Source organism: Bacillus sp. LL01 (assembly GCF_001037965.1).
Window position 1 is genome coordinate 1 of sequence record NZ_LFEL01000006.1, and the last position, 115,343, is coordinate 115,343.

Genomic DNA, 115,343 nt, shown 5'->3' on the forward strand with positions numbered 1-115,343 from the left:
ATCGATCGGAACATAGCTTGCCCCTGCCTTCAAAACACCAACTATACCAATCACTAATTCTAAAGATCGTTCTCCCAAGATGACAACTGGTTCTTCTTTCTTAACCCCTACTTCAATCAATTTATGAGCCAATTCATTAGACTTTTTATTCAATTCCCCGTAGGTCATCTCTTTATCTTCAAATACTAATGCCGTTTTATTTGGGAGTTTATCAGCTATTTCTTCAAATATTTCCTTTATATTGACTTCATCATAATTTCTTTCCAAATCATTGAATATTCCAGTTATTATTGCTTTCTCTTCATCTGTTATTATATTTATCGAATCCACTAATTTGTCTGGATGTAACGCAAGTTGTAGGGAAGTTTTCTTTAGTTGTAGAAGGATACGCTTAATATCATATTCTGAAAACAAGCTAGGATTGTAAAGCATATCTAATTGCAATGTTTTCAATTGATTAACACGTAATGTAAGGGGATAATTGGTTTGTTCTCTTGCTTTGATAATTTCAAATGATAATCCTTCTTGTTCCGATAAAATGCCTTCTTTTGTTACAAAGTTTTCAAAAGCATATACAGAATTTATAAGACTCTTATTCAAGGATCTTGATTGAATATCAGCTAAGGAACAGTGTTGATAATCAAGACTGTTCGTGCCTTGATTTTGCATTTTTAGTAACAGCTCTAGGCAAGTTATATCACTATTAACTTGAACTCTTGAAGGAATCGTATTAATAAACAATCCTACAGTTTCTTCTATACCAGGCAGCATAATATCTCTTCCTGAAACGACTTTTCCGTACACTACATCATTGGAACCACTATAGGATTGCAATAAAAGGCCCCATGCAGTCTCGATTAAAGTACTTACGGTTACATTATAAGAAGCCATCTTTTCCCTTATGGTATGATATTCAGATTCTGTAAAAGGAATACTATATTCCAAAACAGTCTTATCACTAATTTCCTCATTTCCCAAAGATTGAATTTTAGCATCTGTATCATATCCATGAAGAAGCTCGTCCCAATATTTATAGTCCTCTTCTTTATCTTTCCTCTGCAACCATTTAATATAATCTCCATAAGAAGTCTTTAAGTTTCTAGTATTTTTTATAGCTGAAATAATACTTTCTTTGGATTCACCTTTTTTCAAAGCAAAATAAAAGTTCAAATAGTTTTCAAAAAGAATCGGTAAACACCAGCCATCAATAATAATATGATGAAAACTCCATATCATCATCCATTCATCCTGGGATAATCTTATTATAGCTACTCTGAAGTTTGAGGCTTTCTCAAAATCAAAGCCTCTCTTACTGTCCTGTTCGAGGAACTTCTCTATTTCAGCTTCTTGTTCCTCAGATGAATATTCTTGAAAGTCCAACTCCTCAAAATCTATTAGTCTATCTCTTAGCACGATTTGTACTGGCTTTCTAAATCTATTAAGAGGAATCATTGTTCTTAAAGCTTCATGTTTTCGTGCTAGAAGTTGTATACTCTCATTAGCTACATCTACCGAAAAGTCACCTTTTATTTTCAAACTTGTCTGCACAACGTAATTTCCAGACTTTTCATTTAACATCTGATGAAACAGCATTCCTTCTTGTAAAGGACTTAGGGAATATACCTTTTCAATATTATTATTTAGATTCGGCGTATTCATAACTAAACACCTCCCTCATTTTATCCTCTACAATCACCCCATCACGTAGTCGAATCAATCTATCTCCATATAATGTCATACTTTCATCGTGAGTAACTTGAATTATGGTTATCCCATAATTTTTATTAACTTTTTTAAATAATTCCATAATTGTTTTACTAGATTTACTGTCTAAATTACCTATTGGCTCATCAGCAAGTATAATACTAGGGTTAATAATAATTGCTCTTGCAATGGCTACACGTTGTTGTTGCCCACCTGATAAGCGACTTGGAATTTCCTTACGTTTATCACTAAGGCCGACAATTTCTAAAATTTCATCTAGCTTTTCATTATAGTCTTTCACGTTTTGTCCACTCATAGCTATGGGTAACAGTACGTTTTCCTCCACTGACAGATTGTGTACCAAATTATAAAATTGAAATACAAATCCTATATCTGATCGTCGTATCTTACTCAATTCTTTATCTTTTAGTGACTGAATGTCTTTATCCTTTATAAAGATTTGCCCTGATGTAGGCGCATCTAAGCCTCCCAATAAATATAGTAATGTGCTCTTTCCACACCCAGAAGGTCCCATAATAGATACAAATTGACCTTGATCCACATCAAAAGATATTTCTTTAAGAACTTTTGTTATATTACTCCCATTACCAAAATTCTTGGAAAGATTTCTTACTTTTATTACTTTTTTCATATTCTATTCCCCCAGAGTTTTATGCTTGATTCTATCAGCAGCTTATATATCTCTTATTCATATTTGATTTCTTCAACTACGTTCATCTTGGTAATCTTATACATTGGAATTAGTGAGGTTAAGATAAGAATAATAAATATTATACCTACAACACTTAGTACATCCAGCCACTGGAAACTGAATTGTAGATAAATCCCTATTGAACTTAATAAACCTTGTAGTAATTTGCTCAACCACAGGCTTAAAGTCAAGCCGAATCCACATCCTATTAAAAAGGAATTCATTATTTCAAAAAATATCATTGTATTTAATTGGGCCCTGCTCATAGAAACTGAATACAACACAGCATACTCTCGCTTTCTTTGTATAAAACCAATAACTTGATTGTTTATTAAGCCAACAGCTGATAGTAATATAGAAAGAAACAAGAATATCCAAACTGTAGATAGCAACCCGCTGACCCTTTGGTCTTGCTCTTCGACAAATTCACTTATGGTTTGTACTGTAATATCTTCTCCGGATAATTCTTTATATAAAGTCTTTTTCATCTGATCTAAGTTTTCACTAGATGCAATATACATGGTACTAGGTATATCATTTATATCTCTTTTAAATTGTGATTCGGAAAAAACGATGGTATTTCTAGAAGTAGTAAATAGTGATGAGTCTACAGTACCTACTATTTTGACTTGAATCTTTTCAGATATAAGGTTATCTGATTTAATCTCCAGCTGATCTCCTATTTTCAATTCATTTTTCGCGCCATAAAACTCGTCTATCATGACTTCTCCAACATTAAGATCCTTTATATTTCCTACTACGTTTTTAACACCAAGTCTTTCATCTTCAAAACCAGTGACAACAAGATTTAATTCATTTCCATTGATGTGTATATCGTCGTAAAAACTATATAAAAAATTAAGGTCTTCCACGCCTGTGACTTGCTTTAATTTCAGATATTCATCTTCCTTTTTTTCCATTCCATATATCTGAATATCCGATTCAAATGCATCTTTTGCTTTTCCAAATAAATTTTCAAGAGACATAGAAGTTATGAATATCATCAAGACCACAGAAAGTGAAATAACGACAAGTTTAATATTCGAGTTGATAATCTTACTATCTGAAATATTTCTTGCCCCAAGTGATGGTGCTGACCCGAATATCGATTTATTAACCTTACTAAAGAGCAAGGATAAGTATTTTGTAATAAAGGGTAATAACCATATGCCCCCAGCCATAGCTGCTACTAAAGCTAGGATAGATAAGATAATATTATAATCATTGTTTATTTTATATAGCGTATAAGATAAGACTAAAAACACAAACCCTAAGACTGTAAGTATCTTAGGCACTCTTTGAATGGTATTAAACTCTTCAAATATTAAACTTTTTACGGAATAATTACCAATTTGATGAATCACATGAAAAACACTAATTAATTGAATAGCTATTGCAAATAACAGTGCAAAAATCACGTAAGTATAATTCATGGGTACTGATATCTGCCCCATTGATTCACCAGATATCCCCTGCGTCAAGGCGCCTAATATCGTTTCCTTGAAGTAAATCCCACAAATTATCCCGAGGATCCCTCCTAGAACTCCATATATAAAATTCTCTACAATTAGTATGAGGTTCACTTTTGCCTTAGTAGCTCCCAGGCTTCTAAATGTACCTACTACAGGAATTCTTGATAACAATATAACCTTAGCATTTGAAGAAATAACATAATAGTTCATGATGATAGCTAGTACTAAAATTATTAACAATACTTGGCTAATCATACCCGTATTAAAATCTATTAAATCTTGATCTACTAAAGGCTGTATATTGAATTCTTTATTGTTCTTTATCAATGTCTGAATACTCTCGTTTATATTTGCATCATCTTCTAAGTTTAGTAAAAGCGTATTTATATTGTTTTTTTGATCTGTTATATTTTCCACTTCAGAACTTGTCATAACAATCAGGTTTTCATTGTCAACTCCCAGGAATAATCCTGTCTTTTCCCCAATTGCCCCTATTTTATATTCCCTTAGGCCAATTTGAGTTTGAATGGAAACCTTATCCCCTAATTTATATCCATAATTTTCAGCTAATTGCGGACTAATTAAAATTAGTTCATCTTGACTTAAATCAAATTTATCTTTCTCTGAAATTGCAAATAACCCTGAATCAAAACAACTCTCTTTACTGCAGCCATAAAGTTTAAGGGTTAATAAATCATTATTATCAACTACTCCATAGGTGACTATAGCTAAGGATTTTTCCTTTACATCTATATCCTTATCATTAAACTCACTTGCCATAAAAAAAGGTTCCTCAGTGTCTTTATAGTTAATCATCACATCGTACCCATTATATGACTCTTCGTTTAGTTTCTGGTATTGAAGTAGAATATCATCTCGTGCAACAAGGTTTATATATAAAATAAATGTCGAAATCATGAGAGAAAGTAAAATTAAAAGGCCTCTTAATTTGTTTTCTCTGATGTTTCTTGCAATATACATCATAAAAATCTTCATATGTCTTAACCCCTCATCGTTTAAATTGCTACAGATAAAACATAATTTTCTCTTGAATTGATTTTCTGATAGAAATTGTCTAATTCATAAACATTTACATCTGTCAGGGGCTCAATCAGTCCAGTGCCAAGCATTTTAAAATAGCTTTCTTTCATTGTCCAAATTTTTGTTAATTCTAAATCTTTATCGACTGCCTTATTCATCATTTCTATTTCTTTTTGTGAACAAATTGCCGCAGCTAATTTTTTGTCATACTTTATTATGTCTTGAATATCTACTCCGATCTTTTCAGTGGCAATCGCACAAGCTACCCCCACTTTGCAATGACTAATATTAAAATGTATTCCAGGGAATGACTTTAGAAAAGGTTTGTTATTTTCATTAAATGTGAACTCATAGGAATCATAAATACTAAATGTTTTTTGCATAGCTAAGACAAATAATGCATACGAAACAATACATAGCTTTTTATCTAATTCATTCCTATATCTCTTTGCGCTAATTTGACGATTTACAGGCATGATTTTAAACATCATATCCAACATTTCATCATTGATTTGCTCTAACGCGGTATATGTAAAAACATTTATCAACTTACCATTCAGATGTGTTTTTTCTATAGAATAGTCCTTTAAAAGACCAGTTACTGAATTCATCTTTTTTTCTACCCCAAACTATTGTTAAGTCTCATAATGCCCCCTAGGTTAACTTATTTTATTTTCGGGAAATAAGGTTACATATAACTCTTTCACATATATCTGCAAAATTATGAAAATATCTTAAAGACTAGATATAGGAATAAAAATGCACGACTGTAAAATTTTTGGTGCAGGGTCATTATTACTAATATACCGAACTTTTACATTAAAAAAATATTCTTTTAGGAATATTCCATTATTATGTAAGCAAAAGTGCCTATTACCAATGGATGAATCCTAAAGATTTTTTACAGTCAGCTTACCATTCTCTTGGAAAGGGGACAGGATATTCGGGAAGGACTGACCTTATACTCATGAAACCTTCATCATTCCCCTCCACTCGCTACGATTTTACAAAAACTGTATATACATAACTATCATGTTTCGACCTGTTTGTAGATACTCCTGCATAAATTTGCAAAATAAGATTTGACCTTTAAAAGAAAGGAGCAATTTTCAGAGAATATGTCGTCTCCCTTTCAGCCCAAAAGGGTTTCCCACCTCTCTGTAGAATACTTCACTTATTGGGACCACAAAGGAGGAAATACAATGAACCGCTTAAATATCATTACACTCGGCACAAAGGACATCGTAAAATCACACCAGTTTTACAAGGACTTAGGCTTTGCCACGTCAGTCAGAGGACCAGAATCCGCTCCAGCCATTATTTTTTTAAAAATGAAGGCAAAAGGATCGCACTTTATCCGGCAGGTGAATTAGCGAAAGATGTGAACGAACAGCAACCTTCGGAAGTTGGAAAAGGTTTTGTGGGAACCACCCTGGCTTATAATACAAAATGAAGTGGACGAAGTTATTAAGAAAACGGAGTTAACAGGAGCGACCATTCAGAAAAAGCCACAAAAAACGGACTGGGGCGGTTATAGTGGTTACTTTACCGATCTTGACGGCTACTATTAGGAAGTTACTTACGGGGAAGCTCTTGGAATTTGATGAATCTATGTTGGTGATTGAGGATGTGTGAAGAAGCTACAGACGTTAACCTGTAGCTTTTATTTTTATGACTTAAAAGCATTGAAGAGGGTTTAATAAAAGAAAAAGAATGACGCAAAGCATCCCAGAAGTATAGAACATGATGCAAGGAAAAAGGGGTTTATGTAACTTATCTTTTCTTCATTAGAGGATGGAGCGTATTTCCCTAGATACTGAACCGCTACAGTGGCTGCTCCAAATGTAGAAGCACCACCACTATACGTGACAAACGCAGCGACAATGCTTGTAATGAATGCCACATTACTAAATCGAAAGTCAAAAAAGTGGGCGATCATGAAGATAATACCTAGTAAGACTATTAAGGTTAAGAAAAAATAGAGAAAGAGCTTTTTCATTTGTATGAACCCCTTTCTAACTGAAGTGATTTAGATAATATACGGTTTACAAGTAAAAAAGTTCCATAAAAAAAGACCATAGCTATTCATACATTGAGCTATGACAATTTATATAATTCTCTTACCGCATTCAATTTTTACGTTCATCCAAACATCCCTTTAATAGATCTAATAACTTTTAAAGCTTCTTTGTTCTTTTTCTCCATCTTGGTTTCTCCTTTTAGCCGGGTTAGTTTCTTTGGTGTCGCCTTCAGTTTTTCAGGTTTCTCCATTCGCTATCCCTTCTTTCTTTTAGTCCTTTACTGACTTAAGCTACAATCAAATTCGTTTTCATTTGTACTCTCGTAATGCTTTACCGCCATCTTGTAGTATTCCACGTGGTCTCTGGGACTAATTGTTATTTCATCACATTGTAAACATTTAAATACCGGAAAGTTACGGATAACCAAGTCTATCTCTTCGAATTCCTCTTGAATGGTGATTTTTGTAGGTACAGCAACATCACCGCAAATGCACTCTCTACTTGTCGCTGGTTTTGCATCTCTCATACTTAATCACCCTTCAGAGTTAATTTAAAACATAGGAATATAGTAATTTATTCCCATAATGGGCATTAATGACACTCTATATACCCATTAATACTTTCACTTGAAAATTTCATTACTTTAACATACCCTCTAGTAAATCAAGCTCCAATACAAGTGGCTCATCATAACTTTCAACTAAGTCTGTCTCTAGATAGGCTCGCAAAGCACCGTTTTCTGTATTACTAAATGTATAACCCTCTGAATTTGTAAGATAGTCTTAGTATTCATTTAATTATCTCCTCAATCACCTCAACCATCCTCCCCCTAACCCGCTCCAACTCCCTCACATCCACTTCCCCCACCGCTTCCTCCGTATAAAAATCCCCAAACCATTGCCCCTTATACCTCGGCACCACATGCATATGGTAATGAGTCAACTCATTAAACACACCACCATTTTGGTTAATGGTGATGCCGTCTGGTTGATATAGGTGCTTCAATGCTTTGGATAATAGTATAGAAGCTTTCATAATGGCATTGGCGGTTTCCTCATCGAGTTCGTCGACATCTAAGGAATGTTGTTTCGGCAAGATTAAGGTATGTCCCTCATTAAACGGGTCGTGGTCTAGGAAGCACGTGACATATTCATCTTCGTAGATCATATAGATTGCTTCGCTTTTGTTGGCTAATCTGCAGCCTAGGCAGTCTTCATGTGCCACCTTTCTCACCCCTTCACACCCAAAATATAACCGCGATCTCCTAACCCCTTCTCAAAATACTCCCCCCGCAAAATCCCATAGATCGCACAATCCTTATATTGACCTTTAGAATTCCGAATCATATCTCTCACAATCCCTTCTTGCACCATCCCTGCCTTGCTCATGATGCGACCGGACGCTGGGTTGTCGGTGTTATGTGCAGCAGCAATCTTATGAAGATTCATGTGCCGAAAGCCAAGTTCGATCACGGCTCGCAACGCTTCCGTGCCATACCCCTGATTCCACCACCGGTAACCGAGAGAATAACTCACCTCGCAATTTCCGGTTGCCTCTTCAAAGTCATACAAATCAATCTCGCCAATCAGCTCTCCGCTATCCTTCAACTTCACTGCCCAATAACAAAAATCTTCCTTCTCATATTCGACACAATATTGGCCACTCTCTCCACCGTCTCACCAACTGTTTTATGCGCCGCACTCACTCGATTGTCTGTCACTCGCTCATCTGAAATCCAGTGGTCAAACACCTTCTGGGCATCACCGAGTTCAAACTTCTCCAAGATTAATCTATCTGTTACTAGCTGTGGTGTTCCGTCATATGTAATCACTTTGCACCTCCCCCCTAAAAACACTGCAACGTAAAAGCCACCCGATCAAACCGCTTCTCCATCAAGTCCTCTTTCTCCATACAGAAGTACAACATGCCACTATCTCCCCACATGACATCTGCCAGTTCTTCATCCGAATCAATCTGGAACAAGAGCACAGGATCCTTCCCATCCTCAAAAAGCTCCTCTAACACATCATCCTGAATATTCATCGGCTCGCCCAGCATATAATGCGCCGGCACCACCTTGCCATCTTCGTCCTCTGGCTGCACTAGCTCCTGACGGAAATCAAAGTAATTCGCTTCATCATCATCATCTGCAAAAACCAGGTTCTCGGGACTTTCTGGCAATGTCACTATCGTCTCAAACGACAGATGGAACGCTGGAAACGCAACAAACTCCGTCCTACTACTTGGACTTCCCTTCCTCTCCAACTCCCCTAAATCATCATCAAAATAAAGCACCTTAAAGCATCCCTCATCCTCCTCAAATCCCCAAGGCTGCTCCAACGCCTCATAAAACAAATACAAAATGCCGCGCTCAGGCAACAGATTATCTTTGTCATAGGGTTTTGCTTCAGACAAGTTTACCTGTAACATGAAAGTTAAATAGTCATCTTCATAACGTGGGAACTCCCAATCTGCGGGCAAGTCTGGGGAACCTCCTATTTTAGAAGAGCCAAGTGGGATGTCTATTTCATCAGTTTTAACTTTATTTAGTTTAATAGAGTTTTTAAAATTGGCGATGATCGCTGACTTATGGTTTGATAAAGCGTGTTCATTTAGTAATTGGTCGATTTTTTGCATATAGAGTTGCCTCCTATATATAAATACTGGTTTACATATTCCACTTTTCGACAATAGTTTTGAAAATCCTCTTCTTTATGCCAAAAAGAGGGATAACCATGTACGGCTATCCCTCTCCTTCTAAAGTAAATTTAAGCACTCTCTTTCAAACTCTCCAATACTTCCTCAGCATTATCTGGTTTTTTTGTAAACAAACTGATAATTACTGTGAATAACGTTGCGACAATAAACCCTGGAACAGCCTCATACGTGATGCCAAAGAAATACGTGTTTAGTAGTTCTTTGATATCTGGTAAGAAAGCATAAGTCCATTGAGGCTGTTGTTTCACCAGGATTACCGTAATTAATCCTGTAATCATTCCCCAAAGAACACCTTGTTTGGATACACCTTTCCAATAGAAAGATAGAAGAAGAGCTGGGCCGAAGCAGGCTCCTAGTCCACCAAAGGCGAATAATACCATCCAAAATACAAACTCCTGAGCTGTGAATGCAAGGATGAGAGAAAGACCCATAAACACAACGGTCGTAACTCGGCTTAATAATACTAGCTTCTTTTGTGGAAGCTCTTTATCTTTCCCGATAATTTTTTGATAAATATCTCGAATGAAGGCGCTGGATCCCACAAGCAATTGACTATCCGCACTCGACATGATGGCGGCTAACACTGCGACTAGTAAGAAACCAAAAAATAATGGATGTAAGATTTCAGACCCTAATGAAAGGAATACCTGTTCTTGATTTCCGTTAGGCAACATGCTGATATCTGGAAAGTAAGCACGACCAGCCAAGCCGATCATTACTGCCCCCCATCCCATCAGAACATTCCAGATGGAACTAATTAATGCAGCTTGTCTCATTTCCTTCACGTTCTTAAGGGACATGTATCTTACTAAAATATGAGGGTTACCAGGACTCCCAAACCCAATGCCAATCAAGCCGATAATGGCACCGAAACCAAAGGCAAATGGGCTAATGAAACCGCCTCCTTCCGTATTCATAGCTTCTAGAATGGGTCCGAAGCCACCTAAGCCTATCACGGCGATAGTAGGAAGAAGCACGAGTGAAACAAACATAAATCCTGCCTGAATCACATCGGTCTTACTAACGGCATGAAATCCACCTAACATGGTATAAGCTAATAAAATAAAGGCAGTTAACCACATACCTACCGTTGGTGATACTCCCATACTAGTAGCAAATGCTCCCCCACCAGCAACCAGCTGACTACCTACATATGCAATCATAAAGAAAATAATAATAATGGCACTTACTGCTCTCAAAATATGTTTTTTGTCATCGAAGCGAGTTTCTAAAATATCCGGTACGGTAATACTGCCGGTATTTTCACTGTACGTTCTGAATCTCTTCGCCACATAGAAAAACATAAAAACTTCAACTGTAATATACCCAGCTATTGCCCAAACTGCGTTAAGACCAGTAGCATAGGCAGTTCCCGTTACCCCAAGGACCAACCAGGCACTCCGCCCAGAACTTACCGCCGATAAAGCGACCGTCCATTTATTTAAGTTCCTACCAGCAAGGAAAAAATCCGTTAATCCTTCTGAACTTTTTCTGGAACTTATAAATCCTATTAAAAGGAGACCTACCAAATATAAGACTAAAATAGTAATAGCAATTGGTTCTACCGTAATCATTGAGAAACACCACCTTTTGTATTCATATCATTTGAAACCGAATTTTTTACATTTTTATTTTCTTTTCTTCCTGTATGTACGTAACAAACAACTGCCGTGATTAGGATTAAAGCGGGCAGACCTATTAAGCCGAAAAAGATTTCTAAGTTCATGTTGCTATCCTCCTTATTTTTTTAATATTCACATAAAACAATCTTATCTTTTTTATTCTACAAAAACAATTTAGATTTTAACAATATAATAAACTTAGAATATGCCGATTTAATATCCGGGATTTTTTATTTATTATTACATGTAAAAAATGCAGAAAATTGCTTTAAATTGAAAGATTTTATTGATCCGTTCAATTTGGTCTTCTACAATTACATTATAAAGAAATATTTTTAAACTAGGGGATGTCAAAATTGAGTATCAACAAACAGTTTCACTCTGATGGTTTAGTAAAAATCACTTCATTACTTAATGGACAAGATCGATATAAAATTCCTATTATGCAAAGGAATTATGTGTGGGGGAAAGAAAATCTTAAGGATTTTATTAATGATATAAAAGAAAGTATGGAGGAGGATCCTGAACAAGACTATTTTATAGGAAGTATGGTTTTTTCCGAAGATGAACCAAATATGAAATTAGTAATAGATGGACAACAACGTATTACTACCATTACTTTATTAATTTCTGCAGCAATTTTTCATTTTAAAAAAGATGAATCTATGGAATATATTAATTACTATAGAAACTTCTTAATAACCAGTTATATTAATAACAATGGTGAGTTTACTAATAGTTATAGACTTTCTCATCATACAAGAGATAACGAATTCTATAAGAAGATCATTGAATATAACCCCGATCAAAGATATGTAGTAAATAGTACTTCTCAAAAGAATTTACTTTCAGCAATTGAAACTTTAATAGAGGAAATTGATCCAACGGCCGGTTTTCCATTAAAACAATTTATGAATTATTTAACTAATAAGGTTTATATTGTATCAATGGTTTCCGGCAGTATTAATATGGCTTTTAGAATATTTGAAACGCTAAACGATCGCGGTTCAAAGCTTCAGCCAGAAGATTTATTAAAGAATATGTTACTACGGGACTTAAAAGATGATCAATATGAATTTATTGTTGCTATTTGGGATAAATTTGTTAATCATCTAACAGATAATAATGGTAAACCGATTGTTAATACTTCAACTTTCCTTAAACATTTTCTAATGTCTAAAGGTTATCTAGTACAAAAGAAAAACATCTATAATTGGTTTGAAAAGCAAATTGAAGCTTCAAAAAAAGATGAAAAACCAGTTTATGAATTAAAATCCTATTCAGGAGTTTTGTCTCTAGTTACTGAATTAGAACAAGCTGCTTCGATATATTTAAAAGCATATGAGGGAAATATAAGTGAAAATATTACCGCTTGCCTAAGTTTAGGAGTAAAACAAACTTATATAATTGCTCTTGCTACTTGTAATTTAAATAATGAACTATCTCATGAAATCTATAGAAAGCTAGAAACTTTGATATTTAGTTATGTCATTTCTTCTTCTCGTTTTAACGAATTAGAAAAAGAACTTCCGAGTATCGCTAAGGAAATAAGGAAAGCATCTGGCAGAGATGATCATTTTAATAACGCCCTAATAAGCATGCAACAATTGATTAACAATAAAAAAGAAGTTGCCTTATCTGCTTTTGAACAATATAAATTAAAAGGCTCTGACAAGAAAAAAGTAATTTATATTTTATCTAAACTCGCTTCCTCATTTGATGAGGGTAATTACTCCAATTTAACAATCGAGCACATCATGCCAGAAGACAAAAAAAATTATTGGGGTGCCATAAAGGAAGATGGCGCTGAATACAAAGCTTTGGTATCAAGTATTGGAAATCTGACATTGTTATCAAAATCGGATAATAGTTCTCTCAAAAATAAGTCTTTTAATGAAAAGAAATTAGTTTATGAAAACCAACCAACATTCACCCGTTCCATTGTGAAGAAAATAGAAACAGGAACTAAAAATACAAAACATGATAAAGCTATAAAAAAATATGAGTATCAACCTGTTACGGAAACATGGGATAAAAAAGAAATTCTTAAAAGAGCAAAAGCTTTGCGTAGACTTGCAGAATACGTTTGGTTTGAAGAGAAATAAAAAGACAAGACCTCAAGAGATAAAATGAGGTCTTGTCTTTTTTAATTCGTCTACTATATTATTTTACTATTAACTAACTAATGATATACCTCTCCGGCCCCTTAAATACTTCCTTAACATGCCAATAAATGAAGTCATCCTTTGGGTAGTAGCTTGTCTCAATTGGGTTCACTATCTCATTCCAGTGGTACCTCATCAACCATTCATCAAAACCATTGGTGCCATGCGCATCCTGCGATACAATCATTCGACGTTCATTATTAATAGTAAACACACCTCTGTCGAATAGCTTATGATGAAGCGAGCATAGAGCTATGCCATTCTCCTCTACATCCGGGCCACCAGCCTGGTGCCACTTGATATGAGCAGCTTCCACTCCAACAAGAGTATGGGCAAGCCGGATATTAAACCCACAGACAGCGCAGCTATATCCATAAGCTCTGAGTATATTATCCCTGAACTTTGAGTCTCTTTTCCTCTTTTTTGAATAGGTAAAAGAGAAATCCAATCCAACCGCACTCAATATATCTTCATGAATGGTGGTAGGAAAGTGCTGATCTAGTATAATTTGTGCGAGTTCTGGAATATGTTGCATATTTTCTCTTAGGACTCTATAAACTTCTGGATTAAACCCTCCGGACACATGGTCATTTATCAACATCCTATTATTAGGGTTAGCTAAATCAACCTTCTCAACCAACTCCCATATTCCATCTCTGGAAAGTCTGACGAAAGGTTCTTCCGGATGATAGGATTTTCTAATAGGTCCGAAGTCAATCAATAACTGTCTAAGATCTTTACCAACCAATTCATATGGCAATAATCTTTTATCATGCTTATGTATTTGCGCTAAAGCATATAGGATCAATAATGGTTTGTGCGGAGCTCTTTGGTTCCCTTTTTTCCAGATTGTTAAGTTACTTAATAAACTTCTAAGCTCTTCCAGCTTCAACTGCTTCGCCTCTATTTCTAATTATTATCAAATTTCATTGAATTAATTATATCAATCTATAGAACACCAAACAAACAGATATTACCATCCAAGAACTTTTTCCTTCTAAATGAGTTAACAATAGAAAAAGGATTTTGGGGTATAGGAATACATAAGTAATATAAAAAAAAGCCACAATTTAATTAACCCCAAAGGAGGTGTTCTGCTCATGGCTGATAATATGTCAAAAGAAAAAAGATCAAAAACAATGCGTGCAATCCGCTCCCAATCCAAATTGGAAAATAGACTTACAAAAGCATTATGGAGGAAGGGCTACCGATTCCGAAAGAATGTAAAGGATCTTTACGGAACACCTGATATAGCCATTAAAAAGTATAAAGTTGTCATATTTATTGACTCATGTTTTTGGCATGTATGTCCCCTTCACGGGAATATGCCCAAGAGCAACCAGGAATTCTGGAATAAAAAACTTTCACGTAATATGGAGAGAGATATGGAAGTAACCAATTATTACCAAAAATATGGTTGGAACGTAAAAAGGGTTTGGGAGCATGAAATAAAAGAAGATATTATCAAAGTAGTTACTGATATCTCTCTTTTTATAGAAAAAGCAAAAAAGGGATATTCTTCTATTCCCTACTGAAACAGCTCTTACAGAAAATGGGACAATAAAACATATTTTATCTCTTTCATTTTAATCAGTCCAAGTATATTTGCTTCCATGCATGGTTGTCTCCTCAATACCAACCAATTTATGCGTTATCCTCGCATTCCTTATGAAGGAATACGCAAGCAAGATTCGGTAATCCTGCTTCCATATAAATTTAAGTACAGGAAGAACTACATTGATTTTCTTTCCAAATCATTTTTTTATGATGATTTCTTATAGATTGATAAAATTTATTTTTAACACATTACTAAATATATTTATTCCGGCTGCAAAAGAACACAATTTTATTTTATAATTGAGTAACACGGTCAATATAGAAATAGAAGGTGTTGCAGAAGATGGAAAAATATAAAGTTTTAGACTTATTTGCTGGAGCTGGAGGCTTGAGTCTTGGATTCACTCAAACTGATAGGTTTGAAACAGTTATGGCTGTTGAAATTAATAAAAATGCAGCCAGAACTTATACTCAAAATCACAATTTAGAAGTTTATACTCAAGATATTAGAAGTATTAATTTTACAGACTATGTCAAGTTTCCGGAGCTTAAAGAGGTCAATGTCATAGTAGGAGGGCCACCCTGTCAAGGGTTTTCAAATTCTAATCGACAAAAAAGTGAGTTGTTTTCTAATAATAACCTTTTAGTAAAAGAGTTCGTAAGAGCAATCAAAGAAGTTCACCCTATTGCTTTCGTTATGGAAAATGTAAAAACGATTACTTCTGATAAACACAAGTTTTTTGCAACAAGTGATGAGCTGAATGAACTCTCATCTATCGGTATTCAAATTAAAGAGGAAAATCTTTTTATTGGTAATTTAAAGTCCTTTAATCAGCATCTAGTAAATATATTTAACCATGGGGATATTACAGGTGCTTTCGTAGATGCAAATTTACTTACAAAGCTTAAGTCACTTTCCAGATTCATAAATAAACATCAAAGTGCAAAAGGTTTTTTCGATAAAAATTCCAGTTTCCTTATTCGAAGTGTACAAAATTGGAACAAACATTTTAACCATTACAATAACGAAGAAATTAAAGAATTAATACGCAAACTAAAAATAAGTATTGAATTCAGTTTAAACAAAGATGGCTGCAGTTTAACTTTATTGGAGGAAGTTAAACAAGTAATAGAAATACACAATATAACCTTAATTTTCAAAGAAATTATAGACAAAAAAATGAAGTGTACCAATGCTTTCATAATGGAAGATAAAGGTATTGTTATTAAGGGTTACACCTTTACCGTGTTGGATTTTCTTTTAAATACTTTTAAGTCACTCGGTTATCAACTGGATTTTGGTGTATTGAATTCCGCCCAATTTGGGGTGCCCCAAGAAAGAAATCGTTATTTTATTATTGGTAATAAGAAATCAAAACCTATTCTGCCAAAAGCTATATTAGCTAGAGATGAATTCTTTAATATTGGACATGCTATATCAGATATTGCTGACCTTCAACCTGTTTTTTCACCATTAGATGAGACAAAGATTAAAAAGATTAAAAAATCCGATCATCCATTAAGTAGTTACTTAAATGCTGAAGTAGATTACCTCCCTAATCATATAGTCACCCAATCTACCAAAATTGCCCTTGAAAGATTTAAAAGTTTAACTCCAGGTCAAAATTTTCATGATTTAGATGATTCATTGAAATCGACATACGCTGATACTAAAAGAACACAAAATACAATCTATAAAAGATTAAATTATATTGATGTTTGTAAAACTGTAGTGAATGTACGTAAATCAATGTGGGTTCATCCGACCAAAAACAGGGCAATAAGTATCAGGGAGGCTGCTAGATTACAATCTTTCCCTGATGATTATATTTTCTATGGTTCAAAAGACTCCCAATATCAACAGATAGGAAATGCCGTTCCACCACTTTTGGGAAGAGCAGTAGCAGAAGGAGTCCTTCATTCCTTTAATGAAAAGCCAACCATCAGACTATCAAAGCTTTTTAATATACAAAGTACTACCTCCTAATCAATAACAAACATTGATAAAGAATAACTTAAAGGGATAGCTCATGCTATCCCTTTAAACAACAACTTTTATAGCTCCACAGCTGATAATATATTCCACTAAAAATAAAATAATTATTCCATGGAAGTACGAAAGCTTAATAAGAAGCTGGTATATATTTTTACTTCTTTTTAAAAATTATTATAAGCTTTCATAATTTATGCCACTCAAGTCCAATTTATAGGTTAATTGGATAACTGAGTCCGGAATCTTATTATCCTTAAAAGAGTTGGAAGTAATTGCAGGGAATTCATGGTCTATTTTATACTTTCTCATCTCAAGTAATTTATATTTCTCCATTCTGGAGCTACTCCCTGCTTCGAATCCTAGTTTCTCCAGTTTTCTGTTCAAATTTCCTCTGTCAGCACCGATTAATACTAGATTCTCGACTACTTCATTTATTGAGACACCAAGCTCAGAACTTTCAAAGCGACAAAAAATAAGATGTAACTCATTATTAGTTGATTGAAGTTGGAACTGGCCGTTGATCGTTACTACTGTTTCATACTTGTTAATAGTCGACTTTACTTCAAAGCTTCCATTTTCCATTTCAAGATCATGGGAACCACCATCCGGACCACTCCAAATGGGGTCTAAATTATTTTCTAATAAATATTGAAAAGTTACTAGCTCACCTAAAACACTATAAGCTGATTTGTTTTGTAAAGCATTCCCAAGCAAGGCTCTCCATCTCTCCCACCAGATTAACGGATTATTCATCATTTCGTCTCTATAAGAACCATCAGTTCCCGGATCCGCAAACTGTGCACAAATGGAGGCAAATTCATACCGTAGGGATTCGATTGTACTCGTTAAAAGTAATAACGGCTGTTCAATGCCTCCTATTACCATGGTATTTGTCCAGAGCCTTACATCTGAGAATTTTTCCGAAATCTCCAGATCTTTTGGTACCGCAATTCCAATTCCATACCAATCATTGGTACGAAGAACCCATGTTGGAAAATCATTACTAATACATTCTATTTCTCTTGCTTTATTTCTTTGTGTTTCAGCAAATAATTTTCTGATTTCACTTATCAAATTCATAATTTCACACCTGTCTTTGTAAAAACATTTGATAAAGCCTCAGCAATTGCTTTTGATAATAAAGGGGGTACCGCATTACCTATCTGTTTAAAAGCATCACTCATTGGGCACTGAAACTTAAAGGCATCCGGGAAAGATTGAAGTCTTGCTGCTTCTCTTACAGAAATGCCTCTTGGCTCACAAGGGTGTAAATGACTATATGTATCTACACTTAGATGGGCCACCAAGGTATGAGAGGGTTTTAAAGGATCCAGTTTTTTCCATTTGCTGAAAAACTTTTCCCGGTCATAGGGAGGAACAATGGACTTTCTTAATTTTTCATAAGCTTCCGAATCTGAATTACTATTAATCGCTAGAGCTCTGCATGCTTCCTCAAGTAGCCGCTCCGCAATGATAGAAGCAGCTCTGTAATCATCACCCGGCTTCATTCTATCAAAAATGGGAAAGTCCCTTATAGTCTTCCTAAAACCTAGATTAGTAACATTTTTGAGTTCATACCCATTCCATGTTCTCATCAATTGTTGATAATCATTTTGTATTTCGGTCTCATAGGGTTTATAATTTAACGGTTCGTACAGGACATATTTACTCTTGTAAGAAGGAAACAAAGATGGTAGATCTGAAAGAGCATCTTCTACTGTTACCCATTTTGGCAAGTCACACGAAGTTTCATTAGGATAGATAAAATTAGGGAATTGTTCAAAATTTTTAAAGCGCGACTGCCCTGGTGTCAGTCTGTTATCCGGTGATTTATGTGTCGGGAATGGCAAGACTATCCCGTCTGCCTCCGATTTTTTTACGGCAATCACAAATACCCGTTCCCTTACTTGTGGGACCCCGTAGTCAGCTGCATTTAGTATTGTCCATTTGGCATGATATCCTTTTTCCTCCAGAGTGTCACAAACAAATTGAGGAACGTTTAATCCACCATAATTGACAGCCTCAGGGACATTTTCCATGACGATGGCACGGGCGTCCAGCTCTAATCCTATTCGGATAAAATCTTTAAATAAATATCCTCTGGAATCGCTGGTATGCGCCCCCCCCAAAGAACGAAGTTTAGCTTTTCCAATCTGAGAGTAAGCTTGACAAGGGGGTCCACCGATAACTATACAACCTTTCTCTCCAATTGATGTCGAAAACACCTCCGGGTTAAGTTGCGTGATGTCTCCACAATCATGTTTTCCTTCTTCACCAAAGGCAGAATATAGATTGAAGGAAGCGGTTCTGGATGCAGAATCCCATATATCCATACCATGGGCTATTTCAAACCCTGCTGACTTGAATCCGAATCCCAGTCCCCCACATCCGGAGAATAAATCAATGATAACTGGCAATTCTTTATTCATTTGAATCAAAATACTCAAACAACTCCTTTACATATTGCGCCTCTCCTCCCAGTAAAAGAGCCGGTTCGATAACTTTTACTCTTGCCGTGTTCAGTTTCATTACCTTTCTAAAGATTAAATCAGTCCTTTTCTTTTTATCAGGCGAAAGCTGGCCAAAGTATTGCATGATTTCTCTATATAAATCCACCCTATAACCAAGGCGTCCTGATCGTTCTATTAGTTGAACAATTTCATCGGTTGTATTATCTTTCAAGATATCTAGAGTAGAATGTATATTACCCTGCCACGACAGATGGATGTACCACCATAATGTTTTAAGCCAGATTCTTCGTGATTCCTTCCAAAATCGAATAGGATTGTTCCCCCATCTTAGATGAACGATATCAGGTAGCACTTTAAGAGATAAGTGTCTCCATACCCCATCGTCAGAGGCGTTCCTCACTGTAAATCCATTTTCATGGTTGAAAATCTCATATAATTTAGCTCCGAAATAAACATCCAGTTTATATTCATTCCCTTTTATCTTTTCCCTTGGAATATCGTTCTCTAAGAGAGTCATTTCAAAGGCATCCAGTACCTTATTTCTGATATTTTGATACTCTATATCGGGATTCGTAACAGGAGCGTCCTCCCCCCATCTATCCATGATACCTACTGACTCAGCCTTACTTAATGTTTTCCACTTCATAGTATCCCCTCTTAAATTCTATTGTCAAAATCCTTCCTGATTGATAGAGCAAGGCTTTCAGGTGAATGGACATCCCAGTTAAAAGTCGTAATAAAGTAATTGACAGCCTGTCCAATACTTCCCGGCTCAAGGTCTTCTCCTTTTTTAATTTCCTCCCAATAATCACTTTCGCGTACTTTTTGAATAATGATTTGTAAGGCACTCGCAATAATGTCAAGAAGAAGAGGAGATTCCTTTAGGCCACCTTCCATCTTTATAATTTTATAATTGGCATGAGCTTTATTGATACAGATTCTGACACTTTCTTCATCAAATGCGTCCTCGGTTGGATCATTCCATTGACAGTTTACCCACCACAACGGTTGGGAAGGTTCTGACACTTCAACAATCGGAAACACACTGCCATTTCCATCAATTACGAGAGTATATTCATCCAAAACACCCAGGATAATACCTGCTTTATTGGCAAGGTGGATTTCATTCGGTTCCCTTATACCGGTTGTTTTCATATATAAGACCGTCTGTAAGCTAATGCTTCCTTTCAACTGGCCTGCAGGAAATTCTTTATTTAGATTAAAGGTATAAGGAAAAGGCGTTTTGCTATTAAAGTCCGCTATTATATGAATCCCCCTTTGATTGGAAGCTTTTGAGGTCCATAGTAACGCGATCCCAATTTCATCCTCTCCTCCAGCAATACCATTCTCACCAAATAAAAATTTTGGAACATTAATAGTATACGACCTTTTTACACAAAGATTAAAACCATCCGGCTCCCACACATTCTTTTCATCTCTAACTTGTAACTGTGAGTTTCTACCGGTACTGTCCGCCGGTACTGCATCGAGAGCATTGCTAAAACCACCCGATGTATAACTAAGTTCAAACAATCCTAATTCATAGCCAATTTTCTCAAACAGATCCTGTGTTAACACAGGAAAAAAATTCAGTTGAATACTCATACGCTTACACCTTCTACTTCATCCACTATTAAGTTGCCTTGGACACTGTCATCTTTGACAGAGAAGTAAGCACTACCGCTGATTACATGACCCTCAGCCTTAGGAACCAAAATTCCAATTCCAAATGGTATATTATAAATATTTGAATTTAATGTTCCAAATTCAAATTCACTGAATAAAACAGATCGGTTTTTGTCATTCAATTCAAGTGTATCTGTCTTCAAAAGAGAAGTTCTGCCATGCTTTATACTGGTAACTTCAAGTTTTTCCAATCTAATAGGAAAGGGCTTTCCAATGACATCCGGGTTTTCCCACTTCTCTGAAGAAATCCCCCCTGATTCTGAAACCACCTGAAGTTCCAAATGAATTTTCTTTGCTTTCTTACCGCACCGTAATTCAAAATCAACCTTCATCATATTGTTAATGTAAGAGGGACTGCCGGATATTTTTAGAGAAAGTGACCGCGAATTTCCGCCACCTGCACCTCCATCTGCTCCACTGCCACCTTGTCCTCCTCCTGCTTTATTCCCAAAATTTTCAGGAGGTAACAGTATATCTGCAAGTACCCTGCCAAGTCCGATATTTCTTCTGGAATAAGTCTCAGTCTGCTTTTCTGAGTATTCATCACTGATGCTCTTTCTTACCTGTCTTTGAATCTTCGAAACTATGTTCAATCGATTAACACCGATATTCCAGTCATACCAAGAGGTATGATCCGCTTTTTCACTCTTGCGGATATACTCTTCCAAGGTGATTTTTTTTTCATTAATCTCAAGTTCATTATCAGAATTAGTTACAAATAAACCGACGATAAATTCATTCGTTTTTGTCTTGGGTATACCCTCTGTCCAGTTGCCAGTTGTCTCATAACCTACAATCATTCCCGGTTTGCGAATATACATGACTATTGGTGAATTTAAGTCCGATGTGATGTCATTTTCGTTAATCTGGATAAACGGATTCGGGTTATTGTAAGGTGGAGTCATTAAAAGTTGTACAGAAGTAAGCTTTACGTATGCCAAATAGCCTGCACAACCACCTTTAGTAAATACTCTCTTTAAATTAATATCTTTGAAATGGCACGGAATACCCGTTAAAATGTCTTTTTCTTCAATTTTATCGTTTAACACTATCCTATTATATAAACTCTGGACCACTTTAAACAGAGGGAGCATACTGTCATAGTGGATAGCTTTTTCATCAACCGTTGCCTTCAGCCATTTGCCGTTTTTGTAGTGCTTATTTCCAATTCTAGGTGCATACCATCTTTGTAAGGCAACACCAAGATAATCATGAATGTTGCTGGTCCACCATGGCTTCTCACGAGTTTCTTCATGATCATCATTATAATTCATAATAGTTGTGGTGCTTAACAATAGTTCCTCATTAATAAACGGTATAATTACTGTAGTTCCTGTTTCATCCTCTTGATAGGGTTCTGTGTTAAACACTTTGAGTATGGTGTGAATTTCGTCTTCATCTGTTACCGGTTTTGTAGAATTGTTTCCAGCATCCTGCCCCCACCAGGCAATTCCCCTTTGAGGTTTCCCCTGCATTTTGGGAATCACAGTATTTACCTTCTCTTCATCTTCAACAAGACACGCTGCCAGTCTAGAAACTAGTTTTCCGTTTGCATCAGTTGTTCTAGTGTAATAGATAACAAGCCCTATTCCAATACGAAAGTAAATAGTTTTGCCAAGACCCCAGGATCCACCTGCACCTTCCTGTTGTTGAGGCATACTGATTTCGTATATAAGTTTTAAAAGGTTTCCAAAATGATTATCCGTCAACTCTGTATAATGAATAGGACCCGTTAGACCTGTTGTATTGCTGTCCTTAATTACTATACATTTTTGAGTTTCTTCTGGAAACTGTCTGTTCAGGTTATCCCCCACACCATCAAAATGTGGAATCATGCTATCTTTTACAAATTCCTTTACCTGGAAATCCATTTTCACAAAATCTCTGTCTTTACGTGCAGCATCCAGACTATTTTGGACAGATTCCCTGATCAGCAGATCCAAAGTTGGCATATCATTATTTTGAATAAGTCGTAATAAAGAACTCCCCCGTTCAGACATTCGGGCATGTTCGGCTATCTCTATTCTCATTATGTTTCCCCCAAATCATCCTGTTGTTCTTTTGGAAGTTTTACCGTTAAGGCTCTGGCAAGGTTGGTTGCTCGTTTTATTCCCGGTATATATATACTAAGACCAATTAAGTCCTCGTTGGCATTTAAATCAGCACGGTCCTTACTGGTTGCTTTTGAATCTTTATCAATTCGGTAAATTAGCAACTGAGGTGTCTTATCACAGCCTGCCTCTGCTCTGTATTTATCTGTATCCTTAATTGATCCCGCTTCCACTATACCTCGTGACTCTTCTGATAAAAGGTCCAAATCAATATCGGCCAGCAGATCTTTAGGTGCACGTAGCACACCTATGTTTATGGAATCGCTAGTTGCATGACCATTATTTGTTTTTCTTGAACGTGTAATCTTATTAATTGAGCCGACGGAGAGCTTCCATTCTTTATGGCTGCCATCCATAGCCGGTTCATTTACTTTACCTATACCGGAAACAACAACATTCCAAGGCTTCAGCTCTGCTTCTGAACTAACCTTTGACACCCATTCACAGAAGGCTTCCATTTGGTTAAATACTCTTGACCTTGGGTGGAAAATAAACCTGCTTAGCATTTGTTCACGAATCATTTCAAAGGAAACACTCTTCCAAACAAATGAGTTCTTGTTGTGAGATATTTCACCATTACCAAGGTTGTTTAGAAAGTCTTCGGTAACGGTTATATTGTTTTGAAGGATCTCTTTATCGTTATGGAAGACAACTGTCTGATTGCTCGTGCCTGTAAAGTCAAGATCAACTTCTACGGCACCCTGCATTTTATTTCCGCTTGTAATTCTCATCCATGACACTTTCGGTGTGTTTTTCACCCTTGGACCATACGCCGTGGGGTCTGCACCAGCTACCATAAATTTATGAAGGTCTTCTCTTAGTTCGACTTCCAGTTCTGCAAGAAATTCAAATTTTTCAATTGTTTTTTGTGTCATCCAGATACGCGGTAATAATTCATACCCTTTACGATAGCCAAACCACCTGCCCATCTGCATCAAGGAATCACCAAGGCCGGAAGATCTCAAGAAGTAAGTGCTTGTTAAGCCTTCTATTGTTAGACCACGGGATAACGTACTGCCTCCTACTACAATAAAGGCTGGTGCTTTTTTAGGATAATCCTTGCTTTCAGGGTCAGGGTAGGCAAGTCTCACAAACATATTATCATCATTTACGCCGTTATTCGCACAGTTATCGATGCATAAGTGAATACCATTATGATATTTCAGCTCATCATCATCCCCTAACTGAATATGAGAGATTTCTTCTAGAAGGATTTCAACTTCAGATATCATTTGTTTGTACTCAGGATAATCTGGTATTTCGTTATCTGATTTTCCGTATTCCGGATATTGTTGTCTGAAATTTTCTTTTGTAAACGCATTTGTTTCTCTCCGCCATATTTCACGGCATAATCCGAGAATTTCATTATGATTATCTTCATCTTTCAGCCATGCTTGAATACTATCTGATACTCCTTTGTGGTGTGCCTGCTTTTGACTTGTGTGAATTAGCATACTAACCGGTTTTTTATACCCATAAATTCTCATTGCAGAAACTGCACAAAAGTACCAACAAATGGATTCTTTGAAGCTATTTGGCAAATGGAACCATTCTCCATTATGTACCATTTTAATGATTTCTAGATCCTCATCACTGATAGTACGAACAATGTTCAGTCCATCCGAGTTTTCATGCCCTTCAATGCCAAATATCTGTTCAGGCCCAAAGTACTCATTGGATGTTTGAAGTGTCCTGATAAAGTTTCTTGGGTATAATGATTCCTCAGAAGCTTCGTTCAAGACATTGGCATATGGCGTAGCTGTGTAGCTGATATAATTCATCGCTTTTGCCTTGCTATATGAGTAGCCACCTTTTGCTGTTCGGCCTTCTACTAGATTTACAATCAATGAATTGATTTTTTTTCTCTCATTGTTGCTGATATCCCCTGTATTCACACTTGCCTGATCAGCTTCATCATCAATTATAATGATTTTCATCTGTTTATGCTTGTTTGTATCATATTGCATCCATTCAATCATATTTTTCAGTCTTGATCCGTTTTTTAAACAGACTGTAAAATATCTCATATTTGAGTTCTCTTCTAAACGAAGATCCTGTGCGCGCTGTCCCATTGGGGAATTTTTGGATAAATGTTCAAGTCCTGACCAATTAATATTGCCCGGACGGTTTAGGTCTTTTAACAATCTGCTCTGTGTCTGTTTTCGCAGATTTTCAATGGTCCCGGAAAGAACAGCAAAAAAGTTCCAACCCCAATCTGCTGCCATCGCCATAAGAGCTGCCATATTGGCTGTTTTACCAGATTGAACATGCCCGATTACAAGACCTTTAATCGGTCCTGTTTCAATTGTATCGTTATTTAACCTTTTTAAGATAGCGATTGTTGCTTTTTCAATTTCTTCTACAGCATCTTTTTTCCATCCTGATGCAAGAAGATGAGTTTTGTATAATTGCCAGGAAGACCGCGGATCTTCCGGAACCGTAACTTCACTGTCCTGAGAACTGTCAATGAGAATAGCAGCCGGCTGCCGCTCACTTAGCTCAACCATTCTCTTTTCAGCTTCTTTTTCCGATTCCACCAACTTATACCACGTTTCCGCCTCTAAGTTGGGCCAGAAATTATCCTCTATTTGCTGTTGGAGGAATGTGACGAGAACGGCTTCACTGCCTTTCCCAGCATATTTAATATTTTCCCAGCTTCTATTCTGCCTTCTTGCCCTAGTGATCCATTTTCGACAATCATCATATAATGGTAGATTGATATGTGCCATAGTACACCCCACTCGTTATTAAAAAAAGTATAAATTAATTAAAATTTTGTTAAGAATATGTCTTGCATAAATCAAAAATTGAATTCTATACACATTATAGCAAAAAATAAGTTAATATTTGTAATAATTATTAGACTACATCCTTTTTTGAAAATTATTTCAGAGTACGAATTATATACATCATTATAATAGAGAGAGTTTCGCGATCAAATTTAAATTTTACCTATTTCCACTTGCCAATTACTAATATTTCAAATACTTAGGGATTGTTAGAGGAGAGAATAAGAGAGTCTAGGGGATTGGGGAATTAAACCAAGAAAAGAAGAAAAGTATCCTACTTATTCGATACTCTGTTAGGGAGACTCAATATAAAACGCATAAAGCAATCCTATTGAAAGATTATATTCCCAAATGCGGTTATCATACCTCTTATCAACTGATATAGAAAATGCTGAGGCTACCCTATGCGATCCAATATCATATACTTCATGTATATCAAATGGAATACTAATAAACCAAAGAAAATCCACATACACCACATCTATATTTATAATTAGCTAATACTTCTCTACCAATAGTTTTTTTCTTTGGTTAAACAATTCCTACTTATAATTGAAGATAATGTCCAATGTTTGGTACTCTTTCTGGCCAAAAATTTTTAATAAATAAGAGTTTACGCTCTTTCATATATATTAAATATTAAAAAAAGGATTTACATCATTCACGAAGAGCCTAGTTTGACAGGCTTTTTGTGCTTCTATTAAGAACGAGATAAAAACTTTGCTATAAAGTATGTCGTTAAGATTTTCCTTTACTTATTTTCATAAGAACAAACATTCCATTTTACTATTTACTATTTTCTATTTTAACTATACTATAAGCTTATGCTTATACTTATACATATTTCTATTAAAAGGAGGTTTAATATTGGATTGTCTAAATAGAGCTATTAGAGAAATTCCAAACCTTAAAATAGGTGAAGAGTTTTTAATTAAAGACTTATTTAAAGGATACGAGTGGAATCGCCTAGGTATTGGTGAACGTCGAACATTAGGTTCGTTATTTTTAAATGAAGTTAAGAACGGTACATTAAAAAGTATTGTAATTGTTGCTAAAAAAAGCAGTGCAAATCAACAATTATATATGAAATTGTAAGAACTAAACTGGAGTTGAAATTATGAAAATTCAAAAACCAACAGTCATTGACATGTTCTGTGGGTGCGGAGGTTTGTCTCGGGGATTCATGGACGCAGGCTATGAAGTACTTCTAGGTATCGATAACAACACAGATGCATTAACGAGCTTTAAAGCGAATCATGGTAAAGCAATTGCAATGAACGGGGATTTATTCCAAGGGTCGACGATTTTAGAAATGGCTAGCTTAACCGATAATAAACAAATTGATTTGATTATTGGAGGTCCTCCTTGCCAAGGGTTTTCATTAACAGGGAAACGTGAAGAAGATGATGAACGAAATACTCTATTTAACGCTATGGTAAATGCAGTAGCATTCTTCCAACCCAAGGCATTTGTTTTAGAAAATGTCACCGGTCTTGCTACTTTATATAAAGGGAAAGCTCGTAGTGCTATCATTAAAGAATTTAGTCAATTAGGTTATACAGTAAACGAACAAGTTCTTTATGCACCTGATTACGGCATACCGCAAATTCGAAAACGTTTGTTTTTCGTTGGTCTATTAAATGGAAAGAAATTTGAATTTCCTGAACCTATTTTGACTCCCGACAAATATGTTACATGTGGAGATGCTATCAGTGATTTACATGACTTTACAGATGATCTAGGTAAAGAGGTAAGTGAATATCAATTTCCTCCTAAAAGTAAATACCAAATATATATGCGCAAAAATTCTACTCAATTATTGAATCATGTTGGTACAAAGCATACTGATCATGTTATCGATGTAATCTCTCAAGTCCCTGAAGGCGGAAACCATAAAGATTTACCTTCCGGTATAGGTGATAGTCGGAAATTTAATGAGGCATGGACTCGCTATCATCGTAATAAACCTTCAAAAACAATTGATACTGGACATCGAAATCACTTCCATTATGAATTTAATCGTGTACCAACTGTAAGAGAAAATGCTAGATTACAATCGTTTCCTGATGACTTCCGTTTTTTTGGAAATAAAACTCAACAATATAAACAGGTCGGAAATGCTGTGCCTCCTTTATTAGGCTATCACCTAGGTAAGAAATTAAAAGACTATTTATAAAGGAGTTCATCTAAATGAATTTTATTGATATTTTTGCAGGCTGTGGTGGTTTATCTGAAGGCTTTAAACAAAACCCCCATTATACTATGCTAGGAGCTGTTGAGTGGGAGAAACCCCAAGTTAATAACCTTAGAAAGCATTTAAAAAACAACTACAAAATGAATGACGCAGATGAACGTGTCATTCATTTTGATATTCAGCGCACTGAAGAATTAATCAACGGTTGGGATAATGATGTGGAATATGACTCTCATGTTGGATTAGATGCCTTAATAGGAGATACAAACGTAGATTTAATTATTGGTGGACCGCCTTGCCAAGCATATTCAGTTGCAGGTCGAATACGAGATGGAAATGGTATGCGAAATGACTATAGAAATTTCTTATTTGAAAGTTATATGAAATTGGTTAGACATTACCAACCTAATATATTTGTATTTGAAAATGTTCCAGGTATTCTTAGTGCAAGACCAAATGGAGAAACCCTTGTAACCGATTTGATTAGGGATGAAATTATTAACTCTGGTTACGAAATCGCAGATGATTTAAAATCATTTGCCCAATTTGATTTATCTGAGTACGGTGTTCCTCAGAAAAGAAAACGAGTTATAATAATCGGAGTAAGAAAGGGTTATAAAAATAATATTCAGGAAGCTTTACATCAATTTTATCTCGACATTTTACCACAATATCGTGAAAATATAAGAACCGTTCAAGATGCAATTAGTAACTTGCCTTCGATTATACCAGCAGAATCTGATTACATTTTAAATGGAAAGAGATATTCTCATGTTTTTAAAAATAATATTCCTAATCATATTCCACGTTATCATAACAGAAGAGATATTAATACATTTAAAATTTTATGTGAAGATATTGAGGCTGGTACAAATCAGTATATTACAACTCATGCTTTAAAGGAATTATATACTAAAATAACTGGGCACAAATCAAATATCCATAAATATCATGTACTACGTTGGAATCAGCCAAGCAATACAATTCCTGCACATCTATATAAAGATGGTTTAAGGCATATTCATCCAGATTCTACTCAATCAAGAAGTATTACTGTCCGTGAAGCTGCTCGTCTACAAACCTTCCCGGATGATTATAAGTTTATCTCAAGCTTGGGAGATAACTATAAAATGATAGGAAACGCTGTTCCCCCTTTATTTGCTGAAAAATTGGCATCTGCTCTAGTGGAATTTATAAATATTTAGTCAAAAGTACCTCAATCAATTACTGATGGAGGTATTTTTGGTATAATTGGTATAATTAGTTAAATGATTATACGGAGGAATGTTTTTTATGACTTACTTAGTAAAACGATTACAACACCAAGAACTTGGTAGTATTAATGATGCAAACGGCACCCCTTCAAGGGGGCGTTATCTATTCATGTCTAAAAACCCAGATTTCCTATCACATCTTCCATTTCTTTCACAAACAGTTTTAAACGATTATAGTATACTTACTTTAATCCCTTTATATAAAGATCGTTTTGAAAGAAATTATTGTACATTTGTTTATAATAACGATAGGTATCACATGGGAGGAAATGGTGGGCAACCAAGAGATGAATACCGGATCTATTCGAATCGATTCCTTGAAGATAACCAATGGTTATTTCAAAGAAACGATATAATTGTTTTAAAGCCACAGACTATAGAATTTAACAACAACGATGAAACATTTATCGAAACTGTTTATTTCGCGTACTTGGTAAATGATCATTCTAGTAATTTATATAATCAATTAAGTAATGAGATAGCTGCTTCCCCTATTAGAGGCAATTATGCTGTTGTACATGAAGAAATCCAAATAATAGAAAATAGAATTTTAGAAATAATGCAGACTCAAAATAATTACGGAGTTGAAAACGAAGTCAATGTATCGGGTCTTATCCAAGTATCAAATGATATCATAACCCGTAATAATAGTAGTCAAACAAATATTGATTCATTATTTTCCAATCAAGTAATGTTTCGGGATTTTGTTGCTGTTGGATATGATAATCTTTGTGCAATTACAAGACAAGTAATAAATTGTGGTCCCTATAATAATTTACAAGCTGCACATGTTTACCCTCGTAGTCATGGAGGTAGTTTCAGCCCCAATAATGGAATACTAATGAATAGAGACCTACATTGGGCATTTGATACAGGTTGTTTTACAATTAATGACGACTATACTATTAGAGTTCATCCACAAGTAGAAAGTGAACTGTTACATAACCTAAATAGGGAAAGTATTTTTGTTCCAACACAGGAATTTTTCAGACCTTCAATTGATAATTTGCATTATCATCAGCAAAATATTTATGGGATCTTTAATGATAGAGGTAGACTTTAGTAGAATGATATTTTAAAAGACAGATACCCCAACTTCGAGGTATCTGTTTATTTTCACTTAGAATTTAGTTCATGCATAATAACATTAACCTTCTGCGAAACACGTTGATATTTAACGTTTTCAAAACGGAGGTGCACTGCGATCAACCTTAAGCCAGTCTTTTTCAGCTTAGAAATACTCAATTTTGAAAGAAAGAAACTTTATTCAAATTCGACTAACCTCTATATTTCTAAAAACTCCTTACTTCCTTATAATTAAAAACTAAAAGCATTTTGATGTATTATATATAGAATCATTTTTATCCACGCACTAATTATTCAAACAATCATATTTCTTAATTATATAATGAAATGTACCAAAGTCCTTCCACTCAATCAAATTGTCAGTAATTTCATTATAGCAATTAGCGTGATATACGGAGTTTATCATGTCTAATACAACATTTTCTTTTAAACTGATTTTACACCTACACAATGTACAATTAATTTTCACCCTTAATTCCCCCTTGTTTAGGATTGTTTTATCTTGATACATATGGTGGTTTTCAAGATACTTCCTTTCTGTTTTTATTCTCCGTAAGCTTTTGCATCTTTTGGTTGTGCCATGAGATACATTTTTGAAATCCAGATGTGTTTGTTTATGTTCATTTCCGACCTGATAGATATGTACATGGTGTGTACTGTATTGCTTACCTTTTGGGAAGTACATTCTTCCTGCTATACCGTTCTCGCTTTTCGGTTCATACCCCATTTTCGTAACGCTTCATTGTACCCATCAATCTTTTCAATTTCTGTTACAACAACCTAAATAGCAATAATCGGTTTTGCATAACCGTAAAGATGTACTTCCGATGTGAGATATCTACCTATTCATCTTTCAGTATTTCTATTAACAGCCTGTGTTCTTGGTCATATGTCACTTTTCATTCTTTGGTCCATGGTTGAATGATGGTTTTTATCAAAGTGACGTTTTCCTTTACCTGTCATTAAAGTTCCACTTTCGTACCCGTCATCAAATCACCTAAATGACGCTTATCTTTTCTGAATAACCCCCTTAAAAGCAACGCCAATCCAAGCAACGAGCCCGCATTTGTGATAACAATCGCCGTCCTATCAAACTCGTTAAACATGCCTCGGATCACATCTACAAGACCTAATTGCCATGGAAAACTTTATGACGTTTCTTAGTAAACTGGAGCTAAACTTTCTTTTATGTAAGTCACTTTCAATCCAGCAACCCTCTTTCCAATCGATCCTCTTTTATAATAATCAAGATAGGAAAATAGCAGGGTGATGTGGGATGAAGGATGTCAGTTTGGCTACCAGTTGTGCTTGTAGTTCTGTGTAGTCTAAGCTAATGGCTAAATTGGCGAGTAGTAATGGGAGCAGGTAGACACGATTACTAAGTAGTATACCAGTAGTTCTATTAGGCGTTTTTTTAATGGGATGTTGTTCATATGCCACCTCCATGGGGACAGGCATCGCAAGCCAATGCTGATTAAAAAAGATAGCTTAATTTCTCTATCCTAGATTTCACTTTTTCTTTTTTAAATAGTTTTCATAGGCCTCTTGTACATAATTAGGTATGAAATCATCTTTAGGTAGTTTTAGCTGAAACTTATACAACTATAGCAGAGTTGTTACTTTTTAATCGGCTTTTTAACTGTTTTAAAGACAAATAACTACCATTCTCTTTTCGATGTAGCATCGCATGGCAATTTGGACAAACAGGAATTAAATCTTCTCTAGGATTTACTGTGTAATCTTGCTGTATCTCATGAAGAGGAATAATGTGATGAACATGTATAAAATCTTTACCGACTTCCCCATATGTGTCTTCAAAATTAATATTACATATTTGACATTGGACACCGTAAAAGTCGATACACTGCTTTCGAGCAATTGGGTTCCTTTCATATACATTTACATTGATAGTCTTACGCTTTCCTTCATCTAAACTGGCGGGAACTTCTTCAGGAAAAAAATCTTTCGTCAAATCCTGCTCAAAGAAAGATGCAATATAGTCTCTAAGCTCTCCTGTTAGTTTCATCGACCCTTGAATGTTACCTTTTAATCCGTATTCACGTAATTTTGAAAGAGATAAATCAGGAGTATTGGCCACATCCACTAATCGAACCCGTGAACGATCGTACCCTTGTGATTTTTCAAATTTTTCATTATCTATCCAGAAAGCATTATCATATGTAAGTTGTGTTTCTCGTACTAGGCCTTCCATCACCTCTACTTTATAACGAATTCTCCTAACAGTACCAGATACATATATAAATAATACATCTCCATTTTCATAGTTAAATGAGCGCTTCCAATCTAACGTATCATAATATTTAAATGCCCCTTCAACATCATAATCATTTGGGTTTGCCGGAATCAACCAATATCTACGAGCATTTTTATGTCCACTTTCTTCAAGCTCTCTTCTTCGGTTGATAGCAATATTGATAGGTGCAACAAATCGATATTCATCCATTCCACTATAGTAAGGAATGTTATAAACATAACCCCTCTCGATGTAATCATAGTATTTATACTTTGAAGAATTGAATTGTTCAGCAAAAAAAGTAGCAGCTTGTTGTATATTTTCAGCTTGGAAGAACTCATTTCCATTTTTATAAATAGTAATTGGACAAGCCATGATATTTTCTCTCCTAACATTATTAAATAATTTATTTATTTATTTATTTCTACTGTTCTATTTTCCAAAAATATTATTAACCTCATCTGTTATAATATTACATAATGTTACAATATTACCACAGTTAAACAAATACTAATAGTGAGGTAACCCATGTCTTTTTTCAAAAATGTCATTGATGCTTTTAAAGATAATCGAGAAATAAAGCAACCTATCCTTCATAAGGATATCAGCGAAAATCCTATTCTAATAGAAAACCTTAAAAGTCTTGCAGAAAGCAACAATCCTTCTATGGACTTCAAAAAAGTAGAAAACCATCTCAAGCTATTTTCCATTGGGCATGCGGGAGAGAAAAGTGTGATGTTTGAGTTGAAGAACTCCATGGTTCCGATGCTGATTCTGCATGATATTTATCTTGAGTTTGAGGATTATCAAGCACAGATGGATTGATGCATGCTCCCCTTGTTTATAAGATTACTAATGCTATCTTGGGAACTAGCCAATTAAAACCTTTAAATGAACGGGAATATCTATTGGAAGATGAACAAGTAGGGGCATCCGCTTTTGTGGCAGCCACTATAGAGAAGGAGATATCAGCTGCGCCTAGTGCAAACAGCGAATTAAAAAGGCTCTTAACGGAATACCGCACCAATAAAGCCAAACAAATAGGAGTGAAGCCCTATCTTATTTTTAGCAACAGAACATTGGATGAACTCCTAGAGAAGATGCCCCAGACTATGCAACAGTTGCTAGAAGTCGAGGGCATCGGACAGAAGAAAGCAGAAGATTACGGACATGATATCCTGAGCATTTTACAGACTAAGAAAGCCGAAAGGTTCCAAGAATCACCGAAGGTATCAACAACTGTCAAAGTACAAAATGAAGATTTCCGTTCTCTCTTAACTGAATATCGTAGAACTCGTGCCCAGGAGCTTAACGTAAAGCCTTATTATATTTACACCAACAAAACATTGGATGCTATTCTAGAAAAGAAGCCGAAGACCATTAAAACATTATTGGAAATAGAGGGGATCGGAACAAAGAAAGCGGAAGAGTTTGGAGAAGGGATTATTTCTATTTTTAATAAGTACTTATAGATACCACTTAAGCCTTGATAATTCAATTTGATTACATTATATATATTTCTTAATGTTTTTGTTAGATAAATAAAATACAATTAAAGCAAGCGTATGAATTTGGTAAAGACACAGAGGGGCTAGAACATAAGGAGGATTATATTGGTTAAGAATTACAAAAAGGTTAGCAGCTTATTAAAAAAGTCATTCGTTTTTGTATTTGCATTTGTCTTATTGTTTGAGATTGTACCATTTAGAAGTATTATAATAGGTCTATTGATGTTTGCTGAAGAAAATAATATTTTGTTGGGCATCAAAATTGCACATATTAGTGAAATGTATGTTCTTTTTAAAAAAATTGCACTAATTTATTTACTTTTATGCATTATTTCATTTTTTATAATTAGTTTTTATTTAAAAGTAAGAAATTATCATAATAATCCTAAACACTATATTTTAAATACATTTGAGGAAAGCCTAACTAAGTATATTCGAGATAAACCAAATGGAAAGGGTTATTTAGTGACAGGAGAATGGGGCAGTGGTAAAACTTACATAGTTACAGAATACTTCAATAAATTTTATAGTTTTTCTAAAAAACCTATATATCGAATCTCTTGTTTTGGGCTGGATTCAAGAGAGCTTATCTTAAATGAAATCAAAAACCAGATTGAAATAAATGATGAATCTTTTCTAAATTGGATTCAATATATTCCCGCCATAGGGAAACCTCTTTATGGTATATTAAAAGATTCTTATAGCTTAAATAGCATTCCTAAGGGCTCAATTCTTATATTCGATGATTTTGAGAGGATAACATCATTAGGAATTTCTAACAATCGAAAAGATGCAATGTATGAAAAAGATAGATCGATTTTAAGAAATAGAGGTTATAGCAGAACAACCCAGATAAAAGAATTTGAAGATATAAATGATGAATTTATCAAAATTGAAAAAGCTTTCAAAAGATACTCCAAAGAAAACGAAATTACATCCATTATGCATAATTTACAAAAATATAACATAGCAACGGGGTTAATTAACGAACTTATCGAAAATTATAGTTTGAAAGTTATTATATTGTGCAATGTAGATATTTTAGGATATGACTATGTAGATAAGGTTTTTAGAGGTAAACTAGATTGTATAACTTACAATAAATCTATAGATGTTAGTTCAATAGAAAGTATTTTTAATAGTTCATTTAAAAATTTAATCTTTAAAAATAAAGAGATAGAAAATTTTGTACTCCTTGTTAATAACAAAATCATTAATGATTTTAATGAATTATGGATATTAAGCGGAAGGAGTAATCTTAGACAAGCAAAATCAATAGTGCAAGCATACTTAGACACAGTAAATATCATTAGTGCTAAAATCTCTCTAACTGAGAACTATTTAATATCACTGTTTTATAGTATTTACACAGTCAAGGTATTAAGAGACGAAAATAATTTAAAGCATTTAGAACATTTCCTTGTTGGAGGAAATCTCTCTTTCTTCTTGGAATTATATGAAAAAAAAGATTTGTACGAGTTATTAATATCAAGCAAACACATCGATAGCCTAAAGTGGACAGGAATATCCATTGCGGGCTTTTGGATACTAAATACAAAGAAACCAGATAATATCGATAACTTAATACAATACTATAAGAATTATGAGTATTATGATTTAGAACTAGCTCTATTGCAACGTAATTATAATTTAGTTAGTGAAAAATTACTTATAGAACATGTTTTGCATGCTATGTATGTTGAAAGTGAAGAGTCACGAAAAAGACCAGAAAAGCGGAATATTCAACTTGACGAGTTTATAAGAAAAGCTAGAATTAATATACGTTCTTTCCTAGAGAATAGTCATGACGATGAAGTATTGATGGAAGAGAAAGTTCGTAATCTATTATGTAAAGTGCATAAAACAGCCTCCAGATTTGACGAGTTATGGTATAAGGCTATATATGAATATTCTAAAGTCGAATCAGTTATTGAAGAAAATGGCTTCTATATTCTAGAGGACTATAACAGATTTGTTCAAAATATCAAAAATACAGAAGAACAGTCTAAGATAACAAATTAAACCACTATTGCCAGATAAGCCAACATGCAGAAGAGTTTGGATAAGACAACAAAAGGGACCCAAAAAAGGGTCCCTTTTGTTGTCTTATTGTGTCTAGAAATCCTGATGCAGTTTAATCTATATTACTGTTACTGCGCCACCAACTTTAATATAAATTTGTTATGAACGATCTTGCTCATACTCTTTTACTATTCTTTTATTTCTTCTCTGACCTTTCTTTTTTGTAAATAATCCCCTAAATGTAATGGTCGGAAGTGTTCGCTGCAAAATAGCTATATAAATTACTTGTTTTGGTCCATTTATAATATTTTTTGGTCATGATTTCTTCATTGGAATGTGATTTAATTAGTTCCATCACTCGTTCATGGCTTAACTTCAATTTCTTCATCGCTTGATTTAATGATACCTCTTGGTAGTTTTCCCAGGTTCGCATATTGAGTTGCCCGATCTTACTCCATTTATAACCCGGTGCCGGCATGAACGGGATATCCCCATTCATTCCTTCCCTATACCATCTCTCCAGCATGGCATGCCATTCATACAGGTGCATGACGACATCACGGAAATTCTTCTCTCTTTCTAGCGTTTCAATGGAGAGGCCTCTTTTTCTACTAGGTACGGATTCAATAATTTCAAGCAATCTATTAAAGTTTTTGTCACTATTCATCAGTAGAATGTCTTTTTCACTTGTAGTCACCTTGGTAATCCTCTCCTCCCGATATACTCACTTTGTTCCGCTCAAAGCCTAAATACCGAGTCCCTTGAAAGCTTTATACTCCATTGTCATCTTCGGAAAGCAAACCATACTCCTTACCAGTAACATGAAACTCCGAACGGTCACCACTTTCAAACTCGAACGTCACAAAATATTTTATATGTGTGCTGGAAGAATGGTGATGATGGGTATCGTTGTGATGATGACCTTTTGGTAACATCTATCCGTTTTGATGTAACAACAGCAGGTACACTTAGCCTTGGTGACTGCTCATTCTTCTGCCACTCCCCAACGCCTTTGAAAACTGAAATTAAGATACTACCGATAACGATCACAAAAATAATGCCAATATGCACGGGGACGGTCCTCTGCTTCTGAAGCAGAGAACCGTCCCACTGGTCTTTGTGACAGCTCTTTTTTAGGTTTCAGATTGTTGCCCTCTTTCTACGAGAAGGAAGTTTTGTTAAATCCGCACTTCTACCTCTCCCTTGTTCGTCAACACGTGCCTTAGAGCCTGTAGAAAAAGTTTCAAAGAATATCCCTTGTTTTCTGTGGCCGCTCTTTGGTTTGGGTAGGTTCTTTTTATAGGGATTAGCTTCAAAGTAAACTTTTTGCCTATTAACTTCTTCAAAGATTCTATCAAGTAAAGGTGTAAAGTCAGGAAAAAGCACTTTGAAAGCTTTAGGTGTTATCTTATCGTCATAGTTGAAGTTTACCAGGATATGCGCAGCTTCTACTTTATTACATAACTTCTCTAACTCCAAATCAAGCTTATCTAACTTCTCCTGAAATCCAACATGATCAATCATCCACAACTGTACATCAATATCCACTCTTACTCCCTCAATCTGTGACCTTACATAGCTATAATCCGGAATAGCTTTTCTAGGTAGTGCAAATGATTGACGACTTAATGGAATATCTTCGCTAATTACAGTTTTCTTTCGTCTAAAAGATTCCATTTCATCATCAAGCTTTAACATTTCATAAAAGAGCCTTTGAAAATCATCAATAAATAACTCTTCTTTTGCACTCATCAGCTCATCTATCCCATAATAAATTGTATCCAATGCTGTTTCGAAAGAAAATTCCCCGATGTCTGCCATAATTTAACCTCATCTTATTTTGATTTTCGATTATTAATCTTCGTACACTTGCCTTTTCCGTATAGAAAGATACCTTGTGCATTATGTGTTTTTGATGTAGTCACCTTCAAACTCCTCTCCCCCCGATATACTCACTTTGTTCCTTTCAAAGCCTAAATATCGAGTCCCTTGAAAGCTTAATATTCCATGGTCATCTTCGGAGAGTAAACCATACTCTTTACCGGCAACATGAAACTCCGAACGGTCACCACTTTCAAACTCGAACGTAACAAAATATCTTGTGTGTGTGCTGGAAGAATGGTGATGATGGTTGTCGTTGTGATGATGCATATTGGACCTTTTGGAAACATCTATTCGTTTTGATGTAACAATAGCTGGCACACTTAGCTTTGGAGACTGCTCATTTTTCCGCCACTGACCAATCCCTTTGAAAACGGAAAATAAGATACTACCGATAACTATCACAAAAATAATGCCAATAAAAATAGGTACAATCTGAAACATAGGATCACCACCAGCCACCACATAAAATGGATCTGCCATGTAAACACTCCTCCTTTGGTTACATCTTTATCTTTGAGATATATACGAGTTTCAATATGAAAAGTTTCATCAGATACATGGTGGACTTTCAAAATAGGTTTCTGCAAAACCTTTTATACAAAATAAGCGACCATCCTTGAAACAAGAATAGCGCCTGTTATTTGATATGGTGTCTTTCGTCTATAAATTTAGAGTGTCGCATCCAATTTCTTAATGACTGAATTAGAAATTATATACACATTACCAAAAATGTCGATTTGATCTCCCTTTACACGGATAGCGCAATCTTTGTTGGACGCATAAATGTTCATTTCATGGGATAACGGAGACAATTCGCTTAGTACCTGATCGGTGTTATTTTCTAAGTCATAATGAGATAGGACGGAAAAATCGTCAAGGCCGATTCCAGTGTAAATAGAGCTTGTTTGTTTCTGCTTCAAATCCAAGTTTTTTCGAGCATAACCATTTAGCGGACATATTGATTGCACCAGCGCTAGCTCCGATTACAACTGCCTTGCTTTGTTTAATTGACTCCGACAATTCATATTCCATCAGAAAATCATTTTGTTTAAGCGGATTTCCCCCCAATAAGAAAATAACTGAAGCCTTCTGAATCAATGTTTGGGCATCATCCTTCTGAAGCTGATAATTAATTAAATGATACTCATCAAATGTAATGCCGACCTCGTCAAGCCACAAACGTTCAGTAGCACCATCCTCTTCATAAATATCTGGATTTGAGCTAATCATGGCAATCGATTTCCTATCCGTAATATCCTCCTGCAACACTCTGCCCAAATTCTCAGGAATGAAATTACTGAACCAACCTAAATAATAATGTGTTTTCATAAGTACCCCCAGTTCCTTATGCTAAAGAAATAAATAAACATAGTATGAAAATAAAACCCGATAACGGCGTCATAAAAAGTCTTTCTTTTTTACTTCGAGATATTAGGTTTGCTATTGTATTTAATCCAAGGAAAATTGTAATGACCCAGACTAATATATTTGTAGATAAAAAATCTAAACTATTTAAAACATTAGTATGTTGCAGAAAAACGAAGCCCATAAATAGGAGAATTAAAGCATTTACCGCACTCACAATTCGTAACTTTTTAGGCAAAACTTTATAGTATCCCCCCATTGCAAATTCACCAAAAGGGTAGCCAAGTGAAAGGAACACCTGAAAAACAGCTACGGACATACAAAAAACCGCGACAGTAATTGATGCTAAGTAGACAAAATCCAATTATTTTACCTCCTCCTAATTTTCATCTGATACTATCCTGCCTAATCCTTATGTTATGAGCGAGTCCTTTGCTGCAATTGCTCCTATTTAACGGAATACCTATTCTTTCTTATTCCAAATAAGGTAAATTGATATGGATATTGCTAAAAGTAATAAATAGATTGGTACATTCGATAATATTATGTTGCTTCCCCAAGCAAGACTAGAACTACCTTGACCTGAAATTACCCCTCCTAAATACCCTGCTGAATCCTTTATGGAATCGATTAACTCGCGTAATGCATAAACAATTACTGCTGTTAAAAAACTTAAGCCTAATAGTAAAAGTCCTGCCACTCTGTTATTCAATAACCTATCCCCTTTGCTTTTCAAATAATCACATTAGTCATTAATCCTGCCCTTTTCCTAAGTAAGATGCGATAAGCTATGCTGCAATCGCTCCAGATTGCTGAAGAGTGTTATTGAACTAACCTGTTACTTTAAGTGTAAACTTTCACAAACCTTTACTGTTATTAAACACTTTACGTGCTAATTCTTCTTTATTGTCCCCTTCTACGATGATTACGTAAGGTTCATCTTTAGGTATGTTACTTAATCTTATTAATTCATTAGTGATATTAATTAGCTCAGTAAGACTATCCTCAACATTAAGAGTAGATTCTTCAAAAGATGTTTTCAAAATGTATTTTGTTGGTTTAGGATTAAAATCGACTGCGATTCCTTTATATTCAACAGTTGTACGCTTTAGAGTCTCTTCAATTTGGGGTATCACTTCCATCCAGCTTGCATCAATAGGTATATATTTGTCTGTTGTTGTCTGGAATTCATTCAACAGAACCAGTAAAATAATAAAAAAGAAGATAACAACAACTGCTTCAACTGTGTGCTTTTTCTTCTCTTTTTTGTGTTCAATTGTTTTTCTATATTTTTGTTGAACACTTCTTACTTTTGGATGAATTTTCATAAGAGACTCCTTACACCTCCATCTTTTGTTTTAATCCTTTTAGTAATATACATAAAATTATGAACATTATTAAAAGTATAGCCATCAACTATTAAAATGTTAATTCCATTAGACTGCCTCGTTACTTCAATAAGTTTTCATTTCGATAAAATGGTCAATAATTCCTTTTAAAATATGTTTTATATTGAGACTTTTTCATCAGTCTCGGACGGTTTTCCTGCTTCCATCGAACTTCGAAAGAAGCAGAGATCCGTCCCTGCGCTTTCCTCTAAGCTAAATACCTCCTCATCCTAGTGGAGAAACATCTTAAGCTATTTTCCATTGGGCATGCAGGAGAAAAAAGTGTGATCTTTGAGTGGAAGAACTCCATGGTCCCGTTCAAAAAGCACTTGAAAATAACCTCAGTTCGCTTGAGCTGAGGTTTTTAAAATTTTAATTACAAATATAACTTTATACAATTCTAGATACATTTCATAATGTATTTTCGTATTTTGCGATAGGTAACGGAACCCGTTATTCTTCCCGTTTATTTCCTTAGTTAAGATAGTTCCTTTTTATGTCGAACAGCTAGATATATTCCTGAAGCGATGAATACAAAAGCATATTTAAACATGAAGAAAATTTGCCACATATATTCTTTCGGGAAAATCAAGTCGAACAAAACTACTCCGCATAACATAATGTAAGCACTTTTTAAATATATATGATTTGTCCTTTCGTCAGCTTTTCCTATTCTTCTTTGATAAACATATATCAGAACCAACCCCATTAAAAGCAATACAAAACCGCTACCAAGAAGCATATTCCAATTACCAGGTGATTTTTCCGCCCAAGTTTTTAAAGGATAAAAGATTGAATTTGATATTTCTGTGCTAGATTTCCACATTATAAATCACTTCCTTTCACATAAGTAAAAATATCGTTAACATCTACGTTAAAGTAATCAGCTATTCGAAAAGCCAAAATAAGAGAAGGAGAGTAATTATTCTTCTCCATAACAAATATAGTTTGCTTAGACACGCCGACAGCGTCAGCCAAATCTTTTTGCGTCATCCTTTTTAAAACTCTATGCTCATACACTTTGTTTTCAACGTAATCCTCTACTTCTTTTTTCAATGTCAACACCTCCCTTTTGAACTATATTTTTATATTAAACCATTCTTTTATAAAAGTAAAGTAAACTTATATAAAATAAAGAATAAATTAGTTTATACCCTAAATATTGAAATAAATATATTCAGAATACCCTATAAAATTAAGTAAAAATAAAACATCTTCCAATGTATTGTAAATATGTATGCTAATTTTCATACGAATTTGCAGGTGAAAATGTAGACATACACTGGCTATTGTCATCTAACAAATAGGGGTACAAAACACACTACAATTTTAACGTATATTATAAAGAAAATACTGTTGCACCAATAAAAAATGACCACCAAATCAGCATCCAATTTGGTGGTCATTTTAAATTACAATTTTAATGTTTTCGTTAGGTAACGGGACCCGTTACCCTAAGAAGTCCCCTTTTTATTTATACTTTTATGCTTTATTCCTGAATTTCCTTCTCTAAGCTAAATACCTCCTCCACCTAAAGGAATACATTCAACTTAGACCAGTGACAGGAACAGCAAATTAAAATAGTAAGTAGAACAAGCTTTAGGAATAATAACATCCCAAATATCAATAATAAAGAGAACACTTTTTACTTTGGAAGGAGAAAGTTTTATGAAAAAATTATTGGTGATCGGATTTGTTTTGTTATTTTCCCTAAACATGTTGGGTGGAACAACCAGTGTCTCCGCTAAAACACATGTACAAAGAATTAGCGAATCTGAAGTGAAGTTCAAAAATGATTTCAGGAGGCTATGGATTGATCATGTAATGTGGACAAGTAATTATATTACAAGTGCAACAACAGCAGGCGCGGAGGATCAAAAAGAGGTACTGAGCAGGCTTCTAAAAAATCAGGAGGATATTGGTAATGCTATAAAGCCAGTATATGGAGAAAAAGCTGGGAACAAGCTTACCGAGTTGCTTAAGGAGCATATTGTTATTGCAGGAAAGATTGTAGATGCGGCTAAAGGTGGAAATAAATCCTTGGTGAAGCAGCAAAACAAAGAATGGTATAGAAATGCTGATGACATATCAGCTTTTCTTAGCGGTGCGAACCCCCATTTAAAGAATGAAGACCTGAAAATTATGATGTATATGCATCTGGAATTAGTGGCAAATGATTTATCTGCAAGCTTAGCAAAAGATTGGAACGCAAGAATCGTTGCCATTGACGAAGGGCTCACACATATCATCCTAATGTCAGATGCCATCTCTACGGGAGTTGTGAAGCAGTTTCCGGATAAATTTAAATAATTTGTCTTAGTGGCCATCGAGAAAGTCATAAGCAATCGACTTTCTCGACGGCCTTTATTTTTTCTGAGCGATTTATGACTTACTTTTATACCATTACAACATTCCCCTGCGCTAAATAGTAATAACGATGGTACAAGTTTTTTCCAGAGCGGTATTTTTACCGGGCTTCGAATATCATGTAACAAATCATTCATCTATTAGCCTCCCAACTCCTCGCCCTCTCCACCAACTCATTCACAAACTCCTGCTTTCCCTCTTGATACTTGTAATGGTTTTCCGGAAACTGCCTTGCCAACTTAAGTTTCAATTCTCCATACGCTTTCGCTTCTTCTGGATGCGCCATGAGATAAATTTTGAAATCCAGATGTGTTTGTATATGTTCATTTCCGACCTGAAAAACATGTACATGATGTGTTCTGCTTTGCTTGCCTTTTGGGAAGTACCTTCTCCCTGCTATACCGTTCTCGCCTTTCGGTTCATATCCCACTTTTTGTAACGTTTCATTGTACCGATCAACCTTTTCAATTTCTTTTACAACAATCAAAATATCAATGATGGGCTTTGCATAACCGATTGCCGGTACAGATGTACTTCCGATGTGAAAGATATCTACTAATTCATCTTTCAGTATTTCTTTTAGCAGATTCTGTTCTTGGTCATAAACCAACTCCCAATCTTTGGTCCATGGATGTATGATGGTTTTTCTCATAGGGGTGTTCTCCTTTACCTGTCATTTCAGTTCCACTCTCGTCCCTGCCATCATATCACCTAAATGTCGCTTTTCTTTTCTGAATAACCCCATCAACAGCATAACCAATCCAAGCAGCGATCCTGCATTTGTAATAATAATGGCCGTCATATCAAACTCACTATACATCCCATGAATCACACCAACATGACCTAATTGCCAAGGTAAGAACTTGATAACATTTCTTACTAGACTTGAGCTGAACCTATCGTTTGTGAAAGTCACTTTCAATCCAGCTACTCTCTTTCCAATGGATCCTTTTTTATAATAATCGAGATAGGAAAATAGCAGGATAATGGGGATGACGGATGTGAGTGTGGCTATCAGTTGTGTTTGTAGTTCCGTGTAGGCTGGAATTCCGTCCAGGATGAGAAAGCTAATGGCTAAATTGGCGAGTAGTAATAGGAGCAGGTAGATAACAATTACTATGTAGTCTACTAATAGTTCGGTTAGTCGTTTTTTTATTGGGATGTTGTTCATGTGACACCTCCTTGGTTCATGGGGACAGGCACCGTGACCCATTTTTTGTTGTACGTTACTTTGACCTTTTCTGTTTGAATGGTTTTTGGGAGTTATCCCACATCCAGTGAATGGTGGTGACAATAATAGATAAGATGAAAACATGGATACCTTTTGTGAAAGTTCCCCCGACTCCCGATATAACTAAAACTATGTACGCTGCAGCGAAGAATGTAATAAAGAACAAACCGTATTTTTTCATAGACACCTCCATGGAGCCAGGCACCGCGACCCACTTTTGCAGTGCATACCCTTATCCTTGAGCTTTGCTTTCTTTCTCTTTCATATAGTTTTCATAAGCCTCTTTGACTGGATCGTATTTAGGTTCATCCTTTGTGAGTCTTTTATCTATTTCTTTTAGCAGGAAAAGACCTTTAAGTAAAATGCCCGCAATAATTCCGAATGCCAGTAAACCGCCTGCCACTGGCCCCATCAAGAGTGATACACACCCTAAAATAATGGTCAAAATAATGGCTAGTAATAAGTACAACGCAAAGCCCCCTTTTATTCTATGTAGCTGTAAATATTATGTATTAATCGTATATCAAGAAGGAAAGTTATGCTAATGTATTTTTATATAATGTAGCTGGTCAGAGGAGGTATCCAGATGGATAAGAAAGTGAAAAATACAGAATTAACGACCAATGAAGATATTTGGAATGCGATGGTTTCTTTAATGAGCGAATATGATTTTCCAACTGACAATGAAACTGCTAATCAAGCTTTTATGGTGTACCATTACTACTCGGAGCTTGAAAGTGCAGGACATGAGGGGTTGTTCAATTGGTGTTCTTCTTATATAGAAGAGTTAGGTGCAGCCCGTTACTTTGAAGAGCTTGTTCGTGCTCTTAGGGAAATAAACGCAACTGATTATGCTTTAATAGAAGAAAAGTATGGCGTGCAGTTATGGAAGCTATATCAAGCATTAGAAAGTGGAGAGGCTCCTGAAGAAGAATTTTATAATATTATTGAAAAAGCAGATAACGAATATTGGCAGCTTGATGGTAAGTTAGGGAATATGTTAGAGACTTATTTTGTGGGGATATATAAGGAATTCATTGAGGTTGTGGATGAGTAAGTAATCAGGATATTTTTATAAGAGAGCTCTGTTGAAGTTGACTGTTGATAATGAGTGGTTTCTAGCTGTAGATTGGAGCAAAAAGCGTAGACTCTCCTGCTGGGGAGTAGCGACAATCTCGAGACCCCACAGGGAAAAGCCCTACGAGGCTCAAGGTCGCCCCGCGGAAAGCGAGCCTATTGCGGAAATCAACAGCGGCGTTTAACAGAGCCTATAAGAAAAACGCTTGGGCACCTTTACACTGCACCCAAGCGTTTTTCTTTAATCCAGTTGCTTTATATTTTGTAAAGTATCCTTGACATTTCATTAAATGTAAAGTACGCTTTACTTACAACCGATTGTAAAGCTAGCTTTACAAAAATAATCGGAGGTGTGGAAAAGTTGAAGAATCGAATTAAAGATCTGCGCAAAGCTACGAAAATGACGCAAGAGGATCTAGCGGTACAGGTAGGCGTCTCAAGACAATCCATCATTGCGATTGAATCGGGTAAGTACAATCCATCACTCGAACTAGCATACAACATCTCAAAAGTATTCGATTGCATCATTGAAGAGGTCTTTATTTTAGAAGAAGGGGGAGAGGAATAATGGAGGTACAAATAGGTGGGCTGATTGGATTATATGGAGGGGCTGTAATAGGGATATTAGCTTGGTGGTTTGGTCGCCGTATGGCCAAAAAGCAACGTGGGTTGGATGAACTGCATGACCATATTTGGCAAAAGGCCCGGTCTATTTCTTGGTTCTTCACCCTTGCTTCCATCTATATATTACTTACTTTGATCATATTCGGAATGGAATTAAGAGCCGCGATAGTTCTTGCCGTCATTATGGTTGTTCACATGACGAGCTGGGGCTTTACAGGCATGATTTTGTCCATCAATATGAATATGGCAGAGCCTTTGAAACCTTCTAGAGTCATATTCGGCATTTTCATTGTGGCCGTGTCAGTTATTTGTTTTGCAATCCTATCTATTACTACCGGCATCTGGTGGTTCCTGCTTGCCAGCGTTCCACCAAGTACCATTGGGTTAATATTTGCATTTACTCCTGAAAAAAGCAGTGAGGAACTTTGATGAAAACTATAAATATAAAAAGACCATTAAAACCGGGGGGTTAATGGTCTTTTTCTTCTTTCTCTACCCTCAAGCTCTCCTCAACCTGAAGTAATACATCCAACCCTTTGCAATAAATGTTCCAAACACTAGGATACAAACGAAGAATATTATCGTATTCGTATCATGTAAGGTCCATGCCTCTTCTTGTCGAAACAGAAAGCTGATGTTCATGCTGGCGATGAAGATGTACATTAGAACTATTGGCAGGAATAGTACGGTATAGGAAAGGGCGACTTTCCTTGCTTGTTTTAGTTTATTGGTTTTGTCGCTGTACATGGTTGGGGCTGCTTCCCCTTCTTCGTATTCCTTGCTCCAGATGGTCCATTTTTGGAGAGCGGATTTGGAGCTGTATTCGTCCTTCCAGCCTGCTTGTCTATGAATCTCGTAATAGCTGTTTTTCGAGAGGTTTTGGTAGTCGGCACTGTATTTGATTCTTTGTGGTTCGCCTTTTAGGAAGTAGAAGGTGTTGCCTAGTTTGTTGACGCGGTGGAGACGGTTTCCTTCTCCTGCCTGTTGCTCTAGCCAGTCCTCGAGTTTATCTGGTGAGTACATCCATCCAAATTTGCGGCGCTTGATGAGTAGACCTTCGCGTTTTAGTTGTTTTTCTTCTGCTTTGGTAAGGTTTTTCTTTTCTAGGGTGTATTGAGTCGTATGTGTTGTTTGGTTTTCATTGGATAGCGCTTTGTTTGTCTTCTTTATTTTCCAGACAGAGTAAATCATGAAAAAGTAGAAGGCGGTTACTAGCGCTGCGCCGGTGTAGGTGATGATCCAGAATGGGCTTTCCACTACTTCCACGTTGCCGTCACTTGCGATATAGGCTGTGGAGAAGATGGCCACATTCGTCAGCATTGCCCCTGTTATGTAGATGAGTATGGCCATGAATGCGTAAAAGATATAGTTGTTGCGTTTGATGATGGCGTCGCGACTCGTGGAAGTGGTTACTTCTGACTGTGGTCTTTCGTTTGCGATGACATACCACTTGCCGCTTTTGGTGACTTTTTCCCAGCCGTCATGGCGCATTGTATTGGATAAAGTAGCGGGTTTTAATTTGTCGTAGCCGATTCGGTAGGTGACGTCTTTTGGGTTGCCCTTTTCGAATGTGAAGCGGCGTTTGAAGCGGTGCAGCTCTTTCAGGTGATAGCCTTCCTTTGCCTGGTCTGTGAGCCATTGCTCGGTTTTCTGCACATCGTAGCTCCATAATGGTTTGATGTGAGTGTTCATTTGAATTCCCCCTCGTACTTCAATGCGTTTCTATGAAGCTCTTTAAGTCTCTCGATCTCTGCTGTGATCAGCTCTTTGCCGCTATCGGTAATTTCGTACAGCGTTTTTCGCTCCGCATCCGCAAACACTGTAATGACCCCGTCCTTTTGCATTTTTGTCAGTGTTCCGTAGATGGTGCCGGAGCCTAGGCGGATTCGGCCGTTTGAGATTTCTTCCACGTGTTTGATGATTCCATAGCCATGGCGTGGCTCTGTTAATGAGAGCAGGATGTAGAACGCTGTCTCTGTCATGGGGATGTATTTTTTTATGATTTTTGCTAGTTCCAATGTGGTCACCTCTGTTCTTTTTGTTATGTCGCGGTGTGATATATGTCATGGTGTGAGTATATCACGGTGCGACATATTTGTGCAAGGTGTTTTGGGGTTGAGGGTCCAGGCACGGTGGCCCAGTTTTTGAGCCGCTCGCTTCTGTTGTTAAGCTAGAGTTATTTTGATAAAGGATGCGAAAATGGTTGAGGTTTGGCGAATGGTTAGGAAAGCTTTCGTCACAAGGCGATTTTTCATCTTAAACAAACGTTTGTTTAATTTTTAATATCCTAAAAAACCACTAGAACATAGACAAAATGCAGGTCATCATAAAGATCACCTGCATTTTTTAACTTTTCTCATTCTAAAACCAGTCATGAGAAATCTTCTCTTTCATTATACTAGCGGGGCCATGAATCCTTACTGTCCTAGTCTATCTACTAAACCCTAACCCGATCCAAAGCAACAGGCCACTTTTCCTGCGTATAAGCCATTGTCCAAAATTGGTGTTCTAATTGTGTGCTCGTTATAAAGTGGTCTCGCATACGTTGTTTTTCTTCTTCACCTGCAGTTGATGCACAAGCATCAATTTTGTCCATGAACACTTGTGTAATCGAAGTCACTTCCTTGTTTCCGTAAAACATGATCCATTCATAGAAAGGGTGATCAGGTGTTGGCTTCACTTCTTGGATAAGCTTTTTCCCAATTTCCCAATATGTCCAAGGGCAAGGGGCGAGGGCAGCAAGTGTTTCGCCTAGTGTCCCGTTTGCTGCTGCTTCCATCATATGCCGAGTATAGTGGTGGGCAGTCGGAGCAAGTGGTGCTTTTTGTAAATCCTCATAACGCACGCCAGCTACTTCACAAAAGTTATTGTGTGGATGTACCTCAGAATTTAACACAAACCCAATTTGTTGTTGGAAAAATGCCATATCTCCCCGGTCGGTGCATTTAGAAACAGCTAGCCCGTAAATTCTGCAAAAAGTCGATAAATACTCAAAATCTTGCTCTACATAATGAATAAGTGCCTCTTTTGGTACATTTCCTTCCCCAATCCCTTTAACAAACGGGTGTTCAAAAATAGCCTGAAAAATGGGATCTGCCTCTCTTCGTAACTGCTCAGAAAACTTCATGTCGTATTCCTCCTCAAAATTATTTAGGAGAATACCCACCTTTTCCCACAGAAGAACATAACTTAGTAAAATCGCTATCTAGTTCATAACGAAAAAAGCTCCTCTTCCATGGGAAAGAGGAGCATGAGAATATGTACGTACTAAACTCAATGCGCCACTTTCCTCCGCTGGTATCACCCAGATCAGGTTCAAAGGGTCCGTCGCGTAAAGCGCCGTCTCAGCCTATTGGCTCCCCTAGTGGATATTCATATGAATATATTACAATATATAGCTATATATTCCAAGTGTTTTATATTTTGTGGACAGTGACCTTGACCTAAGTCGGCCAAAGTCCTTGCACTATCTAGTAATCATTTTCTTAAAGCTGCCTGATCCTTAATCAACTTGTCCTCTACAAGGTGTACGTTTTATTGACCCCACCCCCCACATACCTTTAACGGACACACTCAAGGCTTCAAAATCACCTTAATACAGTCATCCTCTTTTTTGTTAAAAATGTCATATCCATGTGCTGCCTCTTCCAATGACATGGTATGTGTAATAATCTTGGTCGGATCAATTTTCCCATTCTTAATCTGATCATACAGATGAGGCATAAAATGACGGGCAGGCGCCTGCCCCATTCTGATATTGATGTTTCGGGTGAAAAACGGCCCTAGCGGGAACATGTTATACAATCCACCATATACACCAGTAATTTGCAGGGTTCCTGCTTTTCGCACCGCTTTGGTTGCAATCTGGATTGGACCTAGTGTTCCACCTTGAAGTTTCATTTTTTGCTCGACCCATTCCAGCGGAGATTTTTTTCCGTCCATCCCGACGCAGTCGATGACGACGTCAGCTCCGCCTTTTGTCACTTCCTTGAGGGTTTCGCCCATGTCGTCATATTTAGTGAAATCGAAGACTTCTGTTTGCATGTGTTGCTTGGAATGCTCGAGTCTGTTGCTGATATAGTCGACGGCGATGACTCGTTTGGCGCCTTGTTGCCAGGCAAATTGCTGGGTCATTAGGCCAACTGGTCCGCAGCCTAGGACAATGACCGTGTCTCCTTCTTTTACACCGGCATTCACCACGCTCCAGTAGGCAGTTGGCAAGACGTCCGATAAGAGCAGGAGTGATTCATCCTCTAGCTCGCAGTCCTCAGGGATCAGGAAGGGGGTGTAGTTGCCAAACGGGACGCGCAGGTATTCCGCTTGTCCGCCCGGGTGATTTCCGAATTTCTCGGAGTAGCCGAAGTATCCGCCTGAATCATAGTGTGGATTAGAGTTATCACATTGGCTTTCGAGCTCGTGTTCGCAGTAATGACATCTCCCGCATGCGACGGTAAATGGGATGACAACGCGGTCGCCCTTCTTTACCTTTGTGACGTCTGGTCCTACTTCCTCCACGATTCCCATTGGTTCATGCCCGATGATGTAGCCGATTGGCAACGGGAAGTTTCCTTGATACAGGTGGAGGTCGGAACCACAAATGGCGGTGGACGTCACTTTGATGATGACATCTTCTCGGTCTTGAATTTTGGGTGCTTCTACTTGTTTGACAGCAACGGTACTTTTGCCTTGGTAGGTAACTGCTTTCATGATGATCTCCTTTTGTTATACATATTTTCCATAGTCCGGAATCGCGACGCTTTCGAAGTCTTGCACGAGTTTAGTTAGTCCATTGGCCAGTTCCTCGCCAGCCATGGCCGGTCCATGTCCGGTGACAGCAACCCGCGGCTTTAACGCTTCTAGCTTTTTTACCGATTCCCATGCCGCGTGCCAATCCGTTGTAAAATATCGTGGCGGACCGCAGACTTCCTGTTGTTGGACGAGCACTTTATATAGCGAGTCCTGCCTTACGGTGACAAAAGCATCCCCAGCGATAAGGGTGCGGTCTGCTTCTCGAAAAAGAGACACATTCCCCGGTGCGTGACCTGGCGTGTGGACCCAGCGCCAGCCTTCCATACCCGGTACAGACCCGTCTGCAGGTAGCGGATGAACATGCCCGCTGAGATCGGTTGATTCGTTGGGAAAATAGGAGGACACTTTCGCAACGAGCCCACCTTCCACACTCGGATCTGGCTCTGGATAGCCGCTTTTGCCGGTTAAATACGGAATCTCCAGTTCATGCGCATACACTGGAACGTTCCAATGACTTATAAGTTCTACCGATGCTCCAACATGATCGAAGTGACCGTGGGTTAAAATGATGGCTTTCGGGCGGGCACCTTTACCAAAATGGTTCTCCACCATGGAAAGGATCTCTCTTGCGGACTTCGGCATTCCCGTATCTATCAGTACCCAGCCCTCTGAGTTTCCGTAGACACAAATATTCACCACTTGATTCGTGAAATAATATAAATCCGCGGTGACCTGTTCCCCGCTATGTGCAGAAATAGAGGTTACGGGGATGAATTTGTTGTCATGACTGTAGTTCATATCTTGAGGCATCTTTAACACTCCTATCCTTTATGTACGTGGATAGTATTTGTTTAGGAGATGGGGAATAAACATTTTTTTGGATCCTGGGAATTGAACGACGATCTATTTTTAGGTTTTTAGAAATAAAAGAACTATGGAACTTTCCTTATTTCTAGACGTATAAGAGAGGCAAGATGTAGGTTTAAGGGGACAGGGACAGTAACCAATTTTTTAGTGGATCTTCCCTTTGGTTTTATAGGGAATCTTATTCCGGTATAGGTTGAGAAAATGGTTGAGGTTTGGCGAATGGATTTGAGAGCTTCCGTTGTAATGTTTTATTTTCAATTCTACAAACGTTTGTTTAATTTTAGTTATTTTAATAAAGCACTGAAGAATGAGATACCTGCGGGTCAAGGAACCGACCCCTGAGCCCATCCATCTTATCAGAAACGGGGGAATTATTTTGAAGAAAATATGGATAGTACTTTTTGGCATTGTGTTCTTATCTGGTTGTAGTTACTCTGCTTCTTCTTTATCCTATTTAAATGTAAATCAAGAAAATTTAAGCGAGGAGATACAGTCCTATTTTCAGAGTGTGAAAGAGGAGAACGGTGTCCATCTTTACTTTGATAAGGAGAATAATTCCATGTTTGTATATTTAAATGCGGCCAATGTGGCACAAGGTGAAAACGCCGAGATCTTTACTGATTTTGAGGTAGAAAGCGAGAAGGACACGTTACACTTATTTTATAAGAGTGAAGAAACAACTGATCTTTCCAGTTCGCCATCTGAACATAGCATTATTTATAAAGTGAACCTCAACAATGAGTATGATACCGTTAAACTTTTTCATAATGGAAATGAGACAGAGTTTGAAACAATTTCAGGGAACAAGTGATGGTGTTTGGGAAAGGAGGGAATGCCTCCTTCCCGTAAATAGGTCACGGTGCCTGTGCTTCAGATTCCTCCACATACCGTGCATCGCCATCACCATACAACTTTTCACCAATAAGCTTTTCATTTTCATCAAGTGCTCTGATTGTCCAGGTTGAGTGGGAATACTCGTCTAAAACGAGAAAGACATACTGCTCCTCTACTTCTTGTATGATGTAGCTATCAGGGTATTTTTTTACATTATCCATAGAAAAGTCTTCATTTTCCATTTCCTGAAGGTCTTCGAGGTGACTCCCGATTACTATATACTTTATGGAAGGATCATTTGTCCTAACCCCCACCATAAAACTTTCCTCATTCCCGAACCCTGCCGCTTGGAAGGGCACTCCATCTTCCACACTGTAGGAGTTTGTCCCCCCTCCATAATAATAAAGTAGCCCAAGCGTTCTGTTAACTTCTGCTAAACCAAACGTGGTATCGCTGCTATCCTCATAAAGTATAGCTTTCCCATAATCGGTATCTATCGTTCTAATCACCTCAGAGCCCATAGGTAATGCACTGCCCGCGGTAATACGGAATCCCATGACCAACAAAGCAGAGACCGTCAGTACCGATACTACTAAGCCAACCTTCCACCGTCTCTTTTTAGAAAAAATCATTATTATTAATAGCCCTATAAAAAGAATTGAAAAGATAAAATTATTCATTTGTTATATTTACTCCTTTTGGGTCGAGGGGACAGTACGCCGACTCACTTTTAACCAGAATTCTGCCTAACGTTGGACAATTACTTTTCAAAGAAAACAGTTCCTTCTATATAGTAGGTTTTTATTTCTTTATCACATGAAACATAATAGTACCTAGCATGATATTTTTCATTCTAAGGACATATTTACAGCTTCAAAAGCATGTATGTAAGCCGTGTCAAATAGAGGAACATCTGAATCCTCTGGTTTAACCAATAATCCAATTTCTGTACAACCTAATATAATCCCTTGAGCTCCAGATTCGATTAAGCCTTGGATAACTTTTTTATAATAATCCCTTGATTTTGGATGAATCCTGCCCAAACATAACTCTTCATATATTACTTTGTTAATAATCTCTCTTTCCTTATCATTTGGTACAACAACTTTTATTCCGTTCCTCTCCAAGCGTGATTTATAAAAATCTTCTTCCATAGTGTACCTTGTGCCTAGTAATCCTACAGAATTTAATTCTTTTTCTTTAACTTGGGCTGCGGTTGCATCTGCGATATGCAATAGAGGAATCGTTATTTTCGACTGGATGTCATTTACAACTTTGTGCATCGTATTAGTACAAATGACAATAAAATCAGCTCCCCCCATTTCCAAAGAACGCGCGGCATTACCTAACACTTCACCTGCCTTATCCCATGCGCCTTCTGATTGGTATCGTTCAATTTCATGAAAATCGACACTGTATAATAGACATTTCGCTGAATGTAATCCCCCTAATCTTCTTTTGATTTCTTCATTGATAATCCGATAATATTCAACAGAAGATTCCCAACTCATTCCGCCAATAAGACCAATAACCTTCATATTATCCTCTCCATTATCTGTAGTTATCTTCCTTATTAACTTCGGTTAAACTTCAAAGAATACCTTTTTTTAAGGGGACGGTTCTCCCGCTTCTTAATCTGGTTTGGTTCGAGAGGACAGGCACATCGACCCACTGTTTATTTGGAGAAAAATACATAAAAAACCACTCCCTGACTTGTAGTACATAGTAAGGGAGTGAATCGTTTCATAATGTGTATTCGAGTTTTCTGGGACGAGTCATTACGGGTGCTTCCTAATTTCTGTCTAGTTCTCCAAGGTACTTCTATACTAACTCTTCCAACTTCTTCTCATTACTCCTAGAAAGTTCTTTTCTTCCCATGATGTTAAGTACAGCAATAACAGAGTTTACCCCTTGATTTTCCCTTCCATAATTAACCAAGTCGTTTTTCCATTTAATGCTGATAAACTTTCGCTCTACATTTATCCATTCTTTCTAAGTTTTTCACAATTGAGGTATATGGCTAAGCGGACGGGTCGGCGAGCCTGTCCCCTCAACTCTCCTCACTTCCTTACTATCCCTACTAAGAACATCTTTCACATTCCCTCCAAACCACTCAAGGGATGCTTCTATTTCCATCATGTCGGCAGCTTCTCTTAGAAACAGGCGGTAGTCCACGGCACCCTCAAACAAGGAGACCATTCCTTCCCTGCTGCCGGCTGCTGCATAGACGTTTGTAGGAGCGAACACGCCAAGTTGGGTGCGTGATTCGATGTTTTTAAAATGAAAATGGGAAATGTATGGCCGCAGTTGCTTGAGAGCGTACACAGGGTCGACGCCTGATTCCCAAATATGAAGCACATCGAAGTTGACCCGGAGTGCCGGATGATCTGTTTCTTCGATAAGCTGAAGCGTGGAAGACGGATTGTCTGTTAGCGTATTTGGATGTGTCTCTACAAGGAGTTGCATTCCTTCTGCTTCCGCCATTTTGCAGAGCATCTTCATACGGGAAACAAGCTCGATTCGCTCTAATCTCGTGATATCCGCACTGCCTTTGTTTCCTGCAAAAGTCCGTATTTTATTTGTTCCCCAACGATGTGCCAGCGAGCATAACTTATTCATTTCGTCTATTAATACTGGGAGAGGCGCATCCAATAGCAAATAATCACTAAGCATGCTCGTTTCCAACCCGTAGGAGCTTAGCCACTCACTTCCATAATGGATATCTTCCGCTAAGTTTTTGGCATGGACCCCCCATAGTTCAATGCCTTGGAACCCGTTTGTTTGGGCCCAATGGGCAATCTGGTCAATGGACTGTAGGTGGTGCCGAAATGAGATGGTGCAGAGAGAGAGTTTCATAGAATTGCCTCCTTCATATTCATATGTTGTTGGGGTTGTTCCTGTTTTAACCAGGCCTCAAAGCTTTCCTGCAAACCTCTCTTAATTTTGAATTCTAGGAGATTCTGTTCCTCAAGTTTTGCAGTGATTTCATCTTTTAAAAGCATATTTCCAGTCATGGCAAGCTTCATGGCTCGGTATTGGATGGCCGTATAGCCTTTTACAAGCCTTTCGATATCATCGCACCAGGCTTCAAAGCTGTCCTCGTCATACCGAAGCGCTTTCCAGAAAAACGCAAAGGCGTGTTCATAGGCGTATTTCCGAATGGCGAGTACCGGCAGCTCCCTTAAAGCGAGCGTCAACGCTGACAGTGGATACTTTTCATCTCCGGCACTGTGGAGGTCGATGATTTTGCCAATGGCCTCTGTCATCGGGTTGCTGCTATGCTTGATGCATGTGTTGAAATAAGCCTCCACCGTTTCTGCAGATGGCACAATAAGGGTCGATGCATCAAAGAAATAGCCGCCTTTTGCAGAAGGGTCCTCGATGGCTGCGAGAATTCGATCTTTCGGAAGCACCCCTTCCCAGCGAAAGTCCGGATCATACATCATCCATTCTTCTTCGTTCTCTGTCTTTTCGAGCATCACATAATGTGGAAAGGGGCTTTGATGAAATTTATTTTCCCGTTCTGGCAGCTTCGACAAGTCCAACATGACCATTACATATTGATCAGATGTCTTATGTTCAAGCAGTCTCAGCATTTCCTCTATGTTTTCCTGTTTGCTTTTCTGTTCGTTATACCATCTATGTAGCTTGATGCCATACAGCATTTCATACCACTGGTGGAAAAAATCATGGTCGATCCGCTCGGAGTGATAGGTCAGGACTCCATTCTCCAATACATCGAAATCAGCATCCCATACCCCAAAATAATAGGGTCTGTGATCGGCTCCTTCTTTCTTTTTCACCGCCTCACATACGCAGCTTACAAAGCAATGGACTTTAATCATTGGATCCCCCCCTTTGCGGTGGCTGGCTTCTGCTGGTGTAAAAGAAAATCCACCAAGCTACCCACTGTCCGAAAATCTTTTGACACAAGCATTTCATCCGGGATCTCAAAGCCAAGATCCACTTCCAAATGAAGAATCATCTGCAGGATCATGATAGAATCCATATACAAATCTTCATTTAAACGGGCATCTTCATGAAAAGCCACCAATGCCGTCGCAGGTAGCTTTATATGGTGCTGCAGAACATCGTGAATGATTTGCACTATTTCTTGCCTTGTCATGTAAGCACCCCTTCGCCAAGCTTTTTTCGGCTGATTTTGCCGTTCGGTAGCTTCTCAATTGCTTCCACCTGAATAAATTCCATCGGTACTTGATAGGGAGCTAGATAATCTCTGCACCATTCCCGTAACTCTTGTTCCTCCACCGGACCCGAGCAGACATACTGTGCGCATACTCTTTCCCCTGAAAGCGGATGGATCTTTTTATACACAACCGCCTCTTGGATTCTCGGTTCTGCCATTAGAACGTCCTCCACCTCTTGCGGATAAACGTTCAAACCAGCTACATTGATGGTGTCATCCATCCTTGCCAAAAAGGACAGGACTCCGTTTTCCATATAACCAAGATCTTTTGTATGGATGATTTTCTCCGCATCATCGATGATAATTTCACCAGGAGTGTCCACGCTTCCGGCCTCCACCTTGAGATGTGGAAGTGGATGGCCCATTTCACAACTTTCGCTCACATCCGGCTGTATTGCCACACAACCAGCTTCCGAGCAGCCATATTGTTGAAGCACGCGGTTGGAAACCCTCTTTAATGCTGCAAGCCAAGCAGAAGGCATGAGTGTACCTGATGTCATTACCGCATCTAGTCGCTGATCATCACGGATTAGGCTTGTTAAGGTATATAGCAGGGCAGGCGCTCCATAGAGAATATGTTTATGATGCTCTTTCAGTTTTTTGAGCACATACTTTGGATTCATGTTTGTCAGAATGACCGGTTCCGCACCGCGTCTAATGCTGGCAAATACCCCGCAAATCAGGCCATAGGAATGAGTGACCGGGCAGGCAACGATAGAAGTCGTATCCTGCTCAAGCGACAATACCGAAACATAGCTTTCAACCTCGTTCTCGATCGAATCCCACGTACGTTCAATGCATTTAGGTGCTCCTGTTGTACCAGAGCTCATTTGCACCAACACACCTTCCCTGGCGTTTTGTTGATCTGACAGGTGGAGTGGGCAGGCGATATTTTCAAAAAGCAAGAAATGGCTTCCCGCGGACTTCGCCATTCGGATTGCCCCTTCTTTAGGGACCGAAGGATGGATCGGCACGATGGATCCCCCTTTTTTTCGCACAAATAAGCACAGTGCCAGCCATTGTAATACATCCGGCATACAAACTGCTAATCTTCTATTCCGGCAATCTCTTAAGTAGGGGATATTTTCAAATTCCGTATATTGTTTTTCCAAATCATTCAGTGTATAGTACTTTTCATTTACAAAAAACATCTCAATTCTCCTTTTAGCTAGGCTCTTTTCTCAAGGCTCTTTTCTCAAAGATTGTTGCTATTCGCTTGCAAAAAGTCGGCAATTGGACTTTTTACCGTGTATCTACTTTCAAAATATCATGCAATCTCTCCGAATAACCAAGAAAAGAGCACGACAGCAACCGTTATTACGGTCATTGTAAAAATACGAAATAGCAACAAAGTTTACGAAAACAGCCTTTCTCAAAGACGAAAAAGCAACAAAATTTACGAAAACAACCTTTGGCTATCTGCTAAAGAATTTGTGACAAGATGGCGTAACCCGCCAGTATCTTCACTTTGGGTCTTTCTTTTCAGAAGCGACTCGGCATAAACGGTTGGCGCGGTATGCTGAAGCAAGTTATTCCGGGATAACAACTCCGGATGGCAACTCATGTGCCCAGCTATTGCTTCACGGACAATCTCCCAGAACTTCTCTTCGCTGTATCCGTACTGCTCCTCGAGCGCAAAGGACAGTTCGCTTAAATGAAAAACAAACAACGTATCCATCACAAGCTCTCTCAAGCCTTCTACAGAAGACATCCAATAATACTCGTCAGGTTCGCCATTATTAAACTGTTCATGGATCCTTGAAAAATCCGGGACTCTGCTCGGCTCTTTCAAAAAGGCATGATGATACTCTGTGCTGTCGTGAAAATCTCTTAAGGCAACCCGGGTCGGCCAGCCGTTTTTATGCAAAAGAATCATATTCTGCGCATGGGCCTCCACGGCAATCCCATGGGAGACAAGCAAATGCCAGACTGGAACCACACTGACTGCGATCAATCTCTTTAGCCATTTTCCAGTTCCGTAGCGCGTCAGCCACTCATCAAGAAACGGCATGCCGTCCCGCTCCATTAGTGGCAACACCGTAAAAGGCACAGCCTCCTCGTCCTCATCCATATAAAGCCGTACACTTTCTCGCCATATGGCTCCAATCTTGGTCTGTGTATCTTCTTCATTAGGTTGATAGGCAACCCCTGCATATTCCTTGAGGATAATTAAGGAAGCCCCTTCCTTTAGATACCGGTCACTTTCCACCGTATCCGCGATCCATTTGGAGATAGGAGGGGCAGCACAAATGGCGTGAGAGTCCAAGGTTCTTAGCGATGAGGTATTCACCATGTTCATTGATAGTTTTATATGAGCTTTCTCAGGGTTTGACACATTCCATAGCGTTCGGACGGACTGTGTTGCCCGGTAAGAATCGCCTGTTGTTTTTAAAAGAACGATTTCTCCTTTGTCCAGCTCATCCTTTGCATATTTCACCTGCCAGGGATGGATTGGGAGAAAGGTGTATTTATCTAAGCTTTTGCCACACGCTTGCAGCTCAGCCAACATATGATCGAATACGGCAGGTCCGAGCTCCTTTTCCCAGAAGCTCTTCTCATCCTCTAGGAGTGCAATCTTGCTGTGCTCCCGTTTGACAGCCGCCCATTGTAATGTAAAAGACTGCCTTGCTTCAGGGCCAAACACAGCATGATCTTCTAGCGTAAATCCCGTTCTTGCCTTAAAGCATGGATGATACGGATGACCTTCCCATATCTCCGATTCCAGTTCCTCGTAGGAGAATCCTCGCCTAGAAAGGGCCGGCATGAGATTCGCTTCATTCCACTGCACCAGCAGAACTGTTTGCTCAAGCTCACGAATAAGCAAGTTCCTTTTCTCCGGATCTGATACGAGGTCTTCGGCGAGTTCCTCAATCCAGGTTTCCGCGCTAGAGCCATCAAGGTGCAAGGTATATATGCTTTCCTCTTCTATTCGCACACGATCAAACGCAGTGATTTTCCCCTCGCAGCAGTAGGTCCGTCCTATTCCGAAAATAGTAAAGGTTACTAGAGGGTCTTCTAGCCGGGCAGATGTTTTTTCCACATCCATCAATCCTTCAAAAAGTATCGCCTCGATCAGCTGTCTGACTACCCGTTTTTCCACCTTCCTAGACGGCAGCGGTTGCAGCTTCTGCATACTTCTCCTCCTCCTTCACAAGATAAAAAGGATTTGGCAAATGCGTGTAAACCGCTTGTTCATTTTTCGCCATCAGCTCATCCACGTCATGAAAACGGGTTAACAGATTGGCTTTATAGGACAGTTTCTCCGAATGGAGGATATGACGGATAAATGCTTTCCCCCCTCCAGTCAACTCACCTTCAAGAAGAAAAAGCTTTTGCCTGCACCACTCTAGCAAACTATCTTCACTAATGAGACCTTCCTGCCCAAACCGGCAGATCACAGAAAAGAGCTGATTCATAAAAAGGTAGTACGTAAACCTTTCCTGAATGAGCGTATCCTCATAAAAAAGCTCCGGACATTCTTCCAAGGAGGGAAGCAGCCCGCATAAAGCGTCCCGGTAGGAGTTTGATAGATAATACCCCTGATTATCACGGTAGTAATACGCTTCCGGATAGCCGGATGTAAGGTCGAGGACACTATTCTGCTGATGGGCCTCAAGTGCAATTCCGTGTTCATCATATAAACGGATAAGAGGCTCAATTGAACATCTCCAATACTTCTCGAACCAATCCATGCTTACTTCCTCTTGTTTACGCCCCTCCGATTGTGCCAATCTTTCCATAGTACGCTGCAGCCTTGAGCGCTCTTGTGGCAAGGAATCCTGCACCAATGCCGCGATAGTGCTAATTCCTCGGTCATTTCCTTCAGGGAATGGATTGGATCGAATAATGACCTCGAATCCAGATTCTTTTTCTCCCGGTAATTTTGCAGTAATATAGGCAGGATCTTCAATCATCTGGAATCTCGGGTATTTTTCCGTAAAGCTCAGTTTATCCATCAACTTCGCCATCGCGGTACCAGCCCTTAGCTCATGGAGTCGATTCGTTCGTAACGAATTCGTGATTTTTATCGGAACAGAAAATTTGTACATCCACTCTTCTTCAGGATTGTAAACGGTTCTGATGGAAGAGGTGGCTGAATAATATGCACCCATTGGCCCAAGATCCTTAATAAGATTCTTTTCCATTGCCTCTTTGACATGATTCTGCTGAAGCAGCCATTGAGCCTGAAGAGGGTGGATTGGAATGAGGCAAGCATGTTGGGGAACAGTCAGATGCGGCAGCCACTTTGTTAAGGATTGGAGAATCATGTCGCTGGCACTTTTCAAGTTATTGGACCTTTCTCTCACCATATCCCGGTCTATTTGAAAATAGTGCAGCTGAAAACGTCCCTTCAACTCCGGGGCATAGCTTGGATGCTGCCAGCCAGCCATTCCCTGTCTGCTTTTCGGTGTAGGGTGAAGCCAGTGGCCAAACAACAGCGATTGCTCTGCTTCCAAGAAAGTACAATCTTCCGAGTAAAGGCTCTTTTCATCATCCATTCTAGCTTCAATGTATGTCGCCATCGTCTGATAGCTCTCAATCAACCTGAGCACCAGCTCATCATAATGGGATGCAAGCTCGTGGCAGCCATTTGATGTGGCCATAAGGTGCAGTTCATGAATAAGGGCGATCATCATCGGCAGTCTATCTTGGTGAACCCATTCCCGACTTTGGTCACAATATTTAAGAGAACAGCCGATCACATGCCTTCCCGTTCGTGATTGGTACATCACTTCTACTGCAAACTTGGCAGACTGCCCTGGAAGCTCCATCTCTACTACCGACTCACCTGAAAGCGTTATGGATGGATGCTGCTCCTGCATCCATTCCTTTCTTTTCATCCAATGTCCGCAGTCTACTTCTTTTAAATAACTATTTATAAAAGCTTGAAACGTTGCATTCTCTGCAATTTGTTTGGCTGAATGATGCATAATTCCATCCTTTCACCGAGTCTTTAGACCTAGTAATTGATAACCATTCTCACTAGCGGTTAAAAAAATTTGACGTGATTTATTATAGTTTTTTTGTTGTTCAATCGGATTATGAAATTCATTCTCAATGATAATCATTATCAACCAAAGTGAACATGGACAATTATAACTTCCTTCATGGACAAAATGACATTTAGATAAGAAAAAACCCGGGCAAACCCACCCGGTCCTTTAATGCTAAATATTGAATTAGCCTCCGCTGTTCCTTTCCGCAAATGGCTGCGCTTATCCTAAGGGCGACCTTGAGCCTCCTCACAAAGTTTGAGGGGTCTCAAGATTGTCGCTCCCCCCCGTAGGACAAGGAAGGCTACGGCAGCGATACATCGCACGCAGAAAATGCTCGCATTTTCAAGGAGTCTCCGCCATTTGCTCCAATCCACAGCTAGAAATCAGTCATCTCATTAAGATAGTTTTGGTTATCCTTTCGGAGAATGAAACCACCTTGTTGATTGGAGTGGAAGGCGCGCAGACTCCCGCGGGAGGAAGGGACAGGGAAGACCCCGCAGGGCGTAGCCCGAGGAGGCTTCCGGACCGCCCGCAGGAAAGCGAAGCGCCTGGAACGGAAATCAACAAAGTTATATACTTATTTTTCAAGAAAAACAACTGTAAGTCTCCCAGCTGCTAATCTCCAAAACTCTTAAGCTTTCAGTTTGGCTTTGAACATGCTTGAGGAGAACTCCTCTAGCATCCTTTTCCTCCCTAACGGCCCCCACGGATCCCACTCATGACTTTCAGGATAATAGACTTTTCCTGTTTGGACAGCTCGAATCTTATTCCATTCCGGAGTATGAGCCGTTCTCCAGACATCCCTTTCATGGCTCCATAAAATGAGAAGCTTGTCAGGGTTTAATGCCGCTATGTCCTGCAAACTCACAATCCGGTAGCCTTCCTCGTGCAGAGCAGGATGCGGCTGGAATCCCAGGCCTTGAAAAAGCAGATCAAGTAAGGCATGATTTCCCTGCCCGTAAAGGCGAATTTCTTCCGAGCGAATCCAAATAACTGCCCAATTTCCCTTATTTGTTAACGGACACAGCTCATCTCGCACTTTGCATTCCAGACAGTGAATGTCTTTGTCTATCCATTCGGCCCTGCTTTCACTGCCTACCATCGAAGCAATTTGATACAGATACTGGCGCCAGTCTTGTTGCAATGGCATATGATGGACCTGTTCCTGCTGTGAGAGCAGCACGTTTTGGAGCTGATGATTATGTAAAGGTGTTTTGATGATGCGATCGGGCTGGCTCAAAAGAATATCTTCCGGCTGAAACGGTTTTTCAGCGTTTAGCAGCCTGGTTCCTTCTAGCTCTTGTTGAAGATAGCTTGGCACCCCTCTACTTGCAGGATACAAGGTTGGATAGGATGGAGCTGCAACAGGCTGGACTCCAAGTGAAAGTAGATGATCCTGCAAAAACAGTTGGCTGACAACAGCAATCCTTTCCTTGACTCTTTTCATGAAAAAGGATGGTGGCAAGCCTTCTTTGCTTTTAAAAAGACGGCTGAAATAAAATTCATCCTGGAGCCCAATTTGGAGTGCCACTTCCTTGGCAGTGATTCCTTTCTTTTGGAGCATCAGTTGTTTAGCGGCCTTCATTCTTTCCGCATTCAAGAATTCCTTCGGTGTCATTCCGGTTCTTTTACGAAAAGCTCTCGAAAACGTAACAGGACTCATATTCATTTTAGAAGCAAGCTCTGCCACGGTGAATGGCGTGGACAGGTTGTTGCGGAGCAGTTCTGCCGCTTCTTCCATTCTGTCGACTTCCGCCTCGTCTGTCAGAACAGACAGCAGTTCCCAGAGCAGGGACTGAAATCGGCACCTTGCCGATATGGTTTTTCCTTTATTCCATTTCCGCAATTCTTCCCACAAAGCCATCATTTTTACAGGTGCCTGTTCCGCAAGCAGACCTGATAGGAATCCAGAGATTATGTCTCCTTCTTTTGGCCATGAAAGCATATACACCGATAAAAGGTCAGAAGCAGCTGATGTGAGTTCGCTAGCATCCATAAGAAAGTAGCTTTTGCCCTCCTCTGCCCTTATCACCTGTTCCCCGCTGACAATAATGCCACTACCTGATGAAACATAAAGTATATAGTAATGCTCGCGCTCTTCATTAATGGCTTCAGATTGGCCCTCACGCAAGTTAAATCTAGCAGTCTTATAAAAATCAATTGGTTGGTCGTTCAGCATATAAGAATGTTACTCCCTTCATTCCTCCCTAACATTATAAATGAAAACGATTATCATTTTCAAGAGGGTTGAGGGAAGAGAGTCGAGGGGACAGGCACGCCGACCCACAATTAGGATAGATAACACTAGGAAAGTATTGCAACCTTCTGATCTTCTAATCGATTTGTTGAAATTTCTCCACTACCAAGTTTAACTGCTTTATTTTTTCTCTAGCTGTTTCAACGCTTCATCTGTAGCTTTGGCAATTAGTGCATCATCATACTCTGCGTCTGCTTCATCGCGACTGGAGAGTACAGCGAGGATGATAGGTGCACCTTTTGGCGGCCAGATGACAGCAATATCGTTGCGTGTTCCATAGGAGCCTGCACCGGTTTTGTCCCCTACTATCCATCCTTCGGGAACTCCTGCACGGATTAAGGCATCACCTGTTGTGTTGTTTTTTAACCAGTCAATCAAGAGATTCTGCTTCTCCGGAGGGAGTGCATCACCAAGTGTGAATGCCTGCAGGCTTTCTGCGAGCGCCTTAGGAGTGCTTGTATCCCTTGTTTCACCTGGCTTTACATTGTTCAAGTCCGGTTCAATTCGTTCGGGTTCTGTCGTATTGTCACCTATTTCTCGAAGAACTTCTTTGAAGCCTTCTGGCCCTCCGATTGCATTAAAGATAAGATTCCCTGCAGTATTATCACTGTAACGAATGGAGGCATCACTCAGTTCCTTCAAGGTCATCCCTTTACCCAAGTGCTTCTCAGTAATGGGATTATAATTGACAAGGTCTCCTTCTGTGTAAGTAATTAATTCCTCAAGATCTTCAATAGATTTCTTATGAAGTAGAGCACCTACTGCCAAAGCTTTGTGAGTAGATGCATAAATAAATCGTTCGTCTGCCCGGTAGGATACCGATTTATTCGATCCTGTATCGAGGGCATACACACCAATTCTGGCATCATATTCCTTCTCTAAATCCTTGAATTCGGCCACATCCGGCTCCTCTTTCTGTGGCTGCGTCTCGCTCTGACTATTTGAACAACCGACAAGAAGGAAAGTACCTAGTGCCAATGTACCAACAGCTACTTTTATTTGTGAAAAAGTCATATCTACACTCCTCATTTCATTTTTTTGATGGAATTCTCCTTGAGCTCAAAGGAAGATTACATTTGTAATCATATACTACAATTGTAATCAATTAAAGTCAATTTCTTTTTTAAAATTCAAAATGTATAATAATATAAAGCCTGCCAAGAAGAATTTTTATAAGGAGGGAACAGATGATGCTATTGCTTCAAATGCTCATGACATTTGGAATATCGACACTCACCATTGCCGCAATTTTTCTTGTCAGGAAGTTTCAACTGTCTGCCACTTGGCGCTATAACCTTTGGTTTCTGCTTCTCGCTGCGTTGACGCTGCCATTTATGCCAAAGAGTTGGTTTCCATTTGAAGAACAAGCTGACATCGCGGCCAAAAGCTTCTTCACCACCGATTCTTCCGATAAGTCTCAAATAAGAAGCTTGATGGACGGTAATTGGATGCAGGACTTTGGCACGTCGGTAAATATGTTCGATTATACACATCTTAATACAGTATTCTATGTGATATGGATTGGCGGAATCTTCACTTTCTCTTTTTTCCTACTTCTTTCGTACCTGAAACTGAACCGTCTTTCAGCGACTGCCAGAAAGGTAAGGAGCAAAGAAGTTAATTTCCTCTTCAAAGAGTGTAAGGAAGAGCTTGGAATAAAGAAGCGGGTTGCTCTCTTGGAGACATCCTATGCCTCTTCGCCGATGACGTTTGGTTTCTTTAGGCCAACGATTCTGTTGCCGAAAGGAATGGATATTCACCTCTCCCCAAACGAAGTGAAATATGTTCTTCTTCATGAACTTCAGCACGAAAAGAGTCTCCATACGAAGGCCAATTATTTCTTCCTTATCTATCAAATCATGTACTGGTTCAATCCGTTCGTCTGGATAGCTTTTCGGGAGATGCGGCTTGACCGGGAGCTGGCATGTGATTATGCAGTCCTTAAAACTCTCGACCCAGTCTCTTATAAAGAATATGGCCATACCATTCTTCATTTCATAGAGCAAAAGCAACATATGAGCTTTTTCTCCCTGACGAGCAAGCTGTCCGGGTCAAAAAAACATATTAAGAGGCGGATCATAAATATCACATCGTTCCAGAAAGATACCAGTGCCAGAATCATTAAGAGCATCTCCCTCTTTATTGCCATGGCGATCTTGCTCCTGACCCAACTTCCGTTCTTCACGGTTGCATCCGCTGTAGAGGAGCGTATTGACGTGAAGGATCGACCGGTTCTCTATGAGGATTTAAGCACTTATTTTACCGGAATCGAAGGGAGCTTCGTTCTATTCAGCTTGAAGGACGAACGATACCACATTTACAATAAGGAGAAGAGTTTGATTAGGGTGTCGCCTGACTCTACGTATAAAATATACAGCGCTCTAATAGGTCTTGAGGAAAGAACTATTACTCCAAGTGATTCAGGCATGAAGTGGAATGGCAAACAGAATGAATATCAAGAGTGGAATAGGGATCAAACTCTGGAGACAGCCATGAAGCACTCTGTGAACTGGTACTTCCAAGGCCTTGACCGAAAAATAGGTAAAGAAACTCTGGCTACGTACCTAAAACGGCTGAATTACGGGAACGAGAACCTTTCAGGCGGTGTCGGCAATTACTGGCTTGAGTCATCCTTGAAGATCTCGCCGTTGGAACAAGTTGAATTGCTGCGCAGCCTCTATACAAATGAGCATCATTTCGAACCTGTGCACATCGAAACGGTAAAATCAGCGCTCACACTTGAAAAGAAGGGAGATACGACATTGTATGGTAAGACTGGTACCGGCATCGTTAACGACCAGACAGTGAACGGTTGGTTCATCGGGTTTGTTGAAACAAATGAGGATACCTGGTTTTTTGCTACGAACATCCAAGATAATGACACTGCCAACGGCAGTAAAGCTGCTAAAATCACCCTGTCGATATTAGAGAACAAAGGATTGTATTTGGATTAACTGCCCGAATGGGCGTCATCTGCTAAGGAGGTATCAAAATGTCGAAGGAAATGCCAAGCATCACCGAAGCAGAATGGGAAGTGATGAAAGTCCTCTGGAAGGAGTCCCCACTGCCAGCGAATAAGGTCTGCACCGCCATTCAGGCGCATGAAGATTGGAACCCAAAAACAATCCGCACCCTCCTTGACCGACTCACCAAAAAGAAAGTCGTCGCAGTCAACAAAGAACAGCGCGTCTACACATTCACACCGCTCTACTCTGAACATGAATGCCAACGTGCCGAAACCCAATCCTTCATCGACCGCATTTATGGAGGAACAACCAAATCCCTGCTAGTCCAATTTATTGAAGACGAAACTTTATCGAAAGAAGAACTCAAAGAACTAAGGGAAATACTTGATAAGAAAATCTAATAGTACAAGGAAAGGCGGAGAGGTCCTTGTGCTTCCAGGGGAAACTGTAACCGTCCCGTTCCATTTAAAAGGCGACATCTGCGAGTAAGATGTCGCTTTTTGCTAGTTACAAATCGGTTAAATAGGTAATTAGTAACTGTCCCGCAATCAAAAGTGTAGATAGCTAAAGGAGGGCCCTTTTGCATAACGTTATATAGCAGGATTTTGGACAAATTAAGTCAAAGAAATTAAAGGGACATGTTCAAAATTTTTAGCATTTTCATACATTTTTTAAATAGTTGCATTGTTAATGAAATATATTCCATTTATAAGTCTGAATATTTACTGGCTTGAAAATTCATACTAAAAACGGGAAAAATTTTACCACTATTAGGAGGTCTATATGAGAAAGAACAATCAACAACCTAAAGATACAGGAAAGTTAACCAATTTCCATTACGCTACAGATAAAGACAAAAGAACACTTGACGGGCAGTCTACTGAAAATAAAGAAAATAAAAGATAGTGTCAGTTAAGAGTCATCCATTTAATAAAAAATTGGATTTATCAACAAGTACACCTACTTGAACCTAGTCATTTATATTCAATTGAACGCATACTCCAGTTTATAATTCTTTAGGTGGAGACGTAGCAGTAATGAAGAATGTCAGCCGCAGGGGTTATTATGCATGGCTTCAAGGTGAAGAGAAACGGCATGTCGTTAAAGATGTTGTGGAATTGTACGAAATATTGAAAATGAACTCATACTTAGTTCTAGCTTCGGCCTTTAGTTTCTATTCCGCTGAACGGTTTTTAGTAGTGGACGACCAGTTCTTGCTTTGCCTCTTCTTTCCGATTGAAAACCAACTTCACCAAACTTTTTAAAAATCAGTTCATGTCCTGTAACTAATGGTTCAACAACTTCTAAATTTTGCTCTATATTGGAGGATGAATGAATGAAGATTGATGGAAGTATAATTCGATTGACTTCAGCTGAGATAACTCAACTATGGAATATTTATCTGAATGATAGCGGGAATATTTGTCATTTAGAACACGAATTGCATAATGCTGAAGATGAACAAATAAAACCTGTGCTTCAACATGCTTTAGCCATATCAAAATCACATATCAAAAAAGTAACAGAACTATTTAATAAAGAAGGTTACCCTGTTCCACACGGTTTTAAATTAGACGAAGATGTACATACTACCTCTCCTAGATTATTTTCTGATGTTTATTCGTTAATTGCTATTAACCAATTAGGAAAAATTGGGTTGAAATCATATAGTATGGCATTATCTGTTGCTGTGAGAGAAGATGTTTATACTTTTTTTAGTGACTGTTTACGTGAGTCAGATGATATTATTAAGAAATCCAACGATCTATTGTTATCAAAGGGATTATATATCAAATCACCGTATCTTCCTATCCCTGAAAACTTCGATTTTGTGGAGAAGAAAAGTTTTCTTGCAGGGTATTTTGGGAAAAAAAGACCATTAACTGGAACTGAAATTACGAACCTTTACACTAATTTCCAAAGAAATGCACTAGGGTCCGCCACTATGATTGGGTATAGTCAGGTTGCAGTTAACAATGATGTAACTGAATTTATTTTAAGAGGTAAAGAAATTGCACAAAAGCATTGCGAGATATTTGGATCTTATTTAAACGAAAATGACCTTCCTAGTCCTATGACATGGGATACAGAAGTTACAGATTCAACCACATACACATTTTCTGACAGAAAGATGATGTTTTATTGTACAGCCTTAACTGCAATGAGTGTTGGTTATTACGGAGCTAGTATATCAATGAGTCCTAGAAGAGATATTGGGATCATGTACAGCAGACTTATAGGAGAAATCTTAAAATATGCAGATGATGGGGCTAAAATAATGATTAAATATGGGTGGTTAGAAGAGCCACCACGGGCACTTGACCGTAATGAAATAGCAAAGAAAAAATAAGGAATTATAATAAATCGGAGTAAAGAAATGGTCAATCGTCAATCAAAACAAAAGTGAGAAGTCGCCTCATACAGCGAATATTACAGCTCCTGAGATTGGTTACATCATTTTAGATGCCTTACGATAAACTTATTCATATTCCTGTTCCATACCTTTTTTTAACATGAAGCATGACAGCTCAATTATGTATCGTTGAAAAATTCAGGTCCGTACCTTAAAGAATCGCAGCAATTAATTTGGTTCATAATTACAATTTAAGAACTGAATTAATAAATTCTGACTTAGCTTTAGTGAATAACTCACGATCACTACTATATTTTTTCACTAAATTTTTTTTAAGGGAAGCATACTCATTTACTAGGTTCCGATTAGATTGTAACCGGTCTCGAAACAGTAGCTGGTTATCCCATCGTACATCCCCCTCAAGTAAAAGGTGTAGATGTACTTCTCGCTTGTTGTTAATTACTTTCACCAAAAACCTTTGCCACGAACGTTGATCTAAATCGGGATGTACATAATGCCAATTGTAATCAATCAACAATGAAGCTATGTCTTCTACCGTTTCGAATGAATCAATTTTGGCCATTAAATCGATGATTGGTTTCGCTGGTAAATTCGGAATAGATGTACTTCCATAATGTTGAATTTCAGTTATACCAAAAGGAGAAAGAATCTCTAGAAGTAACGCTTTTTCATGCTCACCTTTTTTGATCCATCTTGGATTCGGTTCCACAATGTCTATTGTCTCGGTAGCCCAAACAGGCCATGTGTTTTTATCATGTATATTTTTCATCTTACTCACCCCCCCAATAGATTTTAGTTATCAAAATCAACAAACTCTACAAATACGACCTTTATAATTAATCATGTGCTGAAATTTTCCGTTATGTGACCTATGTAGTACTCTATTCTCCATACACACCTTTTCTCCTTCCCAACAAAATCGTCCAAAAGAGGCCGTAGCCAAGTAGCATTTCCTCTTTAGAATTGAAACTTTAGCTATTAAAAAATGTGAAATATATATAGATCTTTAGTTTTGTTTGATAACGCCTTAAATACAGCGATTCAGTTTGCCGAATACCTTAAAACAGAAATAGCGTTATTAGCACAAACATACATGAGGAGGAGAATTTGGGGAAATAATACTTATAATATATTTCACTCGGAGGGTTTATAATGGAGAATGGAAAACAGATAAGGATTACATCAATGGAAATTAATCAACTCTGGGCACAATATTTGAATGATAGCGGAAGCATGTGTATTCTTACATATTTTTTAGAAAAGGCTGAAGATGCAGAGATTAAGCCTGTTATTGAATTCGCTTTAGGACTCTCAAAAAAACATATAGAAAAACTGACTTCAATTTTTACTGAGGAAAAACATGCAATCCCTCATGGTTTTAGAGTAGACGAAGATGTCGATTTAAAGGCTCCTAGATTATATTCCGACAATTTTGCATTAAATTTTATTCATCAAATGTCCATGGTTGGGCTTACAACTTACGCAGCAAGTTTATCAGGGTCCACCAGATCTGACATAACAGATTTCTATATGGAGTGCCTGTCTGAAACCATGCAATTATTTAAAAAGTCGAAAGACCTGCTTTTGTCAAAAGGTCTTTATATAAGGTCTCCGTATTTGCCAAATTTGGAAAAAGCAGATTTTGTGAAAAAGCAGCGTTTTGTATGGGATATTATTGGTGAAAAAAGACCATTAATAGCATCTGAAATTTCCAATATATTTGCAAATCTTCAAAGAAATACTTTAGGAGCAGCGACTTTAGCAGGATTTTGCCAGGTTGCTCAGGATAAACAAGTAAAACAATTCTTTGTCAAAGGAATTGAAATTTCCAAAAAGCACATTAAATTATTCGGGAAAAAATTTGAAGAAAGTTACCTTTCAGTTCCTACGACTTGGGCAACAGAAATCACGAATAGCACTGTTTATACTTTTTCGGATAAACTAATGATGTTCTTTACAACATCCTTAATCGGGTTGAGTATTGGGTATTATGGAACAGCTATTGCTCAAAGTCCCAGAGTGGATATAGGCATTATGTATAGCAGATTGATGGTAGAAATCCAGCTATATTCTGAGGATGGTGCCAACATCATGATAAATAATAAATGGTTAGAACAGCCTCCAATAGCATCAGACAGAGATGAGCTAGCCAAAGCTAATCTAAATAGCTGATCTTTTGGTTGCAGGAGCGGCTTTTAATATTTGAAATTGCAAACGGTGTTGGAATTAAACTTGCAACGACAATAATTAATTCGGTATATAACTGAAAACTCAGAATAAAGTCGTTAAAAAGGGGGGTGCTGCAGGCATGATTCAACAGAACGGCGAACCTCTTGATAATACGTATGTCGTATCAGTCCTAAACGGGAAAGCAACGGACAAACTTCATCGATTAGTAAAATCCGGATATAGGTTGAGAATAAAACCGAGCCAAAAAGCAAAAAGAACTTATTAATAATTAGTTAGCCTATATACAACCACTAAATATTTCTTGCTCGATATATTAATACTGAACTTTAGTTTAGAGCTTCGGTTCACGGATGGTATCACCTTTGACACCTTCTTCCGGTTTAATCAATTTCACGATCAACTCTACCACTTTGGAAGGGGTATAGAATTCCCCTCCCTTTTTCCCATCGTCAGCTGCGCGTCTTTTCTTTGTACTTTGTGGCTTTGCTGGTTGTAGGAAAAATACTAGATAGTGTATTTTTATTCTCCAAAAAACTCCCCCCCTCATATAAATCAAACTCCAAGTCAACCGTTGAAATAAAAACGCTGAATAAAAATTTAAGTTGTTTGATTTTCCAATAATTTAACAGGTAATATGGTTTCCAACTCAACGGTTGCTTCCGGATCATCAACTAATTTCAAAAGGGTACTCACCGTGCTCTGCGCCAAGCTTTCAATGGGTTGCCTAATAGTTGTTAGATTAGGTTGAATGTTCATGAGTGTTTTTGTGCCATCATACCCAACAACCTTCAATTCCTCAGGAACCTTTATCCCTTTTTCCCTAGCTACATTTAAACAAGAAACACCAATCATATCATCACTTGCAAAAATGCCATCTACTTGAGGGACCTCTGAGAATATCTTTCGTATGAGTTCTATAGCTTGCTGCCCATTAAATACATCTTGAATTTCATATGTAATGGGGTTTGTTATAATATCCTCGTAGGCTTTTCGCCTTAACTGTGTAGGCGTCTCAAGCTGAGAAGGACCATTGATATGTACAATATTCTTACAACCTTTATCGATCAAATGCTCGACAGCCATTTTCCCACCTTTATAATTATCCGAAGAGATGACTGGAACTGTTGGTGATAGATACCTGTCAATGGCCACAACAGGAATATTTTGACGTTGGTACGTACTAACTCCCCGGTTGTGGGAACAAACTATTATTCCATCGACCTGGTGACGTATTAACATTTCCGAGTAAGATTCTTCTTTTTCTGGATTATTTAAACTGTTACACAAAATCACTTTATAGCCTAAATCAGCTAAAATATTTTCAACATGAAAGGTCAATTCTCCAAAGAAAGGATTACTTATAGTAGGTACAATTAATCCAATAAAGCGTGTCTTTTTCTTATAAAGCGACCGTGCCAGATCATTCGGATAGTAATGTAATTCTTCCATCGCTTCTTTTACTTTTTTTCTCGTACATTCACTTATGTACCCGCGATTATTAATCACTCTTGAAACCGTTGTTCGCGTTACTCCTGCTACTTTTGCAACATCGTCTAATTTTACCCTTTTCATCATCTATTCTCCTCACGTCTACACCCTATTAATTACTAATTTATATTTAGATAATAGCTAAATTCAGTAGTTTGCATTTCTTTTGGTAGCGATTTCAAAGCCGTCCACATGGCAACATAGCCAGACAAACTAATGCCAATTACAGGAATGAGCACTGGAATATGTGTACAGATGTACGATAACACCGCCAAGCCTAGGAGCATCATGATCGTTCGTATCGGCCCGCCTACTGCTAATATTAAAGCATTTCTCAGGTACTGAAAATCCTTCTGGTCAAAATGAACAAATAAAGGAAAGACGTACAATAATGTAATGAAGTAGACTACGCTCATAACAACCGTTATATTAACCAAAGCGCTTTGGAATTGATTGTGAGGAATAAGCTGAACAACTTGAAAATACACGTACAACAACAAACCAAATATACCAGCGTGACATACCCATTATTATTGGCCTCCTCCTCTAGGATGAATATCTTTGCTGCAAAGAAACTGTGGGAGAACCTTCAATCCAGATAAATCAGTCACAGTCCCTTCATTTTTTTAAAACGTTTTGTTTTACATATTTTAAAGCTTGGATTGGAGGAACTCAAGGTAATAGATAGAAAATGGGAAGTCTCTAACCGAGGCCACTGAAAAAGTCCCTAATTCTCAAAATAGCGTATCTTTCTTGTAAAAAGGAGGTACTACATATAAGTGAGGGATTGGATGCTTGACCATCACTTATCAATGAGTGTAAGTCAATATGAAGGGTTATATGACATTGTTGTACCCCAAGATCATCTTTTACGAAAGATCAATAAACTTGTGGATTTTAGCTTTGTCTATGATGAATTAAAGAATAAATATTGTCATACGAATGGTCGAAATGCCATCCATCCCATCCCCCATTCGTATATTTAAATATTTCCTTACACCTTATCCGATGTGGACCTTATTGAAAGAACCAAGGTGGATATGTCATTTAAGTTCTTCTTAAAAATGGCACCTGAAGATGATGTAATTGATCCAAGTTTGATGGCCTACTTTCGACGAAAACGCTTAAAGGATCAAGACTTATTAGACTTATTGATTATGAAAACCGTTCAAAACAAAATCGTACTCCGTCAGTATAAAATCAGAAGAACACACGAAACAAATCGAATTTCAAAATAGTGAGCGATTTAAGAAGAGAGCAAAAGAACGGTACAAGATCGAAGCGAAAAATAGTGAACTGAAGCATAGACACGGATATGAGGTCGCCTCATCTTCGGGTCTCGAAGGCATGCGCATACAAGGAGCCATGGCCATATTCACCACAAACCTAAAACGAAATAGAATGAGGGAAACCTCCTTTTCACTTAAAAAAAGCCCGTTTGGAAAAAATTCATACCAAACGGGCCTTTTTTATTTAACTTTCTTTGAGAGGCGATAGTTCTTCAGTGGCCTCCTCTAATCACTTCCCATTTTGTTTAACAAGCCACACAGGAATCCTGGCTTAATACGATGGTAGCCACTGTTGGCGTGAGTTGGCTGGATCATATGGTTGAATCGTGATCTTCCCTTCTTCTGATAGTGTTAATGCCTCCTCATTAAACACAGATAAGATGGTTAAGGTTTTGTTATCGTTTTCTTTAATGATCCACTTTTGGTTATCATAACCGAGATAATCATATAATTGAATTTTCTTCTGGGCTGCATCAAAATCAATAGCTTTACCTGCTTCCGTTCTTATAGAATACGAGCTATGATCATCACCGGTAGGTATAAGAGTCCACATTGTCTTCTCTTCGTCAGCAGTGACTGGTATTCCATTTTGTGATGAAGTTACATAAAGTGATTGACCTGTTTTTTGATTTGAAAAGGTCGTTTCTTGTAAGGCAGCTTCAGAAACGTTACTGATCTTTACATTTTGATAAGTAGCTTTGCCCCCAAATACGTTTAAACCAAAATGTCCTTCTGCAAAGGTTCCATCTTTTAAATCCATAACTTTTTTCCCATCTACTTCAATTTGTATATGGGGACCTTTAGCTACTATTCTCACAGTATAGGTTTTCCCGGGCTGTATGAATGCTGGAACGTTACCGATGACCATCCGTTCTTCAAAGCTTCCATTTATTTTATAAAAAAGACGGAAAGCGTTCATATTAGGATCTAGATTAAAATAATAACCACTTCTACCGTCTTCACTTGCACGAAAAAGAATGGATCCGGCACCTCCCGTTTCATGAAGTGTCATCTCTGCTTCATAAACAAAGTCACCACCAGTATCCTCAGCCATATAATTGGAATCACCGGTATGTAACCCGCGAATTCCTTCTTCAGTGGCAATCCACTTGACTTTATCAAGATCTGACTTCCAACCACTAAGATTAGTCTTAAAATCCCCCTCAAATACATTCACTTCAAAGCTTTTGGACACCTTGTTATTTGGCGTGGAAACTGTAACGGTTGCTTTCCCAGCACCAGAAGCTTCGATTAAAAATTTGTTGTTAGTGAAAGATCGAAGACTCACAATATCCGAATCCGATGATTTCCATTTAAGTTTTTTCGATCCTTTTCCATTAAAACCTGTCGTTGCCACATTAACAGCAAGCGTATCCCCAATATTCATTTCTTTTTCACGTGTATCGAGCACAATCTGAGCTCCATCATCATTATTTCGATCCCAAATATCCTCGAAAGAGTGTACTTTCAAAGAAATAATTTGAACATTGTCACCTTCAGTATAGAAGCTAACTCCTCTGCTTGTGGGATCCGGAAAAATGAGATCTGAAAAAACAATTTCTCCATTATTTGCAAAAACCTCAATAGACCCGTTATCCACCAAGATATTCAATTTAATCCGCTGATTTTTCGGTTGTAAAGCTGTCGAATGAATTGTTGTAAATTTATTCGAAAAATCCGTCCTGCCTGATTCGGAGCGGTCAACAAATATTTGCTCTTCCGATTTATTATATCCAATTACCGTTTTTTCTTCTGCACCTTCCCGAACTTGAAAACCAAACTCTGTTACATCACTGCCAGAGGGGATTTCTATTTCTGCTTCTATTTGATAGGAAGCTTCGTTTACTTTACTTAATAAATTGGGAGCGTTGTCTGGAGATACAAGTTTATTATTCACTTCAAAAACGGATTTTCGAATTGTGTTTAGTTCTTCAATTGGAGATTGTGCAAGCCTAACGCCTTGATCTGTTGAGGTTAGCCGTAATTCTCTCGGAATAGTTAATTGACCATTCCATCCTTCTGTAGGGAATGAAAAGGGATAGTCCCAATTTGTCATCCACGCCATTGCAACACGACGATTATCCGGCATATTTGCAAAAGACATAGATGCATAGAATTCCTTCCCGTAATCTGTTTTTAGTACCTCTCCAGGTAGATTGTCATTGATAAATTGGCCGTCAGGGGTTAATTCTCCAATAAAATATTCGGCATCCGATCCCTCTGTGTTCGGATTTGCCCCTGTACTGAGCATGAGAACCCACTTCTTCTCTCCTGTACCTCCGACTTCCAACTGAAATAAGTCAGGGCATTCCCATACTCCACCACGAATATAATCTCCATACCCAAAGTTCTGGGTATGCTCCCACTGTATAAGGTCATGAGAGGTGAAAAATCTAATATGATCTCCTCCCGAAACAACCATCACCCAGCGATCATTTGCTTCATCACGTACCACTTTTGGATCACGAAAATCCCATCCACCTGGATCCTCCTCATTACTTCCAGGATTATCTATAACAATAGGATGCTCTTTTGAATATTCCCACGTACGACCTTTATCTTTACTATAAGCAAGTCCTATTCGTTGATTTCCATTATCAGCATCTGGATTAAAAGAAGTATAGTAGGCAATCAATCCTTTTCCCCCTGAATCTGAAAAAAGCCCGGAATCATTATTCAAATCTGCCACAGCAGATCCAGACCATATATGTCCATAGTCATTCCAAGGCAAAGCGATAGGGAGATGTTTCCAATTAATGAGGTCCTCACTAACTGCATGCGCCCATTTTCCGCCATTTTGGTGAAATAGGTGGTATTCCCCTTCAAAATATACAAGACCATTTGGATCACTGACCGATCCTCGAGCTGGTGTATAATGATAATCGGGTCTGTAATTTTCTTTATAATAATTCTCCGCAGGTACTAAATAAATATCTTGAAAATACGCTACACCGTTTAAAACGGCTAACCCTGCCAAGCCATCCTTATAGCTACTGTCTGTTACTTCAACGGCAGGATCTGTGTAGCCATCTAAATATATTGTAATTTGCTCATCATTCACTATTAATTCCAGATGGTGTTTGGTATTAATCTGCGATTTAAAACTTCGACTTGATTCCCCAAGTATCGTACCATCTATTTTTTGTAACTGGACTACCACTTCATCTTCCTGCTTCTTAAGCAAAGCTTGATAACCCTCTGTCCCATCCTCATTCATGCGAAATGTAAAACCGGCCTCCGTTTGTTCTTCATCAAAGGAGACATTTCCTTCTAACACGAAATTGTTGGTTTGTGTGTCATACACTTTTTTAGCTATTTCATTCTGTGCAGCTATTCCTTTTAATCCCTTTATGTTTGGTTCCCAATTCCCTTTTTCAAATAGAGATTGCCCCAAACTCGTTTCAAGTTCACTCACTTTCACGTTTTGAAATAGTGCAGAACCATTCCACACATGAAGGCCAAGGTATCCGTAATCATAAAGCGATACATTGGAATCTATCACGGGGGTATATTGACCTTCCCAGTAGACTTTGATATTATCTTCCACTACTTTCACTTTTAAATGATAGATTCCCCCTTCTTGAATGTTTACATTTACTTCTTCTAGTAATCTACTTTGGTCCCGAGCATCACGCAGACGAATCAAACCTGCTTCCGGTACGATTTGAACCATATAGGAATCCCAGCCCTCTTCATTAGACCGGAGTAACAAAGTTACATCTGAAGATTGATCCAATATTTGAATATCAGATTCATATACAAAATTTTCTGATTGCACACTTGAAATCGCCATTACATTCTCATTAGTTTCAGAGGTAAGCTTTAATCCTTGTATAGTATCTTCGAGTGTACCTTTACCATAAATAACCCAATCGGTTAAATTTGTTGTAGCTTTCATGGCTGTAACCTCCTCATGCTCTGTTGCCATTACTTTATTGAAAATTAGTAAACTCATGATTAAACCGATTCCAATGAATAAAAACCAAATGCGAACGACATTTTCTTTTTTCATTACATGATTCAAAAACAAAACTCCTTTTCATATTAAATTTGATTGCTCCTCTTGCTTTACCTCAAATCAACTTCTTTTCACCACACATTTTCACTTAGACAAAGTAGTTCCACCACAACAAGTCAACTGGTTAACATATATGAAAGCAACTTATTACAAACCAATATATAGTAAGCGTTTTCATATGTCAACCGGTTGACATGAAAATCAATTATGGTAATTCCAGAATATACAACTGTCACTTTAGGAGTTATTTTGCACCTATTTTAAGCGCTATTTTGCACTATAAATAAATATAAAAAGCCCAATTTCTTAACATTAAAATTAAGAAATTGGACCTTTATCATTACTCCAGAATAGCGCCCTTTAACAGAAGAACATGCCTTACTAAATACTAAACTTCATTTTTGTCTCTATTAATAAAATGAAGTGAGAGCATCTACACCATCATAATTGATAAATCCCATGTTCTATTCGCTGGATACAATATTCGGCAAAATTGTAGTAATCAAAGTCATTGTGACTTTCTCCCTTAGTAAGACCGCTGTAAAACATCCCCCACGCAACCTCTCTAACCATCGCCACAAATTTCATGTCCTGAAAAATATGAAACATTTCCTCATCGAAATATCCGAAGTATAACTTCAACCACTCACGCTCATCTGTTTCACTGAACTGGTTTGTAAACGGTATAAGCGTCAATTCGAAAAATATATCTCCGACTCCCGACAATTCCCAATCAATAATTTGCAACTGTTGACCTGTATAGATCATATTGCATAAAAAGGAATCATTGTGACAGAATTTGTTATTATATTCTTTGTCATTATTCCGCTTATGCGCAATTTTCTCTACTCGATGCAAAATTCGGTTTAATCCATCAGGATGTTTTACTTGAAACTGATCTGCTCCTTTCAAATATCCATGAATTAAATCGTAAGGGGTACATGTTCTACTTTTACCTTTTATACGATGTATTCGTTTGAGGCGATCCATAATCATTCCTTTGATATTATCGGAGTTCAGGTCATTTTTCTCAAGCATTCGCCCTTCAAGAAATTCAGTCACTATAAATTGTTCCGGGTTATTACTGTGAATCACTTTAGGAGCAAACCCTTCGATGTTTGCCTTCTTCATCACTTCTACTTCAGAGCGACGTGTCAGGTTCAAATACTCATTTTGCCTGCTATTGATGCGAAGAACATATGAACTTTGTTTCGTTTGTACCTTATAGGTTTGGTTGCACAGCCCTCCTCTAAGATTTTCTAAACTTAAGAATTCATTGCTTAGCTCTGGTACTTGGCGAATAATTTCTTCAACTTTCATGCTCAACAGAATCCACCCCCATCGAATATTCAGTAGCTAATAATAGTAACCTGCGAGAGACATTGGTATAACCGTCACTTATTTATTTGTTACCGAGTTGTTCCGCCAAACCGATTAGAAGTCCTTCGGTTCCACGAATGTAGCAGAGCCGATACGAGTCCTCGTACTGAACCACTTCGCCAACGAGCTGAGCACCATACTTAGTGAGTCTGGATACCATTTCATCAATGTCTTCAACGGTGAACATGACGCGTAGATAACCGAGGGCGTTTACAGGAGCAGTCCGGTGATCTGATATAGTAGGTGGGGTGAGAAATCGCGAAAGTTCAAGTCGGCTGTGGCCATCTGGGGTAACCATCATAGCAATCTCTACGCACTGAGAACCCAATCCGGTTACGCGACCAGCCCATTCACCTTCGACAGTGGCTCGCCCTTCGAGGTTCAGGCCAATCTCCTCGAAGAAAGAGATTGCGTCATCAAGGGATTCTACAACGATGGCGACATTGTCCATTCTTAGTAATTTGTTATTTGCCATAGTTTTTTCTCCTTATGTATAAATATTAATTTTCTGATCATCTTCATAATTATTCTATTAAAAAGTTTCATATTCCTTCCAAACAACAAACACCTTGTCTCAGTTTAGGAAAAAGTGAAATTGGGCTTTCGGGTATGTCATTTAACATCTTGTTAACGAGCAACACTTTGTAAACTCTCTACTATTCGAATATTCGCGAACCTTATTTCGTGAATGCCATCATGTTCAAATTCAAAAATTCGATACCGTAGATACTATTCGATAAAACAACTTCGACTTCCCCACAAAATATTCCTGCCCTGTACTCCATTAAATGGCCCGATTGCTGAACAAAGTTAAAAGAACAATTAGTCTTTACTGTTTTTGATTAATTTTGTATTCTTTTCTCAATTGTGACTAATATTTCATTTATTTTCAGAGCTTTATCTATAGAATTTTTATCTTCTAGAATATCATTTGGTTTGACACCCTCACCTAAGATATAATCTTGAAATTCCAAACCTATAAATCTACAAATATATTTGAATTGCTCGACTAAAGGTACCCCTTTCGTTTGAGGGTCATCTCCACCAACTGCGAGAATATAAGCAGATTTTCTAGACATTTCATCTTTAAAATGAGGATATTTTTCATCTCTCATGACTTGAGACCATCTGTCAATAAACGTTTTCATAATCCCTGACATTCCATACCAATAGATTGGTGTTGCAAATATAAGTACGTCACAATCTAGCATGATTTCAACGAGCTGATTATAATCGTCTTCTACGTCAAGAAATCCCCCTGGTTCATGCCTGCGGTCTTCAATATCTTCTATCTCATAATCTTTTAAAAAAATCTTTCTTACATTCAATCCTTTTATGACATGTTCTGCGAGTAACTCGGTATTCCCAAGATCTCTAGTACTTCCATATATAACACCTATCTTCATTTATATCGCCTCTTTTTTAAGACATATTTTGTTCATATCTTTTGTAATTAAGAAGTGTATAAGTAAGCCAGTTGCCATGAGTCCACTCATACAAAGGAAACCTATACTTGGTGAGAATAGATCAATTAATACACCCATCACACTAGCAAGAATGGCTTGCAGAAGTAATGCAATTCCCATCCAAACGGATAATGCTCTACCCATTAGCGCTTTCGGTACAATTTCCATAAGCATGGTATTCATAATAATCCTTAAAGATGAATTGGAAAACCCGATTAAAAAGCTTCCTATATAAATTAAAATGACTAATTTATTGAGTGAGATAATTAATAAAGTTAAAACGGCTAAAATAAAAATAGAACTGATCGCTTTATTTTCCGAGATCTTTTTTGCAAATGCGGCTGCAATGAATCCTGATGCTAATCCTCCTATACCATAGGCCATATCAGAAAAACCAAAAACAATGGAGTCTGCATTAAGCGTATCGCTTACATAGCCAGGAAGAACAACGTTGTAGATCATTGTACCGACAAGTGGGACAATTGAGACAAGCCCTAATGCGAATGTTACTCTATTGGATCCTAGATAAAATAGTCCTTTTTTAAATGTTGTAAGGTAACTTTCGCCGTTTTTCTCAAGTGGTATCGATGAGTATTTCACAAAAGTAATGAGCAAACTGCTGATTAAAAATATAAATGTATTAATCATAAGGATAGTTTCAAATCCTGCAAATTTATAAATAAATCCTGATGCTGCACCAGCCATAAACATTCCTACTTGCAAACTTATTTCTAAAAAAGAATTGCCTTTAGAAAGGTTATCTTCTTCTACTAATTCCTGTAGTAGACTTCTTGATGCAGACATGTATATACTCCAACCGATCCCATTAATGATAGCAAAAGCATATATGTAACTTAGTTCGAAACCTCCATTCATAAATAATACAGTCAAAATCCCTATAGATAGTGCCCTTAATAAAAAAGTTGCCTGAATAACCATTTTACGGTAAACGTGTCGGTATTCGTACCGGTAAAAGGGGATACTAAAAACCCAGAAATAACGTTTAACGATAACATAATCCCTACTGCACTTAATGAACCTGTCTCCTCCATCAAAAACCAGTTGGCACCAATAGTTGCCATACCGACTCCGAAACCAGAGATAATATCAGCGAGAAAAAAGAAAGAGAAATTTTTCTTCATGATAGACATCTCAACACCTCATTCCTTATTGACTTTCTTATATAAAATACTAAACTAGTAGATACAATCAGTAAAACTGATTATTCAGATCGTTATCATTTGAAAAACCGATCGGAGGAATAGCACATTGGAAATAAAAAAGCTGAAAACCTTTTTAGTTGTGAGTCAAACACTAAATTTTACACATGCAGCAAAAAAGTTAAATTTCGCACAATCTAGTGTAACGTCTCACATAAAAAGTTTAGAAACTGAATTGGAAAGTCTCCTTTTTGAAAGGTTAGGAAAAAAAAAATTTTAACTCCTTCTGGTGAAAAATTAAAAATATATGCAAAAAAAATAATTGATACGCATGATGAAGCAGAGCTTTTAATTAAAGATGGTGATAAAAGTATACTTATAAAAATTGGTGCTCAAGAGAGTCAATGCACCTACAGGCTACCTTCAATATTAAAAGAATTTCAAAAAAATCATCCAAATGTCAAAATTATTTTCAAACCTGCAAACTCTGAAGATATAATAAAGAAACAACTGTTGGAGGGAGAGCTAGATCTAGCAATTTTTACTGATAGAATTAAACAAATCGAGAACTTGGTTATTGAATCACTGATTCAAGATGAACTAGTTTTAGTTGCTTCTCCACAACAGTCTATTAATTTTGACTCTGATGTTTCCTTCGATCAACTTATGGATACACCATTCTTAATGACTGAAAGAGGTTGTTCATATAGACAAGTATTTGAAGAAGTATTAGATCAAAAAAGTAATTTTAATATCAATAAATTAGAATTCGTCAGCATTGAGGCCATAAAACAATGTGCCATTGCAGGGATTGGAATCGGTATTCTACCTCTTATGGTGGTTGAGAAAGAAATTAAAGAGGGAACCTTAGTAAAGATTAAATTCCAAAAGCAATTTCCTCCCATTTTCACTCAACTTGCTTGGCATAAAGACAAATCGTTAAATTCTTTTTTAAAAGCGTTTATCGATCTATCTAATGAACATATTAAAGCTTAAAATAAAATTTATTTTGAAGCCCTTCAGCTTGTAAAAAATCTAAAATCATTAATGAAAAACATTGCAAAATTGTTATTAAGTATTATTATTTGATCGTTAATGAGCTAATTAAGTTCATCGTAGTCTATATTCAATGCCCTTACAAAAGGTGCATATCAATTTCCCCTACCTTGTTAGCTCAATAAGAAAAAGCTGTCTTCACGACAGCTTAGATCCTCAACTCTTGTCTCCTATGAATGAAGAATACGATACCGGACCCAAAAGCAAAGAAAAGACGACTACGAGCCACTATGCTGCACTCGCTTTGCCTATTCCCTTGCCTTAGAATTCCATATCCACCATTATTCTATATACCCAATATCCATCAAGTTCTTCTTGAACAGAATAGTACATTAAAAAGCCAACTACTTTTTCTTCAAACGTAGTATATGACTTATAACAGTCATATCAATCCTAACCAATATTGAGAATATAAAATTACATACAAACAAATAATATCCATATACTTATTTCCTGAAAAAGGTGAATTAACTTATGGCTGCTAATCGTCTTGAGCAATTTGATAAAATAGTGAAAATGGGTAAAGAAGCGCAAAAGGCGCTAAATAATTACTGGATAGATTTTGCACTTTATACTTCATTTGAATACTTTTTAATGGTTTTACTTCTTATCGTGCCTTTAACCTACCTATTTTTTAAAATTGATAAAAACAAAATCTTTTTTATGGGTTTTTTTGGTTACAGCATCCATGTAATATTTGGATATGTTGATACATTTTCAAAGAACTTAGGTTTTTTGAATTATCCTTTTCCAGTTATACCAATAATCCCAGGCTTATCACTTGATTCAAGTTTCATTCCTGTTACTTTTATGCTCGTTTACCAATGGACGTTAAATAGTAAAAAAAATTACTATGTGTATATGATTATTACTTCTGCCATTTTATCATTTGTTTTTAAACCTTTACTTGTAGCTCTCGGGTTATTCAGGCTATATGGAAATACAAATTATTTGTATCTCTTTATTGGATATCTAATTGTAATAACGATTGCTAAGTTCATTACAGATATTTTTTTATGGACAGAAAAAAACTTTAATAAAGGATAAGCACCATTTATAAAGAATTCAAACGAAGGGTCAATCCACCTACGACTATCATCTTCATGGTTCCATACATAAAAATAAAAAGCAGCCTAGGTTGATTCCCAATCATTCCTTGCTGTAAATGGTACCGACATAAACTGAATCCCAAAAAAGCCCATCGCATTTGACATACTACAAGGACTCAAGGCATCTGAAAATACCAATCTATTCCCAGAAGAAAATATAATTACCACTTGGCCTCACTCAAACACTTGACGCAATTCAATCTGCCCTTCTCCATAACCTTGTGGGTCCGGCATCCGCATGGCCCACTTGACTGCCTCTTCCCTTGACTCCACATCGATTAAAATGAACCCGGCAACCAATTCGTTCGTTTCCGTAAATGGACCCTCCGTAACAACCCGCTCCTCCCCTGACTTCGGAAACGAAATGCGAAGCCCATTGGCACTTGGATGAAGTCCTTTAGCCATCACCCTCACGCCTGCCTTCACCAATTCCTCATTGTACCTCGTCATCGCTTCATTCAGCTCAGGGTTCGGGCGATTTCCTGTTTCCGAATTCTTCGAGGCTTTGACAATCAACATAAACAGCATATTAATTTCCTCCCTCAACCTCCAGGCTTTAGACAATTAAAACCTTCTCACAAATTTCTTCAAAGGAAAACTACTTAAAAAGATCATTTCGAAAGTTTTTCTACAGCTGCTACAGCTTCGATTTCCACCAATTGATCTTGATATCCTAATACTGTAACTCCAGATAAGGTACTTGGAACATCATGATCGCCAAACTCATTTCTAATTGCCTCCCATGCGATTACTAAATCTGAACGGTTCTGAGAAGCAACAAGTACTCTAGTATAAACAACGTCAGCCAAAGAAGCATCACACTCTTTCAATGCTTCTTTCAAGTTCTCCACACAAATTTTTGCTTGATGCTCATAATTACTTGAATCTGGAACTTTTCCATCTTTATTAAGTGGACAGGCTCCTGCCAGAAATAGCAAATCCATCCCCGAAGGTACTCGACTTGCATATGCGTAATCAACTGGAGCTAAACTCTTAGAATGAATTAATGATATTTTTTTATCTTTTTTAATTCCCTCTTGTTCTGATGGTCCATTCTTCGATAACATATAACAGATCTCCTCCATTTAGTATTTCATTATATTTTCACGTTTATTTTTGAATAATATTGTAATCAATCCTCAAAAATGGCACCCCAAAGATCTTCATTTTATGATAGGCGGTGAGCTCCCCTTCACTTGTCTCCCTAATCAAAAAGTACTCCGATAAGGGCAGCTTGAAAACCGTCTTCCCAACTGCTAAATATATTCCCTGGTCCCCTTCACCTTCACTTGTGAGCACAAGCGAGCCATCCACAGTATGTAGCTGTAATATTCCAATCATAGATGAATAGGGAAGTGGAAGTGCTATATTCATATACGTTGTGCCCTCAGTCTCATGCTGAGAATAGATGGCCACAAATACGGTATTGTTTTTCACCTGACGAATCCAGGCCCGGGGACTTTTTCTTCCATCACGCGCGGGATCAACAGAACGGATTGTAAAGGTCATTTCAGTAGGCTTACTTGAGATCGGCAGGTTTAGTTGCTGCAGTCGGGTACTAATTAATTTGTAGCACCATGCGAAAGGTTTGAACCAAGTCGCCCATTTTACCGAAGCGACTAACTGATAACGTTCTGTCTGCTCATAAAAATGGACGACCGTTTTGGGGATAGATTTTACATCTACAAAATCATGTAAATTTTCCACCAGTCCTGCCCGCGGCTCACCTGCTTCTTTTAGTTCACCCCGTATTTGGCTCACTGGAAAATTCCAGACAGACTGCTTCGAGGTAGGAGGTGCCATCACCCAGCCGAGGACACCTAGCATGCCGAAAATTAAACAATTGAATAAACCATGGAAAATAAGCATAAAGTCGATGCTAACAAACCAGCTTCCAAACGCGCTATTGGCTGCATACAGCAAGGAAAAGACGATGGTGATGCCAAGCGAACTATAAGAGAGCCTTATTAAAAATGCCTGCAATCCGGAAGCAAAACTTGTCCGGAAGGAAAGTACAATCAAGCAATAAATAGCAACTATGTACACAAGGACAGAAAGGAATTCTAATAATGGCCAAAATGTAATCCCAATGGCAACAAGCATCGGACCTGCTAAAATACTGCATACAATGAAGGGATACCATCTGGAATCGTGTAAACGCCCAAAAAACCCTAACGAGACCGGAAATAGAAAGGCTGAGTAATGAAAATGAATAGCTGTTAACCACGTGATTAGCGGACTAAAGCCAGTATCAATTCCCGCAACATACGCAAAGAACCATAGTCCCCCTACAAATAAATACATCATCCCAATATCAATGGATATTTCCGCCCAGTTCGTAAAACCGCGCTTAAAGAATCGCTTTAATCCGTAAAGTGCAACAAAAAACGTGAAAAGCAAATAGATGAAAGCAAGAACCATCTGCCCTGTAGTGGATGTGACCACTTGCAATAGAAGAATAGAGAACATGGCAATCCACGTGAAAATAATATGCTTTCTCTTTACGTTAATCAGTAACTGAAGCATAAGGGGAACAAAAATCAACTGTGCAGCTGTTAGCATTAACAAATAAGGTTCCGCTATCAATAGGCTACTTCCTAGAAAAAAGAACATCCCTGCAAGAGTAATGGGATTAAAGAGACTGCGCTGTAAATTCGCCTTCATAAGCCATCACCCTCCCTACAATGGGGTTTTGTATATTCACTTGAATCGTAAATACTTCCCTGTCCTCATCATAACCTTCCTCCACGGTCACCACTCCTTCTAAAAATCGAAGAATAGGAATCTCCAGTTTTCCTAATACGACGCGCTGAAGTCCGGAGAGAATTTGCATGTGCCCTTCAGGTGTCACCCGTAATGTTAAATCGGAATAAAATAAGCTCGGCTCCCCTAAATAATCCTTCACTACGCCCCGTTTTGGATCAATGGTCATGAACGCATTAAATTTCCGCGTCACCTTTTCAAAATTAAAAGACCGCTCCCAATATATTTCTGCCTCCCCATTTGGCAATGTTCGGCAAGTATTTTTTATCGTAAAAGGCACATTCTCTCCACTTTCGGGGAAAAGAAATTGCCAGCGCGTTGCTAGTGTTAAAAAAGGCTTTAGCCAGCTCGCACCTGCTTCAATCTTTGTCATCGTTCCAACCCCAGAGAACGGTTTATCAACAGAAAGGGAATACCGGGCTTGTAGCTTCGGGTGAAGTTTTTGAAAATCCTCCCCTAAGAGCTCTTGGTAGATTGTCACTGGGAATCCCCCTTTCTTTTGCGCTTGCAACTTGCTGCAGTTGGTACATCCTTCGCTAGTAAGAAACCAATGAGGGAAAGAACCCATAGACTTGCATTAAACGTGACAGGATTAAATGGATGCGTAGCGATTGTCGAACTAGCAATCAAGGCACTAACCATTAATACCGGAAAAGCAATTATCTGCAGAGCAAATAAATGTCTTTTTTTACGATAAAGAAGCCAAACCACTCCAAATAAAATCTCGAGGATTCCTATTATTCCTACAGCCTTTGTTGCAGCAGTTCCCTCTACGGACGTTAAACTTGCTAACATCGCCACTTCCTCAGGATGCTGAGCGATTATCTTCGGAACTAGCCCTTGGTACAACCAAACAAAGAAAAAGAGCATCGTCATGGCTACGGTACTAAAGAACCGCACATATTGTGTCCGCGGTGTCTCTCCTTTCTCCACCCAGCGCTTCAATACATCAAAGCTTAACGCAGTTCCCCAACCCATAACAGGACGGAAAAAGAAATCTAATAATCTCCCAAACCATCCATAACGTACATCATAGTCATATTGAGTTAAAAATGTAATTCCGTTAGTAGTCGGTATGTATCGCCAATAGCCCTTCCCTTCGCTTATTGGTGAAATCTTTTGATCAGTACCGAAGTGAAGAGAAGATGTTTTGGAGCCATCCTTCTTATCATGTGTGCCGATACTTTTCCCCCAACCAGCGACTTTCACCCCGCACCCTATATTCGTTTCATATAAAAAGGATTGCGGACTATCTTCTGTTTCCTTTGGTAAATACGTAATAGAAGAAAAACGCAAATCCCACTGTTCATGGAGCTTAGGATTCTGAGTTTTTTCCCATACATCGTCTATTGGAGCCTTAATTGGTATTTCTACATAAATCGGATTAGTTTTCTTCATCGTGTCACCTCTATTTTTGGCGGGTCGTGGGGACAGGCACGCCGGCCCATTTAACTAGTCACCTACCCTACCTCCGCTCTAATGCTATTGACCTCACTCATATACTTGAATCATCGATCAATACCAATTATTTCAAAAGAGAATGATTAACTCAATCTTTTTCTCAGGAATAAAAAAGACACTTACCCTATAAAAGATAAGCGCTGAAATAACGCCATCCTTATTTAAGGATGGCGTTCAATTGTGCAGTACTTTACCCCATTAATAATAAGGATACGGCTGGTATGGATACGGTGGGTATGGATAGTACGGATAGTACGGATATGGTCGCGGTGTTAATAATGCCCCTGCTGCCAATCCTGTTACAAATGGAAGACCAAAACCAAAGCCAAAGCCGGGACGGCCAAATCCTGGACGACCAAATCCTAGACCGGGACGGACACCAAAGCCTGAACCAAATCCCCCTAAACCAAAGCCTGGAATTCTTCGCTGATCCTGACGAAAATTATAGTTTATATTCACTTTTCGCTACACTCCTTAAAGTTCTTTCAAACCATCCTATTCATGAGACATGAGTCTATAAACTTGTACCCAGCAAAATGGGCGAGTCGAGGGGAGGAGGAGTCGAGGAGGCAAGCACTTCGGTCCATTGTAGCTTATTCAAACACTTACATATTCAGTAATTGAATAATTTGGATCATGGAAATCACTATAGGTATTAGGGACAGTATTTTAATCCAACTTTTTTTAGTAAAGTAGCCGATAACTAGCATCACAAGACCAATTATAAGAACCGCAACAATTGTTAAGAATGACATATCCATCCTCCTTATTATTTTTAGTGTAATTTTACACTAAAAATGTAGTATTTACCATTTATTTTTGAATGTTTTTTAACAAACGATTGTTAGAATATCATTATTTCTCCAAATTTTCATAAACAAAAAATGCCCAGAGATTTACACTCTGAGCGGGTTGAGGGGACAGCCACGTTAACCCATTGTCCCAATCACCTTATTTTTCTCGCCTTAGAATATGGCCAATAACTATACATATCAACATTAATCCAATAAATAGGCCCGTATTACTACTATCAATGTTTAAGAACGTAGGTCCAACATAATAATTTAGTATAAAAATGGTTATTGCCATATATAATAGGATTTTGTATATCATCCATACACCCTTCTTTGCTATTGAAAATAAATGATAACTTGAAAGACTGCAAACAAAATCACACTTTGAATAAACGTAATGAAAATGTCTTTTTTCCAAGTATTATTGTGAGGATAGCTGCTAGGAAACCTTTTAAAAGCAAGGAGTATGACCCACCAAACCAAAAATCCATAAATTAAAACATTAAAGTTTTCATAAAACAAACTGACTCCCCCTCTTCCGTGAAATTCCCTTAAGTTCACCTATATTTTAACATATAATTCCATAACAAAAGACCTATAACCTGTCAGAAATATTTTATTTTTCCATTTATTAAAACAAAAATATGGTACATTATGTTAAAAAGATTCAATCTTTTAAGATTGAATGGCCTGCACAACAGGTATTCCACAAACGACCTCTTGGTTAAAAAACTAAAAAACTTAGAAACTTAAAAATAAAGAAAGTAGGGTTACATATGGCTTATTGTAAAGTTCGGCAAGCAGAACTATTTTATGAAGATATAGGGGAAGGCACACCTATCATCATGATCCACGGTTACTCACCAGACCATCGTTTAATGAGTGGTTGCATGGAGCCGGTCTTTGAAAAAAGGAATGGATGGCGCCGCATATATATTGATCTTCCAGGAATGGGCCAATCAAGAAATTATCACGAGATTAGTAGCTCCGACGAAATGCTGAATGCTGTAGTGAATTTTATTCAAACTATTATTCCCGATCAAGATTATGTAGTAGTTGGTGAATCTTATGGTGGTTACATAGCTAGGGGCATCATTCATACACAAATTCAACGAATACTAGGTGCGGCTTTTATTTGCCCGGTTATAAAACCATATGCAAAAGATAGAACCGTTGGGCAGCATCAAATAGTAAAAACAGATAAAAAATTCATTGAAACACTAACACAAAGCGAGTTAGAGGACTTCAGAAGTAATAATGTTGTTCTTGATGAGTCGACTTGGTTAAGGTATAACCAAGAAATATTGAGTGGTGTCCAGATTGCAGATAAACGTTTTCTTGAAAAGGTCCATAAAAACTATGGATTTTCATTTGAGGTGGATCAATCTGACTTTATTAGGCCTAGCTTATTTCTATTGGGAAAACAGGATTCTATTGTCGGATATAAGGACGCGCTTGAATTACAAGAAAAATATCCACGCGGAACTTTTGTAGCATTGGATGGGGCCGGTCACAATCTTCAAATTGAACAACCACTAACTTTTAACGCCTTAGTACATGAATGGTTAGATCGATTGGCAGATTAATTTTTTCACTACAAATCTAATAGACTTATAAGGAGCGATCTCATGAAGTTTGTACACATATTCGGCCCGCAAGCGGTTGGCAAAATGACCGTGGGCCAGGAGTTAGCAAAAATAACGGATTTGAAACTATTTCATAACCATATGACAATTGACTTAGTTGGTCATTTTTTTGATTACAGCACCAAGGAAGCCAAGCGGTTAGTGAATCTGTTTCGGCAGGAAATATTCGAAGAGGTTTCTAAAAGTGATATGTATGGCATGATGTTTACCTATGTCTGGATGTTCGATATGGAGTCGGATTGGGAGTACGTGAGAAATCTATCCAAGCTGTTTGAGTCTAGAGGAGCTACTGTTTACTACGTAGAGTTGGAGGCGGATCTAGACGAGCGCCTGGAGCGAAACAAAACGCCAAACCGACTGGAACATAAGCCGAAAAAGCGAGACCTAGAGTGGTCGGAAAGAGATCTGATGGAGACGCTGGATAAGCATCGGTTGAATTCATTGGATGGGGAGATAACATTTGAGAACTATATTAAAATTGATAATACAGACTTGAGTGCGGGGGAAGTAGCTAGGGTGATTAGGGAGAGGTTTTCTTTTTAGGGGAATGGAGGCGAATTCCTCCACCAACAATTAATCCTATCAATATAATACAAAAATCTTAGTTCAACAAACGTTTGTTTAAATATCGATATTCAGTATAACTCCAAGTAACAAGGGGAATCAAATTGAGGTTTGTTGGTTGTTCCTGCATGTCCCTTACATATTAGTTACACTAAATTGCTCAAGTGACCTCTCCCATTATTTAAGTACTTATTTAATTTTGAAACATATCTAAGCTAACAACCGTAGATAGAGTTAGGTTAACTTTCACATATATACAAGGAAAGGAGATTAGTTGATATGGAAAATAGAAAATGCCTTAAATGTGGATGTACAGAATTTGCAGAAGGAACAGACTATATGCCTATTAGAACCAGCAAATTGGCAATAACAGGAGCAAATAAAATCTATACATTTTGTCTAAGCTGTGGAGAAGTAGATTCCATTCGAATCGAGAATACTACTATTTTTAAAAAAGGTTAAAGAGACTTACTCGAGAACTTGCCCACCAATAAACATCCCATCAAAAAAGATTGAGAGGTTACCTCCCAATCTTTCAAGTGGAATTACGTTTATTACATTCCCATTAACTTCGTTACAATCCAAGGAGCAGCGTATAATACCATGAATTGAATACCATAGTTAATTCCCCAACGGTGTAGGAGACCAGCTACTAGGCCAATTAGGAGTACACCAAAAATGTTGATTAATCCCGCATCCATGAATGCTAGCATAACAACTAAGCCTACAAATAATGCTAACATCGCTTCGTGTGGAACATATTTAAATACAAAAGCACAGATTTGTTGGGAGTATTTGATGGTAACATAGAAAGTAATAGCTAAGGCTACAAATGCTCCAATGATGGTTGCCACCACAATTTCTGATGTACTTAAAATATGATGAATATTGTTTTCAACAGTATATACAGGTGGAGCGTTAAAGAGCGCGTTTGCAGGACCAATGGCCATTGGTGACAATGGTACCCCAATTGCGATCAATGGAATTAGAACTCCTGCTATATATGCAGCGTTTGTTAATCCATCCATACTCGAGATTGCTCTGGAAGCTCGTTTAATTGGATCCTTAATTTTACTTGTTAATGTTTCTCCAATAAATATTGTCATCCCTACTGGGCTCATGAAGAAGGTAATAGATCCAAAAAAGGATGCAATGCTTGCTGAACCAATTTCTTTTTTATCCAATATTTTAAATGGATTTGGGAAGCCTTTCACTTTTTCGGTTTTCATCATTGTGATTTGTTTATTACCTAATGGCTGTAACTTCTCTCTAAAGCTTTTGTTCATTAATTGGAATAAACTATAAATTACAGGACCTATGGTAATTCCAAGGAAGAAGGATACAAAGACGTTTGTACCTTCAGGAACAGCGCCTATTCCCCAATAGAGGTGCCTTAAACCTTGTATTAACAATGCAAAAGGAACAATTAATGCTATAGCTAACCATTTATTCTTACTAATCAAGGCTAAGAAGATGGCTCCAGCAAAGAATAATAGGTTTGCATAATCTTTAATATAGTCACCAATCGGTATGATAGCGCTTGCAAAAAAGATGCTTAATGGTACAGCTACTAGTGTTCCGATTACAGAACCGGAAGCCATTTTTCTGATACTAACATCTGGCCTTCCATGTTGCTTTAACACCATTGCATGGTCGACCATCGGAGCTGACATTACGCCGCCAGGTATTCCAGCGACTGCAACAGGGATGGAGTCCGTTAATTTTTTGGCAACGATAGCAGACATAAAGAATGCTAATACAACCTCTGGCGGAAATCCGGTTAATACTAATACAAGTGTAACAGGGGCTAATACTGCCGTTTCATCGGTCCCTGGAGCGATACCAATCAATGTATAAAGGGATGCAGCGATGATAGCTGCAAGGATCATTTGTAAAATTAGTATTGGATCCATTATTCCTCCTCCCCACTATATGTTATGGTCCTTTTTGGCTTAATAATGATAGTAGAAATAATAAATCCGATTACTCCACCTACAAGACCGAAAACTAGTGGTTTAGGAGGTTCCGCCGGTGCAATTAAGTAGCCACCTAAAGTGGTGACCACACAAATGAAAATCGCTAGGAGCAAATCCTTTATATTGACATTATCTCCCCATATCTCAATCGTTTCTTTCTCTGTTTGTAATTCTGGAGATGTATTACTGCCTACTTCCGGTTTTAAGTTGGACATACGTTCACTCTCCTTATACTTTTTGCAAGTGTGATAAAACTTCTTTCGCAAAGTCTACCCTAACCTTACCAGCTTCAACGATTTTGCCTGCAACAATATCGATGTTTTCACCAGTTGCTCCAGCCATAACAGCGATGTTTTTTGCATGTAGTTTCATATGTCCTTTTTGCACTCCCTCTGTAGAGAGCGCTTTTAAGGCTGTAAGATTTTGAGCCAAACCAACCGACACAATAATTTCTGCTAATTGCCGAGCAGATTCTACGTTCATAATTTTTAAATTTGTTTTTGCTTTAGGGTGCAGTGCAGTCGTGCCTCCTATTATCCCAACAGCTAACGGCAATTCAAGTGTACCTACTAAATGACCGTCCTTATTTTTCTCCCAATGAGATAATGATGTATAATGGCCGTTTCTACTAGCGTAAACATGAGCCCCCGCTTCAATAGCCCGTGTATCATTACCAGTTGCTAATATGACAGCTGAGATTCCGTTCATGATACCCTTGTTATGGGTTGCCGCCCGGTATGGATCGATTGCTGCAAATTCATATGCAGAGACGATTCGATCGACCACTTGTTCTCCACCAATATCGTCTTTATGAATAACACAACGTGTTCGAGCTAACCGTTTGTCTGCAAAGTTGGAAATGATTCTTAAGTTAACATCACCACCCGTTATTTCTTCTATTAATGGGGAAACTTTTTCTGCCATTGTATTTGCAGCATTTGCTCCCATTGCATCTAGTGTATTTACAATCAAGTGAAGAACCAACATCGGTTTATTTTTCTGCCCAATAACACGGGCTTCAATATTTTTTGCTCCTCCACCCAAACTCACCAATATGGGATCTTGCTCATTTGCTAGCCGTAGAATCTCTTCTTTCTTTTCCAACACTTTAAACATTGCACCGTAAGGATCATGACAATCTAAAATTTGAATTTGAGAGAACATGATGGATTCATCCACCGTTGTTTGAAAACCTCCAAATCTTCTTGCCAACCTTGCACCATTGCTTGCTGCTGCAACTACAGAAGATTCCTCTACAGCCATCGGTACTACCGTTTCTCTCTCATTGATAATAAAGTTCATCGCTAACCCAATTGGAATTTCCATAACACCTATTGTGTTTTCAATTAGTAGTTCAGATAAATCCTTCCCCAATGCTCCATGATTTTCATACAAGCTTACGTCCTCTTGTGATAGTCCAACAAAGTTCTTTACCCAGTTTACTCTTTCCTCCATTGTGTACAAATGAAATTTCTCTACTCTTGATTTCATAAGCGCCTCCTTCCTATAATTTTCTTATTGCAAAAACCGTGCCAAGTTATAATCAGTAGGGATATTAGGTTATTGGTCACTTTTTTAAAAATATTCTGCTTATTTGTTCCAAAAAGATACAATGAAAACGCTTGATTGTATCATAACGATACAATCCATTTTAAAAAAATACATCTTAATCAATTTGGTATTCTTTTAATTTTTTATAAAATTTATTTCTACTCATACATAATAGCTTCATTGCTTCGGAACGATTGTATTTTGTAACAATTAGTGCTTCTTTTATTGCGCTTTTTTCAATTTGTGCGAAGTTTTTATACAAGTGTAAATGATCGATTCCATCATGTTCTCCTCTTGGGGAATCTTTGAAATAGGTTGGTAAATTAGCTAACGTAATTCTTCCACTTTTATCACTCATGACCACCGCGTGTTCTACCACATTCTTTAACTCCCTTACATTCCCCGGCCATTCATAGCTAATTAAAAGTCTGGTAACATCTGCATTGAATGATAATTGCTTGTTATATTTAAGCGACAATTCCTCTAAAAACTTAAGGGCTAGTGCCAATATATCTGTTTTCCTTTTTCGTAAAGGGGGTAGCTCAATCGGAAAGACAAATAATCGATAAAAAAGATCTTCACGAAATTCCTTCTTTTTCACCTTATCGTATAGGTTTACATTTGTTGCAGCAATGACACGCACATCGACATCAATGGAAGATTCTCCACCAACTCTCTCAATCTTTTTTTCTTGTAAAACGCGCAATAGCTTCGCCTGTAAACTAGGATTCATGTCACCAACTTCGTCCAGAAAGATGGTCCCCTTATTAGCTAATTCAAACTTCCCTAACTTTCCTCCACGTTTGGAACCAGTAAATGCTCCATCCGCATAGCCGAAAAACTCACTTTCAAGCAAAGACTCTGGTATTGCTGCACAGTTCACTTTAATCAAAGGTCTATTCCTTCGATTACTAGCCTCATGAATAGTATTTGCTACTACCTCTTTTCCTGTACCACTCTCACCAGTAACAAGAACTGTTGTATCTGTGCTTGCTACTTTTTTTATCTTCTCTTTCACCTGAATTATGGAAGGGTGCTCCCCAACCATTGAAGAGAATGCGGAGTCCGAATTTGTTTCTAACCTTTCTTTTAAGTACTCTGTATAGCCCTTTAAATGCTCAATTTCCTGTATTAAATTCCGCACTTCTGTCACATCACGGAACACACTGATAGCCCCAAACAAACTATTATCCTCGTTAAATACCGGCAATATATTAGCTACAACTCTCACACCCGTTTGACTAAAAGTAAACTCTACATTAATTAAAGGCTTCCCACTCCGAGTTACTTTGCTAACATTTGTCCCCGGTTGAATCTCATCTAAATATTTGCCGATTATTTTCTTATTTCTTATTCCTAATATTTGATAATACGATTCATTTACATACACCACTCTCGTAGAAGTATCTATTAAAATAACCCCTTCATGCATATGGTCTAAAACAGTTTTATAGATTAACTCTTTCTTGTCCGTTATCAATTCCAAGGGTATTCCCTCCTTCTTTTTACCTAAATAATAGCATAATTTCCCTTTGAATTTTCACGCTATATTCAAGAGTCTGGCCATTAATGGGTCGACTTAGCTGTCCCCACGATTCTTTTTTTGTAACTTTTCCTCCCGCGGTCCGTTGTAATAGTAAAGAGAAAGAAAGAGGTGGGTGAATGGAGCCATTTTCTAGGAAGCAGCAGATAAATAGTTGGTATGAAAAATACAGCAATGATATTTATAATTATGCTTTTTATATGATTGGGGAACGGGAGCAGGCGTTGGATATTCTGCAGGATACGTTTATTCGTGCTTATAACAACCTGGAAAGTTTTCAAGGTGGACGGGAGAAAAGTTGGTTGTTTCGGATTGCCAGGAACTTGACCATTGATTACATAAGGAAGAAAAAAACGCTAGTAAACTATTTGAGTTTCCTTCCTTTTGGCTTTTCGGATGAAAAGTCAGCAGAAGACATCGCAATATTGAATGAGTCTGAAAAACAACTATATCTGGCAATAAGTAAGATCAAGCCTTCATTCAGGGATGTCATTATTTTACGTAAAATAAAGGAGTTTTCGATTGGAGAGACTGCCGAAATTCTTGGATGCTCTGAGTCGAAGGTCAAGGTTGATTTATTTAGGGCCTTGAAAGTCTTGCGTAAAGAATTGGAGAAGGAGGGATTCAGATATGAAGCAATCTAATAACTTAGATGATGTTAACTTCCAATCCTTAAATCGAAAAATTGTGATGAGTGAGAAGGAACGAAGTAAAACTTTACAGCTAATAAATAATAAAATGGATGCGCCACAGGTCATAAAAAAAATTTCCACTCCACGGAAGTATTATTTTGCATTGGCTTCGGCAGCACTGATATTTATGCTTATTTTAATACCGACGATTCTAAATAATTTGGAGAAGCCAAGCAATATTGTTGTAGCAGAAGAAATTCCTCCTGAAAGGTTAGAGGAGATTCTTGCACCTTATGAATATGATGAAATTCTTCATACAGAAGAAGTAGATGCGGGGGTGGTTGTTTTTTTCACCCAGTACATTAAAAAAGACATTAGGATCGAAGTGCTAAATGCAACTTTCATCAAAAAAACTCAGTACGGTTGGGAAGAGTCCACGGAAGGCGCAGAGCATACTCTTTTAGATAAGGAGGATTTAAGTCATCAGCTAGTTACTACCTCTAGTGAAGAATCATCGCCGTTTCCTTTAGTGTTTGGGAAAGTCATTAACCGGGATATTTCAGAAGTACTTGTGAGGAAGGTTGAAAGTAAACAAGAATATACGGCAGAAAATATCATTTCAGATAGTGGAGAGAAATATTGGTTTGCTTTTGCGGATATAAATCCAGACGAAATGTTTGAAATACATGGGTTAACTAGGGATGGGCAAATTATCTATTCCATTGACACTCTTTATGCAAATGGCGATTCTCCAGTACTGGAAGAAGTAAATCCAAACGCAGCAAATTTCGAGCTGACTGCAGAGGAATTTGAAATTTATCAACTGCTAAAACTGGAATTCGACCCGCAACTACTATTAGGTCTCTCCCCTGTCAGCATTGCGAAACTATTTGTGCAAGCAACGCGCGATGAAGAATGGGAGTTGAAATACGAGCTTTATACGGACCGTGATGACGTGAGGAGAATCGAAAAAGAGGAATACTTTAGAGAAATGGTCTATCCTGACGCAGATATCTTTTTCGGCATACAAGATGGTACCTTTCATGACAACGGGGATGGTTATGGTTATATAAGTTACACTAACATCTATGGGCAAAAGTGGGGCTTTCAGATGATTAAGGAAAAAGACGGTAGCTGGGCGGTGGCGTTTTTGCCGCTTCAGTAGCGGGAAGGGCCGAGGGGACGGGCATGCCGACCCAATAGTGTGAGTGACTCCCTAGCCCACACGCACGCTTCATAGTGATTGTTCCTGAAAACCATATACGGAAAAAACACATGCTTTAAACAAAACATGTGTTTTTTCCGTATATTAGAGGGCTTATGTACCAGCGGCCTCTTCTGTATTATTTCGTTTGCCAAGGTCTAGAATGAAAAGCATTTCCGCTATTTCTTCCGGTGCAAGCGTTCCACCCAAAAGTTTATTTAAGAATTGAATGATGTGTTTTCTATTGTCTTTAACAAGGCGGTCCCCCGAATTCCTCTAGGTGGTTTTACACCCCCATACTTTCTTTCACATATCCATTGAGCAAATCCTGATTGATGAAGGGCAAAATTGGCATGATTTCGTTTAACCCTTTTTCCGAGATTGCCTTCAGTGCAAGGTCGTTTAATACTTGTTTATCCACAAAAGGACAAAGGGGGACAATCGATCGGATCCCTTCTTTTTCAAACCCTTGCTTGGCCAGCGAGGTTACCACTTCTTTTTTTAGAAATGGAGCGATAGCGCTTATTTCCTTCAAGCCCTGCTCTTCATATGCTTTTTCTGCAAAGATTGCCAGCCTGTCCTTACTGATAAATGGCGCAATTGGAGCGATGGATTTGATCCCGTGTTCGTTTAATGAACTTTCCGCGCATTGATCAATGATTTCACCACTGACAAAAGGAGCGATGCGCGCTAATGGTTTAACTCCTTCTTCTTCAAACTTTTTCCTAGCACATCCATCAAGCACTTCCTGACTGATGAATGGGGCAAAGGCTGCCAAATCTTGAATGGTCAGATTTTCTGGTAACCCTTTGAATATCTCATCCGCTTTCTCGGGATCGAGCAGCGGCGCAACATTGGAAAACTCCTCCACCGATGCTTTGAATTCTGTCTGTTCCCCTGCTACGATTTGTTGGATCAAGACACTTCCTTCTTCATGATTTAGTAGTTCATCAATACTTACCTCTAAAATGTTTGCTAATTCTGGTAGCTTTGCGATATCAGGCATCGTCTCGCCACGCTCCCAATTACTAACTGCCTGATAACTTACACCAAGCTGATCCGCCAAATTCATCTGTGTCAGCTTTTTCGCTTTGCGCCAATTTGCAATCTTTACCCCTATGTTTTTCATATTGAACACTTCCATCACCCCTTTGCTTTAGATAGGTTAATTGTAAGATTTTTCTTTCATTATGTATATCAAGTGATGCTTGAGTTGGTGGAAATAATTAGATAGAGATTCTCTGCAGCAAGAAAATCTCAATTTGCAAGGAAGAGTTGGGTATCCAAGAGGTTACCTCTTAATAAAAACCAGCGCAATAATAGCCTGTCCATTCATACATACGGAAAGCCAAGTCCATTAGCTCGGAACTTGGCTTTTATCATCCTGAGAGTATTATTTAAAAAATTTTTAACCTTTCCCCTTAACCCACAAATCCCTATACATCACCCTCCCTGTATTTTTAAGGGAGACACCTTGAATGGATGAGTTGTAGATATTCACTTGCTGAGCACGGTGGTAAAAAAGATGGATGAGCTTGCTCTCGATCACTTTCTTCTCCAGGTCAAGTAGAAGCTGAAGCTGCTCACTGCGATCTGGTGTCTTTTCCACCAATCTTATCGTCTCTTTTATTACCCTTTGGAGCCCACCATCTGCTAGATTGTAAATAAAGGCCTGTGACATTTGAAAAAACCTTACATAGGAGAGCACCTCATCCTCACTGAAGGCAATCCCTCCAATCACCATGTCGACACCTTCGAGAAAGTCATCTTTTGCAAGTTTTTCAATAGGAACAATTTCCGCCTTCACCTGGTATCCTGCTTCCTTAAGCATACTCGTCACCCATGTAAGCTCCCTCTCCACATTGGCTCCCTTTCTAATTTGCGTACCGCAAACAACTAGTGGTTTGTCCAAATGCGGATGCTTTTCTCCACTCTTACCACAAACTGCCGACCCATTTTTTTTCGGGAGAAAACTAGTAGCGGGAACATGATTATCCGTTCCAATACTTTCTATAAGCTCATGTGGGTTTAGCACTTCCATGATAGCCTCTCTCCACTTTTCATCTTGCATAGGTCCATTTCGTCTAAGGTTAAAAGAAAGATAGGTTGCTCCTTTTTCCAGTTTACGAATGCTCGTCTCAGATGCCTGGTCCCTTTTACTTAACCAGAAAGAAAGCTGCATTTGTTCTGGTGAAAGGTCAGGAAGATGAATTATCTCGACTTTATCTAAAAATGGCCGCCCTAGAAAATAGCTTTCATGAACATCCAGCACCATCATAGCTTCATCGTTTCTCACCAACTTAAATGGCCCTGTTCCAAGCGGCATTGTGCGAATATCTGTCTTTCCGTCCTTAGGAAGAATAGCTGCTCGAATACCACTCAAATAATTAAGAAATAAGTAGTTTTCGCATGTTAGATAAAACCGGACGGTATAGGAACCTGTCTTTTCCACTCTCACCACCAATGTTTTTATCCATTCCGATTCCTCTGAATTCATCTGTAACAATCTTTCAAATGTGAAAACCACATCCTCCGCATCGAGTTTTCTGCCATGATGAAAATAAACCCCTTTTCTTAAATAAAATGTCCAAACCAAACCTGACTCATCTACCTCCCATGCATGTGCAAGTCTCGGTTCAAACACATTTTCCATAGGTTTAAAGCTGACAAGCGTATCATAAATCTGATCGGCAATGTGGACATCATGCCGTGAGAGCAAACCATTTGGATCCAGGTTTTTCACAGCTTCATAGTAAGGATAGCGCAGAATATCTTTGTCCTCTTTCGTATCATTTACATAGCCCAGCTGCCCCTCCATCCAATGCAGGAACTCCTCTCTTTTCCCGTTCGAGATTTTACGAAGTGGTTCGAAGGATTGCTTGTATTTTTCTTCTCGAAAAAGCGTTTGTGCCTTCATCAACTCCAAATCTTCCAAGCTCAATAAAAGCCTTAAAATGGAGCGATTGCCCCGACCAGGCTTGACCTCCCATTCAATCCAACCTTGTTCCTTCAGTTCTTTAATAATCTGCTTTGTGTACCGTTTGGAGCAAAAAAGTGCCGTCGACAGCTTCTCGATTGTTGTTGGAATCGGTGTATCAACTAGGTTCAGCTCATCCAACAACCTATTATAATGCTCTAGTATTTTCACGTTCAGCCACTCTCCCCATAAAAGGTGCTCTATCTATTACCTAAATAGTACACTTTTTCCTCCCCTTTTTTCCAGATAAACTTAAAGATGTTGAAATACGGAAGGATGGGATCATCATGGGGGAAAGAAAGTTAGAGCCGGTACTTCAAGAGCCTGGCTTATGGAAAAACAAAAACTTTATGTTCTTATGGGTTGGAAAAGTTATATCAAACTTCGGTTTTCAGATTTACGCGATTGCCTTGCCGCTCTTAATCTATGAACTATCAAAATCTGCGCTTGCGATGAGTATGATGCGTGCGATAGATTTTTTTCCTAATATTTTTATAGGAATGCTGGCAGGAGTGATGGTAGATCGATTTAATCGAAAAAGTATCATGAAATACGCTGTCATTTTACAGATCATAGCCTTAACTGGAATTGTTTTATTGATTTTTTCTAATGAAATCGCTGTTTGGCACCTCTATATTTTAGGATTTATTTTATCCACTTCTGGTTACACCTTTGGAAACTCACAGCATTCGGCCATACCTCAGCTGGTTTCTAAACAGCAGTTGACTGCAGCGAATGCAAAATTAACCTTTGTGGACACCTTTGTTTCCTTGGTTGGACCAGGATTAGCTGGTATTATCATAGCTCTTTATTCTTTTGGATTCAGTTTTTCTTTATATCTAATCTGTCTTGTTGTAATGCTAGTATTCTTACTTTTCGTACAGGTACCTCCTGTTGAAAGGGAGAAAAAGAAGCAAGCATCCGTGTGGGCAGATATGAAGGAAGGGGTTCATGAACTGTTCGGCAATAAAACACTCCTCACGCCGACCATTGTGACGGTTTTTTCCAACCTTTCTGCCAGCCTCGTCATCGGGGTACTCATCTTTTATGCTGCAGATGTCCTTGAAGCATCAGAAAAAGAAATTGGATTCATGTTCAGCTTTGGGGCAGTGGGAGGATTAATCGGATCCCTTGTCATTACAAGACTTAGAAAAACAATGGGACGCGGAAAAATTTATGCATGGTGCTTGTTTATCGAAATCATCGGCCTGGCTGTTCTTATTTTCGCAAACACGTGGTGGTTGATTGGGTTGTCATTATTAATCCGCAGCTTTGCGGTCATCATGTCCAATGTAGTGTATTTTACAATACGCCAAGAATACACGCCCAATCATCTGTTGGGACGAGTAGCAGGTACCTCCTCCATGCTCATGAAACTGGCACTTCCATTGGGACTGTTCATAGCAGGATTGTGGGCTGAGTTTTTACCGATTCCTATTCTGTTTTTGATTTCTACTCTGATTACAGCTGTTCTATTTGTGGTGGTTAGGAGGAGTGAATTTTCGTTGGTAGAGTAGGGGACAGGCACGCCGACATAATTTATTAGCAGATGACAGTATTAAAGAAAAAAATCCGTACTAGGTGAGTACTATTCATTTAGATATCCACTCAAAAATTAAGCATTATCAAAGGACAGACATTCTATGGAATATACTAACCGTTCTATTTATTCACGCGCTACCTCTCACAAAGAAAGTCAGGGTTTTAAAAGGGTCAACGTGCAGGTCCGTTGCCCCTTTGTACAATCATGTATAAACTGTAGGGGAGTTTGTTCCTTTCCTATCCAGGTTCCCCTTCTACTAGGTAGCACCATAACCACCCACCAGCAATAATTCTCCCAATATAGCACGCAAAAATAGTCGAGAATTCACGAACACTTATAAATCCCTTTGCAACAATACAAACATTTGTATTCAACAAACGTTTGACTAAAAATAGCTATCTTGACATAGTTCCCCACTATGCCATCGTTATTTCTGCAGAATAAAAATTCAGTAAATTCTTAAACAAAAGAGTAAACAGACGCATTCGCATTGGCTAATAGCTGATCTGCTAGTACTTCTTTTGCATGTGTCATTTTTCTTCACTCCTTCCTCTTATGAATGATATTCGACCTTTTGCTTCCATATCCTTTTTGGTGTCGAAGGGACAGGTCCCTCGACCCTTTAATTAGTTTTTGATGAGAGATATTAAATCTATGTATTTTATCTATATTTTAACACTTAAGGGAAAATCCAACTGTTTTTTGCATGGAATATGTTACATTAGAATTACTACGTGATACAGGAGTTCTTACAACGGGTTAAAATAACTATATTATACGTCATGGAAATGGTGGAGGGGGATCAGTGATTACTAAAAAAGCACGAAGAAACATCTTCAAGAATATATTTCTTGACTATGAAAAAGAAGAGAATTGGGTTAACAATATGTGCAAACAAGGTTACGCACTTTGTGAAATTTCAAATGGTTATTATTATTTCGAAGCATGCGACCCAGGGGAATATACATATAGAATTGACTTTTTAAAGCAAGGCACAATCTCAGAAAAAAACACTTACTTGGATTCTATCAATGAGATGAAAGTTGACCATATTGCTTCCATAAACAGATGGCAGTATTTTAGAAGAAAAAGCATACTAGGTGAATTTCATATTCATTCAGATACCCAATCAAAGATAACGCATTATCAAAGGGTTAACTTCATATGGTATATACTCGCTATTATATTTATATTACCGGCATTTTTTCTAGTATCTGATTTAATTGTAAGTTTTTTTATTGAGATAGACATAGACCAATCGGGTGTATTTTTAAATGTTGCACTCTTACTCATTGGACTGTTTTTCCTCAAGCAAGCACTACCGCTTACAAAGAAAATTAGGAACTTAAAAAACGAGCAGTGAGGGTCGAGACAGGTAAACCCGTTTCTGTGTTCTACTCCCTGTACAAAAACGGGTCATAGTGCCTGTCCCTTCAACCTACGAATAGGATTATAACAGTTAATAGAGAAGAGCTGATCCATGTGATGACGAGTTTCTTCTCTATTTTTATCGATGAGTCCATCATCTTATGTACAATCGACAAAATAAAGAGATTGGTGAAGAACAAAAAGTAATAGACAACTATAAACATCAGCCATGCATGTTGACTGAGAATGCCTTGTAATGGTGTTGTGAAAAAAAACACAATAAACAACACAAAGGAAATCATTAGCCAAACTAGAAGGATAATGAACATTTTATCCCAAATAGGATGCTGCATGAATTGCTTTTTATTTTTGGCGTAGTTATAGAGCAATTGAGTACATGCAAACAAGATCAGTAAAATGGACACTAGGGTTACGAGTTGTTTTGGTAGTGTATGTTCCATAGTCAGATAAGGATTAACCATATTGAAATTTGCTATGAACGCAAACAAAACAAGAAATAGAATTACCAAGGACTGTTTCAGCCAATAGAATTTCATGAGTCTTTCACCAAGTACCATATTTTTTGCATATTATCGCCCCCTACTTTTACTTACGTATTTCTCATCAGAAAAGTTTCAGTGGGTCGAGGAGACAGGCACGCCGACCCATAAAATGCCAGGCCCTAAATAGGGACTTGGCTTAAAATTTCCAACAAGCTGAAAATTAAAAACAGTATTCCAAGTCCAGCGAATGATGCCCTCGAAGCACAACACACTTAACCACTTTAACGCACCAACGGGTCAAGGAACCTGTCCCCACAACCCCCTATGTAAAACCCTGAGATTGACCAACAATTAATTAAGTAAAGAAAGAGCCTCACACTCCGTAAATGCTTGCTTCTTGCAAGGATTTTTTTAAAAAGAACAAGCATTATGGTATGATATCTAGGTTGTTTCTCTACCATATAACAAATTTCCATTCAGCTTAGAAAAGAGGCTTTTATGCAATCTACAAAATTAACGAGGCAACATTGGTTGCTCATCTTAACACTTTCTTTATTAACATTTGTTCTTGGTACAAGCGAGTTTGTTATTGTTGGAATCTTGACGGATATTTCTTCAAGCCTTGATATGTCAAATGCAAAAGCAGGTACTCTTGTTTCTGCGTTTGCGATTACGTTTGCCATTGCCACACCGCTCGTGATGTCAGCAACAAGTCATTTTCCAAAGCGTAAATGGATGTTGTTTTTAATAGGGGCTTTCATTCTCTTCAATGCGTTGTGCGCCGTTTCATCATCCTACACGATGCTACTTTCTTTTCGGATTTTGACAGCCATTGTGACTGGGGTTCTGATCTCCCTAGCCATGATAGTGGCAAGTGAAACCATGCCGGCAGCAAAGCGCGGACTTGCCATCTCATTCGTGTTCGGTGGCTTTACCCTTGCGAACGTCATCGGGGTGCCGATTGGAACTGTCGTTTCATCCTGGTTCGGCTGGAACTCCACTTTTATGCTGACTACCATACTGGGAGTCTTGGCGTTCCTTGCATCCTATTTCGTGTTGCCAAGCAAGCTCAGCCAAGTTCGAAGCTCCATCCGGGATCAGTTCTCGTTGTTAACCAATCCGCGAATTCTAATCGCCTTTTTCATCCCTGCGCTCGGATTTGGGGCAACCTATGTCGTCTTTACGTACCTTGTTCCGATCCTGAAGGGAATGGGAGCACCAACCTATTCAATCAGTTTAATTCTTTTCGCATACGGATTCATCTCGATTTTCAGCAATATCTTGGCAGGTAAAATAGCCAGCCATAATCCAATTGGCCGTCTTCGATTTGTGTTTCTCGTCCAGGCTGTTGTACTGATAAGCTTATTTTGGACAACCAATCATTTTGGACTGGGACTAGTAAACATTGGATTGATGTCGTTAATGGCCATTCTTTTAACAACATCCACGCAGCTCTACCTGATAGACCTTGCTGGAATTTATCAGCCATCTGCAACGGGACTCGCCGCCTCCCTCATGCCTGTGGCAAGCAACGTCGGCATCGCTTTCGGGTCTGCTCTTGGTGGAGTCGTGTACCATCAAGTGGGCCTCAGTCATGTAACATGGATTGGTGGAATTGTGGCTGTATGTGCTAGTCTGCTTACGTTTCTAAGTTATTATTTGGATCGGAAAGAGGTGTCGAGGGGACAGGCACGCTGACCCAGTTTTCAATATTTAAGCGCGCACAAAAGCCGAGAATAGCAAGTATTCTCGGCTTTTTGTATTATTTTAGATGAGTGGGTCACGATGCCTGTCCCTAAAACCCACTCTCAAACTCATCCAGCAATGCCCGCACTTCATCTGTTGATTTCGTATTCATGAGTTGGTTCCTTAGTTCCCCAGCACCACGGAATCCTTTGACATATATTTTGAAAAAGCGGTGAAGCTTTGTGATGGAACGTGGTACTATTTCTGCATAATGATCTTGTAAATCCAACTGCAGTCTTAAGAGATCCAGATACTCCTTGCTGCTGTGCTCTTTTGGCTCTTTTTCAAAAGCGAAAGGATTCTTGAAGATACCCCGTCCAATCATCACACCGTCAATACCATATTTCTCAGCAAGTTCTAGCCCCTTCTGGCGGTCAGGAATATCGCCATTGATGGTCAGGAGTGTATCCGGCGCAATGCGGTCACGCAATTCTTTTATTTCCGGGATCAGCTCCCAATGCGCATCGACTTCGCTCATTTCTTTTCGAGTCCGTAAATGAATAGATAGGTTCGCAATATCCTGTTCTAGAATATGCTTCAACCACTCCTTCCACTCTTCTACTTTCGTAAAGCCAAGTCGTGTTTTAACGCTGACAGGCAGACCGCCCGCTTTTGCAGCTTGGATAAGTTCCGCCGCAACATCTGGACGTTGAATAAGGCCGCTCCCTTTCCCTCTCGTCGCAACATTCGGAACAGGACAACCCATATTAATATCGATACCTTTAAATCCCAACTCCGCCATGCCGATACTCATTTGACGGAAATACTCGGGATTATCGCCCCAAATATGTGCCACCATCGGCTGTTCATCTTCTGTAAAAAGCAAACGACCACGCACGCTGTCCCTGCCTTCAGGATGACAATAACTATCTGAATTTGTGAACTCTGTAAAGAACACATCCGGTCGCCCTGCCTTACTTACTACAGTACGAAAAACTACATCTGTCACATCTTCCATCGGCGCCAACACAAAAAACGGTCGCGGTAACTCACGCCAAAAATTATCTATCATTTCTAACTCAAATCCTCTCTTAATGAATACAACTTTTCATACCGGTTCAAAAAATTTACACTTATAACTTATATCATGCTTCCTGACTTATTTTCAAACACTAGTATCTGGAATAGTTTCTGACGCAACAAAAAAATACACTACAACGCAAGAGAAGTGCTGTAGTGTACCCAATTACGTTCAATTCTCGCAACGGCTCCGCAATGTCCAGAGTGTATGTGATACTGTTGTTTATTTATTTGAGGAATATCGGTCTTTTTCGTTTGTATTTATGTCCTGTATCCTCATACTTTTCTTTAATAAAAATCACTCCAATTAATCCAAGCATAGAGAAGATTACTGGAGTGAGGAAACCGTAGTAGTATCCATCACTAATGTTACCTAGAGTTGACTGAAAATGATCCAATATATATCCAATAATACTTGGCAGCAATACTGCACTTAGAAATCCACCCGTATTCGCAAACCCTACAACAATGCCCGTTTCTGTTATAGGAAAAGATTGACGTACGACTGCAAAGGTTAAGGAATTGGATCCAAATCCGAAGCCAATGATAAAGAAAAGTATAATTAGTAAGTAAAATGGTGGATGCTCTTTAAATAAAAGAAAGATGGACCAACACAATAAAACCGTAATATGAAAAACAACATATGGCCGTTTTATAGTTCCTAAACAACTTGAAACCCACCCAATTAGGGGTGCCCCAATAAGTGCTCCAATTAGACTAATCATAATAAGCTGACTTGCATCTAAGCGTGTCATTCCATACACATCCATCATGTAAGGCACTGCCCACGAACCGATAAATCCAATATACCCTCCGACAATCCCAAAGTGACAAAAGAATAATGCCCATGCCTGCCGATTCGAAAGTATTCTTCGTAGTAAAACCGCTGTTTTTTCCCGTTGTATTTTTGGGGCTACAAATAACGATTGCTTTGATTTTTTAACGAGAACATAATAAAGGAAAACACTTAGTAAACATAAGAGTATTCCAGCTGAAAAAAATGCTCCCCTCCAACCAAGTAAGGCAATCAATACTGAGAACGGAACAGTTGCCAAAAGGAAACCTAGGCTTCCTGTCATTCCAGCAAAACCAATTAATCGAGTAAATTCCTTTTTATTAAACCATTGGCTTAAAATTAACACCATATTTACCCAGATGGTCGCATCCCCTATTCCCGTTAGGATTCTAGCAAAAAACAGCACAAATTCATGTGTGCCAAAACTATATATGATGGTACCTATACCTGTAAGAGTCGCCCCTATAATAAGAAGAAAATTAGGACCATAACGATCAGCTAAAATACCCATTGGAATTTGCAAACTAGTGTACACAAAAAATTGGATACTAGTCACTAATCCCACCGTCGTTGCTGTTACACTAAAATCCTTCATCAATTGTTCGGTAATCAACCCCGGAGCGGTTCTTTGGCTCGACATAATTAAATATGTAAACAATACAGAAGTAAATATAACCCATCTAAATTTACTATTTTGTTTGTCCAATGATATCTACTCCTGTTAGCTTTTACCCTATATATATGGATATCTATTTCCACTATGTCAGTTATCGGGGCTTTCTGATCAACCTGGCATTATAGGTCAAGGCCACCTTCTGCATCCCTTTTGAAAAAATACTTATAAAAACACATAGTTCACCAAAATACTTATGCATGATTTGCCGCGCCATAATGAACACTAAAATTAAATTTATTAGGGAGGTGCGACATATGACTATTTTTGAAATGGTTCTAAGAACAACGGTTGGCTTCATTACCCTATACATATTATGTAGAATATTAAATAAGAAACTGATTGCACAAATGACTTTTTTTGATTTTGTAGCTGGAATTACGATAGGGTCGGTTGTGGCAAGTTCAATGCTTATGAAGGATATACCAGTATTAACAGGGATGGTCGGATTGGTCCTATTTGCTTTTTACACCTTTCTTTCTAGCATTGGAGCCATTAAAAGTTTATGGGGAAGAAAAATTCTAGAGGATGAACCGACTTATCTTATCAAAGACGGGCAAGTTCTTGAGGAAGGACTAAAAAAAGTTCGATTGACTATGGATGGACTTCTTACCAATCTAAGGAAAAAGGGATATTTCTATGTGGATCAAGTTGAGATCGCTATGATGGAAACAGATGGTAGTGTATCTGTATTGGCCAAACCACCTTTTCTAAGTGTTATGCAGAAGGACGTATTTAATATTCAAGCAAGTAGAGGATTAGCTCAGGCATTCATAATAGATGGAAAAGTATTACAAAAAAGTTTGAAATCACTAGGTAAAGACATGCATTGGGTGATTCAAACCTTGGAAAAGAACAATATTTCTAATGTGGAAGACGTATTTTTTGCCCAGATTGACCAATTAGGAAACATCTATATTGATAAGAGAGAGGATAATGTGAAATAAGATCTTAAAGATATTATTCTTGCTTCTTCGAGCTGGTATCTTTTACACATAAAAATCCCCACAAACATTTATGACAAAACGTTTGTGGGGAATATTTTTAGCTTAATTTATTTCTCTCATTCCTGAACTAGCATTACAACAGGCAAAATTGCAGAAGATCTTATTATGAAGGGCTATTATCAAGCCATTTATACAAAAGGAATTCGCAGTCCTGACTACAGTTTAAACTTATTCTTTTCCTTTTCCCTTCTTCTTTCCTTGCCCAAAGTTAATTGGTTCTTTATTCTCAGCTAGTACTACCCGGTTTAAATCCATCGTACGGATATGTGGTTCTTCACCATTATATAACTCAGAATGCTTATATAGCTGCCGAACAATCGAATCCAGAAACACAGCCTGAAGAGAATTTTCTAGTGAATCTCCTTCAGAATTATTAATCACTAGCTCCACCGTGTCCCATTCTACTAACTCTGCCCTTTTCAGTAGTACATCCCCTTGATCGTTCGGTTCGGTAAACCTGTAAAGGATGTCATTAAACGTTTGCTCTGACAAATAAATGTCTTCCCACTTGAAATCCTTGGAATCAAAATCCATCTCTTCTAATTCTTCAGCTGTAGTGAAATCTCCTCTATTAGCCATCTTTTTCGCTTGTACCTTATCAGCAGCATTTTGGGTTTCTTTACCCGCTTCATCTTTATTGCCTCCGCAAGCAGTAAGTAGTCCCAAAATAGTAAAGAATATCAGTGCTTTTTTTAGCAAAATGGTTTACCCCTTCCCGTATTTGTTCAGATAAGGGTTATTATTATCAATTTAAGCTTTATTATTCTTGAGGATATTCGAAGGTCATTAAGATACCTTAGCATAACGTAAAAACCCCATCCAACCCTATTAGATAATGGTTGGATGGAGTATTAGAAATTATCATTTTGATTTTAATTCCATCCTCGCCACAGCCTCACAATGTCCAGAGTGTATGTAGCAACACATGAGATAGTTGGTGAGTTAACAATTTCTCTTACTAATCTTGAACTTGGGATAGGAAAATAATTGTTCTATAAGAAGGTTAAGTTTGAAGCTATTTCCTTCATATGCGGTTGGTCTGTCCATAAGATGAAGTAATTGTAAGTTTCACCCTGGAATTTAATAGGAATTGGATACCTTACGATTAAAGCGGATTGATTCAACATTTCTGTTGGTTGGTCTACAGAGGGAAAAATGTAGCATGCTTCTTGATTTTGAATTCTTGCCTTTATTATTCTTGGCAAGGATCCATAGGGCATTAATGGATGGAAAGCTTCCCCATGGCACACTTCATCCAAGTTTTCACCAGCTGAAATAGCTGATATTTGAAAAAAACCGTCCGCACCTTCGTATCTTTCCTCGTTCACTTTTCGCCAGTTTGATGGATATTGGAAACTAACCTTGTAGGTAGTGTTCGTATATGTGTTTTGGGTTACATCCATTATGGCAGTGGGAGACCATTGAAGTGACTGAATGTTAACTCCTTCAATTAGTCGAATTGGAACGGGCCGATGGAGGTCGATAGTCCACATTTCATGGGCGAATTCCTGTTCCCTGCACCCACTAAGATATGCAATATTTGTTCCGTCCGTAGACCACGTGACAGGTGATGCAAAACAATTAGATATAGCCCAAATTCGATCCTCTTCCCCTCGCCTCCCCACCGTTCGAACTTGCGAAAAATACCCTCTATCTTCAAAGGCGGTAGCGCTATAGGCAATTTTTAAAGAATCGGGAGACCATTTCGGATAATAATTTTTTGCAAGCGGTCCTCCTTTTACTTCGAACACATTCCCTGTTGAGAGCTCAATGGTGTGAATGATGGAGATACTGACACCTGGTGTTGTATATAGTACAAAGCTTCCGTCGGGTGATAGCTGGGGATTATTAAGCCGTCCTTCTGTGTTACTTGTAATTTGCTGTTTCCCTGTCCCGTCGGTTTGATTTCGGTAAAGCTGACTAATTCCTGTTTCATCCGGTGCCTGAAAAAGCAGTTCCATACCATTCGGAAACCATTGAACATCTGTTGAATTAGGTTGTTGAATGCTTTGCACGTGATGAGACAGTACGTCGTACAAGATAATGTGACCTTGTTTTGTATAAGCAATTTGGGTGCTGTCAGGTGACCAATCCAATTTGAACTCAACCTCTTCTTCCATCTGGTCGATTTGAGCAATGGAACCTGTTGCAACCTCAATAACATTTATTATTCTGTTCTTTCCTACAAACGCAATTCTCCTACTATTCGGTGACCATTCAGGTCTTGAGAAGGAATCACCTAATCCACTGGTGAGCTGCAAGTTCTCTCCCGTCAGGGGATTATATAACCAAATATCATAATGCCCTCCCCGATCAGAGGTATAGGCAATCCGTCCTTGGTCACCAGGAGGGGCGTATGGAATCATTAACTTCATACCGGGAAATAGGTGGGAGGATGGAAGTTGGTTTACATTCCGAATAAGCTCATAATTCGGCTCCCCGTTTGTTAGTACATTAAACCTCCCTGCAAGCTGATACAGTGTATCCCCTGGTTGTACGATGTAATAAGGAACACCTGGTGGAACCTTTAAGAATTGACCGATCTGAATGACATAAGGTGGTCGAAGTTGATTTGCCTCCACTATCACTGAAGATGGCACTTTATATAATTGTGAAATTCGATACACGGAATCTCCTTGTCTAACACGCACTTTGTCAACCCCAGGAGGAACGGAGAGCTGTTGACCTATATGAATAGTGTAAGGAGGATTCAAATTATTTGCAGAAATAAGTGAATCTGTCGGAATTCCCCATCTCCTGGAAATCTCGTATAACGTATCACCTGATCGTACTGTGTAAAAAGTCTGCATGATATTCACTTCCCATTAGGTAAATTTTCCATGAGTTAAGTTGAAATATAAAATGGGTACACTCTCTCTGCCCATATACTATTCGATAAGAAGTGCAAGGTTCAACAAAACCGAGGAAAAATCAATTCTGTTTCGAGGGACATTGAAAATGTTTCCTCTTTTGAAAACCATTATGGGGGAGCATCGGGGACGGTTCCCGATGCTTCTTCACAACATTAATGGAAACAAGGGACCTGTCCCCTAAAGCAAAAACCCCATCAAACTCTTCTACATAAAGGTTTGATGGGGTTCTAGATATTATAAAGTGGGATTTAATTCAATCCTAGCAACAGCCTCACAATGGACGGTGTGTGGGAACATATCCACTGGCTGCACTTCGACCGTCTTATATCCTCCATCCTCCAACACTCGCAGATCTCTCGCAAGTGTCGCCGGGTTACAGGATACATAGACAACCTTCTTCGGTTTCATTTCCAAGATTGTTTTAAGCAACGCTTCATCACAGCCTTTACGCGGTGGATCCACCACAAGCACATCTGCTGTAATGCCTTCTTTATACCATTTAGGGATGACGACTTCCGCTTCGCCCACTCCGAATTCTGCATTTGTTATCCCGTTCAGTTCAGAGTTTCGCTTTGCATCTTCAATCGCTTCTGGCACTATTTCTACTCCGTACACTTTTTTCGCCTTTTGTGCCAGGAACAAGGAGATAGTTCCGATTCCGCAGTAAGCGTCAATAACGGTTTCTTCTCCGGTCAGTTCGGCGTACTCAAGTGCTTTATCATATAGAACCTTCGTCTGCTCAGGGTTGACCTGATAGAAGGATCTGGCGGAAATTGCAAACTTGATGTCGCCGATGAAGTCGTAAATGTACTCGTTGCCCCAAAGCACGTGCGTTTCATCTCCGAAAATCACATTTGTTTTCTTAGTGTTCACGTTTTGCACAACGGATTTCACTTCCGGCAGGGCGGCTGCAATCTCTTCCACAATTGCCTTGCGATTCGGGACATCTGGTGTTCGAGTGATGAGCACGACCATGATTTCGCCGGTGACTAGACCGTATCGGGCCATGACATGACGAAGCACACCTTTATGTGTTTTTTCGTTATAAGCACGCACGCCATGCTTGTCGCAAATTTCTCGGACCGTTTGGACCACACGATCGTTTATTTCTTGCTGAATCAGGCATTCCTTCATGTCGATAATTTCGTGACTGCGCTGTTGGTAGAACCCTGCAATCAGTCCGCCTTCGCGCTCACCGATTGGAACCTGGGCTTTATTGCGGTAACGCCATGGGTTGTGGTCCATTCCGAGTACCGGATGAACCGGAACGTCCTTTAGGTGTCCGATGCGTTCGAGGACATCCTTGACCTGCTTTTGCTTCGCAACAAGTTGACCTTCATAGCTCAAATGCTGAAGCTGGCAGCCTCCGCATTGCTTGTAGATTGGGCATGGAGCATCGACACGATAAGGGCTTGTCTTGTAAGTTTCCTCAAGCCTGCCAAATGCATAGCCTTTTTTCACCTTAATGATTTTGACTTTGATCTCTTCATCTGGCAGGGCGTTTTGGACGAAGACCGGAAAGCCATCTATTTTTGCTACACCGGCGCCGTCATGGGTTAAGTCCTGGACGGTGACATCGTAGTATTCGTTTTTTTGTACGGGTAAGTCTGTCATGTATTTTCTCTTCCTTCACGTTAAAATCGCTGTTCCGATTGTACCATATGGGGGATGGGCTTGCCAGTTGAGGTTGTGGCTTACTTACTTGCTTGTATATTTCACTATGCTTTCATACTGTTCTACCTTTCAACCTTCACCTTCTACCTTTTTACGGTCAGCTTCTACATTTCCCGAGTTTACTTCTACATTTCCCAGACATTCTTCTACCTTTCAACACCAACGTTCTACAATTTCTAAGAAAAACCGGGCAAAAACCGCCGGTCCTTAAAGCAAAAAATTTTAGTTGATTGGTTAATCGCCTCTGTTCCTTTCCGCAAATAGCTTCGCTTATCTAAGGGCGACC

The 115,343-nt window shown here is 38.2% G+C and carries 111 protein-coding genes, 7 pseudogenes and 1 riboswitch; of the genes and pseudogenes, 35 read left to right on the plus strand and 83 right to left on the minus strand.

Annotation, left to right across the window (positions count from 1 at the left end; all coding sequences use genetic code 11):
- The 4 genes from AB685_RS16860 to AB685_RS16875 form a co-directional block, all read right to left on the minus strand.
- On the minus strand, window positions 1-1,659 hold a 1,659-nt coding region (locus AB685_RS16860), incomplete at its 3' end, for a condensation domain-containing protein (RefSeq protein WP_047971786.1).
- Complete coding sequence (locus AB685_RS16865; RefSeq protein ID WP_047971787.1) at window positions 1,637-2,356, minus strand: ABC transporter ATP-binding protein; 720 nt, start codon at window positions 2,354-2,356, stop codon at window positions 1,637-1,639. The genes AB685_RS16865 and AB685_RS16860, both read right to left, overlap by 23 nt.
- Window positions 2,357-2,409: 53 nt before the next feature.
- Window positions 2,410-4,884 (minus strand): ABC transporter permease, encoded by a 2,475-nt coding sequence (locus AB685_RS16870; protein ID WP_047971788.1) that lies wholly within the window; start codon window positions 4,882-4,884, stop codon window positions 2,410-2,412.
- A 20-nt stretch (window positions 4,885-4,904) separates the two neighbouring features.
- Complete coding sequence (locus AB685_RS16875; protein WP_047971789.1) at window positions 4,905-5,540, minus strand: 4'-phosphopantetheinyl transferase superfamily protein; 636 nt, start codon at window positions 5,538-5,540, stop codon at window positions 4,905-4,907.
- Window positions 5,541-6,131: 591 nt separating this feature from the next.
- Here AB685_RS16875 and AB685_RS16880 point away from each other — a divergent pair.
- Window positions 6,132-6,564, plus strand: a pseudogene (locus AB685_RS16880) (VOC family protein).
- A 61-nt stretch (window positions 6,565-6,625) separates the two neighbouring features.
- On the opposite strand, the gene AB685_RS16885 reads toward AB685_RS16880, so the two are convergent.
- The 9 genes from AB685_RS16885 to AB685_RS31360 all read right to left on the minus strand — a co-directional run bounded on the left by AB685_RS16885 (window position 6,626) and on the right by AB685_RS31360 (window position 11,394).
- On the minus strand, window positions 6,626-6,928 hold the full coding sequence (locus AB685_RS16885; RefSeq protein WP_047971790.1) for a hypothetical protein: 303 nt from the start codon (window positions 6,926-6,928) through the stop codon (window positions 6,626-6,628).
- A gap of 143 nt (window positions 6,929-7,071) precedes the next feature.
- Window positions 7,072-7,200: a hypothetical protein gene (locus AB685_RS32395; RefSeq protein ID WP_277814294.1), complete on the minus strand. Its 129-nt coding sequence runs from the start codon at window positions 7,198-7,200 to the stop codon at window positions 7,072-7,074.
- A 27-nt stretch (window positions 7,201-7,227) separates the two neighbouring features.
- Window positions 7,228-7,476, minus strand: a complete 249-nt coding sequence (locus AB685_RS16890; RefSeq protein WP_047971791.1) for a YgiT-type zinc finger protein — start codon at window positions 7,474-7,476, stop codon at window positions 7,228-7,230.
- A gap of 263 nt (window positions 7,477-7,739) precedes the next feature.
- Window positions 7,740-8,174, minus strand: coding sequence for an HIT family protein (locus AB685_RS16895; protein WP_082153683.1), 435 nt, complete (start codon window positions 8,172-8,174; stop codon window positions 7,740-7,742).
- Between the two features lie 5 nt (window positions 8,175-8,179).
- Complete coding sequence (locus AB685_RS32120) at window positions 8,180-8,557, minus strand: GNAT family protein (RefSeq protein ID WP_241773327.1); 378 nt, start codon at window positions 8,555-8,557, stop codon at window positions 8,180-8,182.
- Window positions 8,558-8,559: 2 nt separating this feature from the next.
- On the minus strand, window positions 8,560-8,781 hold the full coding sequence (locus AB685_RS32125) for a hypothetical protein (RefSeq protein WP_241773328.1): 222 nt from the start codon (window positions 8,779-8,781) through the stop codon (window positions 8,560-8,562).
- A gap of 14 nt (window positions 8,782-8,795) precedes the next feature.
- Entirely contained in the window at window positions 8,796-9,587 is a 792-nt protein-coding gene (locus AB685_RS16905; protein ID WP_047971792.1) for a YwqG family protein, read from the minus strand.
- A 131-nt stretch (window positions 9,588-9,718) separates the two neighbouring features.
- Window positions 9,719-11,242, minus strand: coding sequence for a sodium/proline symporter (locus AB685_RS16910; RefSeq protein ID WP_047971793.1), 1,524 nt, complete (start codon window positions 11,240-11,242; stop codon window positions 9,719-9,721).
- Window positions 11,239-11,394 (minus strand): hypothetical protein, encoded by a 156-nt coding sequence (locus tag AB685_RS31360; RefSeq protein ID WP_157860733.1) that lies wholly within the window; start codon window positions 11,392-11,394, stop codon window positions 11,239-11,241. The genes AB685_RS16910 and AB685_RS31360 overlap by 4 nt, the downstream gene beginning before the upstream one ends.
- Before the next feature lie 252 nt (window positions 11,395-11,646).
- Here AB685_RS31360 and AB685_RS16915 point away from each other — a divergent pair, with 252 nt between their 5' ends.
- A complete protein-coding gene (locus tag AB685_RS16915; protein ID WP_047971794.1) occupies window positions 11,647-13,395 on the plus strand; it encodes a DUF262 domain-containing protein in 1,749 nt (582 codons plus the stop codon).
- A 73-nt stretch (window positions 13,396-13,468) separates the two neighbouring features.
- On the opposite strand, the gene AB685_RS16920 is transcribed toward AB685_RS16915, so the two are convergent.
- Complete coding sequence (locus AB685_RS16920; protein WP_047971795.1) at window positions 13,469-14,347, minus strand: phosphorothioated DNA-binding restriction endonuclease; 879 nt, start codon at window positions 14,345-14,347, stop codon at window positions 13,469-13,471.
- A 208-nt stretch (window positions 14,348-14,555) separates the two neighbouring features.
- Here AB685_RS16920 and AB685_RS16925 point away from each other — a divergent pair, with 208 nt between their 5' ends.
- Window positions 14,556-14,990 (plus strand): very short patch repair endonuclease, encoded by a 435-nt coding sequence (locus AB685_RS16925; RefSeq protein WP_047971796.1) that lies wholly within the window; start codon window positions 14,556-14,558, stop codon window positions 14,988-14,990.
- Between the two features lie 365 nt (window positions 14,991-15,355).
- Window positions 15,356-16,999 carry a DNA cytosine methyltransferase gene (locus AB685_RS16930; RefSeq protein ID WP_047971797.1) on the plus strand — a complete coding sequence of 548 codons (1,644 nt, stop codon included), beginning with the start codon at window positions 15,356-15,358 and terminating at the stop codon, window positions 16,997-16,999.
- A gap of 180 nt (window positions 17,000-17,179) precedes the next feature.
- On the opposite strand, the gene AB685_RS16935 is transcribed toward AB685_RS16930, so the two are convergent.
- Genes AB685_RS16935 through AB685_RS16960 form a run of 6 tightly spaced genes read right to left on the minus strand, consistent with a single transcriptional unit; the run spans window position 17,180 to window position 26,002 of the window.
- Window positions 17,180-18,085, minus strand: coding sequence for a PD-(D/E)XK motif protein (locus tag AB685_RS16935; protein WP_047971798.1), 906 nt, complete (start codon window positions 18,083-18,085; stop codon window positions 17,180-17,182).
- Window positions 18,082-19,452 carry a DNA cytosine methyltransferase gene (locus AB685_RS16940; protein ID WP_241773329.1) on the minus strand — a complete coding sequence of 457 codons (1,371 nt, stop codon included), beginning with the start codon at window positions 19,450-19,452 and terminating at the stop codon, window positions 18,082-18,084. The genes AB685_RS16935 and AB685_RS16940 overlap by 4 nt, the downstream gene beginning before the upstream one ends.
- Window positions 19,427-20,122 carry a hypothetical protein gene (locus AB685_RS16945; RefSeq protein WP_053073860.1) on the minus strand — a complete coding sequence of 232 codons (696 nt, stop codon included), beginning with the start codon at window positions 20,120-20,122 and terminating at the stop codon, window positions 19,427-19,429. The genes AB685_RS16940 and AB685_RS16945 overlap by 26 nt, the downstream gene beginning before the upstream one ends.
- Before the next feature lie 11 nt (window positions 20,123-20,133).
- Complete coding sequence (locus AB685_RS16950) at window positions 20,134-21,081, minus strand: hypothetical protein (protein WP_047971799.1); 948 nt, start codon at window positions 21,079-21,081, stop codon at window positions 20,134-20,136.
- A complete protein-coding gene (locus tag AB685_RS16955) occupies window positions 21,078-23,192 on the minus strand; it encodes a hypothetical protein (protein ID WP_053073861.1) in 2,115 nt (704 codons plus the stop codon). The genes AB685_RS16950 and AB685_RS16955 overlap by 4 nt, the downstream gene beginning before the upstream one ends.
- Window positions 23,192-26,002 (minus strand): Z1 domain-containing protein, encoded by a 2,811-nt coding sequence (locus AB685_RS16960; protein WP_047971800.1) that lies wholly within the window; start codon window positions 26,000-26,002, stop codon window positions 23,192-23,194. The genes AB685_RS16955 and AB685_RS16960 overlap by 1 nt, the downstream gene beginning before the upstream one ends.
- Window positions 26,003-26,929: 927 nt before the next feature.
- Between AB685_RS16960 and AB685_RS32130 the strand changes: the two genes are divergently transcribed.
- The 4 genes from AB685_RS32130 to AB685_RS16980 all read left to right on the plus strand — a co-directional run bounded on the left by AB685_RS32130 (window position 26,930) and on the right by AB685_RS16980 (window position 30,593).
- A complete protein-coding gene (locus AB685_RS32130; RefSeq protein WP_241773330.1) occupies window positions 26,930-27,157 on the plus strand; it encodes a single-stranded DNA-binding protein in 228 nt (75 codons plus the stop codon).
- Window positions 27,158-27,179: 22 nt separating this feature from the next.
- The gene (locus tag AB685_RS16970; RefSeq protein WP_047971801.1) at window positions 27,180-28,238 is read left to right on the plus strand and encodes a DNA cytosine methyltransferase; all 1,059 of its coding nucleotides are present in this window, start codon (window positions 27,180-27,182) and stop codon (window positions 28,236-28,238) included.
- Between the two features lie 14 nt (window positions 28,239-28,252).
- On the plus strand, window positions 28,253-29,461 hold the full coding sequence (locus tag AB685_RS16975) for a DNA cytosine methyltransferase (RefSeq protein WP_047971802.1): 1,209 nt from the start codon (window positions 28,253-28,255) through the stop codon (window positions 29,459-29,461).
- Window positions 29,462-29,549: 88 nt separating this feature from the next.
- On the plus strand, window positions 29,550-30,593 hold the full coding sequence (locus AB685_RS16980; RefSeq protein ID WP_047971803.1) for an HNH endonuclease: 1,044 nt from the start codon (window positions 29,550-29,552) through the stop codon (window positions 30,591-30,593).
- A 985-nt stretch (window positions 30,594-31,578) separates the two neighbouring features.
- Here the strand turns inward: AB685_RS16980 and AB685_RS31365 are convergent.
- From AB685_RS31365 to AB685_RS16995, 3 genes are all read right to left on the minus strand, one after another.
- On the minus strand, window positions 31,579-31,722 hold the full coding sequence (locus tag AB685_RS31365) for a hypothetical protein (RefSeq protein ID WP_157860734.1): 144 nt from the start codon (window positions 31,720-31,722) through the stop codon (window positions 31,579-31,581).
- A gap of 139 nt (window positions 31,723-31,861) precedes the next feature.
- Entirely contained in the window at window positions 31,862-32,074 is a 213-nt protein-coding gene (locus AB685_RS31745; RefSeq protein WP_198530532.1) for a hypothetical protein, read from the minus strand.
- A gap of 136 nt (window positions 32,075-32,210) precedes the next feature.
- Entirely contained in the window at window positions 32,211-33,245 is a 1,035-nt protein-coding gene (locus tag AB685_RS16995) for an HNH endonuclease (protein WP_053073863.1), read from the minus strand.
- A gap of 153 nt (window positions 33,246-33,398) precedes the next feature.
- On the opposite strand from AB685_RS16995, the gene AB685_RS32135 reads away from it, so the two are divergent.
- From AB685_RS32135 to AB685_RS17010, 3 genes are all read left to right on the plus strand, one after another.
- On the plus strand, window positions 33,399-33,695 hold the full coding sequence (locus AB685_RS32135) for a hypothetical protein (protein WP_047971804.1): 297 nt from the start codon (window positions 33,399-33,401) through the stop codon (window positions 33,693-33,695).
- Window positions 33,696-33,733: 38 nt separating this feature from the next.
- The gene (locus tag AB685_RS32140; RefSeq protein WP_241773331.1) at window positions 33,734-34,342 is read left to right on the plus strand and encodes an HRDC domain-containing protein; all 609 of its coding nucleotides are present in this window, start codon (window positions 33,734-33,736) and stop codon (window positions 34,340-34,342) included.
- 141 nt (window positions 34,343-34,483) lie between these two features.
- A complete protein-coding gene (locus AB685_RS17010) occupies window positions 34,484-36,400 on the plus strand; it encodes a P-loop NTPase fold protein (RefSeq protein ID WP_047971805.1) in 1,917 nt (638 codons plus the stop codon).
- 235 nt (window positions 36,401-36,635) lie between these two features.
- On the opposite strand, the gene AB685_RS17015 is transcribed toward AB685_RS17010, so the two are convergent.
- The 11 genes and pseudogenes from AB685_RS17015 to AB685_RS17055 form a co-directional block, all read right to left on the minus strand.
- Window positions 36,636-37,067: a ClbS/DfsB family four-helix bundle protein gene (locus tag AB685_RS17015; RefSeq protein ID WP_047972026.1), complete on the minus strand. Its 432-nt coding sequence runs from the start codon at window positions 37,065-37,067 to the stop codon at window positions 36,636-36,638.
- Window positions 37,068-37,170: 103 nt separating this feature from the next.
- The gene (locus tag AB685_RS32490) at window positions 37,171-37,335 is read right to left on the minus strand and encodes a DUF2500 family protein (protein ID WP_347230873.1); all 165 of its coding nucleotides are present in this window, start codon (window positions 37,333-37,335) and stop codon (window positions 37,171-37,173) included.
- A gap of 34 nt (window positions 37,336-37,369) precedes the next feature.
- Window positions 37,370-37,471, minus strand: a pseudogene (locus tag AB685_RS32495) (DUF2500 domain-containing protein); the annotation flags it as partial.
- Between the two features lie 69 nt (window positions 37,472-37,540).
- Complete coding sequence (locus tag AB685_RS17020; protein ID WP_047971806.1) at window positions 37,541-38,221, minus strand: hypothetical protein; 681 nt, start codon at window positions 38,219-38,221, stop codon at window positions 37,541-37,543.
- A gap of 81 nt (window positions 38,222-38,302) precedes the next feature.
- A complete protein-coding gene (locus AB685_RS17025; protein ID WP_047971807.1) occupies window positions 38,303-38,764 on the minus strand; it encodes a DUF2500 domain-containing protein in 462 nt (153 codons plus the stop codon).
- A 188-nt stretch (window positions 38,765-38,952) separates the two neighbouring features.
- A pseudogene (locus AB685_RS17030) lies at window positions 38,953-39,613 on the minus strand (Type 1 glutamine amidotransferase-like domain-containing protein).
- A 16-nt stretch (window positions 39,614-39,629) separates the two neighbouring features.
- Window positions 39,630-40,013: a hypothetical protein gene (locus AB685_RS17035; protein WP_082153689.1), complete on the minus strand. Its 384-nt coding sequence runs from the start codon at window positions 40,011-40,013 to the stop codon at window positions 39,630-39,632.
- Window positions 40,014-40,112: 99 nt separating this feature from the next.
- Window positions 40,113-40,361 carry a hypothetical protein gene (locus AB685_RS17040; RefSeq protein ID WP_047971808.1) on the minus strand — a complete coding sequence of 83 codons (249 nt, stop codon included), beginning with the start codon at window positions 40,359-40,361 and terminating at the stop codon, window positions 40,113-40,115.
- Between the two features lie 145 nt (window positions 40,362-40,506).
- Window positions 40,507-40,977 carry a hypothetical protein gene (locus AB685_RS17045; RefSeq protein WP_047971809.1) on the minus strand — a complete coding sequence of 157 codons (471 nt, stop codon included), beginning with the start codon at window positions 40,975-40,977 and terminating at the stop codon, window positions 40,507-40,509.
- Between the two features lie 538 nt (window positions 40,978-41,515).
- Complete coding sequence (locus tag AB685_RS17050) at window positions 41,516-41,863, minus strand: hypothetical protein (protein WP_047971810.1); 348 nt, start codon at window positions 41,861-41,863, stop codon at window positions 41,516-41,518.
- Complete coding sequence (locus AB685_RS17055) at window positions 41,863-42,093, minus strand: helix-turn-helix transcriptional regulator (RefSeq protein WP_047971811.1); 231 nt, start codon at window positions 42,091-42,093, stop codon at window positions 41,863-41,865. The genes AB685_RS17050 and AB685_RS17055 overlap by 1 nt, the downstream gene beginning before the upstream one ends.
- 612 nt (window positions 42,094-42,705) lie before the next feature.
- Between AB685_RS17055 and AB685_RS17060 the strand changes: the two genes are divergently transcribed.
- The gene (locus AB685_RS17060; RefSeq protein ID WP_047971812.1) at window positions 42,706-43,347 is read left to right on the plus strand and encodes a hypothetical protein; all 642 of its coding nucleotides are present in this window, start codon (window positions 42,706-42,708) and stop codon (window positions 43,345-43,347) included.
- A 190-nt stretch (window positions 43,348-43,537) separates the two neighbouring features.
- Here the strand turns inward: AB685_RS17060 and AB685_RS17065 are convergent, their stop codons facing one another.
- Genes AB685_RS17065 through AB685_RS17080 form a run of 4 tightly spaced genes read right to left on the minus strand, consistent with a single transcriptional unit; the run spans window position 43,538 to window position 45,104 of the window.
- Window positions 43,538-44,056 carry a GrpB family protein gene (locus tag AB685_RS17065; protein WP_047971813.1) on the minus strand — a complete coding sequence of 173 codons (519 nt, stop codon included), beginning with the start codon at window positions 44,054-44,056 and terminating at the stop codon, window positions 43,538-43,540.
- A 21-nt stretch (window positions 44,057-44,077) separates the two neighbouring features.
- The gene (locus AB685_RS17070; RefSeq protein ID WP_047971814.1) at window positions 44,078-44,575 is read right to left on the minus strand and encodes an RDD family protein; all 498 of its coding nucleotides are present in this window, start codon (window positions 44,573-44,575) and stop codon (window positions 44,078-44,080) included.
- Between the two features lie 55 nt (window positions 44,576-44,630).
- A complete protein-coding gene (locus AB685_RS17075; RefSeq protein WP_047971815.1) occupies window positions 44,631-44,816 on the minus strand; it encodes a hypothetical protein in 186 nt (61 codons plus the stop codon).
- A gap of 51 nt (window positions 44,817-44,867) precedes the next feature.
- Window positions 44,868-45,104, minus strand: a complete 237-nt coding sequence (locus tag AB685_RS17080) for a hypothetical protein (protein ID WP_047971816.1) — start codon at window positions 45,102-45,104, stop codon at window positions 44,868-44,870.
- A gap of 117 nt (window positions 45,105-45,221) precedes the next feature.
- On the opposite strand from AB685_RS17080, the gene AB685_RS17085 reads away from it, so the two are divergent.
- The 3 genes from AB685_RS17085 to AB685_RS17095 all read left to right on the plus strand — a co-directional run bounded on the left by AB685_RS17085 (window position 45,222) and on the right by AB685_RS17095 (window position 46,765).
- Entirely contained in the window at window positions 45,222-45,692 is a 471-nt protein-coding gene (locus tag AB685_RS17085; protein WP_047971817.1) for a hypothetical protein, read from the plus strand.
- A gap of 381 nt (window positions 45,693-46,073) precedes the next feature.
- Window positions 46,074-46,280: a helix-turn-helix transcriptional regulator gene (locus tag AB685_RS17090; protein ID WP_047971818.1), complete on the plus strand. Its 207-nt coding sequence runs from the start codon at window positions 46,074-46,076 to the stop codon at window positions 46,278-46,280.
- On the plus strand, window positions 46,280-46,765 hold the full coding sequence (locus AB685_RS17095) for a hypothetical protein (protein ID WP_047971819.1): 486 nt from the start codon (window positions 46,280-46,282) through the stop codon (window positions 46,763-46,765). Before AB685_RS17090 ends, AB685_RS17095 begins: the two co-directional genes overlap by 1 nt.
- Window positions 46,766-46,834: 69 nt before the next feature.
- Here the strand turns inward: AB685_RS17095 and AB685_RS17100 are convergent, their stop codons facing one another.
- The 5 genes from AB685_RS17100 to AB685_RS17120 form a co-directional block, all read right to left on the minus strand.
- Complete coding sequence (locus AB685_RS17100) at window positions 46,835-48,028, minus strand: DUF2812 domain-containing protein (protein WP_047971820.1); 1,194 nt, start codon at window positions 48,026-48,028, stop codon at window positions 46,835-46,837.
- Entirely contained in the window at window positions 48,025-48,354 is a 330-nt protein-coding gene (locus AB685_RS17105; protein WP_198530533.1) for a PadR family transcriptional regulator, read from the minus strand. The genes AB685_RS17100 and AB685_RS17105 overlap by 4 nt, the downstream gene beginning before the upstream one ends.
- Before the next feature lie 419 nt (window positions 48,355-48,773).
- Window positions 48,774-49,463 (minus strand): thiaminase II, encoded by a 690-nt coding sequence (gene tenA / locus AB685_RS17110; protein WP_047971821.1) that lies wholly within the window; start codon window positions 49,461-49,463, stop codon window positions 48,774-48,776.
- 142 nt (window positions 49,464-49,605) lie between these two features.
- Window positions 49,606-49,709: riboswitch (TPP riboswitch) on the minus strand.
- A gap of 200 nt (window positions 49,710-49,909) precedes the next feature.
- Window positions 49,910-51,043, minus strand: coding sequence for a zinc-dependent alcohol dehydrogenase (locus AB685_RS17115; RefSeq protein ID WP_047971822.1), 1,134 nt, complete (start codon window positions 51,041-51,043; stop codon window positions 49,910-49,912).
- Window positions 51,044-51,058: 15 nt separating this feature from the next.
- Complete coding sequence (locus AB685_RS17120) at window positions 51,059-51,895, minus strand: MBL fold metallo-hydrolase (protein WP_047971823.1); 837 nt, start codon at window positions 51,893-51,895, stop codon at window positions 51,059-51,061.
- Window positions 51,896-52,328: 433 nt separating this feature from the next.
- Between AB685_RS17120 and AB685_RS17125 the strand changes: the two genes are divergently transcribed.
- Entirely contained in the window at window positions 52,329-52,763 is a 435-nt protein-coding gene (locus AB685_RS17125; RefSeq protein ID WP_047971824.1) for a hypothetical protein, read from the plus strand.
- Between the two features lie 43 nt (window positions 52,764-52,806).
- Here the strand turns inward: AB685_RS17125 and AB685_RS17130 are convergent, their stop codons facing one another.
- The 10 genes from AB685_RS17130 to bla form a co-directional block, all read right to left on the minus strand.
- On the minus strand, window positions 52,807-53,466 hold the full coding sequence (locus AB685_RS17130) for a hypothetical protein (RefSeq protein ID WP_047971825.1): 660 nt from the start codon (window positions 53,464-53,466) through the stop codon (window positions 52,807-52,809).
- Window positions 53,467-53,634: 168 nt separating this feature from the next.
- The gene (locus tag AB685_RS17135; protein WP_047971826.1) at window positions 53,635-54,324 is read right to left on the minus strand and encodes an aspartate/glutamate racemase family protein; all 690 of its coding nucleotides are present in this window, start codon (window positions 54,322-54,324) and stop codon (window positions 53,635-53,637) included.
- A 463-nt stretch (window positions 54,325-54,787) separates the two neighbouring features.
- On the minus strand, window positions 54,788-55,642 hold the full coding sequence (locus AB685_RS17140; RefSeq protein ID WP_047971827.1) for a sugar phosphate isomerase/epimerase: 855 nt from the start codon (window positions 55,640-55,642) through the stop codon (window positions 54,788-54,790).
- Window positions 55,639-56,631, minus strand: coding sequence for a DUF6005 family protein (locus AB685_RS17145; protein WP_047971828.1), 993 nt, complete (start codon window positions 56,629-56,631; stop codon window positions 55,639-55,641). The genes AB685_RS17140 and AB685_RS17145 overlap by 4 nt, the downstream gene beginning before the upstream one ends.
- Window positions 56,628-56,912 (minus strand): petrobactin biosynthesis protein AsbD, encoded by a 285-nt coding sequence (gene asbD, locus AB685_RS17150; RefSeq protein WP_047971829.1) that lies wholly within the window; start codon window positions 56,910-56,912, stop codon window positions 56,628-56,630. Before asbD ends, AB685_RS17145 begins: the two co-directional genes overlap by 4 nt.
- Window positions 56,909-58,144: an AMP-binding protein gene (locus AB685_RS17155; RefSeq protein WP_047971830.1), complete on the minus strand. Its 1,236-nt coding sequence runs from the start codon at window positions 58,142-58,144 to the stop codon at window positions 56,909-56,911. Before AB685_RS17155 ends, asbD begins: the two co-directional genes overlap by 4 nt.
- Window positions 58,145-58,389: 245 nt before the next feature.
- Window positions 58,390-60,126 (minus strand): IucA/IucC family protein, encoded by a 1,737-nt coding sequence (locus AB685_RS17160; protein WP_047971831.1) that lies wholly within the window; start codon window positions 60,124-60,126, stop codon window positions 58,390-58,392.
- On the minus strand, window positions 60,098-61,924 hold the full coding sequence (locus tag AB685_RS17165; RefSeq protein ID WP_047971832.1) for an IucA/IucC family protein: 1,827 nt from the start codon (window positions 61,922-61,924) through the stop codon (window positions 60,098-60,100). The genes AB685_RS17160 and AB685_RS17165 overlap by 29 nt, the downstream gene beginning before the upstream one ends.
- Before the next feature lie 697 nt (window positions 61,925-62,621).
- Entirely contained in the window at window positions 62,622-64,169 is a 1,548-nt protein-coding gene (locus AB685_RS17175) for an AraC family transcriptional regulator (protein ID WP_047971834.1), read from the minus strand.
- 198 nt (window positions 64,170-64,367) lie between these two features.
- Window positions 64,368-65,261 carry a class A beta-lactamase gene (gene bla / locus AB685_RS17180; protein ID WP_047971835.1) on the minus strand — a complete coding sequence of 298 codons (894 nt, stop codon included), beginning with the start codon at window positions 65,259-65,261 and terminating at the stop codon, window positions 64,368-64,370.
- A 173-nt stretch (window positions 65,262-65,434) separates the two neighbouring features.
- On the opposite strand from bla, the gene AB685_RS17185 reads away from it, so the two are divergent.
- From AB685_RS17185 to AB685_RS17200, 5 genes are all read left to right on the plus strand, one after another.
- Window positions 65,435-67,201 carry a BlaR1 family beta-lactam sensor/signal transducer gene (locus tag AB685_RS17185; protein ID WP_241773332.1) on the plus strand — a complete coding sequence of 589 codons (1,767 nt, stop codon included), beginning with the start codon at window positions 65,435-65,437 and terminating at the stop codon, window positions 67,199-67,201.
- Window positions 67,202-67,239: 38 nt separating this feature from the next.
- A complete protein-coding gene (blaI, locus tag AB685_RS17190; protein ID WP_047971837.1) occupies window positions 67,240-67,614 on the plus strand; it encodes a penicillinase repressor BlaI in 375 nt (124 codons plus the stop codon).
- 382 nt (window positions 67,615-67,996) lie between these two features.
- Window positions 67,997-68,119 (plus strand): hypothetical protein, encoded by a 123-nt coding sequence (locus AB685_RS32400; protein WP_277814295.1) that lies wholly within the window; start codon window positions 67,997-67,999, stop codon window positions 68,117-68,119.
- 131 nt (window positions 68,120-68,250) lie between these two features.
- The gene (locus AB685_RS17195) at window positions 68,251-68,478 is read left to right on the plus strand and encodes a hypothetical protein (protein ID WP_047971838.1); all 228 of its coding nucleotides are present in this window, start codon (window positions 68,251-68,253) and stop codon (window positions 68,476-68,478) included.
- Between the two features lie 71 nt (window positions 68,479-68,549).
- Window positions 68,550-69,563 (plus strand): DUF3231 family protein, encoded by a 1,014-nt coding sequence (locus AB685_RS17200; RefSeq protein WP_047971839.1) that lies wholly within the window; start codon window positions 68,550-68,552, stop codon window positions 69,561-69,563.
- 247 nt (window positions 69,564-69,810) lie between these two features.
- Here AB685_RS17200 and AB685_RS17205 read toward each other — a convergent pair whose 3' ends face one another.
- Window positions 69,811-70,356, minus strand: a complete 546-nt coding sequence (locus tag AB685_RS17205) for a GrpB family protein (protein ID WP_047971840.1) — start codon at window positions 70,354-70,356, stop codon at window positions 69,811-69,813.
- A 383-nt stretch (window positions 70,357-70,739) separates the two neighbouring features.
- On the opposite strand from AB685_RS17205, the gene AB685_RS17210 reads away from it, so the two are divergent.
- Both AB685_RS17210 and AB685_RS31370 read left to right on the plus strand, forming a co-directional pair.
- Window positions 70,740-71,759, plus strand: coding sequence for a DUF3231 family protein (locus tag AB685_RS17210; protein ID WP_047971841.1), 1,020 nt, complete (start codon window positions 70,740-70,742; stop codon window positions 71,757-71,759).
- Window positions 71,760-71,895: 136 nt separating this feature from the next.
- The gene (locus AB685_RS31370) at window positions 71,896-72,042 is read left to right on the plus strand and encodes a hypothetical protein (RefSeq protein ID WP_157860735.1); all 147 of its coding nucleotides are present in this window, start codon (window positions 71,896-71,898) and stop codon (window positions 72,040-72,042) included.
- A gap of 96 nt (window positions 72,043-72,138) precedes the next feature.
- Here the strand turns inward: AB685_RS31370 and AB685_RS30955 are convergent.
- The 3 genes and pseudogenes from AB685_RS30955 to AB685_RS29810 form a co-directional block, all read right to left on the minus strand.
- Window positions 72,139-72,243, minus strand: a pseudogene (locus AB685_RS30955) (N-6 DNA methylase); the annotation flags it as partial.
- Window positions 72,244-72,374: 131 nt separating this feature from the next.
- Window positions 72,375-73,352: a LacI family DNA-binding transcriptional regulator gene (locus AB685_RS17220; RefSeq protein WP_047971843.1), complete on the minus strand. Its 978-nt coding sequence runs from the start codon at window positions 73,350-73,352 to the stop codon at window positions 72,375-72,377.
- A 32-nt stretch (window positions 73,353-73,384) separates the two neighbouring features.
- Window positions 73,385-73,681, minus strand: coding sequence for a hypothetical protein (locus AB685_RS29810; RefSeq protein ID WP_128755893.1), 297 nt, complete (start codon window positions 73,679-73,681; stop codon window positions 73,385-73,387).
- A gap of 375 nt (window positions 73,682-74,056) precedes the next feature.
- On the opposite strand from AB685_RS29810, the pseudogene AB685_RS30445 reads away from it, so the two are divergent.
- Window positions 74,057-74,678: pseudogene (locus AB685_RS30445) on the plus strand (transposase); the annotation flags it as partial.
- A gap of 147 nt (window positions 74,679-74,825) precedes the next feature.
- Here the strand turns inward: AB685_RS30445 and AB685_RS17235 are convergent.
- The 6 genes from AB685_RS17235 to AB685_RS31375 all read right to left on the minus strand — a co-directional run bounded on the left by AB685_RS17235 (window position 74,826) and on the right by AB685_RS31375 (window position 82,560).
- A complete protein-coding gene (locus AB685_RS17235; protein WP_241773333.1) occupies window positions 74,826-78,566 on the minus strand; it encodes a GH32 C-terminal domain-containing protein in 3,741 nt (1,246 codons plus the stop codon).
- Between the two features lie 447 nt (window positions 78,567-79,013).
- Complete coding sequence (locus tag AB685_RS17240; RefSeq protein WP_241773339.1) at window positions 79,014-79,892, minus strand: phosphotransferase; 879 nt, start codon at window positions 79,890-79,892, stop codon at window positions 79,014-79,016.
- 82 nt (window positions 79,893-79,974) lie between these two features.
- Window positions 79,975-80,427 (minus strand): VOC family protein, encoded by a 453-nt coding sequence (locus AB685_RS17245; RefSeq protein ID WP_047971845.1) that lies wholly within the window; start codon window positions 80,425-80,427, stop codon window positions 79,975-79,977.
- 367 nt (window positions 80,428-80,794) lie between these two features.
- Entirely contained in the window at window positions 80,795-81,358 is a 564-nt protein-coding gene (locus tag AB685_RS17250) for a flavodoxin family protein (RefSeq protein WP_047971846.1), read from the minus strand.
- Window positions 81,359-82,357 (minus strand): MFS transporter, encoded by a 999-nt coding sequence (locus tag AB685_RS17255; RefSeq protein ID WP_157860736.1) that lies wholly within the window; start codon window positions 82,355-82,357, stop codon window positions 81,359-81,361.
- Complete coding sequence (locus AB685_RS31375; protein WP_198530534.1) at window positions 82,330-82,560, minus strand: hypothetical protein; 231 nt, start codon at window positions 82,558-82,560, stop codon at window positions 82,330-82,332. The genes AB685_RS17255 and AB685_RS31375 overlap by 28 nt, the downstream gene beginning before the upstream one ends.
- Window positions 82,561-82,687: 127 nt before the next feature.
- Here AB685_RS31375 and AB685_RS17260 point away from each other — a divergent pair.
- Window positions 82,688-83,574: pseudogene (locus AB685_RS17260) on the plus strand (LysR family transcriptional regulator).
- Window positions 83,575-83,898: 324 nt separating this feature from the next.
- Here the strand turns inward: AB685_RS17260 and AB685_RS32145 are convergent.
- Window positions 83,899-83,994 (minus strand): annotated as a pseudogene (locus tag AB685_RS32145) (GNAT family N-acetyltransferase); the annotation flags it as partial.
- 114 nt (window positions 83,995-84,108) lie between these two features.
- Between AB685_RS32145 and AB685_RS17265 the strand changes: the two are divergent.
- On the plus strand, window positions 84,109-84,681 hold the full coding sequence (locus AB685_RS17265; protein ID WP_047971847.1) for a hypothetical protein: 573 nt from the start codon (window positions 84,109-84,111) through the stop codon (window positions 84,679-84,681).
- 236 nt (window positions 84,682-84,917) lie between these two features.
- Here the strand turns inward: AB685_RS17265 and AB685_RS17270 are convergent, their stop codons facing one another.
- From AB685_RS17270 to AB685_RS31750, 7 genes are all read right to left on the minus strand, one after another.
- Window positions 84,918-85,271, minus strand: coding sequence for a YciI family protein (locus AB685_RS17270; protein WP_047971848.1), 354 nt, complete (start codon window positions 85,269-85,271; stop codon window positions 84,918-84,920).
- Between the two features lie 83 nt (window positions 85,272-85,354).
- The gene (locus tag AB685_RS17275; protein ID WP_047971849.1) at window positions 85,355-85,810 is read right to left on the minus strand and encodes a RidA family protein; all 456 of its coding nucleotides are present in this window, start codon (window positions 85,808-85,810) and stop codon (window positions 85,355-85,357) included.
- Window positions 85,811-85,853: 43 nt separating this feature from the next.
- Entirely contained in the window at window positions 85,854-87,407 is a 1,554-nt protein-coding gene (locus AB685_RS17280; protein WP_047971850.1) for a YndJ family protein, read from the minus strand.
- Window positions 87,376-87,987, minus strand: coding sequence for a DUF4166 domain-containing protein (locus tag AB685_RS17285; RefSeq protein ID WP_047971851.1), 612 nt, complete (start codon window positions 87,985-87,987; stop codon window positions 87,376-87,378). Before AB685_RS17285 ends, AB685_RS17280 begins: the two co-directional genes overlap by 32 nt.
- The gene (locus tag AB685_RS17290; protein WP_047971852.1) at window positions 87,984-88,904 is read right to left on the minus strand and encodes a DoxX-like family protein; all 921 of its coding nucleotides are present in this window, start codon (window positions 88,902-88,904) and stop codon (window positions 87,984-87,986) included. Before AB685_RS17290 ends, AB685_RS17285 begins: the two co-directional genes overlap by 4 nt.
- A gap of 261 nt (window positions 88,905-89,165) precedes the next feature.
- On the minus strand, window positions 89,166-89,426 hold the full coding sequence (locus AB685_RS30460) for a spore coat protein (protein ID WP_128755894.1): 261 nt from the start codon (window positions 89,424-89,426) through the stop codon (window positions 89,166-89,168).
- Between the two features lie 146 nt (window positions 89,427-89,572).
- Window positions 89,573-89,722, minus strand: coding sequence for a hypothetical protein (locus tag AB685_RS31750; protein WP_198530535.1), 150 nt, complete (start codon window positions 89,720-89,722; stop codon window positions 89,573-89,575).
- Between the two features lie 815 nt (window positions 89,723-90,537).
- On the opposite strand from AB685_RS31750, the gene AB685_RS17305 reads away from it, so the two are divergent.
- The 3 genes from AB685_RS17305 (at window position 90,538) to AB685_RS17315 (ending at window position 92,433) form a co-directional block, all read left to right on the plus strand.
- The gene (locus AB685_RS17305) at window positions 90,538-91,347 is read left to right on the plus strand and encodes an alpha/beta hydrolase (protein WP_047971855.1); all 810 of its coding nucleotides are present in this window, start codon (window positions 90,538-90,540) and stop codon (window positions 91,345-91,347) included.
- Between the two features lie 42 nt (window positions 91,348-91,389).
- Complete coding sequence (locus AB685_RS17310; RefSeq protein ID WP_047971856.1) at window positions 91,390-91,950, plus strand: AAA family ATPase; 561 nt, start codon at window positions 91,390-91,392, stop codon at window positions 91,948-91,950.
- A 300-nt stretch (window positions 91,951-92,250) separates the two neighbouring features.
- Window positions 92,251-92,433, plus strand: a complete 183-nt coding sequence (locus AB685_RS17315; RefSeq protein ID WP_047971857.1) for a hypothetical protein — start codon at window positions 92,251-92,253, stop codon at window positions 92,431-92,433.
- Between the two features lie 92 nt (window positions 92,434-92,525).
- Here the strand turns inward: AB685_RS17315 and AB685_RS17320 are convergent, their stop codons facing one another.
- The 4 genes from AB685_RS17320 to AB685_RS17335 all read right to left on the minus strand — a co-directional run bounded on the left by AB685_RS17320 (window position 92,526) and on the right by AB685_RS17335 (window position 96,984).
- A complete protein-coding gene (locus AB685_RS17320; protein WP_047971858.1) occupies window positions 92,526-93,884 on the minus strand; it encodes a tripartite tricarboxylate transporter permease in 1,359 nt (452 codons plus the stop codon).
- The gene (locus AB685_RS17325) at window positions 93,884-94,162 is read right to left on the minus strand and encodes a hypothetical protein (protein ID WP_047971859.1); all 279 of its coding nucleotides are present in this window, start codon (window positions 94,160-94,162) and stop codon (window positions 93,884-93,886) included. Before AB685_RS17325 ends, AB685_RS17320 begins: the two co-directional genes overlap by 1 nt.
- 13 nt (window positions 94,163-94,175) lie before the next feature.
- Entirely contained in the window at window positions 94,176-95,438 is a 1,263-nt protein-coding gene (locus tag AB685_RS17330) for a hydroxymethylglutaryl-CoA reductase, degradative (protein WP_047971860.1), read from the minus strand.
- A 175-nt stretch (window positions 95,439-95,613) separates the two neighbouring features.
- Window positions 95,614-96,984: a sigma 54-interacting transcriptional regulator gene (locus AB685_RS17335; RefSeq protein WP_082153691.1), complete on the minus strand. Its 1,371-nt coding sequence runs from the start codon at window positions 96,982-96,984 to the stop codon at window positions 95,614-95,616.
- A gap of 176 nt (window positions 96,985-97,160) precedes the next feature.
- On the opposite strand from AB685_RS17335, the gene AB685_RS17340 reads away from it, so the two are divergent.
- Both AB685_RS17340 and AB685_RS17345 read left to right on the plus strand, forming a co-directional pair.
- Window positions 97,161-97,685, plus strand: coding sequence for an RNA polymerase sigma factor (locus AB685_RS17340; RefSeq protein WP_047971862.1), 525 nt, complete (start codon window positions 97,161-97,163; stop codon window positions 97,683-97,685).
- Entirely contained in the window at window positions 97,672-98,838 is a 1,167-nt protein-coding gene (locus AB685_RS17345) for a hypothetical protein (protein WP_047971863.1), read from the plus strand. The genes AB685_RS17340 and AB685_RS17345 overlap by 14 nt, the downstream gene beginning before the upstream one ends.
- Before the next feature lie 325 nt (window positions 98,839-99,163).
- Here AB685_RS17345 and AB685_RS29820 read toward each other — a convergent pair whose 3' ends face one another.
- Together AB685_RS29820 and AB685_RS17355 are read right to left on the minus strand one after the other, a co-directional pair.
- Window positions 99,164-100,006: a helix-turn-helix transcriptional regulator gene (locus tag AB685_RS29820; RefSeq protein ID WP_198530536.1), complete on the minus strand. Its 843-nt coding sequence runs from the start codon at window positions 100,004-100,006 to the stop codon at window positions 99,164-99,166.
- A 279-nt stretch (window positions 100,007-100,285) separates the two neighbouring features.
- Complete coding sequence (locus AB685_RS17355; protein WP_047971864.1) at window positions 100,286-102,025, minus strand: ABC transporter substrate-binding protein; 1,740 nt, start codon at window positions 102,023-102,025, stop codon at window positions 100,286-100,288.
- A gap of 116 nt (window positions 102,026-102,141) precedes the next feature.
- Here AB685_RS17355 and AB685_RS17360 point away from each other — a divergent pair, with 116 nt between their 5' ends.
- Both AB685_RS17360 and AB685_RS17365 read left to right on the plus strand, forming a co-directional pair.
- Window positions 102,142-103,371 (plus strand): MFS transporter, encoded by a 1,230-nt coding sequence (locus tag AB685_RS17360; RefSeq protein WP_047971865.1) that lies wholly within the window; start codon window positions 102,142-102,144, stop codon window positions 103,369-103,371.
- Window positions 103,372-104,202: 831 nt separating this feature from the next.
- Window positions 104,203-104,760, plus strand: a complete 558-nt coding sequence (locus tag AB685_RS17365) for a DUF2812 domain-containing protein (RefSeq protein WP_047971866.1) — start codon at window positions 104,203-104,205, stop codon at window positions 104,758-104,760.
- Between the two features lie 70 nt (window positions 104,761-104,830).
- On the opposite strand, the gene AB685_RS17370 is transcribed toward AB685_RS17365, so the two are convergent.
- Window positions 104,831-105,226, minus strand: a complete 396-nt coding sequence (locus AB685_RS17370; protein ID WP_198530537.1) for a hypothetical protein — start codon at window positions 105,224-105,226, stop codon at window positions 104,831-104,833.
- A gap of 540 nt (window positions 105,227-105,766) precedes the next feature.
- On the opposite strand from AB685_RS17370, the gene AB685_RS17375 reads away from it, so the two are divergent.
- The gene (locus AB685_RS17375; protein ID WP_047971868.1) at window positions 105,767-106,966 is read left to right on the plus strand and encodes an MFS transporter; all 1,200 of its coding nucleotides are present in this window, start codon (window positions 105,767-105,769) and stop codon (window positions 106,964-106,966) included.
- Window positions 106,967-107,063: 97 nt separating this feature from the next.
- Here AB685_RS17375 and AB685_RS17380 read toward each other — a convergent pair whose 3' ends face one another.
- Both AB685_RS17380 and AB685_RS17385 read right to left on the minus strand, forming a co-directional pair.
- The gene (locus AB685_RS17380; RefSeq protein ID WP_047971869.1) at window positions 107,064-108,026 is read right to left on the minus strand and encodes a tRNA-dihydrouridine synthase; all 963 of its coding nucleotides are present in this window, start codon (window positions 108,024-108,026) and stop codon (window positions 107,064-107,066) included.
- A 235-nt stretch (window positions 108,027-108,261) separates the two neighbouring features.
- Window positions 108,262-109,536, minus strand: a complete 1,275-nt coding sequence (locus AB685_RS17385) for an MFS transporter (protein WP_047971870.1) — start codon at window positions 109,534-109,536, stop codon at window positions 108,262-108,264.
- A gap of 224 nt (window positions 109,537-109,760) precedes the next feature.
- Here AB685_RS17385 and AB685_RS17390 point away from each other — a divergent pair, with 224 nt between their 5' ends.
- Window positions 109,761-110,450, plus strand: a complete 690-nt coding sequence (locus tag AB685_RS17390; protein ID WP_053073870.1) for a DUF421 domain-containing protein — start codon at window positions 109,761-109,763, stop codon at window positions 110,448-110,450.
- Between the two features lie 228 nt (window positions 110,451-110,678).
- Here AB685_RS17390 and AB685_RS17395 read toward each other — a convergent pair whose 3' ends face one another.
- The 3 genes from AB685_RS17395 to rlmD form a co-directional block, all read right to left on the minus strand.
- The gene (locus AB685_RS17395) at window positions 110,679-111,209 is read right to left on the minus strand and encodes a hypothetical protein (protein WP_047971871.1); all 531 of its coding nucleotides are present in this window, start codon (window positions 111,207-111,209) and stop codon (window positions 110,679-110,681) included.
- 293 nt (window positions 111,210-111,502) lie between these two features.
- A complete protein-coding gene (locus AB685_RS17400; RefSeq protein WP_047971872.1) occupies window positions 111,503-113,320 on the minus strand; it encodes a LysM peptidoglycan-binding domain-containing protein in 1,818 nt (605 codons plus the stop codon).
- A gap of 297 nt (window positions 113,321-113,617) precedes the next feature.
- On the minus strand, window positions 113,618-114,997 hold the full coding sequence (gene rlmD, locus AB685_RS17405; protein ID WP_047971873.1) for a 23S rRNA (uracil(1939)-C(5))-methyltransferase RlmD: 1,380 nt from the start codon (window positions 114,995-114,997) through the stop codon (window positions 113,618-113,620).
- Window positions 114,998-115,343 lie beyond the last annotated feature (346 nt).

Excerpts from the sequence above, each read along its gene's own strand:
- AB685_RS16950 (WP_047971799.1), bottom strand. The coding sequence starts at position 21,081 with ATGAGTATTCAACTGAATTTTTTTCCTGTGTTAACACAGGATCTGTTT.
- AB685_RS17205 (WP_047971840.1), bottom strand. The coding sequence starts at position 70,356 with ATGAAAAATATACATGATAAAAACACATGGCCTGTTTGGGCTACCGAG.
- AB685_RS32395 (WP_277814294.1), bottom strand. The coding sequence starts at position 7,200 with ATGGAGAAACCTGAAAAACTGAAGGCGACACCAAAGAAACTAACCCGG.
- AB685_RS17310 (WP_047971856.1), top strand. The coding sequence starts at position 91,390 with ATGAAGTTTGTACACATATTCGGCCCGCAAGCGGTTGGCAAAATGACC.
- AB685_RS17305 (WP_047971855.1), top strand. The coding sequence starts at position 90,538 with ATGGCTTATTGTAAAGTTCGGCAAGCAGAACTATTTTATGAAGATATA.
- AB685_RS16910 (WP_047971793.1), bottom strand. The coding sequence starts at position 11,242 with ATGATTACGGTAGAACCAATTGCTATTACTATTTTAGTCTTATATTTG.
- AB685_RS16960 (WP_047971800.1), bottom strand. The coding sequence starts at position 26,002 with ATGGCACATATCAATCTACCATTATATGATGATTGTCGAAAATGGATC.
- AB685_RS16885 (WP_047971790.1), bottom strand. The coding sequence starts at position 6,928 with ATGAAAAAGCTCTTTCTCTATTTTTTCTTAACCTTAATAGTCTTACTA.
- AB685_RS17210 (WP_047971841.1), top strand. The coding sequence starts at position 70,740 with ATGGAGAATGGAAAACAGATAAGGATTACATCAATGGAAATTAATCAA.
- AB685_RS17065 (WP_047971813.1), bottom strand. The coding sequence starts at position 44,056 with ATGAGAAAAACCATCATACATCCATGGACCAAAGATTGGGAGTTGGTT.
- AB685_RS31375 (WP_198530534.1), bottom strand. The coding sequence starts at position 82,560 with ATGAAGAAAAATTTCTCTTTCTTTTTTCTCGCTGATATTATCTCTGGT.
- AB685_RS32135 (WP_047971804.1), top strand. The coding sequence starts at position 33,399 with ATGTCTTTTTTCAAAAATGTCATTGATGCTTTTAAAGATAATCGAGAA.
- AB685_RS17275 (WP_047971849.1), bottom strand. The coding sequence starts at position 85,810 with ATGTTATCGAAGAATGGACCATCAGAACAAGAGGGAATTAAAAAAGAT.
- AB685_RS17345 (WP_047971863.1), top strand. The coding sequence starts at position 97,672 with ATGAAGCAATCTAATAACTTAGATGATGTTAACTTCCAATCCTTAAAT.
- AB685_RS17330 (WP_047971860.1), bottom strand. The coding sequence starts at position 95,438 with ATGAAATCAAGAGTAGAGAAATTTCATTTGTACACAATGGAGGAAAGA.
- AB685_RS17360 (WP_047971865.1), top strand. The coding sequence starts at position 102,142 with ATGGGGGAAAGAAAGTTAGAGCCGGTACTTCAAGAGCCTGGCTTATGG.
- AB685_RS16865 (WP_047971787.1), bottom strand. The coding sequence starts at position 2,356 with ATGAAAAAAGTAATAAAAGTAAGAAATCTTTCCAAGAATTTTGGTAAT.
- AB685_RS16935 (WP_047971798.1), bottom strand. The coding sequence starts at position 18,085 with ATGAATTTGATAAGTGAAATCAGAAAATTATTTGCTGAAACACAAAGA.
- AB685_RS17050 (WP_047971810.1), bottom strand. The coding sequence starts at position 41,863 with ATGTGGAAATCTAGCACAGAAATATCAAATTCAATCTTTTATCCTTTA.
- AB685_RS16980 (WP_047971803.1), top strand. The coding sequence starts at position 29,550 with ATGACTTACTTAGTAAAACGATTACAACACCAAGAACTTGGTAGTATT.
- AB685_RS17045 (WP_047971809.1), bottom strand. The coding sequence starts at position 40,977 with ATGAAAATTCATCCAAAAGTAAGAAGTGTTCAACAAAAATATAGAAAA.
- bla (WP_047971835.1), bottom strand. The coding sequence starts at position 65,261 with ATGACTTTTTCACAAATAAAAGTAGCTGTTGGTACATTGGCACTAGGT.
- AB685_RS17115 (WP_047971822.1), bottom strand. The coding sequence starts at position 51,043 with ATGAAAGCAGTTACCTACCAAGGCAAAAGTACCGTTGCTGTCAAACAA.
- blaI (WP_047971837.1), top strand. The coding sequence starts at position 67,240 with ATGTCGAAGGAAATGCCAAGCATCACCGAAGCAGAATGGGAAGTGATG.
- AB685_RS17320 (WP_047971858.1), bottom strand. The coding sequence starts at position 93,884 with ATGGATCCAATACTAATTTTACAAATGATCCTTGCAGCTATCATCGCT.
- AB685_RS17370 (WP_198530537.1), bottom strand. The coding sequence starts at position 105,226 with ATGGAACATACACTACCAAAACAACTCGTAACCCTAGTGTCCATTTTA.
- AB685_RS29820 (WP_198530536.1), bottom strand. The coding sequence starts at position 100,006 with ATGAAAAACATAGGGGTAAAGATTGCAAATTGGCGCAAAGCGAAAAAG.
- AB685_RS17135 (WP_047971826.1), bottom strand. The coding sequence starts at position 54,324 with ATGAAGGTTATTGGTCTTATTGGCGGAATGAGTTGGGAATCTTCTGTT.
- AB685_RS31750 (WP_198530535.1), bottom strand. The coding sequence starts at position 89,722 with ATGTCATTCTTAACAATTGTTGCGGTTCTTATAATTGGTCTTGTGATG.
- AB685_RS17380 (WP_047971869.1), bottom strand. The coding sequence starts at position 108,026 with ATGATAGATAATTTTTGGCGTGAGTTACCGCGACCGTTTTTTGTGTTG.
- AB685_RS17325 (WP_047971859.1), bottom strand. The coding sequence starts at position 94,162 with ATGTCCAACTTAAAACCGGAAGTAGGCAGTAATACATCTCCAGAATTA.
- AB685_RS16970 (WP_047971801.1), top strand. The coding sequence starts at position 27,180 with ATGAAAATTCAAAAACCAACAGTCATTGACATGTTCTGTGGGTGCGGA.
- AB685_RS16945 (WP_053073860.1), bottom strand. The coding sequence starts at position 20,122 with ATGAAGTGGAAAACATTAAGTAAGGCTGAGTCAGTAGGTATCATGGAT.
- AB685_RS17240 (WP_241773339.1), bottom strand. The coding sequence starts at position 79,892 with ATGAAAGTTGAAGAAATTATTCGCCAAGTACCAGAGCTAAGCAATGAA.
- AB685_RS16890 (WP_047971791.1), bottom strand. The coding sequence starts at position 7,476 with ATGAGAGATGCAAAACCAGCGACAAGTAGAGAGTGCATTTGCGGTGAT.
- tenA (WP_047971821.1), bottom strand. The coding sequence starts at position 49,463 with ATGAAGTTTTCTGAGCAGTTACGAAGAGAGGCAGATCCCATTTTTCAG.
- AB685_RS32490 (WP_347230873.1), bottom strand. The coding sequence starts at position 37,335 with ATGTTACCAAAAGGTCATCATCACAACGATACCCATCATCACCATTCT.
- AB685_RS16995 (WP_053073863.1), bottom strand. The coding sequence starts at position 33,245 with ATGGCTTGTCCAATTACTATTTATAAAAATGGAAATGAGTTCTTCCAA.
- AB685_RS17400 (WP_047971872.1), bottom strand. The coding sequence starts at position 113,320 with ATGCAGACTTTTTACACAGTACGATCAGGTGATACGTTATACGAGATT.
- AB685_RS16955 (WP_053073861.1), bottom strand. The coding sequence starts at position 23,192 with ATGAGAATAGAGATAGCCGAACATGCCCGAATGTCTGAACGGGGGAGT.
- AB685_RS16930 (WP_047971797.1), top strand. The coding sequence starts at position 15,356 with ATGGAAAAATATAAAGTTTTAGACTTATTTGCTGGAGCTGGAGGCTTG.
- AB685_RS16975 (WP_047971802.1), top strand. The coding sequence starts at position 28,253 with ATGAATTTTATTGATATTTTTGCAGGCTGTGGTGGTTTATCTGAAGGC.
- AB685_RS17100 (WP_047971820.1), bottom strand. The coding sequence starts at position 48,028 with ATGAACACTCACATCAAACCATTATGGAGCTACGATGTGCAGAAAACC.
- AB685_RS17280 (WP_047971850.1), bottom strand. The coding sequence starts at position 87,407 with ATGAAGGCGAATTTACAGCGCAGTCTCTTTAATCCCATTACTCTTGCA.
- AB685_RS17025 (WP_047971807.1), bottom strand. The coding sequence starts at position 38,764 with ATGGCAGATCCATTTTATGTGGTGGCTGGTGGTGATCCTATGTTTCAG.
- AB685_RS17200 (WP_047971839.1), top strand. The coding sequence starts at position 68,550 with ATGAAGATTGATGGAAGTATAATTCGATTGACTTCAGCTGAGATAACT.
- AB685_RS17015 (WP_047972026.1), bottom strand. The coding sequence starts at position 37,067 with ATGAATAGTGACAAAAACTTTAATAGATTGCTTGAAATTATTGAATCC.
- AB685_RS17130 (WP_047971825.1), bottom strand. The coding sequence starts at position 53,466 with ATGAATAATTTTATCTTTTCAATTCTTTTTATAGGGCTATTAATAATA.
- AB685_RS31365 (WP_157860734.1), bottom strand. The coding sequence starts at position 31,722 with ATGTTTAACGAGTTTGATAGGACGGCGATTGTTATCACAAATGCGGGC.
- AB685_RS17290 (WP_047971852.1), bottom strand. The coding sequence starts at position 88,904 with ATGAAGAAAACTAATCCGATTTATGTAGAAATACCAATTAAGGCTCCA.
- AB685_RS17070 (WP_047971814.1), bottom strand. The coding sequence starts at position 44,575 with ATGAACAACATCCCAATAAAAAAACGACTAACCGAACTATTAGTAGAC.
- AB685_RS17265 (WP_047971847.1), top strand. The coding sequence starts at position 84,109 with ATGGCTGCTAATCGTCTTGAGCAATTTGATAAAATAGTGAAAATGGGT.
- asbD (WP_047971829.1), bottom strand. The coding sequence starts at position 56,912 with ATGACAAGGCAAGAAATAGTGCAAATCATTCACGATGTTCTGCAGCAC.
- AB685_RS17340 (WP_047971862.1), top strand. The coding sequence starts at position 97,161 with ATGGAGCCATTTTCTAGGAAGCAGCAGATAAATAGTTGGTATGAAAAA.
- AB685_RS17140 (WP_047971827.1), bottom strand. The coding sequence starts at position 55,642 with ATGAAACTCTCTCTCTGCACCATCTCATTTCGGCACCACCTACAGTCC.
- AB685_RS17315 (WP_047971857.1), top strand. The coding sequence starts at position 92,251 with ATGGAAAATAGAAAATGCCTTAAATGTGGATGTACAGAATTTGCAGAA.
- AB685_RS17060 (WP_047971812.1), top strand. The coding sequence starts at position 42,706 with ATGAAAAAATTATTGGTGATCGGATTTGTTTTGTTATTTTCCCTAAAC.
- AB685_RS29810 (WP_128755893.1), bottom strand. The coding sequence starts at position 73,681 with ATGAGCGTAGTCTACTTCATTACATTATTGTACGTCTTTCCTTTATTT.
- AB685_RS17250 (WP_047971846.1), bottom strand. The coding sequence starts at position 81,358 with ATGAAGATAGGTGTTATATATGGAAGTACTAGAGATCTTGGGAATACC.
- AB685_RS16875 (WP_047971789.1), bottom strand. The coding sequence starts at position 5,540 with ATGAATTCAGTAACTGGTCTTTTAAAGGACTATTCTATAGAAAAAACA.
- AB685_RS31370 (WP_157860735.1), top strand. The coding sequence starts at position 71,896 with ATGATTCAACAGAACGGCGAACCTCTTGATAATACGTATGTCGTATCA.
- AB685_RS17390 (WP_053073870.1), top strand. The coding sequence starts at position 109,761 with ATGACTATTTTTGAAATGGTTCTAAGAACAACGGTTGGCTTCATTACC.
- AB685_RS31745 (WP_198530532.1), bottom strand. The coding sequence starts at position 32,074 with ATGCCTGTCCCCATGGAGGTGGCATATGAACAACATCCCATTAAAAAA.
- AB685_RS17085 (WP_047971817.1), top strand. The coding sequence starts at position 45,222 with ATGGATAAGAAAGTGAAAAATACAGAATTAACGACCAATGAAGATATT.
- AB685_RS17175 (WP_047971834.1), bottom strand. The coding sequence starts at position 64,169 with ATGCTGAACGACCAACCAATTGATTTTTATAAGACTGCTAGATTTAAC.
- AB685_RS17235 (WP_241773333.1), bottom strand. The coding sequence starts at position 78,566 with ATGAAAAAAGAAAATGTCGTTCGCATTTGGTTTTTATTCATTGGAATC.
- rlmD (WP_047971873.1), bottom strand. The coding sequence starts at position 114,997 with ATGACAGACTTACCCGTACAAAAAAACGAATACTACGATGTCACCGTC.
- AB685_RS17095 (WP_047971819.1), top strand. The coding sequence starts at position 46,280 with ATGGAGGTACAAATAGGTGGGCTGATTGGATTATATGGAGGGGCTGTA.
- AB685_RS17160 (WP_047971831.1), bottom strand. The coding sequence starts at position 60,126 with ATGCAGAAGCTGCAACCGCTGCCGTCTAGGAAGGTGGAAAAACGGGTA.
- AB685_RS16925 (WP_047971796.1), top strand. The coding sequence starts at position 14,556 with ATGGCTGATAATATGTCAAAAGAAAAAAGATCAAAAACAATGCGTGCA.
- AB685_RS17155 (WP_047971830.1), bottom strand. The coding sequence starts at position 58,144 with ATGTTTTTTGTAAATGAAAAGTACTATACACTGAATGATTTGGAAAAA.
- AB685_RS32400 (WP_277814295.1), top strand. The coding sequence starts at position 67,997 with ATGAGAAAGAACAATCAACAACCTAAAGATACAGGAAAGTTAACCAAT.
- AB685_RS16870 (WP_047971788.1), bottom strand. The coding sequence starts at position 4,884 with ATGAAGATTTTTATGATGTATATTGCAAGAAACATCAGAGAAAACAAA.
- AB685_RS17145 (WP_047971828.1), bottom strand. The coding sequence starts at position 56,631 with ATGATTAAAGTCCATTGCTTTGTAAGCTGCGTATGTGAGGCGGTGAAA.
- AB685_RS17375 (WP_047971868.1), top strand. The coding sequence starts at position 105,767 with ATGCAATCTACAAAATTAACGAGGCAACATTGGTTGCTCATCTTAACA.
- AB685_RS17120 (WP_047971823.1), bottom strand. The coding sequence starts at position 51,895 with ATGCCTCAAGATATGAACTACAGTCATGACAACAAATTCATCCCCGTA.
- AB685_RS17165 (WP_047971832.1), bottom strand. The coding sequence starts at position 61,924 with ATGCATCATTCAGCCAAACAAATTGCAGAGAATGCAACGTTTCAAGCT.
- AB685_RS17270 (WP_047971848.1), bottom strand. The coding sequence starts at position 85,271 with ATGCTGTTTATGTTGATTGTCAAAGCCTCGAAGAATTCGGAAACAGGA.
- AB685_RS17245 (WP_047971845.1), bottom strand. The coding sequence starts at position 80,427 with ATGGCAAATAACAAATTACTAAGAATGGACAATGTCGCCATCGTTGTA.
- AB685_RS17020 (WP_047971806.1), bottom strand. The coding sequence starts at position 38,221 with ATGGCAGACATCGGGGAATTTTCTTTCGAAACAGCATTGGATACAATT.
- AB685_RS17220 (WP_047971843.1), bottom strand. The coding sequence starts at position 73,352 with ATGATGAAAAGGGTAAAATTAGACGATGTTGCAAAAGTAGCAGGAGTA.
- AB685_RS17185 (WP_241773332.1), top strand. The coding sequence starts at position 65,435 with ATGATGCTATTGCTTCAAATGCTCATGACATTTGGAATATCGACACTC.
- AB685_RS17195 (WP_047971838.1), top strand. The coding sequence starts at position 68,251 with ATGAAGAATGTCAGCCGCAGGGGTTATTATGCATGGCTTCAAGGTGAA.
- AB685_RS17255 (WP_157860736.1), bottom strand. The coding sequence starts at position 82,357 with ATGGTTATTCAGGCAACTTTTTTATTAAGGGCACTATCTATAGGGATT.
- AB685_RS17075 (WP_047971815.1), bottom strand. The coding sequence starts at position 44,816 with ATGAAAAAATACGGTTTGTTCTTTATTACATTCTTCGCTGCAGCGTAC.
- AB685_RS16905 (WP_047971792.1), bottom strand. The coding sequence starts at position 9,587 with ATGCAAAAAATCGACCAATTACTAAATGAACACGCTTTATCAAACCAT.
- AB685_RS31360 (WP_157860733.1), bottom strand. The coding sequence starts at position 11,394 with ATGAACTTAGAAATCTTTTTCGGCTTAATAGGTCTGCCCGCTTTAATC.